The sequence below is a fragment of the Streptomyces sp. BF23-19 genome (genome assembly GCF_041106355.1).
Lineage (GTDB): Bacteria > Actinomycetota > Actinomycetes > Streptomycetales > Streptomycetaceae > Streptomyces > Streptomyces virginiae_A.
Genome location: NZ_JBGBPT010000024.1, coordinates 1 through 104,313, shown reverse-complemented (window position 1 = coordinate 104,313; position 104,313 = coordinate 1). Strand labels below are relative to the sequence as shown.

The following is a 104,313-nucleotide window of genomic DNA, read 5'->3' as shown; positions in this document are numbered from 1 at the left end:
TGTGCGGCCTCGGTGATGAAGGGGACTTCGCTCTTGGTGGCTTCCAGCAGACCCGCCTCGACGGCGGCCAGTCCGGCGGCGCCGCGGGAGCCGCACGCGCCGCCGCGGGAGCCGCGCACGCCCACCAACCGCCCGCAGGGGGAGACCAGTTGGTACTCCTGTGGGACGATCCCGACGACATGCCGGGCCTCCGGTCCCTGGCCTGACCCCGACCACCGACCGACGGCGGAACCGAAGATGGAGGCAGAGGCAGTGGTGAAGGACTGGTGGCTGTACCACGGGACCGGCGAGGGCGCGGACCGGCGTGCCCGCCTGGAGGCCGGATTCCCGCCACCCTGGCGGGACTTCACCGGCGCCCCCGACCCCGGATACGCGCCGCCCGGGTGCGCGGGAGCGGCCTGGGAGCGCACCTGGCGACGCGGCGAGGGCTACGTACCCGACGAGCCGGAGAAGGACGTGGTCAATACGGCCCTGCACCTGCGCAGGCCGCTGCTCGTCACCGGGAAACCGGGCGTCGGCAAGTCCACCCTCGCCTACAGCATCGCCTCCGACCTGAACCTGGGGCCCGTACTGCACTGGCCGATCACCAGCCGGACCGTCCTGCGGGACGGGCTGTACCTGTACGACGCCATCGGCCGCCTCCAGGAGGCCGGGCTGGAGCAACTGCGCACCCCCGGAGCACACCCGGCAGCGGTCGCACCCGCGACCTCGCCCCCGACCGAACCCGCGACCGCGCCCCCGCGGGACACCCCCTCCGCCCCCTCGATCTCCCGCTATCTGCGCCTCGGCCCCCTCGGTACCGCCCTGCTCCCGCAGGACCGCCCCCGCGTCCTGCTCGTCGACGAGATCGACAAGAGCGACATCGACCTCCCCGGCGACCTCCTCACCGTCTTCGAGGACGGCGGCTTCCTCATCCCCGAACTCGCCCGCCTCGCCCAGGAGGACCCCACCGTCGCCATCGGCACCGACGACGACCCCGACGCGGTCGTACGGATCACCCAGGGCCGTGTCCAGTGCCGCTACTTCCCCATCGTCGTCCTCACCAGCAACGGCGAACGCGACTTCCCGCCCGCCTTCCTGCGCCGCTGCGTCCGCCTGCACCTGGAGCCGCCCGGGCCGGACAAGCTCGCCCGCATCGTCCGCCGCCGGCTCGGGGTCGACATCGATTCCGGCGAGGAGTACCAGGACCTCGTCCAGGCCTTCCTCGACCGCGGCGAGGACGGCGACCTGGCCACCGACCAGCTCCTCAACGCCATCCAACTCCGCCTCGCCGGCGCCTGGTCCGCGCCCGCGGACCGCGAACGCTTCCTCGCCACCGTCATGCAGCACCTGACCGGGCCCACGGCGTGATCGAGAAGCTGCTCGCGGCCCTCGCCGACGGCACCGACAGTGCCGACGGCAGCGTCCCGAGCACCGGCATCGGGGCGGAGGAGATCGCCGACATCCTGTGGCTGGCGGCCCGCGTGGACCCCGCCGGGACCCGCCCGCCCGACGAGCCCGGCGCCGACCCGCCGGGCGGGCGGCCGCCGCCCCTCGACCCCCCTTCACCCGAGCCCGGCTCCGCGCCCGGGACGGACGTCCCGGCCGGCGGCGAACCGGCCGTCCAGCTCTTCCCGGCCGCCCGGCGCGAGTTCGCCGGAAAACCGGCCGACGAGGCCACGGAACGCCGGGGCTCACCCCTGCGACTGCCCCGCGCCGCCTCCCTCGACGACCCGCTCGCCCTGATGCGCTCCCTGCGGCCCGTCGGTCGACGCTCCATCGGCGGCCCGGGGGAAGAACTGGACGAGCAGCTCACCGTGGAACGCAGCATCGAGCGCATGGTGACGACCCCGGTCCTGCGCCCCGCCGAGAGCCGCTGGCTGGACCTGGCACTGGTCGTCGACACCCACCACTCCATGCTGCTCTGGTCGGACCACGTGGACGAGCTCCGCCGCGTCCTGACCCGCAGCGGGGTCTTCCGCGACGTGCGCACCTGGCAGCTGACCGGCACCGGCGCCGGCGCCACCCCGATGGTCACCCACGGCCACGACGGCCCGCCCCGCAACCCCCTGGAACTGGCCGACCCGGCGGGCCGCCGGCTGATCCTGGTCCTCTCCGACACCGTGGCGGGCGGCTGGCGGGAGGCCCCGATGCGGAGCATGCTCCGGCACTGGTGCGCCCACAACGCCGTGGCCGTACTGAACGTCCTGCCCGAACGGCTCTGGACACGCGGCGCCGTCCGGCCCGTCCCCTTCGCCGTCCGCGCCGACCGGCCGGCCGCCGCCACCCGCTCCTGGCAGCGGGTCCCGGCCGCCCGCAGCGCCCGCGCCGGCCGCCGCCGCACCGCCGCCCCGCCCGGCGTCCCCGTGGTTCCCGTGGTCGGGGTCGCCTCCGGCAGCCTGGCCCGGCTGGTGCGGGTGGTCTCCGGGGACGGCCGGTGGCGGCGCCTGGCCTGTCTGCGCCTGGACCCGGAACCCGCCGTCGCGAGCGCCCCGGAGGATCCCGCCCCCGCCGGCGGCCGCAGCGCCCTGGACGTGGTGGAACGCTTCCGGGCGAGCGCCTCGCCGACGGCCCAGCAGCTCGCCGCCCACCTGGCCGCCGTACCGCTGACCCTGCCCGTGATGACCCTCGTCCGGCGCTCCCTGCTGCGCGACTCGGAACACGGTCACCTCGCCGAAGTCGCCCTCGGCGGGCTCTTCGAGACCTGGGAGGACGAACGGGATCCCGGGGAGGTGGAGTTCGAGTTCCTGCCCGGCGTACGGGAGGCATTGCTCGGCTCACAGCTGCGTGGGGACGTGGCCGCCGTACGGGAACTGGTCCGGCGCCGCGTCTGGGAGTTCATGTCGCGCAACCGGAGCACCGGCCCGGACTTCTCCGCGACCCGGGTCACCACGGGCCGGGAGGGCGTGCGCCGGGTGGCCGAGGGCGCCCTGCCGTTCGCGGCGCGGCCACCGCGGGATCGGGGCCTGGCCGACCGGGTCGTCCGGGTCCGCCACGACGGGATGGCCGAGCCGCAGGAGGTCGGCACCCTGCTGACCCGGCGCCTCGTGCTCACGGTGGGGGACGCGGTGCCCCCCGCGGGCGCGGTGGCCTGGGTGCGGCCCGGTGACCGGGAGATCCCCTGCCGTGCGGTGTGGTGGGACGACGCGGCGCCCCGGATGCTGCTGCTCCAGGCCGACGAGGACCTGATGGATCCGGCGGTCGGTGTGGAGCCGCTGCCCTGGCTGACGGCGGGGGAGCACCACCGCCTGGACCGGCTGCGGATCGACGGCCGCACCGACCAGGGGGACCCGCTCGCGCTCACGGGCGAGGTGGCTCCGCACGACGGCGAACGCAACGGCGAGCTCGTCCGGCTCTCCGCGGAACCGGAGGGTTGGACGCACTTCCGCGGCGGCCCCGTCTCCGCGGACGGTGCGCTGATCGGCGTCGTCCACACGGTCTGGCCCGACCGCATGGTGTTCCTGCTGGCCGACGCCCTGCTGGAACAGCCGGGCTTCCGCGCGGCGCTGGAGGGTTCCGGGCGGGCGCGGGACACGGAGACCGCGGTGTGCCTGGCGGTGCTGCCCGGCACCGACGGCGTGGTCCCGACCGGGAGCACGCCGCTCTCGGAGACGCGCGACATGCTGGTCGAGCTCATGCGGCACACCGGTGTCGGCGGGCGGCTGACCGGCGGCGAGGGGGACGCTCCGCTGCTCGTCACGTTCGCCGCTCCGGGCGCCCACGCCAAGGCGGGCCGGCTCCTGCACGATCTGCCCGGGGTCATGACCCGGTACGGATTCCGGCGCGTGGACGGTATGCACCCCTCGCTCGGCGTGGCCGTGGGACGTGGCACGGACGAGAGCGCCCGGCTGGTGCGGCACCCCGTGATCGCGGATCTGCTGGGACGGACGGTGCGGCCGGGGGCGCTCGTCCTCGCCGTCTCCCACCGCCTGCACGAGGAACTGGGTGACGTGATCGGCTCGCCCGCCCGGCTCGCACTGCACCGGGTGGGTGGCGACGACGAGGGCTGGGTGTGTTCCGACGACCACGCGCCCGCCGGGGTGCTCGGGCAGGTACTGACGGAGTCGGGCGGGCTCCTGGACGAGGGCATCGACTGGCCGGCCTGCGGACTCGAGGCCTCGCCGGCCGACCCGCAGGCCTGCATCGGCATCCGGCTGCCGGGCCACGAGCGGTGCCTTGCCCATCTGGAGATCGAGGACCAGGAAACCTACCTCGGGACACTGTCGCCGGGAGCGCCGGTGGACCTCCGGGGCACCACCTTCGATCACGGCCTGCTGCCGCGCCTCCTCATGGCGTTGCAGCCGAGCGTTCCGGGACCCGCCAGAGTGGGGCCGGCGGCCTTCGACCGGGCACGGTTCGCGGAGGGCTGGAACCGGCCGGACATCGAGTTCTCGGATCGCGCGTCCTTCGTCCGGGCCACCTTCGCGGGCCGGGCCGGTTTCGCCGGGGCCACCTTCGCCGGGCCGGTCTCCCTCGACGGCGCGGTCTTCGAGCACGTCGGCGACTTCGACCGGTGCCGCTTCCACCGCGCGGCGACCTTCCGCCGGACGCGCTTTCGCGGCTCGGCGGGGTTCAAGGACGCGGTCTTCCTCGCCGACGTCTCCTTCGGCCGGGCCGTGCTGCAGGCCTCCGCGGACCTGAACGGGATGCGGGTGGACGGGACGGCGGACTTCACCCGCACCGTCTTTCGCGGCCTGGCGGGGATGAGCGCGACCGGCTTCGCGGGATCCGTCTCCTTCGCGTCGGCGACATGGGAGCGCGGGCTCCTGTCCACCGGGGCGGTGTTCGAAGGACCGGTGGACTTCGCGCACGCCACGTTCCGGGGCCGGGTCCGCTTCGAAGGAGTGCTCTTCGAAGCGGATTCGATCGTCGGGCAGTTCTCCTCGGTCGTCCCGCCGGACCGCTGGGCCTCCACCCGGCGCTCCGACGGCACGTGGGACATCCGGCTGCTCGACGCCGAGAACGAATGACCGGGGCGGCCCCGGCCGTCAGGTCCCGCTGTGCGAGGCCTCCAGCCGCCGCTCCGGCCGGTCGGCCGTGGGCGGCAGGCTCGCCTCGATCTCGTCCAGGGCCCGGCGGGCCGTGGCGATCCGCGCCCGGACGTCGGGCTCCGCCCCCGGCGCCGGGGCGCGCTTCGCCTCGTCCTCCATCTCGCGTGCCTCGTCCAGGGAATTGAGGACCACGCCGATGAGTACGTTCACCAGCACGAAGGAGGCGAGCAGCGCGTAGGAGGCGTAGTAGATGATGCTCAGCCGGGAGATCTGCAGCCCCGCGCGGACGGCGTCCGTCAGACCGTCGAGCGTGGTCAGCAGGAAGAGCGTGAGCATCGCGCGGCCCACCGAGCCGTAGTGCCCGGGGTCCGACCTCGCGAAGCAGACCCAGCCGATCATGGCGTACACGTACAGCACCAGCGCGCCGACGAACAGGAAGCTGGCGGTGCCCGGCAGGCTGCGGCCCACCGCGACCAGCAGGATGCGCAGGTGCGGCAGGAAGCGGGCGGTGCGCAGGACCCGGGCCAGGCGCAGCAGCCGTAGCAGGGTGGTGTTCTCGCGGACGAGCGGGACGAAGGCGGAGGCGACGACCGCGAGGTCGAAGAGGTTCCACGGGTCGCGGAAGAATGCTTTCGGCCGGTCCGCGCAGGCGCCCACGCGCAGCAGCATCTCCAGGGTGAACAGGGCCAGGCAGCAGTTCTCCGCGCCCTGCAGCACGAGCCGGTACTCCGCGGCGAGGCCGCTGTACGTCTCCACCCCCATCAAGGCGGCGTTGAAGAGGATCGCGCAGAAGACGACCATCCCGAAGGCGGGGGCCTCCGTGGCCACCCGGCATCGGGCTGCCAGCTTCATCCGACCGCGTCCGGCCGGCCTCGGGTCTGTCATCGTGCTCCTCGTACTCGCGTCTGCGCCGCGGGCGAAACGGCAGCTCACCCCTCTAACGCCCCAGGGTCGATCGGGTTTCACCCCGGTCCGCCCCTCGATGCGCCGAACGTGAGCCGGAGCGCGGTTCCGCTCCCGCGCGCCTCCTGTGCCCCTTCGCCCCGGGCCGGGCCCAAGTGCGTTGCGTGAACAGTCGGTTGATCTGCGGGTGGGCCGACCCGTCGGCGCATATGCTCGGTTCGTACACCCGCACTCCGTACATCCGTACATGGTGCATCTGTGCTTCCGTATGCCTCGCAGCCGTAAGGGGACCGTGCCGTGAGTGTCCGTATCCAACCCTCCTCCCAGGTCGACGAGAGCGCCGAAATCGGTGAGGGAACCACGATCTGGGATCTGGCGCAGATCCGTGAGGAGGCCCGGCTCGGGCGCGGGTGCATCGTCGGGCGCGGGGCGTACGTAGGCCCCGGCGTACGGATCGGCGACCACGTGAAGCTGCAGAACTACGCACTCGTCTACGAACCCGCGGTCCTCGGCGACGGGGTCTTCATCGGCCCCGCGGCGGTGCTCACCAACGACTTCTACCCGCGCGCCGTCGACCCCGAGGGTCGGATCAAGCGCGACGGCGACTGGGAGGCCGCCGGGGTCGTGGTCGCCGAGGGGGCCTCGCTCGGGGCCCGTTCGGTGTGCGTGGCTGGGGTGCGCGTCGGGCGCTGGGCGCTCGTCGCGGCCGGCGCCGTGGTGTCCAAGGACGTGCCGGACTTCGCGCTCGTCGCGGGTGTGCCGGCGCGCCGGATCGGGTGGGTGGGCCGGGCCGGGGTCCGCCTCGTGGAGCGCGAGGGGGAACCGGGTACCTGGGAGTGCCCGCGCACCGGAGCGCTGCACGAAGAGAAGGACGGCACGCTCATCGAGCGAACCTGACGGAATGTCGGCAGTTTAGGGCACCGGCATTTCCTCAAAACCGCAATCAACGAACATCCGCGGGCATAACGTGTCCCTGCACACGGGATCTGAGCAGGCAACAGGCCATGTTCAGTGGGGGGTTGTGTACGACGAGGGCACCGGGGCAGTGCCATGGCCGGCGCGGGCACACCCGCGCCTGCTGACACTGCCGTTCACGCGTGTCCCGGTCCGAGGCATCGCTGGGGGGATCCAGACGCCGGCCTTCGGACGGTTCGTGCCATCGGCGTGACATCGCCGCGGGCACGGACGCCGTCATGCGCAGTCCCCCTCCACGGAGCGACGACCGCCAGGTCCGTCCGAGGAGAACGATCAGAGGGGGTAGGTGTGTTGGAGCCGTACAGCTCGGACATACGGGGTGCGGGGAGCACCAGGGGATTCGGGGTGGGGACCCGATGAACACCACACGATTAGGAGCACTGGCCCACGAGGACCAGTCGCTGCACGCCCTCGCCGAGCGGCTGCTCGCGCTGGCCGAGGCAGGGCTACCGGCGATGTACCTGCCGGACGAGGAGACCTTCGTGTTCACCCGGGCAGGGGTCGTCTCACCCGAGGGAACCCCCGTCCTGGAGCAGCGGGGAACGAGCACCCGGTACGCGGCGATCACCGCGCTCGGAGCCCGCTTCCTGCCCGAGGACCGGCAGCGCGCGCTCTTCGGCGGGCACACCGCGCAGGAGTTCACGGGGCTGCTCGTGGAACGGCTCCCCGGGGTGGTGAACCTCGGCGACGCGGCGCTCATCGCCTGGGCCGCCGCGGAGACCGGCCATCCCAAACTGGCCGACGCCCTGGACCGGGTGGCCGCGCTCGACGTACCCGGGCGGCCGCAGTACACGGTCGAGGCCGCCTGGGTGCTCTCCGCGCTCACGGCCGCGCGCGCCGTGGTGGACGTGGAGGAGCGCCTCGCGGCGGCCCGCGTACGATTGCTCGCGGCACGGGTCGGCGACAGCCCGCTCTTCCCGCACGCCACCGAGCCCGGGCTGGTCCCCGGCTACCGGTCCCACGTGGCCTGTTTCGCCGATCAGACCTATCCGCTGCAGGCACTGGCCCGGCTGCACGCGAGCGGCGACGACCCGCAGGCCCTCGCGGCCGCCGACGCCTGCGCCGCCCGTATCTGCGAACTGCAGGGCGACGGCGGACAGTGGTGGTGGCACTACGACGCCCGCGAGGGCGGCGTGGTGGAGGGCTACCCGGTCTACAGCGTGCACCAGCACGCAATGGCCCCGACCGCCCTGTTCGACCTGGCCGAGGCGGGTGGCACCGACTTCGGCGCGGCGATCCGCCGCGGCCTGCGCTGGATGAAGGACGTGCCCGAACTCGCGGACCCCACCGGGAACCCGCGGGAGTCGATGATCCGCGAGGACTTCGGCGTCACCTGGCGCAAGGTCTACCGCGGCGACCCGAAGAAGGCCGTCCGGGCCGCCCGGGGGCTCACCACCCGCGTGGCACCGCACGCCCGGCTCGCCCCGCTCGACCGGATCTTCCGACCCGGCGCCGTGGACCGCGAGTGCCGGCCGTACGAGTTCGGCTGGATGCTCTTCGCCTGGCTCGGGGGACCCCAGAGATGACACGACGACAGTCCCTCTTCGGGGTCCCGCTCGACCCGCTGACCATGGACGAGACCGTGCAGCGCTGCCTGGACGCGGTGCGGCGCGGCGAACAGATCGAGATCGGCATGGTCAACGCGGCCAAGCTGGTCAACATGCGGCGCGACCCCCTCCTCGCCGAGGCGGTCGCCGGCTGCGACCTCGTCCTGGCCGACGGCCAGGCCGTGGTCTGGGCCGGCCGGGTGCTGGGTGTGAAACTGCCCGAACGGGTCGCCGGAATCGACCTGTTCATGCGGCTGCTGGCCGCCGCGGAGGTGGCGGACATCCCCGTCTACCTGCTCGGGGCCCAGGAGGACGTCCTGGAGATGATGCTCGGGCAGATCTCCGAGCGCTTCCCGAAGCTGCGGGTGGCCGGCAGCCGCAACGGCTACTTCGGTGACGGTGACCAGGAGGGCATCGCCGACGCCATCGCCGACAGCGCGGCGCGGCTGCTGTTCCTCGGCATGACCTCGCCCAAGAAGGAGATCTTCACCGCCGGCTACGGCAAGCGCACCGGTGCCCATGTGGTCCACGGCGTCGGCGGCTCCTTCGACATCCTCGCCGGCATCACCAAGCGGGCCCCCCTGGTCTGGCAGCGGATGGGACTCGAATGGTTCTACCGCACCCTCCAGGAGCCGCGCCGTCTCGGCAAGCGCTACCTCACCACCAACGCTGCCTTCCTCCTCATGACGGTCCGGGAGCTCATCCACCGCACACCGTCCGCCCCTTCCGCGAACAGGAGTTACTGATGCGCGTCGTCGTCGTGGGACAGGGATACGTCGGACTTCCGCTGGCCATCCGAGCCGCCGAGGTCGGACATCAGGTGATCGGGTACGACGTGGACACCCGGCGGGTCAAGAGCCTCGCCGCCGGTGAGTCGTACGTGGAGGACGTCTCCTCCGAACGGCTGGCCCGCGCGCTCGCTCGCGGCACCTACCGCCCCAGCGAACTGGCCCGGGACTGCGGCGGCTTCGACGTCGCCGTCGTCACCGTCCCGACACCCTTACAGGACGGAGCCCCGGACCTGCGCTACATCGAGGAGTCGGCGCACACCCTGGCCCGCTTCCTGCGCCCGGGTGCCACCGTCATCCTGGAGTCCACCACCTACCCGGGCACCACCGAGGAACTGTTCGCGCCCATCCTGGAGGACGGCTCCGGCCTCACCGCGGGCGAGGACTTCCACCTGGGCTACAGCCCCGAACGCATCGACCCGGGCAACACCGTCTGGGGCTTCCAACAGACCCCCAAGGTGGTGTCCGGCGTCGACGCCCGCTCACTGAAGGCCGTCGAGTCCTTCTACGGGGACCTCGTCGACACCACCGTGCCCGTGCGCTCCCCCAAGGAGGCCGAGCTGGCCAAACTGCTGGAGAACACCTTCCGCCACGTGAACATCGCCCTCGTCAACGAGATCGCGATGTTCGCCCGCCACCTGGACATCGACGTCTGGCAGGCCATCGAGGCGGCGTCCAGCAAGCCCTTCGGCTTCATGAAGTTCACCCCCGGCCCCGGCGTCGGCGGCCACTGCCTGCCGATCGACCCCTCGTACCTCAACTGGCGCGTGCAGCGCGAACTCGGGCAGAACTTCCGCTTCGTCGAACTCGCCAACGACATCAACAACCACATGCCCGAGTACGTGACGCGCCGCGTGATCGACGCGCTCAACGCCAAGCGCCGCTCGGTCAACGGCTCCAAGATCCTGCTGCTGGGACTCGCGTACAAGAAGAACACCGGCGACGCCCGGGAGTCGCCCGCCGTCCGCATCGCCCAGCTGCTCCTCGACATGGGGGCCAAGGTCCGCGCGGCCGACCCCCACGTGGTCGAGAGCATCAAGGTCGACGCCCGCCTGGTGCGGGTCGAACCGACCCGCAAGGAGCTGGCGGCCGCCGACGTCGTGGTCCTGCTCACCGACCACGACTCCTTCGACTACCAGATGGTCACCGAGCACGCCTCCTACGTCCTCGACTGCCGCAACCGGGTCTCCGGGCCCACCGTGGAGGTGCTCTGACCCCGTGACCAGGATCGTCTGCGTGGCCGGGGCCCGGCCCAACTACATGAAGATCAAACCGGTGATGGACGCACTGGAGCGCCGCGGCGCCGAGGTGATCCTCGTCCACACCGGGCAGCACTACGACGAGTCGATGAACGACGTGTTCTTCCGCGACCTCGGCATCCGGCCGCCCGACCGCTACCTGGGCGCCGGATCCGGCAGCCACGCCCAGCAGACCGGTCGGGTGATGGCCGCCTTCGAGCCGCTCATCGAGGAACTCGCCCCGGACGCCGTCGTGGTGGTCGGCGACATCAACTCCACCCTGGCCTGCGCCCTGGTCACCGCGAAGGCCGGCCCCCTGCTGGCCCACGTGGAGGCCGGACTGCGCAGTCGGGACTGGAGCATGCCCGAGGAGGTCAACCGGGTCGCCACCGACCGGCTCAGCGACTACCTGCTGGCCCCCTCGCCCGACGCCGCCGTGAACCTGAGGGCGGAGGGCTACCGGGAGGACCAGATCCACGTCGTCGGCAACGTCATGATCGACACCCTGCTCGCCAACCTGGACCGGGCCAGACAGTCGGACGTCCTGGACCGGTACGGGCTGACCCGGGGCGGCTACGGCCTGGTCACCCTGCACCGTCCGGCCAACGTGGACGACCCGGGGGCGCTGCGCGGCCTGCTCAAGGCGCTGGGCGAGATCGCCGACCGCACCCCGCTGCTGCTGCCCGTGCACCCGCGGGCCGCCGAGCGGCTGTCCGAGCTGGGCGTGCCCGGCGGTATCCGGCTGGTCCCGGCCGCCGGATACCTCGACTTCATCGCCCTGCAGGACTCCGCCCGCGTGGTCCTCACCGACTCCGGGGGCATCCAGGAGGAGACCACCGCGCTGGGGGTGCCCTGCGTGACCCTGCGGGAGAACACCGAGCGCCCCATCACCGTCGAGGAGGGTACGAACGTGCTGGCGGGCACGGACCCGGAGCGCATCACCGCCACCGTGAACCGGGTCCTGGACGATCCGCCCGCGCCGCGCTGCCCCGAACTCTGGGACGGCCGGGCGAGCGAGCGCATCGCCGCGGTCCTGCTCGACGGACCGCCCGCGCACACCAGGCCGCGCCCCACCGACCTCGTGTCGCACGGGGCGGCCACCGAACGACAGCACGTGCTGTAAACGCAATTCGAAGGGGAAGACCATGGATCTCGCGGAGATCTGGCGGGTCATGCGCAGACGCTGGTACGTGCTGCTGCCCGGACTGCTGATCACGGCGGCGCTCACCGCCGCCGTGTACCTGCTGGTCCCGGTGGAGTACCGGTCGCAGAGCACGGTGACCCTGCTGAACTCGAAGAAGGCCACGGTGGCCTTCGACGGCAACCCCTTCCTGAGCACCCAGGCCTCGCTCACCGGGATGGCCGACGGCCTGGCCCGCAACCTCAACTCCGACGACGCCAAGGCCGACCTCAAGTCCCTGGGCGTCACCGGATTGCACGAGGCGAAGATCGCCGACAACGCGCTCGGCCCCTACATGTGGCTGAGCGTCGTCGGGACCGACCGGGCCGCCGTGCTGAAGTCGGACGAGATCCTCACCAAGTACGCCGAGAAGCGGCTGCTGGAGTTCCAGACCCAGCAGTCGGTGACCCCCGACGCCATGATCCGGATGGCCACGATCGTGCCTCCCCAGAAGCCGGAGGCACAGACCAAGGCCAGGCTCCAGTTCCTGATCATGGCGGGCGCACTGGGCTTCGTCCTCAGCCTGGTGGCCACCTTCTTCGTGGAGGCCCGAAAGCGCCGGGGGGCCTCGCCGGGCAAGCACCGGCCTGCCCCTTCCGAGGGCGGCGAGAGCGGCGAGCGCTCCGATGCCGACGCCGGTGACCCGACGGCCACCCTGCGCATGACCGTCGCCCATCCGGCCGGCTCCGGCGCCGTCGGCTCCCGTACGGCCGGATCACCGTGACCGGCCCCGCGGCGGACACCGCGAGCGACACCACCCCGGCTCCGGCGCCGTCGCTGGGCCGCAAGGTCGGCTCCGCGGCCAAATGGAGCCTGATCAACACCGTGGTCATGCGCCTCGGGAACTTCGCGACCGGCATCGTCCTGGCCCGCTTCTTCCTCGGACCCGAGGCCTGGGGCGTGTACGGGATCGCCCAGACGGTCCTGCTGGTCCTCCTCTCCGCGAACGAACTCGGCGTCTCGCTCGCGATCGTGCGCTGGGAGGGCGACCCCCGCCGCTTCGCCCCGACCGTCCTCACCCTCAGCGCCGCCTCCAGCTGCCTGCTGTACGCCGTACTGTTCGCGGTCGCCCCCGCGGTGGCGGGGGTGCTCGGCTCGCCCGAGGCCTCCGGCGTCCTGCGGGTGATGTGCCTGTGCGTGGTCCTCGACGGACTCTCCCAGGTCCCCGCCGGCTTCCTCACCCGGGAGTTCGCGCAGGGCCGACGGATGGCCGTCGACGGCCTCAACTTCGTCCTCAGCACCGCGGTCACCCTGCTCCTCGCCGTCGACGGCTGGGGCGCCATGAGCTTCGCCTGGGGATCCGTGGTCGGCAACGTGGCCGCGCTCATCGGCTGCTGCCTCGCCGCACCCGGCACGCTGAAATTCGGCTGGGACCGGGAACAGGCCCGCGCCCTGCTCCGGTTCGGGCTGCCGCTCGCCGGTGCCAGCATGCTCGCCCTCGGCGTGGTCAACGTGGACACCATGGTGGTGGGCTCGGCCCTGGACCCGCTGGCCCTCGGCTTCTACGTGCTCGCCTTCAACATCTCCGGCTGGCCCGTCCGCATCATCTCCGAAGCCGCCCGCCGCGTCTCCTTCGCGGGCTTCTCCCGACTGGCCGACTCCCCGCAGGCGCTGGCCGCCGGATTCGCCCGCGCCCTCGGCGTCGTGATGGCCGGCACCGTCCCGATCTGCGTCCTGCTCGCCGCCCTCGCCGCCCCCGTCGTGGAACTGATCTACGGCGAACGCTGGCTGCCCGCCGCCCGGGCCCTGCCCTGGCTGATGGCGCTCGGCCTGGTCCGCATCGGCTGCGAACTCGCCTACGACTGCCTGGTGGCCATCGGCCGCCGCCGCTCGCTCATCGGCGTCCAGGGCCTGTGGCTGATCGTCCTGATCCCGGTCCTCGTGATCGGCGCCCGCACCGGCGGGATCGTCGGAGTCGCCCAGGGGCACGTCCTGGTCGCCGGGGCCGTCGTGGTCCCGGTCTTCCTCCTCGCCCTGCACCGCGGCGGCATCCGCCTGGGCACCGTCGCCCGGGCCTGCGCCTGGCCGCTGCTCGGCGGCACGGTGATGGCCGCCGTACTCCTCCTCCTGGAGCGGTACCTGGGCGGCGGCGTGTTCGCGCTCCTGGCGACCGGAGCCGCCGGAACCCTCTGCTACGTCCTGTGCGTCCTGCCCGGCCGCGCATTACTCAAAGGCTAGACAGCTGTGACACAGCATCGAAGGCGCCTGACGGCGTGGCTGCTCGCCGGAGTGGTGCTCGCCGTCGTCCTCACCCTCTACCAGGCCGACCGCACCGCGGTGAGCGAGCACGCGGCCGCCCCCGGCGCCACCGGGCCCGCCACCCCCTCCACCACGGCCCCGGCCCCGCCCTCGGCGTCGGCCTCACCGACCACCTCCGGCCCGCCCTCCCCGACCGCCTCGCCGTCCGGGAGCGAACCGCCGCCCACCACCCCCGCCTGCACCTCGCCCGGCACCTGCGGATTCCCCGACGCGAGCACCACCGGCCCGCGGATCGAGCTGGAGCGACACGACACCGGGAACATGTCCGTCAAGCAGGACGGCACGGTCATCAAGGGCTGGGACATCCGCGGCTCCCTCGACATCTACGCCGACGACGTCACCGTCATCGACAGCAGGATCACCTCGACCAACTGGTGGGGGATCAACCTGCGCCCCGGCTTCAGCGGACTGAAGGTCCTGCACACCACGATCACCGCCGTCCCCGGCAAGGGCCCCGACAACGGCGGGGTCAACTACGCGGTCTCCAACATGGGCGGCAGCTCCATCGAGGTCGGCTGGTGCGACATCTCGGTGTTCGGCAACGCCCTGTCCATGGGGCAGGGGGACCTGCACGACAACTACGTCCACGACATCGTGGCGTTCCGCAACCAGGGCGGCGAATGGCAGCACACCGACGCCGTCATCAGTGGCGGCGGCAACAAGGGCCGGCTGACCATCCGCGGCAACACCCTGCTCAACTCCACCACGGTGGACAAGGGCGCCACCGCGGCCGTGGGCCTGTTCGCCGACACCGGAGTGGTCTCCTCCGTGGTCGTCGACGGCAACTGGCTGGCCGGGGGAGCGTACGCCCTCTACGGCGGCGGCCCGGGCGCCACCGGCATCCAGGTCACGAACAACGTCTTCTCCACCCAGTACCACCCGGCCGCCGGCGCCTACGGCGCCGCCACCGCCTGGAACGCGGCCGGCGCCGGGAACGTGTGGAAGGGCAACCGCATGTCCGACGGCCGCCCGGTCGAACCCCCACCCGCCTCCTGACCACCGAGAGGACCGACAGGACATGATGCGCCGGATCGCGCGGGCCCCCTGGGAACTGCTCAAGCGGACCTTCGGCTGGCTGGTGCTCTTCGAAGCCCGGAACAAGGTCCTGCTGGCCCCCTCCGCCCTACGGCTTCGCCGCTTCGAGGACGCCGAGACCCATCGCCTGGCCGCCGACCTGGGCGCACCGCCGGCCGCCTTGGTCGCCACCGTCATCCCCACCCACCGACGCCCCGAGGCCCTGCGGGCCGCCGTCCGCTCCGCCCTCGCCCAGACGGTCACCGACCAGGTGGTCATCGTCGTCGACGACGGCGCCGGACTGCCCGAACTTCCCGCCGACCCGAGGCTGTTCGCCGTCTCGCTGGCCCGCAACACGGCAACCGCCGGCGTCGTGCGCAACGTCGGGATCCGGCTGACCAGGTCGCGCTACGTGGCTTTCCTCGACGACGACAACCTCTGGGAGCCCGACCACCTGGAGCAGGCCCTGGCCACGCTGGAGGCACCCGACGGGCCCGACGCCGTCTACACCGCACTGCGCAGGGTGCTGCCCGACGGCACCGACCGGGACGTCCTCTCGGTGCCCTTCGACCGCCGCCGCGCCGCCCACGAGGCCTTCCTGGACACCAACGCCTTCGTGGCGCGGCGCAACCGGTCCCTGTACTTCAGCCGGCTGCGCCGCACCCCGGAGGTACTGCCCCGCGAGGACTGGGAACTGGTGCGCCGCTACGGCCGCCGCCACGAGGTACGCCACCTGCCCCGGGCGACCGTCCGCTACCTGGTCAACCCGGACAGCTTCTGGACCAGTTGGGACGAGACGCCCCCTAGGCAGGCTCCTCGTACGTGATGCCGTGCCGCCGGGCGATCCGGTGGAGCCGGGCCGGTTCCAGGCGGCCGTCGACGGTGAGCCGCGGCCGACGAGCTCACCGGCATCACCCTCTGGAGAGCGTCACGGCCCGGGCGTGGCCCGTAGCGCCGACGGGTCGGCCAGGGCCTTCGCGGCCGCCAGGCTGGCCGGCCGGCCGAGCAGCGCGCGGGAGGTCTCCCGCAGCAGAACGGCCGCCCGGAACGCGGCGGTCGCCGCGGCCCCGTGCCGGCGCCCGTAGAGCCGGACCCGGTTGAGCGTCAACAGGGTCCACAGCCGGGGCGACACCTGCGAGTCCCCGCCCAGGTGGGTGGCCGTGGCCGCGGGCTCCAGCCGGGTGACGAAGCCGAGGTCGCGGGCCCGCAGGCAGTACTCGGTCTCCTCCGAGTACAGGAAGAAGGACTCGTCCCAGGCCCCGCAGGCCTCCAGACACTCCCCGGACAGCGCCATCAGCGCGCCCGTCGCCCAGTCCGCGACCGTCGCCCGCTCGTAGGCGGCCGGGTCGGTGACCATCTCGCTCCAGCGCGGGAACCGCCCCGCACGGCGATTGCCCAGCACCGCCTCGCCGAGCGCCCGGGTCACCCGCGACTCCCGGCGCAGCGAGAGCAGCAGCGTCCGGCCGTCCTCCTCGTACAGCAGCGGGACGCTGATCCCGACCCGGGCGCCACCGGGCGCGCCGGTGCCCAGCGCCTCCACGAGCAGCTTGGCGCAGCCCTGACTCATCCGGACGTCCGGATTGCAGACCAGGGCCGCGCGGAAGCCGCCCTCCCACGCGGCGGCGGCCGCCAGGGCGGCGTTCACCCCGGCCGCGTAACCGGCGTTGCGGCCGGTCTGGACGACCGTCGCGTCCGGGGCCAGGGATCGGATCAGCTCCACGGTGCCGTCGGCCGAGTCGTTGTCGGCGACGACCAGGCGCCAGTCGAGCCCGGCCATGCCCTCGGGCAGCGAGGCCAGGAACTCGGGGAGCACGGTGGCGCTGTTCCAGGTGACGACGAGGACGGCTACCGGGCCGGCACCCGGCTCCGGTCGGCGGTCGGCGGTCGGCTGGTCGAACTGCATGGGGACTCCACGGTTGCGGGCTCCGGCGCCGTACGCCGGATGAACCCGAGGTAGCTGCCTCCGGCGGCGATCGTCAGGAAGAACACCCCGGCGAACATCGGGAAGCTGAGGGCGTCGAAGGTGGCGGCGATGACGAGGGAGACCAGGGCGGAGGCGAAGAAGGCCTGCCCCAGCTCCCGGTCGGACTCGGTGCGGGCCAGCCGCCGGATGGCACCGCCCTGGTGGATCCCGGTGAACAGGAGGACCAGGAGCGCGAGCAGCCCCACGAGGCCCATCTCCGCCAGGGTGAGCATGTACTGGTTGTCGGTGAAGAAGAACAGTTCGGGCAGGAAGGTCCCGAAACCCCGCCCGAACAAGGGCCGTTCGGTGAGGTAGGGGACGATCGCGCTGTACTTGACGGTACGGGCCTGGGTGCTGCTGTCGGAGTTCGACACGAACGAGGCGAAGAGCGCCGTGATGGTGCCGATCAACCCCGGGATGATCACCTTGAAGCAGGCGACCGCGCCCATCAGCAGCCCGATCGCGGCCCACCGCCGCTCCGGCTTCCAGCGCAGCACCATCACCAGGACCACGATGAGCGCCCCGATGATGGAGGTCCGCGACACCGTCAGCGGCAGCGCGCCCCCCATCAGCACCACCGGGGCCCAGCGGCGCCAGGCGCGCAGGTGCCGCCGTACCGGGTCGAAGGCCTGCTGCACGGCGAAGGGCAGCAGGATCGCGAGCATCCCGCCGAACTCCAGGGGCTGCGCCGTCGTCGCCCGCGGCCGGGTGAAGGAACCTCGGTCCAGGGTGGTGATCTGGGCGACGCTCGACTGCAGGCCCGGGATGCTGATGCTGTCGGCGACGTTCGTCGCGGTGAAGAAGTCGTAGAAGCCGATGGCGGCCACCACCGACCCCATCACCACGGCCCGGCGCAACAGCACGTCCAGGCGCTCGCGGTCCTGGATCCCCGCGGAGACCAGCACCACCAGCGACACCCAGACGAGCAGCCCGATCAGCCCGCGGTCCGCCGCCAGGACCTCCTTGTGCGAGCTGCCGCGCATCGCGTTCGCGAGGTAGGAGCCCAGTACGGAGAAGGCCAGCAGGCACATCACCACCCGCGGCAGCCGGGTACCGGGAGCCGGCCGGATCCGGCCGGTGATCCAGGCCGCCAGGTACCAGAACAGGCACAGGAGCGCGAACACGTTGGCCGGGGTGCCCACCCCGCCCATCCCCGGCAGGGTCAGGTTCGAGGGGATGAAGAAGGCCAGCGCCAGATAGCCGCTCAGCAGGGCGGTCGCGTCCAGCTGCCGCCCCCACGGCTTGCGGCGCCCGCGCCCCCGGGCCGGGGCGGCCTCGGCCGCGCGCCTGCGCCGGATCGCCGTCAGCAGGCTGTCCGTCAGGAACGAGAGGACGAAGGCGGCGGTGGTGCCCAGGATGACGACGCCCAGCACCTGCTGGTAGCGGCTCTTCATCTGCGGCACCGGGGTCTGCGGCAGCACCACGGGAGCCGTCTGCACCATGTACGCGGGCTTGACCTTGGCCGCCGCCTGGAGCGCGTTGAGCGTCTCCCCGGCGAAAGCGGTCAGCTTGTTCGTCTCCTCCAGCACGTTCGCCCGGTCGGTCCCCGTGACGGTCAGCGTGAGCATCGGCCCCGAGGTGTTCGCGGCGAACCCGACCGTGTAGGGATCGGTCACACCGATGCCCTGCAGGTCCCGCGCCGCGTCCGTCCCCGACAGCGTCCTGATCAGCACGTCCGCGGTGACCACCAGCGAACCGCCGGCGTTCGCGATGGGATTGCCGAAGGCGGGGGCCAGTTCGGCCACCGCCGTGGAGTCGAGCAGCGCCACCGAGCTCTGCGACTGGTAGGCCACCGGCACCGATCGGTACAGGTGCGCCCCCGCGAGCAGACTGATCAGCGTCAGCGGCACCATCACGTACCAGCGGCGCCGGAGCACCGCGAGGATCTCACCGATGCTCATGAACACCCCCCGAGGGAACCGCAATTGATGGCGGACCTACCCGTGTCCTGGAAAGATCGGTCACAACGGAAGGAATCCCTGTGTCGCCTGGTGAGTTGATCCGTGCGCTGCGTCGGCGCTGGTACGTCCTGATCGTGGCGGCGGTGCTCGCGGCCGCCGGAGCCGTGCAAGTGCTGCACCCCACCCAGACGTACCTGAGTACGGCGATCGTCGTGCTCAAGCCGCCGGTCACGGACAACCAGCCCAACCAGCTGGCCAATTTGCAACCACCGCTCGCCGCCGTCTCCTACGCCGCCGTGCAGCAGCTGGACTCGCCCGAGGGAGCCGAGGAACTGCGCGCCGCGGGGGTGCGCGGCACGTACCGGCTGATCCCGCGGAACAGCGGGACCAGCGTCACCCCGCGCTATCTGATCCCCTCGCTGCAGATCCAGGCGGAGCAGGCCGAACCGGCCGCCGCCGACACGGCCGTCCGCAAGATCATCGAGATCTACACCAAGCATCTGACGGACATGCAGACGCAGCAGGGCGTCCCGGACTCCGCGCGGATGAGCGTGACCCTCCTGGTGCCGCCCACCTCGGTGGCGCAGACCGGCAACAAGAGCCGGGGCCTCGCCGGGGCGGCCCTGCTGGGCGGGGTCGGAGGCGTGGTGGTGGCCCTGTGGACCGACCGTCTCCTGACACGCCGGAGCCGGCGCCGGCAGCGGCACGAGGCCGCCACCGACGCCGGTCCGGTGGTCCGGGCCGAGTTGCCCGAGCGGGCCGCCCTCGCCGGGGCGACCCGCTGAACACGGCGTTCGAGTCATCAAATCCCTCGACGCTTCCATGACCGCCACCACAGCCACTCCCGCCCCCGGTCGGCCACGGCCGAGAGCACGAGCGGCTGGAGGTACGGCATGGTGCGCGCCCCGATGCGCCGACGCCTGAGCAGCGCCCGGTACTCGGCCAGCTTCGTGTAGTCCCCGGGCAGGCACTCGGCGGCGAACTCCACGAGCTCGTCGACCGGTACCACCGCCGTGCGACCCCGGTCGTACGCCCGGTAGGCGCGCCGCAGCGCGTACCGGGCGAGTCGGGTACGCGCCGACAGCGCCAGCCGGTCGGACCCCGGCAGCAGCCCACCGCACTTGGCGAGCACCGAGTCGAAGGCGACGAGGCGCTGGCGCAGGTCGTCGAGCTGCCCGCCGAAGTCCGTGGTGGACATGTTGTCGCCGTGGACCCGGTAGAAGGCCTGGTCGGCCCCGCGGATGTAGCCCACGTCGGCGTGCGCCGCGAGCCGCATCCACATCTCGATGTCGCCGGCGTGCGGCAGCTGCGGATCGTAGCCCCCGACCTTGCGCTGGAGGCTGGTGCGGACCACCACCTCGGGTGAGGTGATGCACCCGGTGCCCTCCCGGAACCGCCGGTCGAGCCACCACCGTCCGGGGTAGACGACCGACCCGGTGCTCCGGGTACGGGCCGCCGGCAGTGGTCCGCCGTGCCGGAAGCGCAGCGGCCTGCCGTAGGCGAAACCGGCTTCCGGATGCGCGTCGAGCAGGGCCGCGGCGCGCACCAGGGCCCCGGGGACCAGCCGGTCGTCCGCCGACAGCAGGGCCACGTAGTCCCCGTCGGCCCATTCCAGCAGGCCTTCGTTGTAGGTGGCGATGTGGCCCTTGTTGGTCTCGTGGACCCGTACCTCGATCCGCGGGTCGGCGGCCGCCAGCGCGCGGGCGACCTCCGCGGAGTCGTCGGGCGAGGCGTCGTCGATGATCAGTACCCGTACGTCGACGCCCTCCTGCTCGTCCAGCACGCTCTTGACGCAGTCCGCCAGGAAGTGGCCGTACTTGTAGCAGGGGATCACCACGCTGACCGTGCTCACTGCCCGCTCACCTCCGTGGACAGCCCCTCCTGCAGGGCGGGCGGCGCCGTGGTGGTGAAGATCGGGCCGACCCAGTAGTTCACCGAGCCGAAGGTGTTCGTCGGGAAGGCCGCGGCCGCCCCGTACTTGTAGAGCCCGTTGGCGCTGCCCGCCGTGTCGGCCGGTGCCACCAGCGGATAGGAGCGGTGCGCTCCGGCGAAATAGCCGCCGTCCACCGAGTAGTTGCCGTTCGGCGCGTGGTAGGAGGCCACGTACGTGGTACCCGCCGTGATGGGGACCGGGGTGGCGAACTGCAGCTGCTGCCAGCCGGTCAGGGTCTCGCTGCCGAAGGTTCCGGTGGCGAGCAGGGCGCCGGAGGCGGACCACAGGCTGCCGGTGTGCGTACCGGTGTTGCCGGGACCCTTGTAGAAGGCGACGCCGGTGATGTAGCCGTTCACCGCGGACTGGAAACGGGTCCCCAGTTCCACGGAGTTGGCGTCGTCACCCACGTTGGCGGTGCTCGGTGTCGCGGTGCCGTTCCACAGGGTGCACGGGCAGTTGACCGTCGGCGGGCTCGCGCTGGTGGTGAAGTTCCACGTGACCGGGGCGGCCATCGCGTTGCCCCACAGGTCGGAGACCTGGACGGACGCCGTGTAGGTGGAGTTCAGGGCCAGTTCGGAGGACGGGGTGAAGGTCGCGCTGTTGGACGCGCCCAGCACCTTGGTGCCCGGGACACCGGCGCCGCCGGAGTCCTTCACGGAGAACACCAGCGTGTCCGCGTCGACGGCGTTGCTGAAGGTGGCCGTCATGGCCGCCGTGATCTGGGTGCCGGTCGCCGCGGACTGCGGCGAGGTGGCGGTGACGGTGGGCGGGGTGGTGCTGGCGGTCGCGGTGTCCAGGACCGCGTCCACCCAGTAGTTGCTGCCGGACGCGGCGGTGGAGGGGAACCCGCCGGTGCCGCTGTAGCGGTAGACGCCGTTGCCGCCGTCGGTACCGCTCTTCAGCGCGGTGAGCGGGGCCAGGCCCGCGTCGCTCGCGGCGAAGGTGTTGTCGAAGGAGTAGCCGCCGTGCGGGGCGAAGTAGGAGGCGACGTAGGTGGTGTTCGCCTTGACCGGGACCGGCGTGGCGAAGTTCAGCTGCTGCCAGCCGGAGGCCGTCTCGTTGGTGAAGGTACCGGTGGCCAGGCGCTGGCCGGTGCTGCTCCAGAGGCTGCCGGTGTGGGTGCCGGTGTTGGCGGGAGACTTGTAGAAGCGGACGCCGGTGATCGAACCGGCCACCGAGGACCGGATCTTCACGCCGAGCTCGACGGCGCTGCCGTCACCGGCGTTGACGGTGCCCGGCACGGCCGCGGCGGGCCACACGGTGCAGGGGCACTGCTGGGGACCCACGGTCAGCGGCACCGTGGTGGTGGCGCCGATGTTGACGCTGTCGTCCACGGCGCGCACCTTGATCTGCGCGGCACCCGGGACGGTCGGGGTCCACTTGTAGCTCCAGGACCCGAGGCCCGTGGTCGCCTTCCAGGTGGTGCCGCCGTCGGTTGACACCTCCACCCGGGCGACCACGCCGCCGCCGGTGTCGGCGGCCGTGCCCGTGATGGTCACGGGCCGCAGCGCCGGTACGGTCGCGTTCGCCGCCGGGCTGGTCACCGTCACGCCCGGACCCACGGCGTCCGTGGAGGCGGTGGAGGCGACCAGGTCGCTCTGCAGGGACCGGGGCTGCACGCCCATGTCGGCGAAGATGTTCACCGTGGCCTGCTGCATCCGCTTGTCCGCGGTGACCACCGTGTCGTCAGGATTGCCGGTCGGCATGTTGGTCAGGCCCCAGGACCACTGGACCGTGCCCGCGCCGAACACCAGCGCGTGCGAGGTCTGGTCGCGGAAGGCCACCAGGCTGTGCGTGGCGGTGCCGTTCCCGTACGTGTTGCCGTAGTCCTTGAGGAGCTTGCCGTCCTCGATGTCCACCGTGGTGGAGGACATGGTGATCTGCCCGGCGGGCCGGCCGGCGTTCTCCACGTCGCTGTCCCACTCGTAGCCGAGCGTGCCGGTGGGGAAGGTCGCGGTCTGCGAGGGGGTGAGGTTCGCGACCGTGGTGTTGCGCCACAGCCGCTGCTTGGCGAAGGTGCCCGGCACGGTGATCGCGTCGCTGCGGTAGCCGTTGACGCTGAACATCGAGCCGGTCAGCTGGTTCTGCGGCTGGAAGGGGCGGCCGCCCGTGGCACTGGCCGGGTCCATGAAGGTGCCCGTCCAGATCCCGCTCGGGTCGGGGATGCCGTTCGGCTGCGGGAAGGACAACTTGGTCTCCTTGTACGAGACCAGCGTCCGGTTGGCGGTGTTGGCGCCGTCGATGCTCGGCGCCAGACGGGTCTTCCAGAAGACCTCGTTGCCGCTGAAGTACGTCTGGTGGACCCCGGCCCGGCGCGCGTTCAGCGCGTTCGTGAACTGCTCCTGGGTCCAGTACTCGTCGTGCCCGGACGACAGGAAGACCTTGTGGTTCTGCAGCAGGGTCCCGCCGCGGACCGACATGTCGATCCCGGACATGTAGCTCACGTCGTAGCCGTTGCGCTCCAGCCAGGCGACCATCTGGAACTCGGACCCGTAGATCCCGTTGTCCCCGCCGATGTCCATCGGCCGGTTGTAGCTGACCTCGTACGCCCGCCCGTCCGGGGCGGGGCCGCCGCCGTCGTACAGGTCCTGGCCGCCGTAGTTGTTGTACGCCTGCCAGGTTTGGTCACTGGTCTGCACGACGATGTCGGAGTGGCTGGAATCGTTGCGCACGACGAACGGGTACGGCATCACACCGTTGCCGTCCGCCTGGTCGAAGTTGACGACGTAGAGCCCGGACACGGCGTCGGCCGGTACGGTCCACGTCGCGGTGACGGGCCAGTTCCCGCAGTCGACCAACCCGGTGGCGGCCTTCTTGGCGCAGGTCGCCGGATTGCCGCCCTGCGCGAAGTTCGCCGGATAGGTCTGGGCCGCCTGCGCCGGGGTCGACATCAGACGCGCCCCGCTGCCGCCGTAGTGGCCGAGGCGGTAGACCGAGACCTTGTACGACGTCGGCGACTGGATCTTGAACTGCACCGTTTCGCCGGCCTGGACGCTCGTCTGGGCCGGGAAACCCTTGATGTCGCCGTACGCGCTGGGTGCGAACCAGTCCTCCATCGGCGTGCCGGGCTTGGAGTTCTCGCACACGACGGCGTTCGTGGTGGGACCGCAGGGATCGACCGCACCGGCCACCGCCGCCGGTGGCAGGACCGTGGCCATCAAGGCCGCGATCACGGTGAAGAGACCGTAACGGAGCAACCTTGTCCGTTTGTTCATCTGGACCTCATTGTTTGCGTGAGCGCGTGGGGTCAGCGCAGGGCGTTGCGGAGGGTTTCCGCGACCCGCTGCTGCTGGGCAGCGGTGATCTGCGGGAAGAGGGGGAGCGAGAGCATCCGGTCCGCCGCCCGTTCGGCGTGCGGGAAGTCACCGCGGCCGTGGCCGAGATGGGCGAAGGCCGGGGTCAGGTGGACCGGCGCCGGGTAGTGCACACCCGCGCCGATGCCCTCCGCGTTGAGCTTCCCGACGACGGCGTCGCGGTCCGCTCCGGCCACCCGGACGACGTACAGGTGCCACACGTGGACATTGGCCTCGTCCGTGACCGGCAGAGTGATCTGTCCGGCGGCCGCGAGGTCGCCCAGCAGCTCGTCGTAGCGGGCGGCGGCGGCCCGGCGGGCCGCGTTCCCCTCCGCCAGCCGGGCCAGCTTCGCCCGCAGCACCACGGCCTGCAGACCGTCGAGGCGGCTGTTGAACCCGGCCACGTCGTGCCGGTACTTGGCGATGCCGCCGTGGTTGGCGAGGGCCCGGACCAGGTCCGCGCTCTCCTCGTCGTCGGTCACCACCGCGCCCGCGTCGCCGTACGCGCCGAGGTTCTTGCCCGGGTAGAAACTGGTCGCGGCGATGCCCCCGCTGCCGGGGGAGCGGCCGTCACGGGTCGCGCCCTGGCTCTGCGCGGCGTCCTCGACGATCCTCACGTGCGACGGCAGGCCCGCCGCCAGCGCCTCGGTGTCCGCGCACTGCCCGTAGAGGTGGACGGGGACCACCGCGCGGGTGGCCTTGCCGACGGCCTCCAGAGCGGCCCGCGGATCCATCAGCAGGGTGTCGGGGAGGCAGTCCACCAGCACCGGCCGGGCACCGATGCGGGCGACGGCGCCCGCGGTGGCGATGAAGGTGTTCGTGGGCAGCACCACCTCGTCGCCGACGCCCACCCCGCTCACGCGCAGGGCGAGTTCGAGGGCGTCGGTGCCGTTGGCGACCCCCACGCAGTGCCCGACCCCCGCGAAGTCGGCGTACTCACGCTCGAACGCGCGGACCTCCGCACCGCCGATGAAAGCGGTGTCGGCGAGCACACGGTCGAAGCCTGCCCGTAATTCCTCGGCGACCTCGGCGTGCGCCGCCTTCAGGTCGACGAGCGGTATCTGGTTCATACGACTGTGCTCCCCATCCGTGTCTCCGGCCACCGGCCGGCCGTCTCCTCGCCATCGGCCCGCAGCTCGTCGAGCGCCGGGCCCCCCGCCGCGCGCAGCCGGCGGGCGGGGCTTCCGGCCCACACCTCACCGGGCGGCACGTCGGCCAGAACCGTGCTTCCCATCCCGGTCAGCGACCAGGCGCCGACCGACGTGCCCTCGCGCACCAGCGCGCCCGCGCCCACGTACGCGCCGCGCCCCAACCGCACCCCGCCGCCGAGGCGGACGCCCGAGGCGAGCGTGGCGAAGTCCCCGACCCGGTCGTCGTGGGTGAGCACCACGTGCGGCATCACCGCGACGTGGGACCCGAGCCGGACGGCGGCCGTCAGCACGCAGTGCGCGAGCAGGACCGAGCCCGCGCCGAGCAGCGAGGACCCCGAGACCACCGCCGTGGGATGGACCACCGTCGCGTAACGGCTTCCGGGCAGCCCCAGGCGCCGTACCAGCCGGGCCCGCACGGCGTAGTCGCGCGGACTGCCCACGCAGACCACGACCCGGGCCGCCGGCAGCTCGTGCACGAGGTGGCCGTCGCCCAGCACCGGCACCCCGTCGACCTCCCGCCCGTGCAGGCCCGGATCGTCGTCGAGGTGCCCGGCCAGGCGCCACCGCGGGGCCCGGCCGGACGCGGCCGCCGCGGCGGCCGCGTCCCGTACCGCCTGGGCGGTCTCGCGGGCGAACCCGCCCGCCCCGACGATCAGCAGATCCTCGGTCCGCGGCGGCGGGCCGCTCATCCGCCCGCCTGTTCGCGCAGCACCGCCACCACCCGGTCCTGCTGCTCCCGCGTCATCGTGTGGAACAACGGCAGGATCAGGGAGTCGCGGCTGATCCGCTCGGTGACCGGCAGCGGCGCCGCGCCGTGGCCGACGTACGCGGGCTCCAGGTGCGAGGCCATGATCCCGCGCCGGGCCGAGACGCCGGCCTCGGCGAGCGCCGCGAGCAGCTCGTCCCGGCCGACGGGGAAGTCCTCGGCCGGCAGCACCCAGTACGACTGGAAGTTGCCCTGGCCGTGACCGGGGTCCCGGAGCGGGCGCAGCCCCGGGATCCGGCTCAGCAGCTCGGTGTACCGGGCCGCGAGCGCGCGTCGCCGGGCCACGATCTCGTCCAGCTTGCCGAGCTGCACCAGGCCGACCGCGGCCTGGATGTCGGTCATCCGGTAGTTGTAGCCGACCTCCAGGTAGCTCTCGACGACCGGCTTGCTGCTGGCGTGGCGCTGGGCGGCGGACACGTTCATGCCGTGCTCGCGCAGCCGGCGCAGCCGCTCCGCCCACTGCGCGTCGTCCGTGGTGAGCATGCCGCCCTCGCCGGTGGTGATCACCTTGCGGGGGTGGAAGGACCAGGCGGCGAGCAGCGCGCCGTGGCCCACCGACTTGCCGCCCACGGTCGCGCCGATGCCGCAGGCGGCGTCCTCCACCAGGGCCACGTCCCAGTCGGCGCACACCGCGCGCAGCGCGTGCACGTCCGCGGGCACCCCGCCCTGGTGGACGGCGAGCACCGCCTTGGTCCTCGGCGTGCGCACCGCGTCCACGGTGGCCGGGGTGAGGTTGCCGGTGGCCTCCTCGACGTCCGCGAACACCGGCCGGGCGCCCACGTAGCGCACCGCGTTGGCCGTGGCGATGAAGGACAGCGAGGGGACGATCACCTCGTCGCCGGGACCGAGGTCCAGCGCGATCAGGGCCAGGTGCAGGGCGGTGGTGCACGAGCTCACCGCGATGCCGTGCTCGGCGCCCACCCGCTCGGCGAAGGCCCGCTCGAACTCGGCGACCCGCGGGCCTTGGGCCACCCAGCCGGAGAGCACGGCGTCGGCGGCGGCCTTTGCCTCCTCCTCGCCCAGCCACGGCACCATCACCGGGATCCGGGCCGGAGCGGCGTCCGCGACGGCGACGGGGGCTGCTGCGTCCGGGGCTGCGTCCGGGGCGCTCATCGGCCGGTCTCCGTGGGCTTCGCGGCCGCCGCGTCGGCGGCGCGCTCGGCCCGCCACCATTCCACCAGGTCCCGAAGGCCGGTGCGCAGCTCGATCTCGGCGGTGAAGCCGAGCCGCTCCGCGGCCCGCGAGGTGTCCGCGAGCCGCCGGGTGACGCCGTTCACGAGGCGTGCCGGCCCGTGCTCGGGCACCAGGCCCTCGGCGCCCATCGCCTCCAACAGGCCGTTCGCGAGCTGGAGCAGGCTGGTCTCGGTGCCGCTCGCGACGTTGAACACCTCGTCGGTCAGGTCCGACTCGGCGGCCAGCAGGTTGGCGCGCGCGATGTCCCGGACGTCGACGAAGTCCATGGTCTGCAGGCCGTCGCCGAGGATCAGCGGCGGCTCGCCCGAGGCGATCCGCTCCATCCAGCGGATCAGCACCTCGGTGTAGAGGCCGTGGATGTCCATCCGGGGGCCGTACACGTTGAAGTAGCGCAGGGCCACGTAGTCCAGCCCGTACATGGAGTGGAAGCTGCGCAGCACCCCCTCGTTGAAGGCCTTCGCGGCGCCGTAGAAGGTGTCGTTGTTGTACGGGTGGTGGCGCTCGGTGGTCGGGAACTGCTCGGCCAGGCCGTAGACCGAGGCCGAGGACGAGGCGATCACCTTGCCCACCCCGGCGGCCGCGGCCGCCTCCAGCACGTTGAAGGTGCCGTCCACCATGACCTCGTTCGCCAGCCGCGGGTCCTCCGCGCACTGGGTGATCCGGATGGCGGCGAGATGGAACACCAGCTCGGCGCCCTCGGTCGCCTTCCGTACCGTGGCCACGTCGCGGATGTCGCCCTCGACGACCTCCACCACCCCGCTCGGCAGGGCGCGGGCCAGGTTGGCGGTCCGCCCCCGCACGAAGTTGTCGAGCACGACGACCTCGCGTGCCCCGTTGTCCACCAGCAGGTCCACCAGGTGCGAGCCGATCGTGCCCGACCCTCCGGTGACCAGAATCCTCTTGCCTCGTACGCTGCTCAACGTCCTGCCCCCCACTGAATGTTCGGTCGTGGTCTTGCGAGTGATCGGACTGCGGAGGGTCAACGCCCGGTGCGCAGTCCGACGACCGCTCCACGGAACTCCAGGCTCCGGGAGGCGGCTTCCAGGATGTCCAGCACCTTCAGTCCCGCCCGGCCGTCCGTCAGCGGCGGCCGTCCCGTCCTGATGGACGCGGCGAACTCCTCGACCATGCTGCGCAGGGCCTCCTTCTCACCGATCGCGGGCGCCACCATGTCGCCGGTCCGGTAGGAGACGAGCATGTCCCGGCGCTCGTCCGCGCCGATCTCCTGCGGAGCGCTCAGGTCCACCCCGCGGTCGAACACCGCGACGCGCTGGGTGGGGTTGAGGTCGTCCCACACCAGGGTGCGCTTGGAGCCGCCGACCATGGTGGTGCGCACCTTGGTCGGTGAGAGCCAGTTGACGTGCACATGGGCGATGGCGCCGGTGCTCAGCTGGAGCGTCAGATAGGCCACGCAGGACTGGCCGGCCCCTATGGGATCGGCTCCGTGCGCGGCGACGGCGACCGGCTGCACGTGGTCCGGGAGGATGAAGTCCAGGACGGACAGGTCGTGGGGGGCGAGGTCCCACAGGACGTCGATGTCCTTCTGGACGAGCCCCAGGTTGATCCGTACCGAGTCCACGTAGTGGATCTCGCCGAGTTCGCCCGAGCGGACCATCTCGCGGATGCGGCCCACCGCGGGGGTGTAGCAGTACGTGTGGTCGCACATCAGGGTGAGACCGCGCTCCTCGGCCTCGTTCACCAGCCGCAGCCCGTCCTCGTACGTGGCGGCGAGGGGCTTCTCCACGAGGACGTGCTTGCCGGCGCGCAGCGCGGCCAGCGCCACGTCGAGATGCGTGCCCGCCGGAGTGGCCACGGCGACCGCGTCGACCTCCGGGTCGGCGAGGACCGCCGCGTAGTCGCCGGTGGCCTGGACCGTGGAGTACGCGCCGAGCACCTGCCGGGCCCGGTCCACATTCAGGTCGCAGAGCCAGCGCAGTCGGAACCGGTCACTGGACTGGAAGTTGCGGACGAGATTGGGGCCCCAGTAGCCCGCGCCGACCACGGCGACACCTAAGGGGGCGGACCCCTTGCCGGTGACGCCCGTGTCCTGACCCGCGCCCTGCCCCGCGTCCTTCGCGGTGTCCTTCACGGCGTTTCCCTTCCTTCCGCGCACGCCGGACGGCGTGTCGCCAACTCATGGCCGGGACGCGTGTGATGGAGGGAAATGCCGTCGACGGCAGCCCGGACGCCTGCGCGCCCGTGCGTGACCTGCTCAACGGTGATGGCCCCCCACAACCGATGCCCTACGTGATCCGCGTGCTTCGCCCCCCGGCCCGACCGCCTGTTCCCCACAAGCAGCCGAACCCGTACCGCCTACCGCCTTCGCCAGGTGCCGGACACCGGCGTCGCCGAAGCGTGCCGAATCCGGTCGGCGCCGCTCAATCTAGTCCACCGGGCGTACCCCCGGGCAGAGTTGACGTAATCGCCTGGAGCGGGTGTTCGACCGTGCATACTGCCCGGGTGACCAGCATCGTGATACCGGCCCACAACGAAGGTCGGGTCATCGGCCGGCTCCTCGACGCGCTCCTGGCCGACACCTCGGTGTCCGGGCCCGACATCGTCGTGGTGTGCAACGGCTGTACGGACGACACCGCCCGCGTGGCGGCCGGGCGCGGCGACCGTGTACGCGTGGTCGAGATCCCGACTCCCTCCAAACATGAGGCACTTCGGGTCGGCGACGAGCACGCACGGGGATTCCCCCGGCTGTACGTCGACGCCGACGTCGTCGTCGGGGCCGCCGACGTACGGGCCCTGGTGGGCGCCCTCGACCGGAACCCGGAGCTGCTGGCCGCCGCCCCCGGCCGGGACATCCCGCTGGCCGGCTGTGCCTGGCCGGTGCGGGCGTACTACCGGGTGTGGCAGCGACTGCCCGCCGTCCGTGAGGGGCTGTTCGGCCGGGGGGTCATCGCCGTGACCGAGCCGGGGCACGCGCGGCTCGCCGCGCTGCCCCCGCTGATGGCCGACGACCTGGCCGCGTCCCTCGCCTTCGGGCCGGGGGAGCGGCGCGTGGTCGAGGAGGCCCGGGTGGTCGTCCGCCCGCCGCGCACCTGGTCCGACCTGATCCGGCGGCGGGTCCGGGCGGCGACCTCCTCGGCCGAGTTCGAGCGCTTCCAGGCGGCGCGGCGGGCCGAGGCGCCGGAAGAGGCGCGGGAGCGGACGCCGGAGCCGGTGTCGGAGCGGGCGCCGGAGCCGGTGTCGGAGCGGGCGCGCGAGCGGGCGCCGGAGCCGGTGTCCGAGCAGACCGCGCGGACGGGCACGGCGGATCTGCGCGCCCTGCTGTGGGCCCGGCCGGCGCTGCTGCCGGGTGTGGTGGTGTTCGTGGTGGCCGCGCTCGCCGCCCGTCGGGGCTCCCGGAAGGCCATCCGGGACCAGGACTTCTCGACCTGGCTGCGGGACGAGAGCAGCCGGCAGGGCTGACCCCCGCACGCACCCCGCCCCACCCCGCCCCACCCCGACCCGGGTCGGCGGCGGGGTGAACGGCCACATCCGGTCGAACGCCCCACCGTTGGCCCGTACAACCATTAGGGTTCCACTCGCACGTTCGAGTGCACCCAAGTCCGTCGGCATCGGGAGCTCCAGAGCATGTACCTCGCGGACCGCTCCGCGCCCGCGCCCGAGGGCGCGAAGACCGCTCCGGGCCGGGAACCCGTCCGGGCACCCGCGGTCGCCTCGACCGTCCTCGCCCTGGGCGCGGTCAGCATGATCACCGACATCTCCTCGGAGATGGTCACCGCCGTGCTGCCCCTGTACCTGATCGCCGGACTGGGCCTGAGCCCCCTCGGCTTCGGGGCGCTCGACGGCGTCTACAACGGGGTCAGTGCCCTCGTGCAGCTGACCGGCGGCCACCTCGCCGACCGGGTCCGCAACCACAAGCTGATCGCCGGCATCGGCTACGGTCTGTCGGCCCTGTGCAAACCACTGCTCCTGTTCGCCCACAGCCTGGGCCCGATCAGCGTGATCCTCACCCTGGAACGCACCGGCAAGGGACTGCGCACCGCCCCGCGCGACGCGCTGATCTCCCTGTCCACACCGCCCGAGTTACAAGGACGCGCCTTCGGTGTGCACCGGGCCATGGACACCACCGGGGCGCTGCTCGGCCCGCTCGCCGCCTTCCTCATCCTGAGCCTGACGGTCGACGGCTACGACGCCGTCTTCGGCGTCAGCGCCTGCGTCGCCGTACTCGGTGTCGTGGTGCTCATGCTCTTCGTCCCGTCCGGCGGCGACCCGATGCCCACGCCGTCCGCCGGAGCCGCCGCCCCGGCCACCGCCGCCCCGGCCTCCCCCGCCCCGGCCTCCACGGCGACCACCGCCGCCACGGCTCGTGACGCGGACCGGCCGGCCCCCGTACGGCTGCGCGACGCGCTCGGCCTGCTGCGCCTGCCCCGGCTTCGCAACCTGGCCGTCTGCGCCGTCCTGCTGGGCCTCACCACCGTCAGCGACGCCTTCGTCTACCTGCTCCTGCAACGCCGCACCGGCATCGGCGACCAGTGGTTCCCGCTCATGCCGCTGGGCACCGCCGCCGTGTTCCTGCTGCTCGCCGTGCCCGCCGGGGCCCTCGCCGACCGGATCGGCCGGCGCACCGTCTTCCTCACCGGGCACGCCCTCCTGCTGGCCGGCTACGGACTGCTGCTCTGGGCCCCCGCCTGGCCCGCGCTGCCCTACCTGGTCCTCGCCCTGCACGGCATGTTCTACGCCGCCACCGACGGCGTGCTCCCCGCCGCCGTGGCCGCCACCGTCCCCGGGGAACTGCGCGCCACCGGCATGGCCCTGGTCGGCACCGGCCAGGCGCTGGCCCGCTTCGGCTGCTCGCTCGCCTTCGGCGCGGCCTGGACCCTCTGGGGCACCGGCCCGGCCCTGGCCGCCGCCGCGGCCGGCCTGCTGTGCTGCGCGGCCGTCGCCGGCTTCGTCCTGCGCCCCTCGGCGCCGCAGGACACCCGAACCGAACCGAACCGAACCGAATCGATCCGAGCCGACCCGAACCGACCCGACCCGAACCGAAGCCCGTGAGGCCCCCCAGATGACGCTGTCCACGTCCCGTCGCCTGCTCGTCCTCGCGGTGGCGGTGCTGCTGCTCGGAGGCCTCGCCGCCACGCTGGTGATGCGCTCCGCCTCCCGCGACGACAAGCCGTCGGCGGGCGGTCCGACGGTCGCCGCCGGGACCGTCACCCTCGACCGGCCCGGCTCCCTGACCTTCCTCAACGGCGGGCAGGGTCCGCACCGCGGGGCCCTCGCCTCCGTCCCGGCCGACGCACCCGACTCCGAACGCACGGCCTCCGAACTCAACTGCCGCCGCTTCTACGCCGCCGCGGGCACCGGCGTGTGCCTGCGCTCCACGCCGGGCGCGCTCGCCCAGGACAACACGGCCCTGATCGTCGACTCCGAACTGCGCACGCTGCGCAGTTTCCCCCTCGCGGGCACCCCCAGCCGGGCCCGGGTCTCACCCAGCGGCCGGTTCGTCGCCTGGACCGTCTTCGTCTCCGGCGAGTCGTACGGCGCCGCCTTCTTCTCCACCCGTACCGCGATCGTGGACACCCGCACCTGGAAGCTGGAGGCGAACCTGGAGGAGTTCGCCATCGACATGGACGGCCGGGAGCACCGCGCGCAGGACGTGAACTTCTGGGGGGTCACCTTCTCCAAGGACGACGACACCTTCTACGCCACCGTCTCCACCGGCGGCGAGACCCACCTGGTCAAGGGCTCGATCTCGGGGCGCAGCGTCAAGACCCTCGCCAAGAACGTCGAATGCCCCTCCCTGTCCCCGGACGAGACGCGCATCGCGTACAAGAAGCGGGTCCGGGCCGGGGCCTCGCTCTGGCGCGAGCACGTGATGGACCTCGGGACACTGCGCGAGCACGCGCTCGCCGAGAAGCACAGCGTGGACGACCAGGCCGCCTGGCTCGACGACCGTACGCTCGCCTACGGCCTGCCCACCGACGGCGCCGCCGACAGCACGGACCTGTGGACCGTCCCCGCCGACGGCGGTGGCGCCCCGCGGCTGCTGGCCCCCGGAGCCTCCTCCCCGGCCCTCCTCGGCTGACACCCCCTCGGTCGCGGAGGGCGTCAGGCCCGGTCCACGAAGGCCCGTACCCGCTCGACGAGTGCGGCGTTGTCACGGATCCAGCCGTAGTGCAGGCCGCCCGGCGCGCCGTCACCGAGTGCGAGCTCCTCGTACGTCACCCGCGCGCTCGTGAGCTTGTCGCAGAGCCCGCGCACCCCGCCGGGCGGCGCCATGGCGTCGCCCTCGATGGCCACCGCCAGCACCGGCAGGTCCATCCTGGCCAGCCCGCGCTCGAAGTCCACCGGCGAGGACGGCACGTCGTAGCGGCCGGTCCGGACCTGGGTGGCCATGTCCCGCAGGACCTGCCTCGAGTCGTTCCCCAACACCCCCAGCCGGCGGCCGGGGAAGTACCCGTACACCGCGGCCAAGGCGGCCGCGCACTGGAACCCGGCGAGCATCCCCAGGTTCTGCGGGAAGGGCCAGCCGCGGTAGTGGCAGGACGGGACGCCGACCAGGATCGCGCCCGCGGCCATGTGCGCCTCCTGGCTGAGGTAGAGCGTGCCGAGCTGCCCACCGAGGCTGTGCCCGAGCAGGAGGCGCGGCGCCCCGGGGAAGGCGGCCGCGACCGCCCGGAACAGCGCGGGGTAGTCGTACGCCACCATCTCGTGGTAGCCGTAACGCACTCCGCGCCGCACCTGGACCGAACTCGTGCCCTGCCCCCGCAGCTCCCCGAGGACCACCTGGAACCCCGCCTCTACGAGGGCTTCCGCCAGGGGCGTGTAGGAGACGGCCCTGGTCCCCATGGCGGGCATGCACACCAGCACCGGCGCCGACGGATCCTCGGGCCTTCGGTGGAACCTGACCCGGACCGTGGCACCGTCCTCGGCACGCACGGTCTCGGTGGTCACTTCGACGGACGCGATGACGGACCTCCCTCGCTCATGGCCATCCTGCGCACTTCGCGGATCACATTCAACGGTTTCCGATCTCCGGCCCCGTCGGCCTGCCGCGACAATGAGCCGGGAGAATCAAGGCGGAATCCCGCAGTCCGGAGGGCTCGTCAAGTGAGTGCAACGATGCGAAAGTTCAGATATCGGCTCAGGAGCCCGCTCGGCGGACTGGCCGCGGACCTCTCGGCACGCACCGTGCCACCGGGCGAAGCGGCGGCCCCCTCCGTGGTGATCCACCGAGGAGTCCGCCTGCTGCTTCCGGAGGCGGGCCTCTACCAGGAGGACCTGTCCTGGCTCTCCTTCGTCGTGGCGCTGCGTGCCGAGGAGCTGGGCGCCAGGTGTCCGGAGGGCGTGTACCTCGAGATCGTCTCCCTCGACTTCCCGCTGACCGACTACCGGCCGGAGGTGGCCGCCCTCGCCATGGACGGGTGGCTGCGCGCGGAATTCGACCTGCCCGACACCGGAATCGCCTGCTCGTACGCGGGCGGAGCGGACCCCTACGCCTTCGCGTGGGGTGGCGCCGAGCCACCGCTCCGCAGCCCGCGGCTAGACGCCTGTGCGCTCGGCAGAATGGATGAAAGCCCTGAACGACACATCGGAGAACTGGCCGTGACCGGCATCGACTTCCTCGCCTCGATCCTCAGGACCGGCCGCCTGCACGGGATCGGCATCGGCTCCACGCTCGGCGAGGTCGACCGGGCGATTCGCCACCGCTTCGTCGACGTGGTCGACGAGGAAGGTGAGTCGCTGCGCCGCGACTACGGATTCGTCGAGTTCTACTTCAACCGCTACGACGAGTGGGTCATGTCCGGCGGCTCCATCGAGCTGCACCGGCTCGCGTCCGGCCAGGACATGGCGAAGGAATGGGCGCGCACGATGGGGGTCGAGTTCCCCCGCCACGTCGCGTGGGCGGACGTGCGGGAGGAGCTCGGGCGCGTCCCCGGAGCCCCGGAACTGAAGGTCGGCGACCAGGGCGGCTTCCTCGAGTACCGGGCGGCCGCGTCCAACGTCTCGGTGATCGTCGTGGACGACGAGGAAGAGGAGCGGGGCTACCACGCGGGGCACGGGGACGTGTGGAGCGTCAGCCTGTGGGCGCCGGTTCGGGCGAAGTGACCGTACGGGCCAGGTGACCGTACGGTCACTTCCCGATCTGGGCCGGTCGGGTGCTTGACCGGCTCGGAGGGGATGGGGTGCGGTCCGAGCGGGCACGTGCACACCATGGCCTTCGAACATCCCGCGAAGAAGGGCGGCCAGGGGCGGCTCGGACCATTCGAGAAGCTGGCGGAGCTGGCCTCGAACTTCACCAGCTCGCCCACCTTCTCCGTGTTCTGCGTCCTGCTGGTGGCCGGCTTCGTAGCCGTCCACCTCGCCCACCTGGACACGAGCTGGCAGCACCTGTTCGGCGACGCGATGGGCGCGGTCGCCCTGCTGCTCCTGGCCCTGCTGAAGAACTCCGAACGCCGGGCCGAGCACGCGATCCAAAGCAAACTCGACGCGATCGCCGCCGTTCTCCTGGAACAGGGCGAGCGCCAGGGCGAGACAGGCCCGGCCCACAAGAACCTGGCCGAGTCCATCGGGATCGAGGACGGCGACTAGGCCGTCTCTTTCGGACCTGACCGACAAGATCCGAAAGAGACGTCCTAGTGCTGTGACCGGAAAGGTCCGCCGGGTCACGGCGCCCGGTACGGCACCGCGCCGCGTTGTCTGGATCGGCCGAACACGCCCGGTATGAGGACGGCCCTCCGCCTTGCGATGCACCGCATCCGACGCCGCGCGCCGGCCCACCGCGGATTGCGGGACAGCCCTTAGGGCCGAGCGGACCCCGGAACGGGCGCTTTCGAGTGACGCCCCCGCGCGGCCTCGGTCGCGGGCGCCCGGATCTCCCCGACCATCTCAGGCGGCCGGTCATCTTCCGGCCACGGGCCGCCGACCAGGCCGGGCACCGCGCACGCGCGGCTCCGGGCCGCCGCTGGGAGATCCCTTGTACGTCCTGCTCCTCGCGAGCGCGTTCAACAGCCTCACGCAGCGCGTCCACGCCGAGCTGCGCGACCACGGCCACCGCGTCGCGGTCGAACTCGCCCTGCCCGGATCCTCCCTGGCCGACGCCGTACGCGGCCACCGCCCCGACCTCGTGCTCGCCCCGATGCTGCGCACCGCCATCCCCGAGGAGGTCTGGGCCGCCCACACCTGCCTGGTCGTCCACCCGGGACCGGTCGGCGACCGCGGCCCCTCCTCCCTCGACCGGGCCGTCCAGGACGGCGAGTCCCGGTGGGGCGTGACGGTTCTGCAGGCCAACGCCGAGATGGACGCCGGCGACGTGTGGGCGAGCGTCGCGTGCCCGGTGCCGCCGGTCGGCAAGAGCGACCTCTACCGCGGTGAGATCGCCGACGCCGCGCTGGAGGCCGTCCTGCTCGCGGTGGAACGGTTCGCCTCCGGTACGTACACCCCGCAGCCCCAGGCGAGCGGCCACGCCCGCCCGCTCCTGCGCCAGGAGGACCGCCGGATCGACTGGGGGAGCGACACCACCGAGGACGTCCTGCGAATGCTGCGCGCCGCCGACTCGCAGCCCGGCGTACGCGACGACCTGCTCGGCGGCGAGTGGTACCTGCACGGCGGGCACCGCGAGGAGCACCTGCGCGGCCGCCCCGGCGAGCTGCTGGCGACCCGGGCCGGGGCGCTCTGCCGGGCCACCGCCGACGGGGCCGTCTGGATCCCGGAGCTGCGCGCCCGCCGCCTGCCCGGAGGGCCGGCCACCCTCAAGCTGCCCGCCACGCTCGCGCTCGCGGACCGGCTGCCCCCGCTTCCCGAGGTTCCCGCCCCGGCGGAGTCCGGCCCCCACCACCGCACCTGGTCCGACATCGGCTACCACGAGGAAGGGCAGGTCGGCTTCCTGTCGTTCTCCTTCCCCGGCGGCGCGATGAGCACCGCGCACTGCCGCCGCCTGCTGGACGCCTACCGGACCGCCCGCACCCGCCCCACCACCGTCCTCGTCCTCGGCGGCGGCCGCGACTTCTTCTCCAACGGCATCCACCTCGGCGTCATCGAGGCCGCGGCCGATCCGGCCGAGGAGTCCTGGGCCAACATCAACGCCATGAACGACCTGGTCGAGGCGGTGCTGACCACCACCGACCGCCTCGTCGTCAGCGCGCTCGGCGGCAACGCCGCCGCCGGAGGGGCCATGCTCGCCCTCGCCGCCGACGAGGTCTGGTGCCGCGCGGGCGTCGTCCTGAACCCGCACTACCGCCTGATGGGCCTGCACGGATCCGAGTACTGGACGTACACCCTGCCCCGCCGCGTCGGCCCGGCGCTCGCGGACCGCCTCACCGCCGAGGCCCTCCCGCTGAGCGCCGCCACCGCCCAGGGGCTCGGACTGGTCGACCGTACGGTCCCCTGCCCGCCCGGGGACTTCCCCCGCGAGACGGCCCGCCTCGCGGCCCGCCTCGCCGCCCTCCCCGCCACCGCCTCCCGGATCGCCGGGAAGAAGGCCGCGCGCGAACGCGACGAGGCGCGGCGGCCGCTCGCCGACCACCGCCGGGCCGAGCTGGCCCTGATGCACGGGACCTTCTTCGACCCCGAGGCCCCCTACCACGCCCTGCGCCGCGCCTTCGTCCGCAAGGAGCGCCCGACCGCCACCCCGCTCCACCTGAGCGGGTCGGCCGTCAGGCCGCGCGGCGTCACTGGACTGGCCGCACCTGACGCGGCGCCCGGGCCGGACTGCTGTTAGCAAGAAAGGTGTGGGTGAGGCAGGCCGCCTCGCCCCACCCCTTCCCGATCCCCTCCCCGAGGAGCCGTCCCATGGCCACAGCGACGCAGGAAAAGGTTGAGGATCCGGTGATCCACATCCTCTGGATCAACGCGGGGCTGAGCTGCGACGGCGACTCCGTGTCCCTGACGGCGGCGATGCAGCCGAGCATCGAAGAGATCGTGACCGGCGTGCTGCCCGGTCTGCCGAAGATCGCGGTGCACTGGCCGCTGATCGACTTCGAATGCGGCCCGGTCGGCGGCGCCGACACCTTCATCGAGTGGTTCTTCAAGGGCGAGCGGGGCGAGATCGATCCCTTCGTCCTGGTGGTCGAGGGGTCGATCCCGAACGAGAAGATCAAGCCCGAGGGCTACTGGTGCGGCTTCGGCGACGATCCGGAGACCGGTCAGCCCATCACCACCAGCGAGTGGATCGACCGCCTCGCCCCCAAGGCCCTCGCCGTCGTGGCCATCGGCACCTGCGCCACCTACGGCGGTATCCACGCGATGGAGGGCAACCCGACGGGCGCCATGGGCGTGCCCGACTACCTGGGCTGGGACTGGACCTCAAAGGCCGGCATCCCGATCGTCTGCGTACCGGGCTGCCCGATCCAGCCGGACAACTTCTCGGAGACCCTGACCTACCTGCTCTACCAGGCGGCCGGCTCCGCCCCGATGATCCCCCTCGACGACAAGCTGCGTCCGACCTGGCTCTTCGGGGCCACCGTCCACGAGGGCTGCGACCGGGCCGGCTACTACGAGCAGGGCCAGTTCGCCGAGACCTACGACTCCCCGCAATGCCTGGTCAAGCTCGGCTGCTGGGGCCCCGTCGTCAAGTGCAACGTCCCCAAGCGCGGCTGGATGAACGGCATCGGCGGCTGCCCCAACGTCGGCGGCATCTGCATCGCCTGCACCATGCCCGGCTTCCCCGACAAGTTCATGCCGTTCATGGACGAACCTCCCGGCGCCAAGGTCTCCACGAAGGCGAGCGGCGCGTACGGCGCCCTGATCCGCCGGCTGAGGTCCGTCACCGCCCACACGGTCGACGAGGAACCGAAGTGGCGGCAGACCGGCCGGGCCCTGACCACGGGCTACCGCCCGCCCTGGTGACGGCCCCCCGGAAGCACCCCCCAACTCCCGCTCTCCGCACCGAAGAAGGGTCACGGCACAAACGATGACACCGAAGACGAAGGCGGCCGCAGACGGCAGCGGCCTGGTGGAGATGGCCTGGGATCCGATCACCCGGATCGTGGGCAGTCTCGGCATCCACACGAAGATCGACTTCAAGCAGAAGCGGGTCGCGGAGTGCTACAGCACCTCGTCGGTCTTCCGCGGCTACAGCGTCTTCATGCGCGGCAAGGACCCCCGCGACGCGCACTTCATCACCAGCCGCATCTGCGGCATCTGCGGTGACAACCACGCCACCTGCTCGGTGTACGCGCAGAACATGGCCTACGGGGTGAAGCCGCCCCACCTCGCCGAGTGGATCATCAACCTGGGCGAGTCCGCGGAGTACATGTTCGACCACAACATCTTCCAGGAGAACCTGGTCGGGGTCGACTACTGCGAGAAGATGGTCCGCGAGACCAACCCGGGCGTCCTGGAGCTCGCCGAGCGCACCCCCGCCCCGCACGCCGGCGAGCACGGCTACAAGACCATCGCCGACATCATGCGCTCCCTCAACCCCATCGAGGGCGAGTTCTACCGCGAGGCGCTCCAGGTCTCCCGCTACACGCGCGAGATGTTCTGCCTGATGGAGGGCCGCCACGTGCACCCCTCCACCCTCTACCCGGGCGGCGTCGGCACCATCGCCTCCGTCCAGCTCTTCACGGACTACATGAGCCGCCTCATGCGGTACTGCGAGTTCATGAAGAAGGTCGTCCCGCTCCACGACGACCTGTTCGACTTCTTCTACGAGGCCCTGCCCGGCTACGAGGAGGTCGGCCGCCGGCGCGTCCTCCTCGGCTGCTGGGGCGCCCTCAACGACCCCGAGTACTGCGACTTCACGTACGCCAACATGACCGACTGGGGACGGAAGATGTTCGTCACCCCGGGCGTGGTGGTGGACGGCAAGCTGGTCACCAACGACCTCACCGAGATCAACCTCGGCATCCGCATCCTGCTCGGCAGCTCGTACTACGACGACTGGCAGGGCCAGGAACAGTTCGTCACCCACGACCCGCTCGGCAACCCGGTCGACCCGCGCCACCCGTGGAACCAGCACACCATCCCGGCCCCGCAGAAGCGCAACTTCGACGACAAGTACAGCTGGGTCATGTCCCCCCGCTGGTTCGACGGCAAGGACCACCTGGCCCTGGACACCGGCGGCGGCCCCATCGCCCGCCTGTGGTCCACCGCCCTGTCGGGCCTGGTCCACACCGACTACGTGCAGGCCACCGGTCACAGCGTCGTGATCACCCTGCCGCGCACGATGACCAAGCCCGAGACCCGCTTCGAGTGGAAGATCCCGAAGTGGAGCAACGCGCTGGAACGCAACCGCGCGCGCACCTACTTCCAGGCCTACGCGGCCGCCATCGCCCTGCACTGCGCCGAGAAGGGCCTCGCCGAGGTCCGCGCCGGGCGCACCCAGACCTGGGAGAAGTTCGAGGTCCCGGACGAGGGACTCGGCGTCGGCTTCACCGAGGCCGTGCGCGGCGTGCTCTCGCACCACATGGTGATCCGCGACGGGAAGATCGCCAACTACCACCCGTACCCGCCGACCCCGTGGAACGCCAGCACCCGCGACACCTTCGGCACCCCCGGGCCGTACGAGGACGCCGTGCAGAACACCCCGATCTTCGAGGAGAACACCCCGGAGAACTTCAAGGGCATCGACATCATGCGCGCGGTCCGCAGCTTCGACCCCTGTCTGCCCTGCGGAGTCCACATGTACGTCGGCGGCGGCAAGACGGTCAAGACGATGCACGTGCCCACCGGTCTGAGCGGACTGGGCGGATGAGGGCCGCGATCGACGGCCCCCAGGCCGGGCGCCGGGTCGAGGAGGTCCTCGACCGGCTCGCCGCCACCGGCGACCGGGCGGCCTGCGCCGCGGCCGAGGAACTGGTGCGCGTCCTCATGGACTTCTACGGTGCCGGGCTCGCCCGGATCGTCGAGAAGGTCGGGGACGGCCCGCTGAAGCCGCTCTACGGCGACGAACTCGTGGCGAGCCTGCTCTCCCTGCACGGCCTGCACCCCGAGGACGTGCACACCCGTATCGACCGCGCCCTGGCCGCCCACGGCGAACCGCTGGAACTGCTCGGCTTCGACGCGGACACCGGCGTCCTGAGGCTGCGCCCCGCCGCGGCCTCCAGCGGCTGCGGCTGCGGTTCGGGCGCAGGCGGCGGACGCGATGCCGGACGGACCCTGGAGGACACCCTGGCCTGCTTCGCCCCCGAGGTGACCGGCGTGGAACAGGAGCCCGCCGCGGCCCCCGCCCCCGCCCTCCTGCAGATCGGCACCCGGCCCCCGAGCCCGGCGCGGGTGCCGTGAGCGGGCCCGGGCTCCTGCACGACGGCCCGCGCGCCCCGCGCGCCCCGCGCGGGCTGCGCCGGTTCGCGGGCCCGCGCCCGCCCCGGCCCGAGACCTGCGAACTGTGCGGGGTCGCCGTGCCCCAGGACGGCCACCGCCACCTGGTGCAGACCGAACAGCGCGCACTGATCTGCGCCTGCACCGCCTGCGCCCTGCTGTTCGACCGGCCGGGCGCGGGCACCGGCCGGCTGCGGGCCGTACCGGACCGCTACCTCACCGACCCCGCCCACCGGCTCGACGACGGCGCGTGGGAACTCCTCCAGATCCCGGTCGGCGTCGCGTTCTTCTTCCGCAACGCCGCCCTCGACCGGCTGGTCGCCCTCTACCCGAGCCCGGCCGGAGCCACCGAGAGCGAACTCGACCCCGAGACCTGGCAGTCCGTACTCGGCAGCGGCCGGCTGTCCACGCTCCTCGAACCCGACGTCGAGGCGCTGCTGCTGCGCCGCTCGGAGGGCCGCACCGACTGCTACCTGGTGCCGATCGACATCTGCTACGAGCTGGTGGGGCGGATGCGACTGCTGTGGCAGGGCTTCGACGGCGGGGCGGAGGCCCGGGCCGCGCTGAAGACCTTCTTCGAGCAGGTGGAACGACGGGCCAAGGCCCTGCCCCCGGTGGCGGACGAGGACGGGATCCGATGACGGAATTCGCCTTCACCTGCACCGGGGTACGCGCCGACCCGTACGCCGCCGGCCCCACCCTCGTCTTCCGGCTGCGGATCACCGCGGCCGGCGGCGCCCCGGTGCACGCCATCGCCCTGCGCTGCCAGATCCGCATCGAACCCGCCCGGCGCGGCTACGGCCCCGCCGAGGCGGAAGGGCTCGCGGACCTGTTCGGCGAGCGCTCCCGCTGGGGCAACACCCTCCAGCCCGTGCAGTTCGCCCACGTCTCCGTCATGGTCCCGAGCTTCACCGGCGAGACCGAGACCGACCTGGTCGTGCCCTGCACCTACGACATGGACATCGCCGCCACCCGGTACTTCGAAGCCCTCGCGGAGGGCGAGGTACCGCTGCTGATGCTGTTCTCCGGCACCGCCTTCACCGGCGACGCCGGCTTCCGCGTCGAACCGGTGCCCTGGGACCGCGAAGCCACGTACCGGATGCCCGTGGCGGTGTGGCGCGAGATGGTCGAACAGCACTTCCCCGGCTGCGGCTGGCTCCGGCTGCCCCGCGACACCATGGACGAGCTGCTCGCCTTCCGCTCCCGCCACGCCCTCGCCTCCTGGGAGGCGACCGTACGGGCCCTGCTGGACGCCGCCGGCCCGCCGCGGCCGCAGGACCCACCGGGTCCCGTCCGGCTGGGCGCGATCCTGCCGCGCCTCACCGAGAGGGCGGCTCCGTGACCACGACCACCACCCCCCACGCCGACTCCCACTCCGACTCCCACTCCGGCTTCGCGGTCGCCCGGCAGGTGGCCGACGCGGTCCTGCTGGAGGGGTACGTGCTCTACCCCTACCGGGCCTCGGCCGCGAAGAACCGGCTGCGCTGGCAGTTCGGTGTCCTCGTGCCCCCGGCCTGGGGCCGCGCGCACGAGGAGCACGTCTTCCAGCAGACCGAGATCCTGATGGAACCGCGGGGCGCGGCGACCCTCGCCCTGGAGCTGCGCTTCCTGCACGCGCAGCGGCGTACGGTCGAACAGGCCGCGGACGACGGCGGTTTCACCGAGGTCGCCGAGCTGCACCTGGCCGACCGGGTCCTCGTGCCCTGGGACGAGGGCACCGAGGAACGGGTCGAGGTGAGCGTCCCCGTCGCCGAGCTGCTGGGCGACGACGGCGTCACCTTCCCCTTCCACCGCCCCGCCCGCGTCGACACCGAGCCCGTCCAGGACGCCGAGGGGCGCACCGTGGGCCGCCTGGTGCGCCGTACCGAGGAGATCGAGGGCGTGCTGCGGCTGCACGCCACCGAACTCCCCGGCGCCTACCGGGTGCTGAGGCTCCGGGCGGTGGTGGAGAACACCAGCCCGTGGACCCCGCCCCCCGGAGCGGGCCCCGTCGACCGCGAGGCCGCTCTGCCGCACTCGCTGGTCGCCGCCCACCTGCTGCTGGGCCTGGACCCCGGGTCCTTCCTCTCGATGACCGACCCGCCCGAATGGGCCAGGCAGGCCGTGGCCGCCTGCGAGAACCGGCACACCTGGCCGGTGCTCGCGGGCGAACCCGGCCGCGCCGACGTGGTCCTGTCCTCCCCGATCATCCTGGAGGACCATCCCGCCATCGCCCCCGAGAGCGTCGGCGCCATGTACGACGCCACCGAGATCGACGAGATCCTCGCCCTGCGCACGGCCGCCCTGACCGAGCAGGAGAAGCGCGAGGCCCGCGGCACCGACGCCCGGGCGGCCGCCGTGATCGACCTCGCCGAATCGATGCCGCCCGAGGTGCTGGAGCGGCTGCACGGCGCCGTACGCGCCCTGCGCGAGGTCACCGGACCGGAGCAGCCGCCGCTCATCGCGGAACTCCCCTCCGAGGACGTGGTGTTCCGGCCCGACACCCCCTGGTGGGACCCGGCCCGGGCGGACACTGCGGACCCGGCCCGCGACCGGATCACGATCGACGGCGCCTCGGTGGGCCCCGGCAGCCGCGTCCGGCTGCGCCCCGGGCTGCGGCGCACCGACGCCCAGGACCTGTTCGTCCAGGGCCGTACCGCGCTCGTCGAGGCCGTACTGCACGACGTCGACGGGGGAGTGCACCTCGCCGTCACCGTGGAGGACGACCCGGGCGCGGACATCCGGCGGGAACAGGGCAGGTTCCTCTACTTCCAGCCCGACGAGGTCGCCCCCCTGGAGGACGCGTGAACGACCGGGTCCTGATCGCGGGCATCGGCAACGTCTTCCTCGGCGACGACGGGTTCGGCGTCGAGACCGTACGGGCGCTGGCCGAGCACCCGCTGCCCGACGGGGTCGAGGTGGTGGACTTCGGGGTGCGCGGCGTCCACCTCGCCTACCAGCTCCTCGACGGCTACGACACGCTCCTGCTGGTCGACGCCACCGCACGCGGCGGCGAGCCGGGCACGCTCTACCTCATCGAGGCCGACGGCGGCGCGGGCACGGGCCCGGTCGGCGCCGAGGCGCCGCCGCCGCCCGTCCTCGACGGCCATCAGATGTCCCCCGACGCCGTCCTCGCCCTGCTGGACACCCTGTGCGCCGGGACCGGCGCCACCCCGCCCCGGCGCACCCTCGTCCTCGGCTGCGAACCGGCCGGTGTCGAGGAGGGCATCGGACTGAGCGCACCCGTGGCCGCCGCCGTACCGGAGGCCGTACGCACGGCCTTGGACCTGATCCACGGCCAGCCCCACGACGAAACCGACCGGCCACGGACGGAATCGACCGGCCTCGCCGCGAACTGAGGAGAACTCCATGAAGAAGGCCTTCATCGGCGGGGCCGCGGTCGCGGTCCTCACCGCCGTCCTGCTGCAGGTCCTCCCCGACCTCCGCCGCTACCTGCGCATGCGCCGGATGTGACACCGCCGCGGGCGCGGCCGCCGGCGCGGGCGCCCGAATGGCGTACAGGGCGTGCCGCGTACCGGCGTGCCCGACCGCACGGACGCCGTCCCGCCGGTTCAATGAGCCCCGGCAGGACGGAGTCCGATGCACGAGATGTCGATCGCCATGGCCGTCGTGGGCCAGGTGGAAGAGGCGGCCCGGGCGGGCGGCGCACAGGCCGTCACCTCCGTACGGCTGCGGGTCGGTGAGCTGGCGGGCGTGGTCCCCGACGCGCTGGCCTTCTGTTTCGAACTGGCCTGCGCCGGAACGGTCCTCGAGGGCGCCGAACTCGTCACGGAGTCCGTCGAGGCCCGCGCCCGCTGCGGCTCCTGCCCCGGCACCTGGGCGGTGGGCATGCCCCCCGAGCTGTGCTGTCCCGGATGCGGCAGGGCCACCGAGGTGGAACTGCTGGCGGGCCGCGAGCTGGAGATCCTCAGCGTGCGCTGGGAAGACGGCCCCGCCGGTGCCCGTACCCGCGAACCGATTCCCGAGGAGGCCTGAACCATGTGCCGAGTGGTCGATCTACGGCAGGCGGTACTCGCCAAGAACGACGTCGCCGCCCAGGTCCTGCGCACCGAACTCACCGCCCGCGGAACGACGGTGGTCAATCTGCTCTCCAGCCCCGGCAGCGGCAAGACGGCGCTGCTGGAGCGCGAACTGCTCCTCGCGCGGGAGCGGGGCGTGGCCGTGGCCGCGCTGACGGCCGACCTGGCCACCGAGAACGACGCGGTACGACTGGCCCGTTCGGGCGTACCGGTCAAGCAGGTCCTCACCGACGGGCTGTGCCACCTGGAGGCCGCGATGCTCGGCCGGCACCTGGACGGCTGGCTGCCCGGGGACACCCGGCTGCTGTTCGTGGAGAACGTGGGCAACCTGGTCTGCCCGGCCGGCTACGACCTGGGGGAAACGCTGCGGGTGGTGCTCGCCTCGGTGACCGAGGGCGAGGACAAGCCGCTGAAGTACCCGACCGCCTTCGGGCTGGCCCAGCTGGTGGTGGTCACCAAGACCGACATTGCGCGGGCCGTCGAGTTCGACGAGGCCGCCTTCCGCGCCAACGTCGAGCAGGTCAATCCCGGTGTGGAAGTGGTGCTCACCTCGGCGCGCGCGGGTGCGGGCCTGGGCGTCCTGCTCGACCGGGCACTGGCGGCCGGGTCGGGTACGGGGACGCACACACCGGTGATGGCCCGTCAGCAGCACGCGCACGATCACGACCACGGACACGATCACGAGCACGAGCACGGACACGATCACGGACACGAGCACGAGCACGAGCACGAGCACGAGCACGAGCATGACCACGACCAAGTCCACGATCACGACGAGGACCACGAGCGCGACCACGAGCACCCGCACGTCCACACGGTCGCGCAGACCCGCTGATGGAGGCGGTGCAGCGGCGCCGGATCACCGTCCGGGGCGTGGTCCAGGGCGTCGGCTTCCGGCCCTACGTCTACACCCGCGCGACCGGGCTGGGTCTGGCCGGGCACGTCACCAACACCCCCGAGGGCGTCGTCGCGGAGGTCGAGGGCGCCCCGGCGGCGGTGGTGCGGTTCTGTGAACGGCTCGCGGCGGACGCGCCCCCGCTGGCCGTCGTCGACGCCGTCGACCACTGGGAGGTGCCCGTCGCGGGCGGCACCGGATTCACCATCATCGCCTCCCGGACCGGCGGCCCCGCCCGCACGCTCGTCTCTCCGGACGTCGCCACCTGCGCCGACTGCCTCACCGAACTGGCCGACCCGGCCGACCGGCGCCATCGGCACCCCTTCATCACCTGCACCCACTGCGGGCCGCGCTTCACCATCGTCACCGGGCTGCCGTACGACCGCGCCCACACCACCATGGCCCCCTTCCCCATGTGCCCCGACTGCGCCCGCGAGTACGGGGACCCGGCCGACCGCCGCTTCCACGCCCAGCCGGTCGCCTGCCCGGCCTGTGGCCCCCGCCTCAGGCTGCTCACCGGCCGTCCGCCCCGCGAGCGCGCCGGCGCCGATCCGGTGGCCGGGGCCCGGCGCCTCCTGGTGGCCGGCGCGATCCTCGCCGTCAAGGGCCTGGGCGGCTACCACCTGGCCTGCGACGCCACCGACGCGGGCGCGGTGGCCGAGCTGCGTCGGCGCAAGGCGCGCGGGGACAAACCGTTCGCCCTGATGGCCCGGGACCTCGCCGACGTCGAGCGGTTCGCGCACATCGGCCCCGAGGAACGCGCCCTGCTCACCGGCGGCGTCCGGCCCATCGTGCTGCTGCGCCGCCGCGCCGGTGCGGACGGCCCGGACGGGGTCGCCCCCGGTTGCCCCGACCTCGGCGTGATGCTCCCGTACACCCCCGTCCACCACCTGCTGCTCGGCCTGCCCGGGGATCCCCCGGGGCCCCGGCTGCTCGTCATGACCAGCGGAAACCTCTCCGGGGAGCCGATCGTCACCGACGACGACGAGGCCTTGGAGCGGCTCGCCGACCTCGCCGACGGCTGGCTCACGCACGACCGCCCCATCCACGTGCCGTGCGACGACTCCGTGGTGCGGGTGTGCGACGGCGAGCCGCTGACCGTACGCCGTTCGCGCGGGTACGCCCCGCTGCCGCTGACCCTGCCGGTGCCCGTCCCCGCGAGCCTCGCCGCGGGCGGGGACCTGAAGAACACCTTCTGCCTCGGGGAAGGGCGCCAGGCCTGGCTGTCCGCCCACATCGGCGACATGGACGACCTCGCCACCCAGTACGCCCTCGAAGGCGCCGAGCGGCAGCTGGAGTCCATCACCGGCGTCGCGCCCGTGCTCCTCGCCGCCGACCGGCACCCCGGCTACCGCTCGACCCGGTGGGCGGAGCGCGCCGCGGGCGCCCGGCCGCTCGTCCACGTCCAGCACCACCACGCCCACATCGCCTCCACCCTGGCGGAGCACGGCCTGGAAGGGGGCCGCCCGGTCATCGGGGTCGCCTTCGACGGCACCGGCTACGGCGACGACGGAGCCGTCTGGGGCGGCGAGGTCCTCCTCGCCGACTACGCCGGGTTCACCCGGTTCGCCCACCTCGCCTACGTCCCGCTGCCGGGCGGCGACGCGGCCGTGCACCGCCCGTACCGGATGGCACTGTCCCACCTGCGGGCCGCGGGCATCGACCGGAGCCCGGACCTGCCCTGCGTCGCCGCCTGCCCACCGGGAGAGATCCAGCTGCTGGAGCGCCAGTTGGAACGCGGGCTGAACTGCGTCCCGACCTCCAGCATGGGCCGCCTCTTCGACGCCGTCTCCTCCTTGGCCGGCATCTGCCACCTGGCCGGCTACGAGGCGCAGGCCGCGATCGAGCTGGAGGGCGCCGCCCTGGGCGTGGGCGAAGCCGATCCCGGACCCGGCTACGCCTTCGGCCTCCGCACGCCGCCCGACCCCGACGGCGGGCCGGTCACCGCCGATCCGGCGCCCGTACTCGCCGCCGTGGTGGCCGACGTACGCGCCGGCACGGACCCGGCGCTGATCGCCGCCCGGTTCCACCGCTCCGTCGCCGCCCTCGTCGCCACGCTCTGCGCACTCGCGCGCGAGCGGCACGGCCTGGACACCGTCGCCCTGACCGGCGGGGTCTTCGCCAACACCCTGCTCTCGACGGAGTGCGCCCGGCGGCTGCGCGCGGCCGGGTTCACCGTCCTGCGGCACGGCCGCGTCCCCCCGAACGACGGCGGGCTGTCCCTCGGCCAGCTCATGGTGGCCGCCGCGCAGCACACGCCCTGAGACACGCCCTGACACAGCCCCTGACACACCCACAGCAAGGAGAAACCCATGTGCCTGGCGGTGCCCGGCAGAGTGCTCGACATCGGGGAGAAGGACGGCACCCGCATGGCCACCGTCGACTTCGGCGGTGTGCAGAAGGAGGTGTGCCTGGAGTACCTGCCCGACCTTCAGGTGGGCGAGTACGCCATCGTCCACGTGGGCTTCGCCCTCCAGCGCCTCGACGAGGAGTCGGCCAAGCAGACCCTCGAACTCTTCGCGCAGCTCGGCATGCTCCAGGAGGAGTTCGGTGACCCGTGGGAGCAGGCTGCCGCGGTCGGCGGCGACCCCTGGCCCTTCACCGACGATCCCGACCTCGGACCCGGGCCCGAGCCCGCGCCCGCCCTCGCCGCACCGCAGGAGGAAGTCCAGCCGTGAAGTACATCGAGGAGTTCCAGGACCCCGACCTCGCCCGCCGGCTGCTGGACGACATCCATGCCACCGTGACCCGGCCCTGGGCCCTGATGGAGGTCTGCGGCGGCCAGACCCACACCATCATCCGACACGGTATCGATCAACTGCTGCCGGAGCAGGTCGAGTTGATCCATGGTCCGGGCTGTCCGGTGTGCGTCACCCCGCTGGAGGTCATCGACAAGGCGCTGGAGATCGCCTCCCGCCCCGACGTGATCTTCTGTTCCTTCGGGGACATGCTCCGGGTGCCCGGGACCGGCCGCGACCTGTTCCAGGTGCGCAGCGAGGGCGGCGACGTACGCGTCGTCTACTCCCCGCTCGACGCCCTGCGGATCGCCCAGGAGAACCCGAAGCGCCAGGTGGTCTTCTTCGGCATCGGCTTCGAGACCACGGCGCCGCCCAACGCCATGACGGTCCACCAGGCGAAGAAGCTGGGCATCCCCAACTTCAGCCTGCTGGTCTCCCACGTGCGGGTGCCCCCGGCGATCGAGGCGATCATGCAGTCGCCGAGCTGCCGGGTGCAGGGCTTCCTCGCCGCCGGGCACGTGTGCAGCGTGATGGGCGTGCGCGAGTACCCCGAACTGGCCGCGCGCCACCGGGTGCCGATCGTGGTGACGGGCTTCGAACCGCTGGACATCCTGGAGGGCGTACGCCGGGCCGTCCGGCAGCTGGAGCGCGGCGAGCACACCGTGGACAACGCCTACGCGCGCGCCGTACGCCCCGAGGGCAACCCGGCCGCCCTCGCCATGCTGGAGGACGTCTTCGAGGTCACCGACCGGGCCTGGCGGGGCATCGGCGTCATCCCCGACAGCGGGTGGCGGCTGTCGGAGCGCTACCGGGACTTCGACGCCGAACACCGCTTCTCCGTCACCGGGATCAACACCCGGGAGCCAGCCGAGTGCCGCAGCGGCGAGGTGCTCCAAGGGCTGCTGAAACCGCACGAGTGCGAGGCCTTCGGCACGCTGTGCACCCCGCGCAGCCCGCTCGGCGCCACCATGGTCTCCAGCGAGGGCGCCTGCGCCGCGTACTACCTCTACCGGCGGCTGGAACTGGGCACGGTGCCCGCCGCCAAGGCCGCGAACTCCGCGGTGACCGCCCCGACCGCAGCGAGCGCCCCGCTGGAGGCGAGCCCCGTTGTCTGACACCGCACTCGACATCACCGGCTGGACCTGCCCGGCCCCGCTGCGCGACCGCCCCCGTGTGGTGATGGGCCACGGCGGCGGCGGCGCGCTCTCCGCCGAGCTGGTCCAGCACCTGTTCGCCCCCGCCTTCGGCGGCGACGTCCTCGCCCAGCTCGGGGACTCCGCGGCCGTCTCCCTGGGCGGGGTCCGGTTGGCCTTCTCCACCGACTCGTACGTGGTGCGGCCGCTGTTCTTCCCCGGCGGTTGCATCGGCGATCTCGCGGTCAACGGCACCGTCAACGACCTCGCCATGAGCGGCGCCCGAGCGGCGTACCTGTCCTGCGGGTTCATCCTGGAGGAGGGCGTCGAGATGTCGGTGGTGGCGCGCGTGGCCGAGGCCATGGGCGCGGCGGCGCGGGCCGCGGGCGTGGAGGTGGCCACCGGCGACACCAAGGTCGTGGAGGCGGGCCGCGGGGACGGCATCTACCTCAACACCGCGGGCATCGGGATCATCCCCGACGGGGTGGACCTGCGCCCGCAGCGCGTCGTCCCCGGTGACGTGGTCATCGTCAGCGGCGAGATCGGCCTCCACGGCGTGGCGATCATGAGCGTCCGCGAGGGTCTGGAATTCGGCGTGGACATCCGGAGCGACTGCGCGGATCTGGGCGGCCTCGTGCGGAGCATGCTCGCGGTCACCCCCGACCTGCACGTCCTGCGCGACCCCACCCGGGGCGGGCTGGCGGCCTCCCTCAACGAGATCGCGGCCGCCTCGGGCACCGGCGTCGTGATCCAGGAGGGCCGTGTCCCGGTCCCCGCGGCCGTCGCGAACGCCTGCGCGATCCTCGGACTCGACCCGCTCTACGTGGCCAACGAGGGCAAGCTGGTCGCCTTCGTGCCCCGCGAGCACGCCGACGCCGTCCTCGACGCCATGCGCGCCCATCCGCTGGGCCGCCACGCGACGGTGATCGGCGAGGCCGTCGACGCGCACCCGGGCCTGGTCGTGGCCCGCACCGCCCTCGGCGGCACCCGCGTGGTCGACCTGCCGATCGGGGAGCAGCTGCCGCGCATCTGCTGACCGGTGCGCAAGATGGGTGCCGGCCCCGATGTGCGGGGCCGGCGGGGCGGGCGATGCTGAGGGTGTCCGAGAAGTCCCCTCCCGGCCGGCGCAGGGAGCCGGGAGGCGCCCGCGGACCCACGGCGCCCGCGCCCGCCGCCGCTTCGCGGACACGCCCCGCACGGTGAACACCCCCTGCGTCTCGACGACGTCGACGCGGAGCGGCTCGTGCCCTCGGCAGCGAATCCGCCCCCGCGCCCTCGCCCGGCCCACGGAAAGGAGCGGGGCCATGCCGGCATCCGACGATACGAGGACCACCGGTCCCGGAGCCCCGGCCGGGCCCCGGCCCCGCCGGCGCGGGTACCGCCGGGCCGGCGCCTGGCTGGCCGTGGCCCTGGGGGTCTGGGCCGCGGTGGCCGGGGCCACCCTGCCCAACGGGCTCGTCCTGGCGGCCGGCCTGGTCGTGGCCGCCCTGGCGGTGAACCGGCTGGGCGCGGAGCCCCGTACACACCGCCGGGCGAAGCCGATGGCCCCGCCCTGATCGGCAGGACGCACCCGCTACGGTCGCCCGGCGGGATCCTGGTCGGGGGCCGGCTCCGCGGCGCTCTCCGGGGACTTGGCGGGGGAGGGCACGGCGGCGAGCAGCGGGGTGCGTACGGCGCGCCGCTGCCTGAACCACGCGGCCAAGGGCTCGGTGTAGCGGGCGGTGAGCGGCCCGATCACCACGAGGATGAGCACGTAGGCGGTGGCCAGCGGCCCGAGGGCCGGTTCGATGCCGGCGGTGACGGCAAGACCGGCGATGACGATCGAGAACTCGCCGCGCGCGACGAGGGTGCCCCCGGCCCGCCAACGGCCCTTGACCCCGACCCCGGCGCGCTTCGCGGCCCAGTACCCGGTGGCGATCTTCGTACCCGCGGTGACCAGGGCCAGCGCGAGCGCCGGCAGCAGGACGGGCGGAATGCTCGCCGGGTCGGTGTGCAGGCCGAAGAAGACGAAGAACACCGCGGCGAACAGGTCCCGGAGCGGGCTGAGCAGCGTGTGCGTACCCTCCGCCACCTCACCGGACAGGGCGATGCCGACCAGGAACGCGCCGACCGCGGCGGAGACCTGCAACTGCTGGGCGATGCCCGCCACCAGCAGGGTCAGGCCGAGGACGACGAGCAGCAGCTTCTCCGGGTCGTCGCTGGAGACGAAGCGGGAGATGACCCGGCCGTAGCGGACGGCGACGAACAGCACCGCGCCGGCCACCCCGAGGGCGATCGCCAGGGTCAGGCTGCCCGCCGCGAGACCGACCCCGGCCAGCAGTGCGGTGACGATGGGCAGGTAGACGGCCATGGCCAGGTCTTCGAGGACCAGCACGCTGAGGACGACCGGGGTCTCACGGTTGCCGAGCCGCCCGAGGTCCCCCATCACCTTGGCGATGACGCCCGAGGAGGAGATCCAGGTGACCCCCGCCAGGACCACGGCGGCCACCGGCCCCCAGCCCATCAGCAGCGCGGCGACCGCGCCCGGTACGGCGTTGAGGGTGAAGTCGACCAGCCCGGCCGGGTACTGGGTCTTGAGGTTGGAGACCAGGTCGGTGGCCGTGTACTCCAGACCCAGCATCAGCAGCAGCAGGATGACGCCGATCTCGGCGCCGATGGCCACGAACTCCTCGCTCGCGCCCATGGGCAGCAGTCCACCCGTGCCGAAGGCGAGACCCGCCAGCAGGTACAGGGGAATCGGGGAGAAGCGGAAGCGGCCGGCGAGCCTGCCCAGCAGGCCCAGGCCCAGGATGATGGCACCGAACTCGATCAGGAAGACGGCGGAATGCACAGGCGATCACTCCCGTCCGAGTATGGAGGCGGCCGCGTCGACGCCCTCGCGGGTGCCGATCACGATGAGCGTGTCCCCGCCCGCGAGGCGGAAGTCGGGCGCGGGGGAGGGCCGGGCCTCGGCCCGCCGCAGGACCGCCACGATCGAGACCCCGGTCTCCGTCCGCATCCGGGTCTCGCCCAGCAGCCGACCGTTCCAGTACGAGTGCGCGGACAGCTCGATGCGCTCGGCGACCAGCCCGAGGTCGGTCGTGTGCAGCAGGTTGGGGCTGTGGTGCGCGGGCATCAGGGCGTCGATCAGCGCGTCGGTCTCCGCCCCGGACAGGTGCAGCGACTGGGCGCACGCGTCGGGATCGTCCGCACGGTAGACGTTCACCGTACGGGTGCCGTCGCGGTGGGCGATCACCGACAGGTGGCGCCGCTCGCGGGTGGTGAGGTCGTACTGGACCCCGATGCCGGGCAGTGGCGTGGTGCTCATCCGTGGAGCGGGCACAGCTCTGTCCCCCCTTGCTTCGTGTTCGACGGTGGTGCGGCGCGGCCCGACGGAAGACAGGTTCCGGCTGCCGCGCGGGCTCATGGTGCCACCTCGCGCGGGGGGCCGGATATGGGTGTCGGCACGGATGGACAAGCCCCCCGGCACACGACAGGCTGAGGCGGGGACACCGGTCCCACCGCAGGTCACCGCAGGTGTGGGAGTGCATCGGCGGGGATAGTGGAAGCGAGCGGTCCGCCGGAGCGGCGGACCCCGGAACGAGAGGAAGGACGCCCGTGTCGCTGTACTGGCGGATCTTCCTGCTCAACGCGGCCGTCCTCGTCACCGCCGTCCTGTTGCTGCTCGGCCCGGTCACCGTCTCCACCCCGGTCCTCTTCGGCGAGGCCGTGGTGCTGCTCGCCGGGCTGGCCGCCATGCTCATCGCCGACGCCGCCCTGCTCCGGATCGGCCTGGCACCGCTCGGCCGGCTGACCCGCGCGATGAGCGCGGTCGACTTGCTGCGCCCCGGCGGCCGGGCACGGGTGGAGGGCCCCGCCGAAGTGGCCGAGCTGACCACCTCCTTCAACGCCATGCTGGGCCGCCTGGAGGCCGAGCGGGCCGGCAGCAGCGCCCGCGCCCTCTCCGCCCAGGAAGCCGAACGGCGGCGCATCGCCCAGGAACTGCACGACGAGGTCGGCCAGACCCTCACCGCGGTACTGCTCCAGCTCAAGCACGCCGCCGACCGCGCCCCGGCGCCCTTGCGGGAGGAACTCCGCCAGGCGCAGGAGACGACCCGCACCAGCCTGGACGAGATCCGCCGCATCGCCCGCAGGCTGCGCCCGGGAGTCCTGGAGGAGCTCGGGCTGCACAGTGCCGTGCGCGCGCTGACGGCCGAGTTCACCAGCGGCTCGCTGACCGTGCGGCACGTCATCGGCCCCCACGTCCCCCCGCTGGACGAGGCGGCCGAACTCGTCGTCTACCGGGTCGCCCAGGAGGCCCTGACCAACGCCGCCCGGCACGCGGGCGCGAGCGAGGTCGAGGTGCACCTGTCGGGCCGGCCCGACGGGGCGGTCCGGCTCCTGGTCCGCGACGACGGCCGGGGCATCGGCGCCGTCGGTGAGGGCGCGGGGATCCAGGGCATGCGGGAACGGGCCCTGCTGATCGGCGCCGACCTCGCCATCGGGAGCGGCCCGCGGGGCGGCACCGACGTACGGCTGGACGTGCCGGCCGTGGCCACGGCCGCCGCCGCGAGCACGGAGGGGAACCGTTGACCGATCCTGAACGGCCGCCGACCCGTGTCCTGCTCGCCGACGACCACGCCCTCGTACGGCGCGGGGTCCGGCTCATCCTCGACGCCGAGGCGGACCTGACGGTGGTCGCCGAGGCCGGGGACGGAGCGGAGGCCGTCGCCCTGGCCCGTACCGGGGAGGTGGACCTCGCCGTCCTCGACGTGGCGATGCCCCGGATGACCGGGCTGCAGGCCGCCCGGGAACTCTCCCGGCTGCGGCCGGAACTGCGCATCCTCATCCTGACCATGTACGACAACGAGCAGTACTTCTTCGAGGCGCTCAAGGCCGGGGCCGCCGGCTACGTCCCCAAGTCGGTCGCCGACCGCGACCTGGTCGAGGCGTGCCGGGCGGCGATCCGGGACGAGCCGTTCATCTATCCCGGGGCCGAGACCACCCTCATCCGCAACTACCTCGACCGGGCCCGCCAGGGCGACCCGCTGCCCGCCCGGGCGATCACCGAGCGCGAGGAGGAGATCCTCAAGCTCGTCGCGGAAGGCCACTCCTCGAAGGAGATCGGCGACCTCCTGGTCATCAGCGCCAAGACCGTGGAGCGCCACCGGGCCAACCTGCTCCAGAAGCTGGGGATGCGCGACCGGCTGGAACTGACCCGGTACGCGATCCGGGTCGGGCTCATCGAGCCGTAGGCCGTCCCTTTCGGCCCGGCGGCGCCGTCGCCCGCACCCCACCCTCGTAGCTACGAGGTGGCGCGGCCCGGCCCCCGACCCCAGCATGACGCGGGGGACCGCCCGTCCGGGCGCCGTCCACAGGGGCCGGGAGGGGAAGACGTGCTGCGGTATCCGAGCAGGCTGTGGGCGGTGGTGCTGATGTGCTTGGCGGGACTGGTGCTGGCGGGTACGCCCGCGCCCGCCTCAACCTCTGCCTCCGCCCCCGACGCCGCCTCCGTGGCGGCGAAGCCGCCCTTCCAGCTGCCGTTCCCGTGCGGGACCACCTGGCAGCTGAACACCTGGGGCCACAACCCCGCGCTGGACATGGTGGTGGAGGGCAACACCGGCTCCGACGCCCTGCCCGTCCTGGCGTCCGCCGCCGGCACGGTGTCCGCCACGTACTGGACCGACGGCTCGGGCAACACCATCCAGATCAACCACGGCAACGGCTGGTTCACGGCGTACTACCACCTGAAGGACGACCCGGCGACCTACGTCAAGAAGGGTGACCCCGTCCAGCCGTCCACGCGGATCGGCCGGATCGGTACCACGGGTGCCTCCCAGTGGTCCCACCTGCACTACGAGCAGCGCTACCTGGCCTCCGGCGACTTCACCGACGAGAGCCACCGCGTCCCGGCCCACTTCGACGGGATCGAGTACTCGGGCACCGCGAAGGAGTGGCCGAGCGTCACCAGCCGCAACTGCGCCGGCACCCCGCCCCCGGCCTGGCAGGACTGCCCGCCCGGCCACGTCTGCTTCTATTCGGGGGCCGACGGCACCGGCACCGTCTGCCGTTCCGCCGTCGACGAGCCCCGGAGCACGTGCGGGTTGCGCCGGTCCTTCTTCAACAACGGCACGCCGCAGCCGGGTTACGACCACGTGCAGGTGTACTTCCGGGAGGGCGGCGGCGCCTGCCTGCACCGCGGCTGGGACGAGGGACGCGGGAACCTCCCCGCCGGGGGCCGGACGATCGAGCGCTTCCAGTGGCGCGGGGAGTGCTGAAGACAGGCCATTGTTGTGGGAACGATTGATTCCGCCGGCTAGCCTTCCCCTGCACCTCCGGGGAAGGAAGCAGCGTGAACAGCATCATCGTGGTTCCGGGGCCCACCATGTCCCCGACCGCACAGATCCGCCTGGCACCGGGGCAGACCCTCCGGTTCGGCCGTGAGCCCGTCTCTCACCCGTACGGCGCCTCCGGAGGCGGGGGCGGCCCGCACACCCTGCGGGTCCCGCACGCCGGCGTCTCGCGTTCGGCGGGGGAGATCACCGCCACCGCCACGTACTGGTCGCTCAGCAACTACTCCCGCTCGGCCACGTACGTGGTCGAGAACCCCGAGGGCGCCGGCGAGCACATCAAGATAGGCCCCGGCCGGCTGGACGCACCGGTCCCGTTCGAATTCGCCCGGCTCGTCCTGCCCGCCGGCTCCGAACTGCTCACCCTGGACATCTGGGCGCCGCGCCACGACTACGCCGACCGGGACGCCCCCGGCGAGCCCGACGGGGAGCCGACCGTGGTCCCCTTCCCGCTCGACCGCTCCAGCCGGTACTTCCTGGTCCTCACCGCGCTCTGCGAGCCGAGGCTGCGCGGCGAACCGCACGCGCCCCTGCCCACCGTCGAGCAGGTGGTCGAACGGCTGAAGCCGTCCTGGCCCGCGGCCAACCGCGCCGCCGTGCAGTGGAACATCGACTACCTCGCGGTCAAACTGCGCCTCAAGCCCGGCCCCGACACCGTGGATCCGGGGCCGCGGCTGGTCGGCAAGAAGGAGACCCTGGTCTCCTTGGCCCTGCGCTTCGACCTCGTGCGCGAGCAGGACCTGGCGGCCCTGCCGGCCGCCCCGACCGGTACCGCCCGCTGACCGGGAGAGCCGGGCACCCCGGCGCACTCACCGTCCCCGCCGGCTACCGGGTCGGCCCCTGGGTGGTCGGGCACCTGCTGGGGGCCGGCGCCTTCGGCAGCGTGTACGCCGCCCTGCGCGCCGAACCCGAGCCGGGGCTGCCCGGGCGGGCCGCGCTCAAGGTCCTGCCGACCGGTACCCGTACCCCGCGCCAGTTACGGCACCTGCGCGAGCTCGCCGAGCGCGAGACCGAGGTACTGCGCCGGGTGCGCACACCCCGGCTGATCCGGCTGTACGAGGTGCTCACGGTCGACGACCCCGGCCGGCCCGAACTCGACGGCGCCACCGTCCTCGTCCTGGAGGAGGCGGCGGGCTCCCTGGACTCCCTGCTGGCCGACGGAGTGCCGCGGACCGGACCGGCCCTGCTCGCCCAGGTCTGCGAGGGCCTCGACCAACTGCACCGGGCCGGCTGGGTGCACGGCGACCTCAAGCCGGGCAACGTGCTGCTGATGGCCGACGGCACGGCGCGGCTGGGCGACTTCAACATGGCCGCCGAGCTGGAAGGCACCCACGCATACTCCCCGGCCTTCGCCACGCCCGACTACACCCCACCGGACCTGCTCTGGTCGGAGGTCGGCGAACGCGGTACGAAGATCCGCCCGACGGCCGACATCTGGGCCTTCGGGGTCCTCGCCCACGTCGTCCTGACCGGCGCACTGCCGCTGCCCGGCGGCACCCCCGCCGCCCGCCGGGACGCCGCGCTGCGCTACGCCAGGGGCGAGGAGGAGCTGCGCCTGTCCCCGGAACTGCCGGAGCACTGGCGGGACATCGTCCGCGACTGCCTGGCCCGAAGACACGAGGACCGGGCCGCGCACACCGCCGCGTCGCTGCTCCGGAGGGCGGAGGCAGCGGCGGCCGAGCGGGCGCCCGCAGCCTCGCCGCCCGCCCCACCGGCCCCACGGGTTCCCCCACCACCCCGGCGGCGCCGCGCGCTGATCGCGGCCGGGACGGCGGCGCTCGCCGGCCTGGGCGCCCTCTGGGCCTCGGGCCTGTTCCACCTCGGGGACACCGCCGGGGCGTCGGGGTACGACCGGTGCTGGCGCGGAGCGGTCTGCTTCTTCTCGGAGGAGGACGGCCGCGGCGAGATGTGCTCCTGGGTCGACGGCGGCGCCGACTGGATCGAGGGCCCGGCCCCCTGCCCGTGGACGGCCCGCAGCGCGCCCCGTTCCGTCTTCAACAACGGGTTCGACCTCACCGAGGGGGCCTCCAAGGTCGACGTCGTCTACTTCGGCCGGGCGGCCCAGCAGGGGCTGCTGGGCTGCGTGAAGGTGGGTACGAGGACCGACCTGAGCGGCACCGTCCGGCCGCGCTCCCACGCCTGGGTCCCGAACTGCTGAGGGCCGGCCCCGGCCGACCGACCGAGCAGTTCGAGCCAATCGCGCCAATCGCGCCGACCGCTCCCGCGGAGCGCGGGCACGGCCGGACCGATGATGACCGCGGTCCGGCCGACCAGGCGCTACGCGACCTCGATCCCGTACCCGCGCACGAGTGCCTCGAGACCGTGGTCGTAGCCCTGCCCGACGGCGCGGAAGCGCCACTGCGCGCCCCGACGATAGATCTCGGCGAGCAGGAGGGTCCGTTCGCTGGTGGTGCCGTCGAGGGCGGCCTGCGCCGTGACCTGCGCGTCGCTGCCGGGCGTGAGGCTGATCTGGAGCGCCCCGACGTCTCCGAACGTGGCCGTACCGTCGATGGCGGCGGCGATCGCGATCCTGTGGGCGGCAGGGGGAAGCGAGGCGAGATCGATGGTGACGGTCTGCTCGGTCGGGCCGTCGCACAGGAGCCGAATGGCTCCGTCCGGGCTTTCCGGTGCGCCGTAGAAGACGAAGTCCTCGTCACAGGAGACCTGCTCGTCCTCGTCGAGGACGAAGGCGACCACGTCGATCTCGCAGTCCGTCCGCCGTGCCCAGGAGGCACCGACGTGCCAGCGGCCGGCGGTGGGGAGGGCAGGAAGATCGAGGACTCCGCCACGGGGGAGGACCTCGGTCGACGCGCCGGCTCCGAGGTGGGAGTCCACCGGCTCGGGGGCCGACGTCCCGAGCCACGCGGGGTCGTGGACCGGTAGTCCCAGGGAGGTGATGCGCACCATGCGGCGATCGTCCTCGCCGCCGGGCAGGAGCACGATGTCGGTGACGCTCGCCGACAGGTTGATCGCGGCAGCCCCGCCCATCTCCACGACACGGGCTCGGGAGGCGGCCGCCTCCTCGTGGGTGCCGCCCAGCACCAGGACCCTTCGCCGCCCGAACGGCTTCGCGGCGGGCCTGGGCTCGGCCTGCCTGGGCTCGGCCTGCCGCGGCACCGCGGCAGGAGGCTGCGCGGCAGGAGGCTGCGGGGCGACGGGCGCTTGCGGCGCATGCTTCTCGTGGGGCGTTCCGGGACGCACGTCCGCCAGCAGGGTGAGGAACGCGTGCTCGTCGAGGACGGTGACCCCCTCGGCGACCGCCCGACGGGCCTTCGCCGAGAGCGCGTTCGCGTCGTTGGTGACGAGGACGCTGGTGTGACGGCTGACCGACGTCATCACGTTCAGGCCGCTCGCGACCGACCGGGCGACCAGTTCGGCCCGGGCGACTTCCGTCTCACCCGTCACGGCGATCTTCATCCCCTGGACGAGCGGGTTGCCAGGCTTCGGTCGGCCCGGGTTCCGGTAGGCGCACGGGGTCTTCGGCAGTTTCGGTGCGAACCGCGGGTCCTGCCGAGGTGGGCAGGACACCAGGGGGAGCGGCAGGTCCAGCCGTACCGCTTCGGCGAGCGAGGCGCGGAAGATCCCCGCGAGGACCCGGGTGTCGTCGAGCGCGTCATGGGCCCTGGTCTGAGCTACGCCGTAGTGAGCGGCCAGGGAGGCCAGGCTGAGGTCGGCGGTGGGCGGCTCCACCCGTCGGTTCAAGGCCAGGGTGCACAGGCGCTGAGCGACGGGCAGGTGGAGCCCGGCGCGGGCGAACTCGTGGGCCAGGAAGTCGTAGTCGAACTGTGCGTTGTGGGCCACCAGGACCCGGTCCTGCAGGAGCGCGCCGATCTGCCCCGCGACCTGGTCGAAGGTGGGGGCGCCCTGCAGCCGTTCCGCGGTGAGCCCGTGGATGTGCACGGGGCCCGGATCGCAGCCGGGGTTCACCAGGGTGGTGAAATCACCGGTCGGCGCGCCGTCCGGCCCGAAGGTCAGCACCGCGATCGAGAGGATCCGGTCGCGCCGTGCGATCAGTCCGGACGTCTCGACATCCACCAGGGCCCAGTCGTGCGCGTGGTCGGGCAGGCATGAGACGTCGAGCGCCGCGGATACGGTAGTCATGCGCGCAATGATCATCCGGACGCCGTCACCGATTCAACCAGAACGGCCAAGTGTCCTGTCCGAGCTTTCCTCGGCCCGGCACCGGCCCGGCACCGGCCGGGGGCGGGTCGGGCGGCGAAGACGGCGAGGCGGCGAGGCCTGCGCATCGACGCGGTGCGCGAGGCATCGGACGAATCTCGCTGGTGGGGCCGGGAACGTCCCCGTTAGCATCCGACGATGATCACGCCGGCGGACAAGGCCTTCCACGATGCGGTGCGCCGAGCCGACGTCGGCTGGTTGACCGGCCGTCTCGACGCGCGGCTCTGCCCGCCGGCCGTCTTCGGACTCCTCGTCCGGCACGACGATTCCCGCGTGCGGTATCTGGGGTTGGTCCTCCTGACCGAGCGCGTCACGTCGGGCCGTACGGGCGACGGGACCGAGACGGCCGAACTCGCGAGGCTGCTGCCGGTGGCAGTCCAGGGGCCGCCGGAGGAGGCGCTCGTCCTGGCACGGCTCCATGAACGACTGGGGCCGTACCGCCAGGGGCTCCGCAAGCCGTCGTGGCGTACCGTCGACCTGCCGGTACGCGTGCAGATCGCCTGGCTGCGCGCCGAGGTCCTGAACGAGCCGACGGTGATCCGGACGGAGCGTCCCGGCGAACTGCTCTACCAGGCCGTGCAGGGAATGACCGTCACCCGCGCGCACCGGCCCGATCAACTCGTGAACGAGCTGGCGGGCAGCGGCGACCCGGTCTTGCAGGCCGCGGCCCTGCGGCTGGCCCGGCAGGGGTTGCACGCCGGTCTGCTGGCTCCCGCACGGGTCCGCGCGTGCGCGGTCGGCCTGCTCGGTGTCGACAGCACAGCCGTCGTCGCTGCCGCAGTGGCTGAACTCGCCGAGCCGTGGGCGGGATCGGACCCCCTGCCGTCGGCACGGCTGTCTCCGCTGCTCGCCGCGGACTCGGTGCTCACACGGCCCGAGGTGGCCGAAGCCGCGATCACGGCCGCCGCCCACCACGGGCACCGCGACCTGCTGCGACAGGTCATCGACGATCCGGATCTGCCGCCGGGCCTTCGTCGGCGCGGGATGGAACTGCTCGGCGACCTGGCGGACCGCGGCGACATCGGCGCATTGACGACCATCGCCGCACGGGACCCTTTGCTGTTCGGTGTGCCGGCGGTGGCATGCCTGCGCGGCCTCCACCGGCGCGGGCACTTCCCGGACGAACCGCACGTACCCTCCATCATCCGCCTGGCGCTGGCCGATCACTCGATCGCGCCCCACGAGATCGCGACGATCCTGTTCACCTGCCGACAGGTGATGTTCCGTGCGCTGGTGGATACGGACGCGGACGATCCGAGCTGGCCGCGGCGGCTCGCGCTGCTGGTCGCCCTGGCCGAGCAGGGGGCGCAGGAGCTGCCGATCGGGGACACGATCACACGGCTTCTTCCGTCGACTCCCCTCCCGGGTCCGTTTCTCGACGCGATCCGCGCACTGCGCCACGCGGATGCCGAAGACGCTGTGCTCGCTCTCCTGCCGTCCCATCCAGCGGCGGCCCTGGACGCGCTGGAGGCCATCGGCGGGCACCGGACCACGACAGCGTTGAGCGAAGGGCTCGGTCTTGCCACGGCGGAGAGCGTGGGCGTGATCGCGCCGCACCTCCGCGCGGTGCGGAACCACGCCCTCGAGCTGCTGTGGCATCTGACCCACGATCCGTCACAGCGACGTGCCATCCTCGTCCGTCTCGATCCCGCCGACCTGCCGACCCGCATCGCGACGGATCTCGGTGGCCCGGACGAGCAGGAACTGGCCCTGCTGAGTTCCCACCTGGACCCGAACAAGCCGGTGGCGGCGTTGTGCAGACTGGCCGCCCACGGCGGCGCCGGCACGCTGCCGGTCATCGCGGACCTGCTCCTGGGCATCGTGGCCGAGCTGGCGGCGTCCTGGGAACCGGGCGGAGCCTCCCCGCGAGGCGAAGGCGGCCGGCCCGGCGGGGAGCCGGCGGTGCCCCAGGAGATCCTCGATGCCGTGCACGACCTGGGCCGTCGTCTCCACGAGCGGGGACGGATCAGGCCGTCCTGCCTGCTCGACGCGGCGACCGCACGCGAGGCCGGAGACGTACTCGTCGCGACCATGGGCCTGGATCTGCTGGACCGGCCCGGACTGTCGAGCGGCGAGCGGGCGATCCTGCTCGAACTCCTGCTCCGAGCCCCCTACGCGCGTACCCGGATGCGCGTGCACCGCCTGCTGCGGGACCGTGACCGGCACGTGCGCAAGCACGTGATCGCGTTGCTCGCCCGCGACGCCACCGGGGACGACGCGCAGGCGTTGTCGGCCACCTTGATCGCGCTGACCGCCGCCGAGGACGTCCAGACCGTCCGGCAGGCGCTGCTCGCACTCGGCCACGCGCGGGCCCGCTGGGCCTCCACCGCGATCGCCGCCTGTCTCGACCATCCGAACATGAACATCAAGAAGACCGCCGCCGAGGTGCTGGTCCGCGTGGGGACGCCCACGACCGTACCGGCACTGCTCTTCTGGCTCGGGCGTCACGACAATCCGGGCCTGCGCGGCTCGCTCGTCGAGGCACTGCGCGCCATTCTCGGCGAGGCGTACCCGGCGACCGTCCTCGCCGCCGCCGAACACAGCGAGGACGGCCGCACCCGTGAACTGCTGCTGGTGGGCCTCGACCGCACACTGCCAGCGCGTTCGGTCCTCGCACTGGACGACCAGGCATCACGGGTCGCGCCGACCCTGCTCACCCTGGTGGCGGCCGGCCGGGTCGGCCTCGCTTCCGGGACGATCGACCAGCTGACCACGGCCATGCGCACGCACGGGATCACCCCGCCCGCCGCGCCGGGGCCGGCGGCGGACATCGCGGCAGACCTGGATGTGAGGTCGCTGACGGCGCAGGGCTGGAACCCGTCGGTCGCGCTACGCGTGGCCGCACGGCATCAGCAGACGCACCCCACGCAGCTGCGGGTGCTGCGGCCCATGCTGGCGGACTGGCTTCGGCTGGCCGGCTCCGAACCCGCCGCCCGAACTCGCGTCCTGCGCCTCGTCCTGCGCCTCTGCCCCGCACCCTGGACGACCGAGGAACTGACGGCCTTCGCCCGGTGCACGGGGGTTCTCCTCGACGGGCTCGCCGAGGCCTCGGACGGAGACCGGCACGACCTCGTCGCGGTACTCGAAGCGGTCGCGCCGACCCTGCCGGCGGCTCTGAAACCGGCAGTCGTCGACGCGGTACGCGCGCTGCCCCCCGGTCCCGGGAGTCGGTCCGTACCGACGCTGCTCCGCGCCCTCGACGCGGTGCTGGTCCGCGCCGACCTCGAGCGGGCACTCGCTTCGGCCCGACGGGGCGCCGACCCCTGGCAGGCCGAGACCGCTGTGCTGCGGGAGGCGTTCGCCGCCCCGCAGCCCCCTGCGCCACCCTCGCCTGCCGAGGCCGAGGCGTGGCGAGCCGCGCTGGACGCGGCCGTGCGCACGCCGAGCGCCCTGGAGCGATTCCGCCGAATCCGCGCGCCGCACGAGGGCGTCCCGGGCTCCCGGGACCGCCTCGGCGCACTGATCGATGTCTACGCCTGCGCCGGTCCCGAGGTCCGACCCGCCCTCATCGACTGGATGACGGACATCCAACCGCTCGACGCACCCCCCTGGACCATCGCCGAGACCACGCAGGCGCAGGCGCAGGCTCAGGTGCACGCGCCGCGGAGCGTGCACATCGCCGACCTCGACCAGCCTCGTTCGACCGCGCTACGGGAGCGCCTGCTCGCCATGGTGCGGGCATCCGCCGCGGAGCACCGGCACACTGCGGCCCGGGCGCTCTTGGAGTGGCCCGAGCCCGAGGCCAGGCTTCCCGTGCTCCGGGCGTTCCTGCGCGGCCGCATCGACGTACCTGTCGGTGTCGACCTGGCCCGCACGCTGAACGCCATCGGCGAGACGGAACTCCGCGCGGACGACATCCTGCGCGATCGGGTCGCTCTCGTGGCCGGCCGGCTCGACCCGCGTGACCTGGAACCGCTGGTCCCGCTCCTGCTGGAATGGTGGGAGCACGAGCCGCCGCCCGCCGGTTCCGCAGCCGGGCGGGCACTGGGCCGGGTCCCCGTCGACGTATTGGCGGAGCATCTCGGAGAGCGGCTCGACGCCGGAGCCTGGGGGTTCCTCGACCTGCTCCGCGGGCGACCTTTGCTGCGCACCCCCGCGCTGACGCGGATCCGCCGCCGACTGCGTGCGGAAGGACGCGACGACCTCGCGGACTCGCTGCTCCTCGTCGAGGGTCCGCTGCGTCGCCCGGACGCCGCACGGCAGGACGCCGCATCGCTGGCAAGGCTCCGTGACCCTGCACCGGACATGCCGACAGAGGCGTCGCAACCCCCGTCCCGGCAGCAGCTGTTGGACCAGGCCCGTACCGGCGACCTGGTGCGGGTACGCCAAGCGCTCGCGCGACTGGTCGAGGGACACCGTGGCCCGGACCCGGATCGGGACCCCCGGCTGCGGGACCTGATCGGTGAGCTGCTGCGTCATCCCAAGCCCAAGGTCCGCCTCCACGCCCACCGGACCTCGCGGGCCATGCTGGACCGGCAGACCTACCTGCACCACACGTCGATCCTGCTGGACGACCCCCTGCCGGACCTGGTGCGCACGGCGATCCGGACTCTCTGTCACGCGAACTGGGCGCCCGCGCTGCCCGCCTTGACCGGAATGCTGGAGCACCCCCATCCCGTCGTCCGCAGGACAGCGGCCAAGGGGCTCATCGGCATGGGCGAGCGGGCGATCCCCACGCTCACACACGCCGCCGTCCACGCCCGTCCCGACAGGCGATCCCGTTACACAGCGGTCCTCGAACAGATCACGGCCGCCGAAGACGAGTAGCGCCTGTGCCAGGCAGGCAGGTCGCCGGTGACGCAGACACCGATCGCCGTCAGGGTTGCTGTAGACGTGGAGCAGTGTGTGGAGGGGCGGGCTACGCAATGTAGTGGCAGCGACGTACGTCGTGACCGTGGACATCCGCGTCTTGGAGGGCGATCCGGAGAGCGCGGCACCGTGGACCGCAGGGCGGAGCTGCGGCGTGGCCCGTACTGAAGCCGGTCAGCCGGCGAAGCCCGGGACCACCAGGCCGGACTCGTACGCGATCACCACCGCATGGGTCCGGTTCTGCGCGCCGAGCTTGGTCAGCACATTTCCGACGTGCGTCTTGACCGTCTCCAGGCTCACCGTGAGGGCCTCCGCGATCTCCGGATTGGAGAGCCCGGTGGCCACCAGGCGCAGCACCTCCTCCTCCCGGCCGGTCAGGGCGGCCCGCGGCAGGGCCTCCGCGGAGCCCAGAGGGCGGGGGGCGACCATGCGGCCCAGTGCGGCCGGGAAAAGTACCGCTTCGCCCGCCGCCACCACCCGTACCGCCTCGGCGATCCGGCGGACCGGGAGGCGCTTGAGGACGAAGCCGCTGGCGCCCGCGCTGAGGGCGGCAGTGACGTAGCCGTCATTCTCGAAGGTGGTGATCACCACGACCTTCGGCGGTTCGACCGCTTCGGCAACGAGTTGGCGGGTGGCCTCGATCCCGTTGAGACGCGGCATCCGGACGTCCATCAGAACCACGTCCGGTCGCAGGATCCTCGCCCGTTCGACCGCCTCGACGCCGTCGGCGGCCTCGCCGACCACCGTGATCCCCGGCTGCGCGGCGAGCAGCATGCGCAAGCCGCTGCGGGTGACCTCGTCGTCGTCCGCGATCAGGAGGGTGACGCAGGGGCCGGTGACGGAAGGTAGGGCCGTGCCCTCGCCCGCGTCGGATCCGCTCACGCCGACGCTCACGCCGACGCCCGTGCCGGCAGCCGGCAGGCCAGCCGCCAGTGCTGCGTCCCGTCCGGGCCGGCCTGGAATTCGCCGTGCAGCAGCCTGACGCGCTCGGCCAGTCCGGGCAGACCGTGGCCGGAGGTCGAGAAGGTGCTCGGGCCCGGGCCCGTCCGTGCCCCGGTCCGGTTGACCACCGTGAGATCCAGTCCGTCCGGCCCGGCAGCCACCAGGACCTCGATCGGGCCGCCCGCCCCGTGGCGCAGCGCGTTCGTCAGCCCTTCCTGGAGGATCCGGTACGCCGCCCGGGAGAGCGTCCCCTGGACCTGTGCCAGCTCGCCCGACAGCTCCGGTTCCACTACCGCGCCCGCGTGCCGCAGGCGGTCCAGCAGCTCGGGGAGGTCGGCCAGGGTCCGGGTCGGGGCCGCTGCCGACTGTTCCTCGCGCAGCACTCCGAGCACGTAGTCCAAGTCCTCCAGCGCGGCCCGCGTCGACTCCTCGATGCTGCGCATGGCGGCCCGCGCCGCCGCCGGGTCGGCGGTGAGCACCTCGCCGGCCACCGCGGCCTGGATCGTGGCAGCGGTCAGTGTGTGCCCGATCGAGTCGTGCAACTCGTGGGCCAGTCGGTTGCGTTCGGCCAGCAGCCGTTCCCGCTCGGCCGCCAGCGCGAGCAGCTCGGCCGACGACGGCCCCAACAGCTTCGGCGCCAGCCACCGCAGAGCGTTCGTCACCACCACGCAGACGGCCGCCGCCAGCAGCAGGCAGCCGAGCGCCACCGCCCAGCTGCCCCAGCCACCCTCCGCCCGTACCGACCAGCCGAACAGACTCAGCTCCATCTCGGAGCGGAGCCGGCCCCCCGGCAGGGTCAGGCCCGCGATGACCAGCACGCCGCTCACCAGGGCGCCCGTCCACCCCAGTGCCACGTGCAGCACCAGCCAGAGCGGGGTCCGCCAGTGGTCGAGGCCGGGGGCACCAGAGGTCCGGCGACCGGCCACGGGAATCGGCAGCGGCACCCGCAGCAGCCGGCGGGCGGATACGACCAGCGCCCGCCGTACAGGGCGCGCCAGTCCGGCCAAGCCGACCAGTGCCGCCCAGACCAGCAGGACCAGGACGATCTGCACGCTCTCGGGAGCGGATTGCCACGACAGCGCCGGCACCAGGGCGAAAGGCAGCAGCGGAAGGCTCGCCAGAGCGCCGCAATAGGCGAACAGCACACCCGAATACGTGGAGCCGCGTAACAGCGGCCGAATTCCCCTGATCATGGTCGCCAGTATCGCCGGGCAGCCCACCGGCAGCCTCCCCCGATCGGGGGAGCGAATTCTCCCGCCTTCCCGCGATGCGGTCAGAGGGCCCTGGAAACCAGGATTCGTGCTCCGACCGAACGATTCCCCAGGAGTTGACTCATGCGAGCTCAGACCCGGCAGGGCCTTCCTTCCCCGACCCGGCGGCAGCAGGGCACGCGGCGACGGGCCCTGCCCGCCGCGGCCGCGGTGGCCATCGGCGTCATGACACTGGGCGCCTTCGCCCCGCCCTCGGTCTCCGCCGCCGCCAGGCCGGACGCCGTCCAGCAGAGCTTGAACGCGCTGGTGCGCGACGACGGGATGCCCGCCGCGCTGGCGAGCGTCCAGGACCGTGACGGCCGCATCCGCACCTACACCGCAGGGCTCGGTGACCTGGCCACCGGCTCGAAGGTGCCCAGGGACGGCCAGGTACGGATCGGCAGCAACACCAAGACCTTCGTCGCGGTCGTCGTCCTGCAGTTGGTCGGCGAAGGGAAGATCGGCCTCGACGCCACCGTGGACACCTACCTGCCCGGACTCGTCCGCGGAGAGGGGATCGACGGACGCCGCATCACGGTCCGTCAGCTCCTGCAGCACACCAGCGGACTCCCCGACTACGGCGTGCACGTCGACGACGACGAGATCAGGAACCGGTACCTCGAACCCCGCGAGCTGCTCGACATCGCCCTCCGGTACAAGGCCGACGCGGATCCGGGGGAGACGTGGGGATACAGCAACACCAACTACATCCTGGCCGGCCTGATCGTCCAGAAGGTCACCGGCCGCCCCCTCGCCGAGGAGATCGACCGGCGCATCATCAAGCGCATCGGGCTGCGCCACACCTACTTCCCCGCCCCCGGAGAGATGACCATCCGAGAGCCGCACCCCCAGGGCTACCACCGCAACCCGGCGGACGGACCGCTGCGCGACTTCACGGAGATGGACCCCTCCTGGGGCTGGGCCGCAGGCCAGTTGATCTCCACCAACTCCGACCTCAACCGCTTCTTCACCGCGCTCCTCGCCGGCCGCCTCCTCCCGGCGGCCCAGCTCGCCGAGATGCGCACGACGGTCCCCGCCGGGACCTCAGGCCTCCGCTACGGGCTGGGTCTCACGAGCAGGCCGCTGTCGTGCGGCGGCGTCTACTGGGGCCACGGCGGCGACATCGCGGGGTACGAGACCCGGGGCGGCGTCACCGACGACGGTCGCGCGGCCAACGTCGCGGTCACGAGCATCCCGTCGGACGAGGCGGCCACGCAGCACGTGATGGACGCCGTGGACAGGGCCCTGTGCGGATGAAGCGGGCATCCGGCTACCCGGCGACCCGAACGACGATCCGACGATTCCTCAGGAGTTGACTCATGCGTGGACAGACACGGCAAGGGCTTCGCTTGCCGGGCCAGCAGCAGGGCACGCGGCGACGAGCCCTGCCCGCCGCGGCCGCGCTGGTCATCGGCGTCATGACACTGGGGGCCCTCGCCCCACCCTCGGTCTCCGCCGCCAGGCCGGACGCCGTCCAGCAGAGCTTGAACGCGCTGGTGCGCGACGACGGTATGCCCGCCGCGTTGGCGAGCGTCCAGGACCGTGACGGCCGCATCCGCACCTACACCGCAGGGTTCGGCGACCTGGCCACCGGCTCGAAGGTGCCCAGGGACGGCCAGGTACGGATCGGCAGCAACACCAAGACCTTCGTCGCGGTCGTCGTCCTGCAGCTGGTCGGCGAAGGGAGGATCGGCCTCGACACGATGGTGGACACCTACCTGCCCGAACTCGTCCGCGGAGAGGGGATCGACGGACGGCGGATCACCGTCCGCGAGCTCCTCCAGCAGACCAGCGGACTCCCCAACTACAGCGACTACCTCGGGGACGACGTGCGGTACTACTCCCCCCGCGAGCTGCTCGACACGGCCCTCCAGCACCCGGCCGAGTTCGACCCCGGGACGAGTTGGAAGTACAGCAACACCAACTACGTGCTGGCCGGCCTGATCGTCCAGAAGGTCACCGGCCGCCCCCTCGCCGAGGAGATCGACCGGCGCATCATCAAGCGCATCGGGCTGCGCCACACCTACTTCCCCGCCCCCGGTGACGCGAGTATTCGGGAGCCCCACCCCCACGGCTACTACCGGGAACCGGCGGACGGACCGCTGCGCGACATCACGGAGATCGACCCCTCCTGGGGCTGGGCGGCAGGTCAGATGGTCTCCACCAACTCCGACCTCAACCGCTTCTTCGGCGCACTCCTGGCGGGCCACCTCCTGCCCTCGGCCCAGCTCGCCCAGATGCGTTCCACCGTCCCCGCCGAAGCGACCTTCGGCCCCGCCGCCCGCTACGGACTCGGACTCGTCAGCAGGCCGCTGCCGTGCGGCGGTCTCTCCTGGGGCCACGGCGGCAGCTTCCCGGGGTACGAGACCCGGGGCGGCGCCACCGACGACGGCCGTGCCACCACCGTCGCAGTCACCATGCAGCTCACCGACGAGGCGGGCCGGCGAAATCTCGAACGCGCCGTGGACACCGCCCTGTGCCGCTGAACCCCGCCGGGGGTGTGCCGTGAAACGACCGATGGGCCCGACATGACGTCGGGCCCATCGGTCGCACCACGGCTCTTACAGCCAGTCGCGCTTCTTGAAGATGACGTACAGGCTCACGCAGACCACTGCCATCAGCAGGATTGCGAAGGGGTAGCCGCCTGCCCACTTCAGTTCCGGCATGTCCTCGAAGTTCATGCCGTAGATGGTGCCGACCAGCGTGGGGGCGAAGAGGATGGCCGCCCAGGCGGAGATCTTCTTGAAGTCGTCACCCTCACACCGCTGACCTGCGGAAACCGGCTGCAGAGAGCCCCTGGTCTGCACCGATCCGTCTTTCCGGCCGTTTCGCCGTGCTGCCCTTTGATGCGGTCGATTCTCCCCAGCCGCTCCCCAACGAGGCTTCATTCTCCCCAGATTCTCCCCGTCGGGGGTGGTCCTTGAAGGGTGAGTGCCGCTGGTCGGGACCCGCGATCCGCGTGTCAAGGCAGGCTACGCGGAGTAGTGATTGCGAGGCAGGAGCGGGGCGGCTGCTTTCGGCTTGGCGGTGCATGAGGTCGGGTGCGGCGGCCCCTTCGCAGGGGAACGGTCCCTCCTGGATGCCGCCCGCTCCTGGGGTCGGCGGCGATGTTGCCGAGGAAGAGGTGTACGGCGCGGTTCGGGGCGGACGTGCGCTCGTACCACCGCTCACGCAGCTGCTCGCGGAGGTCGGCCTCACCGTACTTGCGCAGGAACTTCCGGTAGGGCTCGCCGGCCTCCCAGTCCCTGAGGGCCGTGTCGTGGCTGGGGCAGTCGTCGCCCGCGCAGCGGAAGGTGTGGCGGAACTCCAGGCAGGACCCACTTCCGGCGCGGCGGGCGGAGGTGGTTGGTGGCGGAGTCGGTATCGCGATCAACACTGCGCAGGAAGTGATCTCGCCCTGCAGTCAGAACTCCCGCAGCAGCTTCGGATTGCTGGTGACGCCCCCTTCTCACCAGTGAGCCGGAGGCCATCGACCCGGCCGCGGCCGACCCACTCGTCGGTCAGTCGGCTGTCCACCGCCTTCGCCTGCTGCGGCTTGACCACCTTGACAGTCTCGGTCTCGGATCACGTGCCACTGGCCATTGGGGCATCTTCCTTGATCGACACATGCACCGAACGACTTGGTGCTCTTGGTGGTGTGATCGGGCGAAGTCACCTACCCCGTCACTCTCGATCGATTTGTCCCGAGCGCGATCGACTCCGGTCACGGCAAGGAACAGGCAGAGCACAACGGAGGGCGTAAGAGGCAACGGGCAACACCGTCGAACCTCGATCCTCAAGGTAGGCCTCGTGTCAAACTCGCTCTCGGATGCGAAGCGATGGGGCTCCGATACGGCGGGTGTTCGCCATAGGTCTTCGTGTCGACCGGTGAACGAGAGTTCCACGTAAGGGCTACGACCCTCACGTTCGCTATTCAAGGGGAGGCCAATAATGAGTGCAACTTCACGTTTCGGCCCAGAACTTCGTCGCTTACGACAGGATGCGGGACTGACTCTGACCGAGTTCTCCGTGGCGCTCAACTACGACAAGGGGTACCTCAGCAAAGTCGAACGCGGGGAGCGTTCTGCGTCCCCCGAGCTGGCCCGGCGGTGCGACGCTTTCCTCGGCGCGAACGGTGAGTTGCAGCGTCTGGCAGCCCGCCCCGAGACCGAATCGGACACCACCGAAACCCCCGCCACCCCGAGCCCGTGGCTCGTCGGGCGCCGGGAGGTTCTCGCGGCGGGTACGGGAGCACTGATCGACCTCGGACTGAAACTCGGCGGTCAGGCGTTCTCTGCCACCGACCCCCTCCTTCCCTCCTTCCGCACGCAGTTCGACCAGCTACGAATGCTCGGCCAGTCCACCGCGCCAAAGGTCTTGCTTCCCCTGCTGGAGGCCCAGACGCGCACGATCGCCGCGCTGGCCGCCGACACCCCGTCCGCCACTCGGGCCCCCGCGCTCCTGCTTGCCTCGCGGTTTGCGGAGTTCACCGGCTGGATGGCCCAGGAGGCCGGAGACAGCGCCGCGGCACTCGGCTGGACCGGTGAGGCCGACGGACTGGCACGCGCAGGGGGCGATCCGTACCTCGGTTCCTACGCGCTTGTGCGCCGCGCCCTGGTCACGCTTTACGGCGGGGACGCCGCGAGCACCGTCGCCCTGGCCCGACGGGCGCAGAGTGACAAACTGCCGCCGCGCATCCGGGGACTCGCGGCCCAGCGGGAGGCGCAGGGGCACGCGCTAGTCGGCGACGAACTCGACTGCCTCCGCAGCCTCGACAGGGCACGGGAGCTGCTCGACAGTGACGACGCCCGCAGCGGCGCCGGCCCCGTTATCGGCACCACCAACGTGAGCGATCCGGCGGCGATGACGACCGGCTGGTGCCTGTACGACCTCGGTCGGCCCAAGGCCGCTGCCGAGGTCCTTGACCGGGAGTGCCGTCGCCTCCCGCCGCACGCGCTGCGAACCCGCGCCCGATACGGCTTCCGCAGGTCCTTGGCCCACGCGGCCTCCGGAGAGGTCGAACGCGCGTGCGCGATCGCCGGGGAGCTCTTGGCGGTGATGCCGGCCGTACCCTCGGCGACGGTGAACAGCGATGTCCGGCGTCTCGCGCGGGAACTCTCCCGGTTCCGGAGCAGCCGGGCCGTACACGATCTGCAACCGGCGCTGGCACGGGTGCTCGCCCCCGCGCACGACTGACAACGACTCCACGACCGATACGGGCTCGAGCCGCGCGTCTCGCCGGACTGCCGGGTGCCTCCAGATCCGACGACCCCCGGCGAGACCCTCCAGTCCCCGCCTGATGCGTCGCGCTGCGCCCCGGCTTCTCGGGGTTGCCCGCGGTCAGTGCCCCGCCGGGCCGTGCGCATCCGTAGGCCCTCCCGTGGACGCCATGCCGTCGCACGGTCGGGGCCTCACCACCCGGGTGGACCAGGGCCGCGAAGCCCCGGTTCACAGCACCCGAACTCGTACCCATTCGGCACTGTCTTCCGTCTGCCTCCCACGAAGGGAACCTTCATGCCCAACGTCTTCGTCAACTACCGCACAGGCGACGAGGAATCAGTGGCGACCATGATCGCTCGGGAGTTAGCCCGGCGGTTCGGCAGCGAGCGGATCTTTTTCGCCAGCACCTCGATCGCGCTCGGACACCGCTTCCCAGCGGAACTGGTCAGGGCGGTGGAGGAGTGCGAGGCGCTCCTAGCCGTGATCGGCCCGCGCTGGGCGGAAGTACAGGGGGAAGACGGCCGCTCCGCCCTCGAAAGCGACCAGGACTGGACCCGTCGTGAGATCCAGACCGCGCTCGACCGAGGGATTCTCGTGATCCCAGTGCTCGTCGGAAAGGCCACACGGATCGACCACGCCGTCCTCCCGGACGATCTGCGGGAGCTGGCGGACTGCCAGTACCGGCGGTTCGACCACCGCAACGCAGAGTCGGACCTGACGGCGATCGGCGACGCCCTCGGCCGACTGCTGCCCGAGCTGGGCGCAGTGGACCGCGACCTCCGCGCTGCGCGGGAGCGGGCAGAGGCGAAGCCCCGCAAGAAGTCGGCCCAGGACGCCGGGCACACCAGGATGCGGACGCGCGATGTCGAGCAACGCGTGCGAGGCGGTATCGGAAACCTCAATGGAGACCTGTCCGGCACTTTTGTCAACGAGCCGCAGGGGCCGGTGAACACCGGTCGGGGACACCAGTACAACGCGCCCCACTTCCAGGGTGACAACACCGGGGTCCAGTTTACGGCGGGCGACAACAGCGGTACGGTCCACCAGCGCATCGAGCGCGAGCGTCGGCGCTCGGACGACGGACGATGACCGAGCAGGACCGCGTCACCGTCAATGATCCGCGCGGCCCGGTGAACAACGGTGAGGGGCACCAGTACGTCTTCTACGGCGCCGGCGCGGACTGGATGATCCGTAGAGGGGTCGAGTCCCTCAGGGTCGCCCGTGAGGATCGGAAGCGCCTGGCCGACCGGTTCGTTCGACCGGTGGGCTACCGCGTTGCTGCCGAACGCCTGGAGAAGCCGGGGTCGGTGGTGCTGCTGGAGGCGCCGCCCGGCAGTGGCCGCCGCGCAGCGGCGATCATGCTGCTGCACGGGCTCGGTGAGGACGAGGGCGCCGACGAGGATGGCGTCCGGTTCGAGGAGCTTCCCGCCACGGACAAGGACACGGACACGGGTACGGAGGGGAGTCCTCTCCCGCCCGACGAGGGGGACCGGTTCCTCCTCGACCTCTCTGGGATCGCCGACGAGGAGGCGTACACCAAGGCCCAGCGCCTCATGGCCCTGCGTCGTTCACAGGTCCAGGAGGCGAAGGCCCATTTGGTCGTCGTCTTGCCGGCGGGCATGGATCACGCCCATTCGCCGGACCTCGAACCGGACAGGGTGACGCTGCGGCGCCCCCGGGGCGTTGCCGTCGTCACCCGGTACCTCCGCATGGACCGCATGCCCTTCCGCTCCGCCGACCTGCGGAGCGACGACCTCCAGCGCCTGTGTGACCGCTCGCCCATGCGGGAACTGGCGCGGCTTGCAGGGCTGATCAGGTCCGCTCGTGAAGACGGTCGGTTCGGCGCCGATTTCGCGGGATGGCTCGAGCAGGCGATGCACGCGGTCACTGATCGTGCCGGTGAAGTGGGCAAGCAGGTGACGACGGTCCGCACCGCGTCCGAGCGGGCGCTGCTGCTTGCGACGGCGGTGTTCGAGGAGGCCCATGCCGACACCGTCTACGAGGCGTGGCACGGCTTGATGAAGACGGTGAGGCACGAGGAAGAGGCGACTACTGAGCTCGCGGGGAGGGACTTCGGGGAGCGGTTGGAGGCGCTCGGGATCGAGCGGGATGCTGACGGAGGGCTGCGCTTCGGGCGGCTGGCATACGCCGACGCCGTACGGACGTACTTCTGGGCGAACTTCCCTGGGGTGCGCGATGAGCTCAAGGACTGGATCGGCCATGCCACTGGTCTACACGGTCTGACCACCGACGACAGAGTGAACGCCGTCGTCCGCTTCGGCGAGCGGTCTCTTGCCGTCGGTCGGCCCGACCACCTCTTCGACCTGGTGGTGCGCTGGACGGATCGTGCAACCGGAGCATCGCGCGACCCGCGAGCTGTGGCCGCCCTCGAACTCGGTCTTAGCCACGAGAGGTTCGGGGGTTGGTTCCGCAGGCGGATATACGAGTGCGCGAGGTCCGGCCCCTTATCGGATGGTCTCGCCCGCATCCTGACCAACGCCTGCCTCCAGAGCCTCGGCGCGACGCACCCTGATCAGGCGATGGTGCGGCTCCACCACCTCGCCGTACGGAAAGGGGCGGCGGCGGGTGAGGCGCGGGAGGCACTCCTCGACCTCGCCGGCCGCGACCGTCGGCTCTACCGACTGCTCATTGACCGCCTGCGGGAGCGGACGGGCCGGGTGCCGCGCGAGACGGATCCCCATCTCCGCCTGCTTACCGAGCTGCTGAGCAGCGCTCGGGCACCGGATCCGCCACCATGGCCGGACCTGTTCCTGGGCTGGGAGGCGGTCTTCTCGCAGCGGCCGACGGACCTCTGGAACCTGCTGGCGAGTAGCTGGCTGAACGCAGTGGCTGGCGACAGTACGCGGGAGATGGCGCTGGGCTTGATGGTCAGGGCGACGCACAGCCGCGCGGTCGCTCTCCACCGCCTCTACGCCATCGCTTACGACTGGGTGGGACCCACGCGCCACCCGTCGAGGGAGGCTGTCGCCGCCCTCTTCTGGCGGCACATCGACCACGCGCAGTACGCCCGCACGCAGAGTACGGGTGGCGGACCACGGACCACGGAAGAGGCACGATGAAACACCGCTTTCCCAGCCTGCTGTTCGTCGCTCTCTGCGGCCTGGCACCGGCTGCGCTCGGGAACCTCCTGCACTGGTCGGCGTGGCTGTGGGGCTTCATGTGCATGGTCACGGCCTCGGGTTCCCTACTGCTCGTGATGATGGCCCCCGGCCGTGGCAGCGTGCCGGTCGATTCGCACGAGCCCAGGGAACCCGAGCCGCCCGCGGCGCCGTCGGAGCAGCCGTACGAGGAGACGCGGGTGGTCGACGCGGCGCTGCCGAGCTCGGCGGACGGCTACGACTTCCTCTTCTCCGCAACCGTGTGGTGGAGGCCGGCTCCCGGTCACGACGGCTACTCTGACGGCGCCTCCCCGGCCCTTGCCGTGGCCTCGGTCGTCAGCCGGGCCTTGGCGGTCGTCCACCACGAGGAGCCCGGTCGGGCGAGCTTCGCGCGGTATCTCTTGGAGGGGGAGCTGGGCGTCCCGCTCCCGGACCGGAGCGGACGGGTTAAGGCCCTGGCAGCGGATGTGACGCTGACCCTCGCCCCCGCTGATCGCGAGCGCCTACGGAAGTTGAACGACCTTCGCAAGGACGAGGAGGTCTGGGAGTACGAGCGTCATCACGAGCGCAACAAGCGGCGCTACCTCGGTGACGACGTGCTCAAGAGTGCGGGCAGCGCGGTGGTGTGGTGGCTGGCCCGACACGAGAACGAGATCGAGAAGGCGGTCGACATGATCGGCCCGCTCGCCCAGATCGCGGCGGCGGCCAACGACGAGGAGGTGCCCGAGCTCTTCCGTCACCTGCTCGTCCCGCCCGTGGGTGCGCGAAGCGAGGCGACCGCCGGGGGCCCGCTGTGGGACGGGCACAGTCAGGGAGGAGGAGCGTTCAACCATGAGGAGGAAGTGGGGGCTTCGGACCGGCTGCTCCTGTTGCTGGCGGCGGTGGGCCTGAAGTCGGACATGGATGAGTACACGGTGTTCGTGCACCGTGTGGTGCGGAGCCTGGAGGCAGCCGGGCTGGACGAGGCCGCCGAGGAGATCAGGCGGACCCTCCTCCTTACGTCCGACGAGGGCTGGGGTGAGGGGCCGGAGGGTAGGGCTTCAGGTGAGGGGGACAACACCGGGACTTGGTCGCCGCACTTCCCAGCCCCCGAGGGCTCACAGCCCACCGACGCGGATGCGGCCACGTTCATGCCGGGCGCGGCGGCGAGCGACGAGGGTGAACGGATCCAAGGCTGGCAGGAAGCGGCCGAGGACGATACGCCACGTCCGCACTTCTGGGACACCTTGCAAAACCCGCACGGACCCGCAGCGCCTCACGTACGGGACTCGGACGACAAGGACGGGAGCTGATCCGGTAGGCAGTCGGCCCTCAGAGGCTCCCCTTCACCGCGCCCGTGAGGGGCCTTACCTGCCCCGAGGAGGGAGCCAGGGGGACCCACCAGGCCAGGCTTGATGACGTCCTGGACCCCTAGCCGCAGGGCCAGAGGGTGGTCACGGGCGGCGAGGGCAGCCGTCACCCTTCCGACGGCGCCATCCACGCTTTCGTGCTCCCAGATGCGCAGCGGCAGCCAGCCCAGGAGTACGAGGTGGGTGTCGGTCTCCTCGTCGCGGCGAACGTTGTTTTGGAGCTTCTGCTGCCACCAATCGGAGTTGTGCTTCGGAGCGTGCAAGTGTTTCTGACACGCGTGCCAGAAACACCCCTGGACGAACACGGCAGTCCGCCATCTCGTGAAGGTGACGTCAGCACGGCGGCGCGGCATCCCAGGGATGGGCAGGTGCACGCGGTAGCGGAAGCCCAATGCGTGGAGAGCACGCCGCAAGGCGAGCTCCGGCTTCGTGTCTCGGCTGCGTTGGGCCGCCATCACCCTCTGGGCATTGAAACGTCCCGCGGCGTCGGCACGCCCCTGCGACCGTCTTGGATCCCCACCCCCGGACAACTGGTGCACGATCGATTCGGTCACCAGCTGTCATCCGGCGCGGCAGATGGTCCGCCACGGCGGACTCCCTTGTCGCCGGTTGCGAGCGGCCTCTCGGGATAATCCTCTTGCTGGCGGGCCAGGTGCTGCCTTACGGCACGTTCTGGGTGGCACGGCTTAGGTGAGCGCCGCCGCGAGAAGGAGGCCGGGCTCGTCGTCGCATGGCGTAGGTGTCTCGGGGTTGAAATATCGCTGCGCTTTCGCTGTGTGTCGTCGTAGAATCACCGCAGCTATTGATATAAATCGCACCAATTTTCGAAGCTGGGGGCGTTTTGGTGATCGATCTCAAGCAGTCCTGCAAGACGTTTCATGAAGTTCGGAAACTGCCGCGGCAGAACTTTTGGAAGACGGTTTTTGAAACGCAGGGCAGGCTGGATGTTCTATCTAACCCGAGATTCGCGGAATATTTTGCATGGGAGCCTAATCGGTCAAATTGTCCCGACCTTGAGCTCTTGCTGGAAGGGCTAATTTCCTGCCTGCCCGAGGATTGGAAAGCGAGGGTTAGGAGGCTATTCGCTGGCAGGAACCTGCACGGTCATGCCAACGCGGAGGCGTGGCGTTCCGGGGAGGTGGGTGTTATTGAGGTGAATTACGGCATTACTTCCGCCGCAATGATTTACTCCGTTCTGTACTACAAATACTTCGAGATGATTCGCACTCTAGGTGCGGATGTTGATTTCACCGATGAAGACGAAGGTGTACTCATGATGATCCTGGAGGAGGTTGGGGACGGCGGATTCACTCCCATCCTTGTAGCTGATGGGGAAAGGGGTTCGTGGAGAGATAATCGGCAAATTTTTGCAGGTCATGAGCTTTTAAGTGAACTTCCTGTGTCGGCCAGCCGTGAGGCCTATCACGAACTTGTCCGGTCTATTGAGGAATTTGTCCTTGCTCACGAGCTTGCGCACCACCTGCTGGGGCATACCGACGACGCGTACCCGCGGGCAAGTCGAAATCTGGCGCATTTTCAGAAAATTAAGGCGCGGTATGAGATCTCGTCACCGGGCGAGTCCCTGAATGTAGAGCAAAGAGACGAGGTGGAGGCCGATATGCTGGCCCTTCTCATGATGTCTGGGGCTCTACTTGGAGAAATTACGCCGGCCCGAGTCTATCGCGCTACGGGAGGATCTGTGATTGCTCTAACTGCGCTGGCGCATATTGACGAAAGTTGGGTCGCATCGAATGAACCCGGGGAGACGCATCCGGACTTCATTACTAGGTACACTCATGCCGTCGATGTCGTCAGGAAAATATCTAAAGACCTTCCAATTGGTGTAGAGGGCGGGCATCCGATCGGTTTCCTGGCGCAATTATCCGGCTTCGTCTCGCTGATCCTGGATCGATGGTTGAGTAGAGAGAAGACGGATCATGCGCCCATTGACGTGCTCAACCTGGCATATTGGCTCTTTGAGCGAGCTTCGGAACTGGAAGCGGAGCTGGAGGAATTGCGTACCAGTCGAAATCCCCGGGGCTCATGCACGTGATATGGCATGTGCCTAGCTCGACTCACGATCCTAGGGAAGCAGCCCACGCCGCTTGAAGATACGTCTCAGTACGAACGCGGGGATCAGGCGCCGGAGCCCGAAGCGGTAGGTGAGGGCGCGCTCCATCGTGGTGACAGCGTGCTGTTGGTTCCCCATCCCGAAGCTGCCCAGATTCATCTCAGCGGCGGTCGTGACGGGCGCGGCGTTCCACGCGTCGCTGCAAGCCTGCTTGAAGGCTGCATCAAGGCCAGCGAGGCATTTGTCGAAGACCTCGCCGATTATCACGCTCTCCGTCGAGATCCAGGCTCGGCTCTCTGCGAGTGTCTCCTGAAGGTCATGTCCGGCGACTGCGATCGTGTTGAGGACCTCGGGACTGTCACTGGTGCGCCGACGTATCCGGTAGGGGTACTCGATACGCGCGACCAGGACTTTCATGGTGGCGGCGTAGCGGTCGCGGCGGACCGTGGCACCAGCACGCAGACCGGTGAGAACGTGTCCAAGGATTCCCGCGACGACGGAGGAGCCCAGGACGAGGGCTAGGACTGCCATCACCGGCGTGGATGCCGTTGCGGGTGCGGTGAGAGATGTCGGGCCCATCTACGAGCCTCCTGTTTTGTCTCGGTGGTGCGTAGCGGATGGGTGCCGTGGGCGGGTTGGCCATGCGGAGCGTCTTCGGTTGGCCAGGTACCGGAGCGACGCCAAGCCTCTTCGTAAAGCAGATGCCGGTGGACGAGGGTGACCAGCGCTTCCAGGCCGTCTTCGGGGATCCAGCGCAGGGCCTCGTCGTCGCCTGGGTACTGCAGGCACAGGTCCCTCAGCGGAGGCGGGTTGCGGTGCTTGAAGGCCCGGCCGACCGAGTTGAGCGGGAAGGCGTGGACGGTGTGGTCAGGGCGGATGACGATGCGGACGCGTTCGGTTGGGTAGTTCTCGCGTTCCAGAGCTGGCAGCGGGCCCAGGGTGAGCTCAAGCAGTGCGGCTCCGCCGGGGCCAGCACGACCGCTGGCCTGCTCCACGCCGTAGATGGTGCGGGCGTGGAGCAGGTGGTCAGCGGCAGCGGTGGGATCGGCGAGCACCAGGTTCAGCGGGCACGCCATGACCGCGCCGGTCGGGCGGGCTGCTGGCCGCGCGAGGAGATGACGGCGCGTCCGGTGGAGGTGACGCTGCCGGCTGCCAGAGCATGCAGCGCGTCGGCGGCGGTCTGGGCCTCGGCCTCAGGGAACGGTTCGCCGATTAGGTCGTGCCAGATCTCGACCGCGGCGGCGTGCTGGCCGTCCTCCTCCAGGCGGCGCGCCTCGGCCGCTCGGCGGGCGGCATCGGCCAAAGCGGTGGCGTAGGAGTTGCGTTCGACAGTCGTCCAGTCGGCAGTCAGGTCGTCGACACCGGTGGGATCGAGTATCGGGAGGGTGACTGCCTGGGCGGCATGGGCGAAGGCTACGGCGAGGGCCTCGGAGTGATCGAGCGGGCCGGTGATGACCTCGTGGGCGAAGGCCTCCCACAGCAGGCCACAGGTGCCGTCGAGGACCGGGTGGTTCTTCTTGTAGGACTTCAGCATGCGAGCCTGGCGGACGAATCGTCCGCCGGTTGCCTGGTTGCGGGTGCTGATGATCCGGTTGAGAGTGCGAGTGTTTGACCACTCCCAGGTGTCGTTCTCCCGGTCGGCGATGTAGACGATCTCGCTGCCGTCCTCGTCGAGCGCAGGGACCAGGTCGAAGGTGAAGTCGATGTCGGGGAAGGTGATCTGGAGGGCGTGGGCGGGGGCGTCGTCCACGTCGAACAGGGCGTTGGGGTACTCGTCGGCGATGGCCTCACGAATCAGGCGCATTGCATGAGCGGGACCACCGGCGCTACGCAGGATCCCCTCAAGGCTCGGGTGCATCCGGATGACCATGTCGACGTCTTTGAGCGGCTTGAGCATCGTCTTTCGGGCAAAGCTGCCCTGCAAGAAGGTGCTGATGGCCAAGCCGGTAGCCACGAGGAGTCCGGTGATCTCGGTGTGTCGCTTCTGGGCGCTCTTGCGCTCGCGGTCGTCGAGGCTGAGTTCCTCGTCGAAGGCGTCGAAGGCGCCCTTGGTGCTGTCGTTCATTCTGCCGTCGTGCTCGCTTCTGCCGGCCTCGCTGCTTGTGGTGCCCGGTGCCGGCTCCGGGGTCCCGTATCTGATCGGGCGCCTGGGGCTGGGCGCCTTCACTGAGGACAGACGACGTAACTCGGCAGTAGCGAGGTGCGTGTGACTGGAGGTCAGTCGCAGTCGTAGCAACAGGTGTTCGTGTCGTCGAACATGGCCAGAGGGTGGACGACGAAACAGGAGATGCACTGACGTTCGGACACCTTGCGGTCACAGCCGCAGCGACCGCAGTCGGGGCATGGGGCGGACTCACACTGCGCGCAGGCAGGGGCGTAGGAAGAGAAGTCCTCCCCACAGTGATCGCAGGTGTAGTTAACGGGCTCAGGTCCAGTCCGGATGGCAGAGGGCGCGAAGGCTCTCCAGGGGGCCAGGTCGATGACCGCTACGACTAGGACGTAGCCCCCCATCTCCGCGGTCTGCACGTACAGCTCGTCGCCGAGAATGCCGTCGCGGTATGCGAATCGGCCTCGTCCCTCGGAGCGGCCGCTCCCGGACAGGGCGGTACGGAGAACCGGCACGTGGCTCTGGTCGCTGCCCCGGCGCAGTGGGGGCAGACCCTGGGATGCGGCGAAAGTGAGAGCGCCAGCAGAGTCGAGTAGGAGAACGTGCCCGGGGGAGGGGAGGCGCTCGCTGGCCTTCACACATGTCGCCATGCGCGAGCCGTTGCTCGCTCGCCACAAGGAAACTGCTGCGTCGGCGGTAGGACCTGCCCCGGCGAAGTGCTGATCTGCGAGTGTCTCGGGGAGCAGGATGTCGGCTGCGAAGGTGTCGCACGCCGCGTCCTCCAAGGCAGTGCCTCCGTCGGGCTGGGCAAGCAGGACACCCATGAGCTCGACCACTGTCTGCTGCAGGTGGTGGCCCAGTTCGTGTAGGCCCGTGAAGTCGCGGCGGGCCAGACTCGCGGATTTGGCGACGGCGAGTACGGCGGGAGTGCCAGCGAAGTAGGCCCCGGAGACACTGCACCCGCTGCCGGACTGCTCGTCGGGTACTTCCCGAACCTCTAGGCCGGGCCACTGGCGTAGTTCCTGCAGGGCACCAGCGCCCAGCCGCTGGCTGGCGCCGGGGTGGTCACGGTGCAAGACGGCCAGCATGTCTTGGGCCTGCGCCCGGGCCTCTGCGCGGCGGAGATAGTTCACCGCTTGCTCCCCTGACCCAGGTGGACGTCGAAATAGCGGTCCACCCGAGCGGACCAGTCCGCCTCCGCAGGTCGCTCCTGTCTCGCGGCCAGAGCGAGGGTTGCAAAGAGCGCCTGTCGGCGGGCGTCGAGTTCAGCGGTTTTGTTGAGCTGGGCGAGTCGACGGATCTGAACGCGCCGGATGGGGCGGCTCAGCTCGTGTACCAAGGGCTCGGGCAGAGATGGGTTGGCTGCCAGGACTTCATCCACGGCAAGGCCCAAGACTGGCGCGAGGAGCCCGGCCTCGTCCGGAGTGAGCTGTGTCTGCGAGCGCAGCAGGGCGAGAGCGTGCGGCGGTTGGATATTCAGGTGTTGGATCAGGTCGGCGGGACCGACAGCGTGCTGCTTAAGCAGTACTGCCAGGTTACCGTTGCCCTGCGGCGCCCACTGTGCTGCGGCGAGCAGATCCATGGTGTCTGCAAGGGCGGCGCGGAACTCGGCCGCCTGGGCGGCGGGGCTGGGGATGGGGCTGCCGTAGCTGTATCCGTTGGTGGCTGGGGCAGGGGAGCCGTCGGCGTCCAGAGAGATCGACAGCTGGCTGACCCGCCGGTCCAGGACGAACCAGGGAAGACGGTTGCCCAGGCCACACCACAGGGCGATCGGCTGTTCGAGAGTGGACGCCTCGGCGGTCAGCAGCAACGTGTCGGCGTCGTGAAAGCGGGTCTCCAATGAGACAGGAAGGGCATGGACGGCGCTGTCATCGACTGCCGTGATGGCCACGATCTCAACAACGTCCTCCCAGACTGCACGCCAGATCTGCCCCGGGCGGGGGTCGCCCGGGGTGGCTGCGACTGTGGTTCGGACCGCATCGGGAACGGTCAGTTGGGCTGCTAGAGCTCGCAGCCGGTCGTACGCGGTGCTCGATGCCTGGCTCATCGGGCGGCCCCCAATCCCTCGCGGCAGTCTGTTTCCACTATGGACAAACGACGTCACTCGCCGAACGGCAGGGTGGGTCTCCGCCGAGGCGCAACAATGCTGCGGCGACGTCGCTTGGATCGCTTCCATCACCCGTCAGCGCCAGCCTGAGTTTCTCGCGCAGCGCCTCCATGATCGCCGAGGCCTGGTGACGTCCAATCCCGAGCAGAGGGGCTACCTCCGTCGGATCGTCGTCGAGGTGGGCTAGCAGCGAACGCTCCTGAGGGGACATTCCATCCCAGATTTCACCAGCCAGGATGCCGGCCGCCACCGGGTCGGCGCCTTGAGTTTCATCGGAGATGGAGTCGATGACGGCGCCATCGTCCGCGTACAGGCTGACGAACCGGGGAGGGGACAGAAGCTCGAAGCGCGCTTCGAGAACCTTGGCGAGGTCCTCCTCCCGAACCGCGCCGCCAGCAGCCTCGAGTACTGCCGTGAGCACCGTCATGAGGGCATGCACCGTCTTCTTGGGGGTCGGCCCAGAGTGGTTCCAGGCCGTGATCCACACCTCCCGTGCTCCCCAGGCTGCTCCGACTAGGTCGTCAAGATCGCCCTGCCAGACAACGCCGGCCGGATGCGAGGTCAGAGTCCAGCGAGACCCTGGCACCGCGCGAAACCGATTGTCCTGGGCCAGGCGTGTGGCGAAGCGGCGGCGAAGTTTTCCCCGCTCGGTGCCCTTCGCCTCGTCGATCAAGAAGTTCTTGATCGAGGTGAAGAACATCTTCTCCAAGGAAGTGTCGTCGATTGCCTTGAGGGAGAGGTTCAGAACGAACTGCTCCCCCTTCCTGCTGAGCATTTCGAACAGGAGGTCATCGACGGCGTCGTCGGTCCACGCGGCGTGATCAGCAGGAGGTGGGAACCCTTGAGTCCGGGCCACCTGCCGGCCCACGCGGCGCAGCAAGTCAAGGCCAAGATCACCTAGCTGGCCACGTTGCACCAGCTCGTCGTACGCCCCGCCCGCCATCAACCACTCCGGCCTCACTCTGCGGACTGCGCCGTCTGCGCAACTCTTCTTCCTATACACCTCCCGACGCTCGGAGGGCATTCGCCACGCCGATTAATTCTGCCGACCGCGCGCTTCCTGTGCTGTCTCGTTGAAGCCGGGTGCCCGTCCGGTGTGGAGCCATTTCGCAGAAGGGCGGCTCCTCCCACTTGGGATCGCGGTAGGTACTCGCAGCATGGCCTACCCGGCTTGGTCCTCGGCACGCGGATCTACCGGAAGGGTCCCTGCTGCTACACGGGCTACATGGCTGGCTAGTTGACGACGTCGAAGGTGCAGGCCCGAAACGCGTTGCGGATCTCGGTGAGGGGTTCGCGGTCGCGGTTGAAACGGAGCTTGTTGGTGAGGAGGACAGCCCATCTGCCCTGCTGCGGGCTGATCCACATGCCGGTCCCCGTGAAGCCGTAGTGGACCCAGATGTCCTGGTTGGGGTCGGTGCCGGGGGCGGGGTGCCAGAAGAGGCCGCGGGCGGGGGTGAGGTCGCCGGTGTGGAGGCGGAGCGAATCCTTGATCCAGGTCGGGCCGAAGGCGGTCTGGGTGGGGGCGAGCATGTGGCGGAGGAAGCGGGCCAGGTCGTCGAGCACCGAGAAGGTGCCAGCGATGCCGCAGACGCCGTCGAGGAGGCGGGCGGAGAAATCGTGGGCGGTGCCCTTGAGGTGGGTGCCGGTGGTCTCGTCGTACTCGGTGGGGGCGCACCGGGCCGCCTCGGCATCGGGGAGGGGGCCGAAGCGGGTCTGCGTCATGCCCAGGGGGTGCCAGACGCGGTCGGTGGCGAGCTGGTCCAGGGGCTGGCCCGAGAGGTGCTCGGCGAGGTAGCCGAGGACGAGGGCGGCTCGGTCGGTGTACTCGACGGCTTCGCCCGGCGGGCGGTGGAGGGCCTCGTGGAGGACGCCGTCGCGGATGTCCTGGGGGTCGGTGCCGTAGAGGTTCTTCAGGTTGGCGCGCAGCGGCAGGCCGGCGGTGTGCGTGAGCAGGTGGTGGGCCGTGGCCCGGGCTAGGGGGTGGCCTGCGACTTCGTCCCAGAAGGTTCCCAGCGGAGTGTGGAGCTGGAGCTTGCCCTCTTCGACCAGGGTGCCGATCGTCGACCAGACGGCGAGGATCTTGGTGAGGCTGGCCACGTCGAAGACGGTGTCCAGCCGCATGGGCTCGTCCGGGTGGTCGGGGTCGAGAAGGCCGACGGCTCCGCTGGCCTCGATGCCGTCGGCGTTCCCGACCGCCCACACCGCGCCGGGGTAGACCTCGTCGCGGACGCCGGTCTGGAGGAGGTCTTCGATCCGGTCGGTGGTGTGGGTCATGGTCTCCCGATCGTCGTGGGCCGCGGGTGGTCCGCTGGCTAGGTTAGTGACGCGGCCGGGGCGGTGCCGGCTGTGCCACGGGTGGTGTCAGGCGAGCCGCCGTCCGAGATCGGCGATGGCCGTGGCGGTGGCGCTGAGAGGGAAGCGGGCGGCGTTGGTGCGGCCGGATGCGCGGAGCATCTCCAAGAGGCCTGGGGTGGTGCGCAGGCGGTGGAGGTCGTGGGCGGCGGTGGTGGGGTTGGTGAAGTCGGTGGCCAGGCCGGTGCCGGAGAGGGCTTCGCTGAGTCCGGGAACGGGTTGGTAGAGGACGGGGAGTCCGCAGGCCTGGGCTTCGAGGGCGACGAGGCCCATGGCCTCCAGGGTGGTGGAGGGCACGGCGAGCACGTCGTGGTCGGCGAAGGCCTTCCAGAGTTGGGGGCGGCGGAACCAGCCGAGGTAGCGGACGTGGACGCCGAGCTGACGGATGACCGGGGCGAGGTCGAGGAACTGGGCACGCGGGGCGGCGATGCTCAGCTCGACCGAGCGGGCGGCCGCGACGGCTTGGAGGAGGGGTTCGAGGCCCTTCTCGGAACTGAGGCGGCCTGCGAAGAGGATCCGCAGGTGGCTGGTGGGACGTCGGGCGGGCCGGGGCGGTGGGCTGGTCAGGAGGCGGTCGGGGATGCCCCAGGGGATCTTCTCGATCTTGCGCCTGTCCGTCTTGGGGGCGAGCTTGAGCAGGCGGTCGGCCATGGCGCCGGTGGGGACGACGATCGCGTCGGCAGCGGAGGCGGTCTCGCGGAGAACGCGTAGCTGCGTGGTGTGGTTCTCGGCGTGCAGGAGGTCGGTGCCGTGGACGAAGGCGATCCGGGGGTGTGCGGGCAGGGCGCGCAGGAGGGCGGGGGTGGCGCCGAAGGCCAGGTGGTGCAGGTGCAGCACGCTGATCTGGCGCGGGTCGATGGCGGCCGTCATGGCGTGGCACAGGTTGGTGACGTACCGGCTGAAGGCGTGGCCGTCGAGGCATTTGCCGGACGCGTGCAGCAGGTCGATGCCGGCCGGGGTGCGGGGTCGGGGGCCGTCGGGGGCGAGCATGAAGGAGCGGGCGGGGATCGCGGGCTGGGTGCCGGCGTAGAGGTCGAGGAAGAGTTCGACGCTTCCGCCGGGACTGGGGAACGGCAGGTCGAGGGCGGTGGCGACGACGCGGTTCACCGGCGGCCTCCGGGGTTCTCCTCGTAGAGGCGGGAGGTCTCGATGCCCTCGCTGGTGCGGTACTTGAGGCCGTGCTGCTGGTAGCTGGCGGGGGAGCCGTGGGTGCGGAGGAAGACGAGCTTGCCGAAGGTCATGCCAGGCCGGACGCGTACGGGGCGGGTGGCTCGGATCTCCAGGGTCCAGCGGATCGCATGGCCCTGGTGCCCGAGCGGCGCGGAGACGTGGACCCAGATGCCGAGGGAGCCGGTGGTCCGGTCGCCGTTGAGGAGTTGGGCGTACGTCTCGGAGCCGGTCCGTTCCAGGGTGTGGCCGAGGTAGAGGTGGCCGGGCTCCAGGACGTACCCGTCGTCGGGGAGGGTGAGCTCGGAGAAGGCGGTGGGACTGGCGGCGTCGAGGTCGCCCTCGCAGACGCGGAGCGTGCTGCCCAGGCGCCAGTCGTACGCGTTGGGGGACAGGCGGTCCGGGTCGTACGGGTCGATGGTGATGCGGCCCGCCTCGCGGGCGGCGGCGATGGCCGGTCCGGTGAGGATCACGAGGTCACCGCAGTGGCGTCGAGGTCGAGCCAGTATGAGGAGGGTTGGGGCCCGGAGGCCGCCTGGTACTTGCCCTCGTAGAGGTCGATGGCGCCCTCGGAGACGAAGAACATGATCTGCCCGATCTTCATCCCGGCGTAGACGCGCACGGGGCGGGTCGGGGTGAGCATCAGTGTCCACTGGCCGTGGAAGCCGATGTCACCGATGGGTGCGGTGATCTCGACGAAGAGCCCCAGTCGGCCGACGGAGGACCGGCTGAAGAGCAGGGGGACGAAGAGGTCGGATCCCGCCTCCTCCAAGGTGTGGCCGAGGTACAGCTCGCCGGGATGCAGGACGTGGCCGTCGTCGCCGATCTCTGTGCGGCGGGTGGGATTCGGGCGGTGGGTGTCGAGTACCTGGTCGGTGTAGGTGAGCAGGGTCTCGCCCAGGCGGACGTTGTAGCTGTTCGGGTTGACCTGGGTCGGCGTGAAGGGGGAGATGCGCAGCCGTCCGTCCTTCGAGGCGGAGGCGATCTCGGGCCCGGTGAGGATCACTGGTCGTCTCCGTTGGTCAGGATGCTCCGGATCGCTGAGCCGAGGCTGAGGCCCGAGGGCTGGGCTCGGCTGCTGAGACAGGTGTCGGCGAGGTAGTCGGTGGTCAGCACGCTCGCCAGGCCGGCGGGAGGCGGATCGGGGGAGGTGATCAGGGGTCCCGCCAGCTCGGTGAGGTGAGTCAGCAGTGCAGCGGGGTCGTTGCGGAAGGCCGGCGCGACCTGGGCCTCGACCAGGCTGTTGTCGAACGGCTCGATGGCCAGCAGATCTCCGGCGGTGAGGACTTCGCCGAGCAGCGTCGTGCGCACGGCGGTCTCGTTGAGGACGACGGCCTCGCTACCCAGTCCGCTGCGCAGCCGGTCGGCCAGTTCTCGGAGCAGGGCGTGGCGGTCGAGCGGCTTGTTCCGATAGGGCGCGACGAGACGACCCAGCGGCTCGGCCAGTTGTGCGTCGATGGAGGCGATCTGTTCACGGACAGAGTCGAGCGCAGTCGGCAGGACGGATCCCGAGGTGTCGGGGAAACGGGCGGCCCGTCCGATCCAGCCTTCGAGGGAGCGTTCGGCGACTGCGTAGCCGACGGCGAGTTCCTGCCCCTTGAGCACGATGGTGCTGCCGACCCGTTCGGGTCCGGTGTGTTCGCTGTGGCAGTGGCCGGCGAAGACCACGTCGAGGAAGGGGCACGCCTCGGCGAGCTGGAGGTCCTGCTCGAAGCCGGAGTGGCTGAGGAGGACCCAGGAGTCGACCTCGTGGTGGTGCGCGAGCATCAGCTCGCGCAGGGCGTGGACTGGATCGGTGATGCGGTGGCCGGACCGCTGCCCGACCGGGATCGACTTGAATGCCTGCTGGCCGATCACGGCCGTGACGGCCGTCCTTCGGCCCGCGATGTCCACGATGCGCAGACGTCGGAAGAGCGCGTTGCCGGTGGAGTACTCGACGACGTTCGCGCATACGGTCCGCTGGTGGAGGGCGGGCTCGAAGTAGTGCGGCCAGCCGTGGTTACCGGGAGCGACGACGTCGTACAGGGCGAGCAGGATGTCCCGTTCGAGCGCGCCCCGGCCGAGGCGGTAGTACCCGGTGCCCTCGAAGAAGTCGCCGCAGTCCACCAGCAGGCTGTCCGTGCGTGCCTGGTGGAGGTGCCCGAGCAGCGGGCCGCCGGCACCGAGGGCGGAGTGGACGTCGGTGGTGGCCATGATCTGTCGTAGGGAGCGGGACGTGGTCATGGCGCGACCTCGCAGATGTCGGCGCCGAGGTGGAGGAGCTTGCCGGGTAGGTCGGCGTGGCCGCGGCGGAGCTGGTCGACTCCGCCGAGGGTGGTGATGCCGCGGGCGGTCAGGGCGGCGACCATGAGCGCGGAGCCGGTGCGGATGTCGGTGGCCTCGACCCCGGCTCCGGTGAGGCGTTGCGGGCCGGTCAGCCGGCATTCGGTGGGGGAGATCTCCTCGATCTTCGCGCCGAGCCGGGCCAGCTGGGGCAGCAGGTTCCCGTGGCGGCCGGGGTTGATGGAGTCGGCGAACAGGTGTGTCCCGGGCTGGCCGAGGGCCAGTGCCATCAGGGGAGGCTCGAAATCGGCGTCCAGGCCGCCGACGGCGAGCGTGGCGATGGCGCGAAGGGGACGGGCCGTCGGCCGGGCGGCGCTCCCGTCGACCAGAAGGACGTCCTCCCTTACCGAGGTTGGGATGCCGAGCCGTTGCAGGGCTGCCTGCAACGGCACCACATCCCGACCTTGGACGCCCTCGATGCGCGCGGTCCCACCGGTGGCGGCGACGGCGCAGGCCAGGGTGCCTGCCTCGATCTTGTCGCCCGGAACGCGCCAAGCCGGAGCCTTGGCCGGTGATGCCGGTGCCGGGCTGAGGTCCAGGACCTGTTCGCCGGCTCGGGTTTCCCATCCCACCGAGCGCAGGGCGTCCAGCACGGTGAGAACTTCCGGCGACAGGTTCGGCCGACCGAGGCGCAGCGCACGGCCCGCGACGACCGCACGCAGGACGGCGACGACCGTCGCACCGCGCGACCGGAATGGGAGCGCGTGGGAAACCGTTCCGGTCGCGGGTCGACCGGCCGCGACGTCATAGCCCTCGTCATGGACGGCGACACGGTCACCGAACGCCTCGTACACCCTGAAGTGCAGGTCCATGCCGCGCTCCCCGATCCGGCATCCCCCGGGCCAGGGCAGCCGGGCGTTCCCCTGTAGGGCGAGGACTGCGGGCACCAGGTAGTACGACGCGCGGATCCGTGCGGCCGGGGCCAGGTCGGGTTCCGCGGGTACGGCGTCAGGGGCCATGATCACCACGCTGTCGGGTCGTCCCACAGCTCGGGCGACGTGCCAGCCTGCTCCTTGGATCAAGGTGAGCATCCAGTGGACGTCGGCGCTGGCGGGGACGTTTTCCAGCTGGATGGTCCGGCGCACGGCTGCTGCGGCGGCCAGCAGCGGCAGGGCGGCGTTCTTGGAGCCGTCGACGGTGACCGAACCGGAGAGGGGACTCCCCGGACGTACGGCGATGACCTCCGCGCTCGTCCCAAGAGCTCGATGGGGTGCCATGCGTTCAACTCCTTTGCAGGGGAGGTTGCGTGATGGATGGCGTGACCGAGGTGGGTACGGACAGATCGAGTTCGGCCCAGCAGGACTTGCCGCCGGCGCTGTGGTCGACGCCGTGCCGGTCGGCGAGGGCGTCGATGATCAGCAGCCCGCGGCCGTCCTCGGCGTCCGTACGGGGTGGGCGTGCGTGGGGGAGGGCGGAACTCCGGTCGCGGACCTCGAAGCGCAGTCGGCTCCCGAGCAGGCGAGCGGTTACGGAAGCAGCTTCGTTTCCCGTGTGCTGAACGGCGTTCGCCAGCAGTTCGCTGGCCACGACCTCTGCCGCGCACATGCGGTCGGTGCCGATGACCGTGCGCCAGCCCCTGATCTCGTTCATCACCTGGTGCCGGGCACGAGCGGCGCCCTCGGGCGTACTCGTGACGGCCAGCGTGACCTCGTGCACTTCCATGAGCAGCCTCCTGGAGGGGTGCGGTTCCACCAGGCAAGCGGGTCAGGAGGCGGCCTCGCGACGGGCCGCGCAGCCCCTGCATCGTTCATGCACGTTGTGCATGGCTGGCAAGTTCGTTGCAGTTAGGCTCGGTTGAGCAGGCAGGATCGGTCTCGGCAGAAGGGGCCGTGGCGGAGATGGTCGACACGCAGGGGGAGGTGCACCGGATCGGTGAACTGATCCGCCGGGCTCGGGTCTTACAGGGCCGCTCGCAAGCGGACGTGGCCGGCGAGCTGGGGTATCACCAGTCGAAGATCAGTCGGCTGGAGGGCGGACGCGGAACGGAGGACATCCGGGTCCTGCGCGACGTCGCCCGCATCCTGCGCATTCCTCCGGCCCGACTCGGTCTGGCGGAGGCCGCCCCGGAAGCCGATCCCCACGACCCGGAGACAGAAGAAATGCTGCGCCGCCGTACCTTCCTTGCCGCCAGCGTCACCGCGCTCACCGCCTCGGTCGCGCCGACGGCTGCGCACCCCGCGCTCGTCCAGGCGCTCCTGCCCGGGATGCAGGCGCCTCCGACGACGGAAGCGCCGGACTCCGGGGAACTACGAAACCGGGCAACGGCCATCCGGCGCCTCTGGAGCACGTGCGACTACGCGGAGCTGGAGCGGACCCTTCCCGACCTGATCACCGATCTCCGCCACTGCATCGCCGACTCCCCGCAGGCCGAGGAGCTTCCCCGTTTCCTGGCCACGGCCTACCAGACCTCGGCCAGCCTCCTGCTGAAGCAGGGAGACCCCGGCACGGCTTGGCTCGCCGTCGGGCGCGCGATGGCCGAGGCCGAACGCTCGGGTGATCCGCTCGTCCTCGCTGCCAGCGTCCGCCTCCACGCGCACGTCCTGGTCCGCGAACAGCACGCCGGCCAGGCCGTCACGCTGATCAAGCACACGGCTTCACAACTCGCCGGTGCGTACGACCGGCAGCCCCGCCACCATCTCTCCGTGCTCGGGTTGCTGCTACTGCGCGGAGTCACGGCTGCCAGCAGGGCCGGGGACCGTGCTGCCACCGCAGAGTTCCTGGCCGAGGCCAAGGAGGTGGCGAAGTACGTCGCCCTGGACCACCCCGACGCATGGGCCAACTTCAGCCCCACCAACGTGGCCCTCCACGAGGTCAGCGCGGCCGTGTCCTTCGGCGACGCGGGCGTCGCCATCGACATCGCCCGTCCGCTCATGCGCCGACACATCCCGGTTCCCGAGCGCCGGGCCGCCCTATGGGTGGAGACCGCTCGTGCCTACGCACAGCAGGGCCGCCTCGCCGACGGCTACCAGGCCCTGCGGATCGCGGAGACCTGCGCAGCCCAGGACGTACGGCGACCAGCCGTCCGGGACCTGGTCGCCGACATGGCAGCCCGGGACCGTCGGCGTACGCTGCCAGAGCTCCACCACTTCTGCCGCCGACTGGGAGTACCCGCGTGACCGAGCCGCAGCGCAAGCCCTTCCTGTACGTCGTCGTCTGCGCGGCCGGGATCGCGGGCGACGTCGGCAAGCTGATCGACGCCGCGCACGAGCGGAGCTGGGACGTCGGTGTCGTCGCCACCCCGCAGGGGCTTCCCTTTCTCGACGTCGCCGCGGTCGAGGAGCGGACCGGTTACCCCGTCCGCTCCGCCTGGCGCGCGCCCGGGGACGCACGGTCCTTCCCACCCGCCGATGCGATCGCCGTGGCCCCGGCCACCTTCAACACGGTCAACAAGTGGGCGGCCGGTTTCGCGGACAACCTCGCCCTCGGCATCCTCTGCGAGGCTCCGGGCATGGGCATCCCCACCGCCGTCCTGCCCTACGTGAACACCGCCCTCGCGGCCCACCGCGCGTACCAGCGGAGCCTCGCAGAGCTGCGCGAGATGGGTGTTCTGGTCGGCAGCTACGAGCCTCACCGCCCGAAGTCCGGCGGCGGTGCCGACCGCTTCCGCTGGGAGGAAGCCGTTGACCTCCTGGCTCCGTTGCTGGCGGCAGGGGCCGCCCACCGCTGATCCTGCGACTGCCAGCGGGTAAGGCCTGCCGGCCTTTCACATCGGGAATGCCTGCGACCGGTGACCGGGAGGTACCCGGTCACCGGTCGCAGAGTGCTGTTCCGGGCCCGTCAGTCTTCGTAGGGGAGGTATATGCCGCCGTCCGGAGCGGCGATGGCGCACAGGCGCTCGTACTCGGTGCGGTCTTTCTCGGTCATGTGCGGGAGTACGTCCATGACCATGCGGGCTTCGGGGTGCCGGGCGAAGTACGAGTACAAGAGCTCGATGAGGGCCTCCACGGCGGTGTCCTGCTCGAGGGCAGCCGCAGCGTTGCGGGCGCTCAGTGCTGCCACGGCTTCGAGTTCGGCGCGCGCGTGGCCTGGAAGGCGGTGGCCTGTTCGGCCCGTGTGAAGGGGCGCCCGTCACTGTGGGACCAGGTGTTGGTGTCGGGCCGGAGCTTGAAGTCCGCGTCCAGCAGCAGGGCGATGGTTTCGACGCGCAGTTCGGTTTCGGGCATGCGGGGGTTCCTTACGGGATGGGGTCGGTGGCGATGTTTTCAATGCTCCGGAAAATCCCCGGTTTGGCTGACCGGGGATCGTCGGCTATGTAGGGACGGACGCGTCCTGGCGTCAGCGCCGACGGGAGGCGTTGTTCGCGGCCTTCGGAACCGGTTGTGTGGTCGCCGCGCGCCGGGGGAGTGATGCTGCGGGATCGGCAGGCAGGTGCGCGAGACGGCGGAGACGCCAGACGAGGACGTCGCTGACGGAGGTGGCGCTGTCCAGCTCCCGGTGCCGCGTGGCTTCTGCGAGGAGGTGGGCCGGGTTGTGGCCTGCGGCCCGGGTATCGGCGAGCGTGGCCGCCAGGGCGGGCCAGCCCGGCTCGGCCAGAACTTGTTCGGCGATCTCGGGCAGCGCCTGGCGTAGGACGGCTGCCTGTCGTCGCTGCAGTGACAGGGAGCGGCCCCGCTGGTGGAGCACGGACATCGGCTGGGCGGCCGCGATCTCGTAGGCGACGCGCAGGTGTTCGGCGGCTTGGCGGGCGGCTTCGGCTTGCTGGGCGTGGTGCTTCCTGGCATGCCAGTTCGCCGCCGCGGTGACGAGGAAGAACGCGGTGTCGATGAGCATGGCGGTGGTGGCGCCGTCCTCTCCGCTGCCGAGGGCTGGTCCGCTGTGGGCGAGGTCGTGCGCGGCCTGGCGCAGGGCGTGGTCGTGCCCGCGTGCGGTGCGGACGTGGGAGCGGGAGGCGCGTTCGAACGCGAATGCTGCATCCCGGAGTTCTCGTCGGGTATGGGCGGCGGAGGTCTCGGCGAGCGCGTCGAGGACCTCGCCGGCTGCGGCGATCCGGGCTGCTGCCGTGCCGTCGTCGCCGTGCTCGATGAGCAGCAGTGCCTGCCAGGTCGCCGTGGTCGCGCGGCGGCGGGCGTACGCCGGGCCGGTCACCGGCGGGAGGGCGGGCTGCTCCGGCGAGACGCCCTCGTCCGAGGGGGATTTTGCAGGCAGGGTCCAGCGTTCGCGGACGCGGGGCAGGGAGAGGTCGGGGGCGAGCTTGGATCCCGAGTAGAAGACCGGTTCGCCGTTCTTGTTGCGGTCGTCGGGCAGGGCCACGGTGTAGCCGAGGAGGTCCCCGGACGGCGCCACACGCCGCTTGACGAGGAGACCGGTATGGGTGAGGCGGTCGAAGAACTCCTCCTCGCTTTGGGCGCCGGCCGCCGCGTGTCGGACGCTCTCGCGCAGTTCCTCCCTCGGGGTGCGTTCCCGCTGGTGGCGGGTGGCTTTGTGGCGCTCGGCGCTGGTGGGGCGCTGGGCTGCGGTTCCGTCGCCGGTGTTGAGACGGCGCAGGCCGTAGTCGGCCTCGATGAGACGGGCTTCGGCCTGGGAGCGCTTGGCTTCGTTGTGGCGGCGGGGCCGCCGGCCGTCCTCGCGGACGGTGGTGGCGATGATGTGGATGTGGTCGTCGGCGTGACGGACGGCTGCCCAGCGGCAGGCTGCGGTGTCGCCGTCGGGGGCTATGCCGGTGGCGGCGACCATGCGGCGGGCAATGTTGCCCCACTGCTCGTCGCTGAGGATCGGGTCCTCGGGTGCGGCACGTATGGACAGGTGCCACACGTGCTCGGTAGGGCGCCGTGACTTGGGCAGGGCTTCGACGGGCTGGTCGAGGAGCCTTTGCAGGTCTGCGTAAGTGGCTTTCGGGTTGCGTCCGGGGTCGGGGACGAGGCTGTCCCAGGCCGCCACGAGGTGCGGGTCGGTGTGTTCCTCGTGGGTGCCGGGGCCGTAGAGGTAGTGGATCAGGCCGATGGTGCGGGTGCCCATCTTGTGGACGCGGGGGATCATCCGGCGGGAGTCTCCGTCTCCAAGTAGCGCTGGGTGAAGTCCTCCACGCGTTCGGCGGTCCGTTGGACAGCGTCGAGGACCGCCTTGGCGTGCGGGGCGTCGGCGCCGGAGTTCAGGACGGTGGCGACCTGGTTGAGGTTGTTGCCGATCTGGCCGAGGGCCCTGCGCAGCGCGAACAGCTCTCTGGCCATCTCCCGGTGGGTGGCGATCTCGGCTTCGGTGTGGTCGAGGTCGCGTGCGGCCTTCAAAGCAGAGTGGGCGAGGAAGCTGGCGATGCTCATGCGGCAGGCAGACGCAGCGTGGGTGAGGAGCTGGAATTCATCGTCGTTCATGCGGCAGCTGGGCTGGTGCATGCGCTTCTTCTCGGCGAGCAGGCGTTCACGCTGGCGCGCGTGCGATGTCGTGGGGGCGGTGTGCGTGCAGCGGGGTGTGTGGCAGGTGTGTTGTCCCTCCGATTCGTGGTGCGATCCGGCCTTGGCCGCGTCCCGAAGGACCGGCACCCCCTGGTGCCGGTCTGCTCCCGCCACCCCTGGGGCGGGGGAGCCCAGAGCATTGCTCCCGACGGGAGCAATGCTCTGGGTACAACTTGCTCCTCCTGAGGCTGGAAGCGAGGGCATGTGCTCGTCGTGGCTGGGACCGTCGTGCGGTGGGTTGTGCATGCGTGTCCTTGAAGCGGTAGAGGCTGGTCGTGTGAAGGGGCTGTTGGGCGGGGTCGACCGGTTGGGGGCCGCTCGCTCGTGACGCGAGACGCTGCTGGTGCTGTCCGGGGACGGTCCCCGTTTCGGGGAGGCGCTCGGTCCCCGGCGGCAGGGGCGTGGGGGACCGGTCCGTCTCGGTCCCCGTTGTGGTGGGTGGGGACGGTCCCCGACGTGGTGACCTGGCGGTCCCCGAACCGCCGCAGGGTGCTCCCGGATGGTGGGGACCGAGGGGACGGTCCCCACTGAGTCGGGGGACGTCAGACGGGGGTGACCTGCGGAAACAGAGTTGGGGACCGGTCCCCGTGGTGGCCGGCGCGCGCAGCGCAATCAGGGGACGGTCCCCGATCGACTGCTGTCGGTCCCCTCCTGGGGGAGGGCGCTGTCGATCGGGGACCGGGGCTCGTTTGGGGACCGGGACCGGGTTGGGGACGGGACCGGGACTGGGGTGGGGACGGTCCCCGAACGGCTCGGGTCAGTGGTTCGGTCCCCACGATGACGGGGACCGGCCCTGGTGGGGACCGTGGTGGTCAGGAGCCCGACGGCTGGGTGCGTCGGCGGTCCGGGCCGTTGAGGATGACGCGGGTGGTCATCTCTGCCAGGCGGGAGGCGACGCGGTCCCCGACTGCGTTGCGGAGTTCCGCGATCGGCAGGTTGGTGGTGATCAGGGTCGGGAGCATCTCGGTGTAGCGGCGGTTGATCAGCCGGTACGTCAGCTCCTCGGTCCACTCAGACTGCTTGGCCGCGCCGAGGTCGTCCAGGATCAGCAGCGGGCACCGGCCGAGCTCTTGGATCTCCCGCTCGGGGTCGTGGTTGGGCCGGGGCCGGAGATGGGCGTAGAGGTCGGCGGAGGTGACCGCCTGCCAGCGCAGGCGTACTCCGGCGGCCAACAGCGAGCGGACGGCTCCATAGGCCTGATGGGTCTTGCCGATGCCGGTGGGTCCGGCGATCAGCAGCGAGGGGCCGTAGGCGATGCCCCGGGTACCGGCCGGCCCATTTCGCCCGGCGCGGGTGACCGCCTCCACCCAGCCCAGGACTTCGGGTTGGGTGGCGAGTGCCTCGCGGTAGCGGGGCGGGATGCGGCGGTCGGCGAGTTCCAGGGCGGTCACCGGCTCCACTGTGGGCCCGGCGGGTACGGTGCCGGGGTCGATGCCCTTGGCAGCGAGAATGGCCCGGAGACGGGCTGCCAGAGCGCCGGCACGCTGCGGTTCACGGGTCGCGATGGTCACAGCTGGCCTCCGTAAGCGGCTTCTGCGTCAACGGGGTTGGTGTACGGCTGTGGGGCTCTGCGAGCGCCAGCAGTGGCCTGGGGCGGGTTCATGGCCTCGTTGACCAGGCTGGGCAGCAGGCTCGGGTGGAGAGTCTTGACGCGCATGCGGTCGACGCCGGCCCGGACGTGCTCGGGGTCGATGCCTTCGCGCAGCAGCTTCTTGATCTCCCGGCCGACATGGCCCAGAACGCTCTCCGGAGGACGCTTCCCGCATGCGGCGGCGTACTCGGCGACCAGTTGGTGGGCCGTTGCGGTCTGGGGTGTGGCGGGGGCGCTCGCGCCTCCCAACGGAGATCCTAGATCCATGATCCTAGGTCCTAGATCCGGACCGTGAGGGCTCGGCGCAGGCTCCCGGACTTCCTGCTGATGCTGCACGGAGGGCTCACTGAACCCGTCCTGACCTGCAGATATTGGGATCATCGAAGCGGCATGAGGTGTGGGTGCGAGCTCCGGGACGGGTGCCGGATGGTGCACGGACGCCTCACGGAGCCCTCCCTGCGCCAGCGGTGAAGTCAGGGGTACCCGGCCGCCGTCGTGGTAGGGGCAGTTCGGGTGCCGGACACCGCTGGGGCGGTTGACCTTCTGGTGCTTGGCGAAGGTCACGATGTGCAGGTACCGCTTGCCGTCCTCACCCTCGTACCGGCAGATGAGTTCATTGCCGGCGAGCTGAGTGAGGTCGTCCTCGACCTCGATCGGGCCGTGTTCGGGGCGCAGGGACCACAAGAGGCCTGCGATGACGGCGGACTGGTCACGGAACCGGCCGTGGTCGTCGGCCTGGGTGAGCAGACCGAAGAACGTCCGCTCCGCGGTGATGCTGACGGCGGCCAGCGATTCGGAGCTGAAGGCTTCCGGCTTGATGGTGCGGATGCGTGCCATGCCTATCGCCCCGTCTTCGTCTGCTGCTGGGACGGCAATGCCGGGGTGGGCGCAGGTGTGCGGACGGCTGCTTCGGCCGTACTGTTGGGCATAGACGTTCCTCAGATCCGTTCAGGAGTGGGCGGTTTGGACAAGGGACTCCCATCGGCTCTCGGCGCTGCAACGCCGGGAGCCGATTCCTTTGTCAGGGGTGCTTGGCCAAGACAGCCACACCCAGCCCGCGGAAGTCCAGCGAATCCGCACTCGAAAAGCGTCAGAGCGCATCGCTGATCGCGAACGTCTTCACAGTAAGGGCGAATCCCCGGTTGACCAAAAAGTCGACGGCGCAGGGGGGAGCGGCGAAGATCGAACGTCGAAAGTCATTGACTGGGGTAGGTGAGGCGATCTATGTTTCCGCCGCCCGGAGCCCCTGATGGTGTGCGCACCTCTGCGGTCCGGGATGGGTCGTAGTTCCGCAATGGCTGCCTATGCGGGAATCATCAGTTCGTTCTCCGCGAAACGAGCCCCAAAGTCCCATGCCCGGGCTTCCGTGATTACGAGAACCCGGGAACCCGAGCTACAACAGACGCATGCCCCGAAGAGCTATGGAAATCGGTCCCGCCGGAGAACGGACCGCCGGTGCCATCGAGCGCCTGCGCACCTCGTGCGGGTTCGCCCAGCGCGAGCTCGCTGCCCGTGTCACCGAGCTCGGCCACCCCATGACCAACACCATCCTGTCCCGCATCGAACGCACCCGCCGGCGCTGCGACGTGGATGACCTCGTCGCCATTGCGGCCGCCCTCGGTGTCTCCCCACTCGCCCTGCTCCAGCCCGCGACGTAGGGGTCCGGCGGGGTGCGAGATGACGTCGCCCCGGCTTATACCCGACGATCCCCGGTCAGCCAAACCGGGGATTCTCCAGACCATAGAAGTAGTCCGCTCCACCTGCCTGACAGCAAGCGGAGGCGGACTCGTCATGCCCGATGTCCGTCGCCACAGGTTGTCGACGGAAGACCCCGAAGGTTTCGATACGTGCGAAGTGCTGCTTGGGACAGTGAATTGCTGGCGAATGTCCGTATGTCTCCCCGCGTGTCGCCGCTGCGGAGGGGTTTTCTGAACGTGCGTGAAGCCGCCGAATACCTGGGGCTGTCGCCCGCCACCCTTTACGTGTGGCGGCACCGTCGCCAGGGTCCGCCGAGTTTTCGGATGGGGAGGAGCGGACGCGTGATGTACCGGATCGAAACCCTTGACGAGTGGATCCGGGAACAGGAGCAGGCGGACTCCCGCAGTAACACTTCCCTAAATCCGGTGAATGTCGCCCCGCAGCGCCGCGCCGGGTACGCGGTCACGGCCTGACCGATCTGCCCAGCCTTACCACCCACCCTACGTCCAACCCTTACCCCGAGGAATTCTTTGGCTGGCTATATCGAAGACCGTTGGATCAAAAAGAAGAAGGATCCCGTCACAGGGAAGCGTGAGCGTACGACCCGTTACGGCAAGGGGGCTCGGTACCGTGTCGCTGGAATCCCGGGTGTCCGGGACATGTCGTTCGACGTGCTGGAGGACGCCAAGGGGTGGCTCCGGCGGTCCGGCACCGACAGCGAACGAGGCGAGTTCGTCGACCCGCGCGACGGCTCCATCACCTTGACGGACTTCGTCACGCGCCACTGGCGCGCCGGGGTTCGCGGCGCGCCAGGCACGGTCAAACGAGTTGACGAGCGTGTACGACTCCACATCCTTCCGCACCTCGGTGCGGTGGCGCTGCGCGACGTGTCGGCGACGGTCCTGCGCGGCTACATAGCGACGCTCGAAGGCGAGTGCTCTCCGCGGTACGCCCGGCAGATCCTCACCTCGCTGTCGAACATCTTCGAGACCGCGATCGACGACAAGCGCCTCGTCCGCAACCCGATGCGGGCCAAGACGGTGCGTTGGCCGAAGGCCCCCGATGAGGATCGTGACGCGTGGCCGCTGGCAACGGCGCAGCGGGTGCGGGACGTGATCAATCCTCGCTACCGGATCGCGGTCGTCGTCGCGCTGGGGTGTGGGCTGCGCCAGGGCGAGGTGTTCGGGCTGTCGCCGAAGGACATCGACTTCGAACGCGGCGTCATCCGAGTGCGCAGGCAGGTGCAACTCCTCTCCGGGCGCCTCTACTTCGCCCTGCCCAAGGGTGGCAAGACGCGCATCGTCGACATGCCCCGGTCGGTGGCCACGGAACTGGCCGCGTACTTCCTTGACCATCCGGCGGTCGACGTCGAGCTCCCCTGGGGCGGGCCGGAGCCCGAACGGGAGAAGCAGAGCTTCCCGCTCGTCCTCACGACGACCTACGGCAACGCCATCCGCGCCAACATCTTCAATGACGAGGCCTGGAAGCCGGCCCTCGCTGCGGCCGGAGTAATTCCCGCACGGGAGAAGGGCGCGCGGTGGAAGGCTTCACGCGCGGACGGCTTCCACGTGCTCCGGCACACTTACGCCTCGGTCCTCCTCGAAGCGGGCGAGTCCATCGTCACGCTCGCCCGGTGGCTCGGTCACTCAAGCCCGACCATCACCCTGGACCACTACGCCCACTTCATGCCGGAGGCTGGCGGCAAGGGTCGTGCGGCCATCGACGCACTGCTCGGCACGGTGCCCGAGTACGTACCTGAGGGCCTGGCCAAGGTGTGAGCAACGGGTGGCACAGCACGTGCTGTGCCACCCGTTGCGCTCCGCAGGCGCGTGCTGCTGATGGCGGTCTCCGGCATGGGGCAGTGCCAAGTCTTATGTTGTGCCGTCCTTCTGGTCGTTTGCTCGCAGGAACTCGGTGGCCACGGCGGTGACGATCTCCGGATTGTGGCGCACGAGCGCCGGCAGGCAGATGCTCCAATGGCCGACCGAAAGGGCCTGTGCGAGCAAGCCCGCAGATCTGTCCGTTTCGAAGTCGACTGCCAGTGCGGTCAGGAGCTTGGCGCGCTCGAAGGGGTCAGCAATAACGGCAGCCGTATGCTCGGCGCGCAGCGGGTCGCCGGCGCCCGCGCATGCATAGGCGACACTGCTGAGGGCGCGCGCCCGCTGGATCGGATCGGCGATCGATTGGGCGATTCGCTCACCCTCGTCCAAGGAACCGAGCCCTGCAGCGGACTGCGCGATGGCGGCCAGTGCTCTCGCTCTCCGGGATGCATCCGAGATCGTACGAGCGATGCGCTCTGCGCGGATGAGGTCACCGGATTCTGCGGTGGTCGATGCTACGGCGCCCAAGACCCTCTGGCGAAGTGGTGGACTGGCGATGGAGCAGGCGAGCTGTTCCGCACGTTCCGGATCGCCTGCCGCAGTCAACTGCTGCGCGATCACGGTGAGCGTCTGGTCTCGGCTCGTGACGTTGGGGAGGGCGGCGACAACCGCCAGAGCATGTTCGGTGAGCTCCTCGGCGCCCTGTGTATTTCCAGCCTCTGCCAAGGCGATCGACACAGCAAGCAGGCCCTTCACGCGGAGTGCAGGGATGCTGATGGCATCGACCGTGCTTCTTGCTTGTTCTACGTCTCCGTCCTCCACAGCCCCACAAGCGCGGCTGATCAAGTCCCTGGCATGCTGGTATGGGCTTGGGGAGGAGCGCGATGGCGCCGGCTTGGCGGGGTTCGCTTCTGAGGGGCTCGGGTCCCCCGGTACCACCGGCCGGGTGCCTCGAGGAACCTCCGTTACCCCGGTCCGATATCCATCTGTACCGACGACATCCGTTTGCTTTGGAGACAACAGGGCCAGGGCCTTGGACCGGCGCTCTCGGTCATCAATGGAACGGGCAATCCTTCTCACTTTGTCACCCTCGCCGCGGATGACTCCCGCCTTGACGACCAGCAGCAGCGCCTTCGACCGCTGAAGTGCATCTGTGATGGCACCGGCGACCTCATCCGCTTTGTCGAGGTTGCCTCGCACTGCGATGGCTTCTGCGACGACCGTCAGTGTGCGGTCGCGCTGTGCCACATCGGAGATGGCCCGGGCAATCTCTTCAGCCCGATAGAGGTCGCCTGCCGAGGCCGTGGCCTGGACCAGCACAGCCTGGTCCCTGCCGACGTGGTGGCGGCCGTTGACGGAACGGGCCGTCATTTCTGCCTCTGCAGCGATCTCCTCTGCGCGATCTGCGCCGCCGTTACTTGCCAGGCCGGACGCCACTATCGCCAGCGCCTTGGCTCGCCGGGTGGGGTTCTCGAAGCCGCGTGCAAGGGCCACCGCCCGGTCTGGGTCGCCTGAGAGCGCCAATCCCCGGGCGATCGCAGTGGAGGCCTGCTCTCTCTCGGATGCCCGTGTTGTCGCGTAAGCCGCCTTCTCGGCTGAACGCAAGATGTTCCTTGCCCTCTCACTCCTACCAGCACCTGCGGCTTCGCATGCGACCGCGGCCAGGATCCAGGCCCGGCGCCCCGGGTTTCGGATGGACAGCGCAAGGCTCTCGGCCTGTCGCGCGATGTCTCTAGCGGGGCGTGCAGCGCCGTTCGCATTCGCCGCCCGGGCGACGACTGCGAGCGCATGGGCTCGATCCGATTTGACGCCGACCACCTGGGCGATAGTCCGGGCCCGCCGCCAGTCACCAGAGTTCGCCACCTCTGTTGCGACGGCACAGAGGGCTTGGGCACGCTCTGACCATTGCGTCAGCGACTTCGCGAGGGCGACGGCGTGGTCCACGTCCTCCGCGGCGGCGGCGGCACGCGCGACGGCGCTGAGGGCATGCTCTCGCTGGGTTCTGGTTGACAGCGAGCGGGCCGCCTTCTCGGCACGGATCACAAGCGTTTGCGCGCGGTGTGTATCCCCAGCGCATGCGGAGGTGCGCGCGACAATTGCGTACGCGTGTGCCTCCAGCTCCGGGGCCGAGATGGCGAGCATGCTCTGCTCCGCCTGTTCGACCACCGCCTGGGCGCGCTGTAGGTCGCCGAGGGTCGCAATGTGACGTGCTACGGAGGCGAGAGCGCGGACTTGTTGGGCCGGTGTGGTGATAGAGCGGGCTAGGGCCTCAGCACGGCTGTATCTGCCCAGTTGTGCCCAGACCACCGGAAGGTGAGTGGGAATGTGGTCGTTTCGCTCGGTGAGCTTGATGCGGTGGACGGTGAGCCGACTCAATGCCACCAGATCCGGAACAGGTGAACTGGATGCTGCCTCCTGAGCAGTGAGGATCTCTCCGAGCGCGACGCTGTCACCGCCGATGATGTCCAGCATGCGATGGTGGCGGTCAGGATCCGTTGCACACTTCAACATGCCGTGAATGTCCCCCGTGACGTGGAGGAGTTTGAAATATCCGCGCAAGAGGTACTCGGGTGTGTCTACAGGCCACTTGTCCGCGCGATACCCCTCAGCCCAAGCGTGGATCCGCTCCCGATACTCCGCCAAGCGAGGCATTCCGAGGAATCGCACAGCTTGCTGCTGGATATCCTCGTGACCGAGGACGTAGACCGCTACTTGTGGGCGCCAACGCCCCGCCCGAGGGCTGAAGGTACGACCGGACACTGCCCGGAGGTGGTCCTCGATCTCCCACTCCGATAGGCCGGTGAGGCCTGCCAGGTCGGCCTCGGAAAGTCCTCCCCCGGCTGCCGTCAGCAGACCAAGCAAGTCTTTCTCGATCTGGCTGCCGTGCATGAGTCGCTTGAGTTCACGCTCCGCGTCCTGACGGACAACTGCGGCATGGGGGGAAGCCTTGAGAGGCCGCACGATGCTCGGCCAGCGCAGCGGGTGTACGTCTGGGACGTCCGCAGGGATAGGGGGATTTGGGCGCCCGGCGACGATCACACGCATGCCGATTGGAGGGATACTCGGCAGGATCGCGGCGATGCTGTGCGTGTCCGCAGCAGGGGTGACCCCGCGGTCCTCGTCGAGGCCGTCCACGACGAGGACCAGGCGCTCCCCTCTACGCCGACAAAGGTCGGCCGCCCGCTCGAAGGCACCCAACAGATGAGCTTCGCGTGTGGCATCGGTAAGCATCATGGGCATGGGCTCGCCGAGGAGCTCCAGTGTCTGTTCGAGGACGACCTCGGTGAACGCCGTGCTGTCCGCCTGCCCGGCTAGACGGGCGGTGATGAAGAACGACAACACCCGTACTCCGGGTGGTGGATTGGGCTTGATCCGCTTTGACGGACATCGGAGATCAGGGGTTTCGGCCCCGGAAGGATGATGTTCATCATGGAGAGCA

87 protein-coding genes and 1 pseudogene are annotated in these 104,313 nt (G+C 71.2%); 50 read left to right on the top strand and 38 right to left on the bottom strand.

Annotated features, from left to right (window positions below):
* Positions 1–237 precede the first annotated feature (237 nt).
* Together AB8A24_RS16305 and AB8A24_RS16300 are read left to right on the top strand one after the other, a co-directional pair.
* Positions 238–1,350 (top strand): MoxR family ATPase, encoded by a 1,113-nt coding sequence (locus AB8A24_RS16305; RefSeq protein ID WP_328961061.1) that lies wholly within the window; start codon positions 238–240, stop codon positions 1,348–1,350.
* Positions 1,347–4,949 (top strand): SAV_2336 N-terminal domain-related protein, encoded by a 3,603-nt coding sequence (locus AB8A24_RS16300; protein ID WP_369476278.1) that lies wholly within the window; start codon positions 1,347–1,349, stop codon positions 4,947–4,949. Before AB8A24_RS16305 ends, AB8A24_RS16300 begins: the two co-directional genes overlap by 4 nt.
* Before the next feature lie 18 nt (positions 4,950–4,967).
* On the opposite strand, the gene AB8A24_RS16295 is transcribed toward AB8A24_RS16300, so the two are convergent.
* Complete coding sequence (locus AB8A24_RS16295; RefSeq protein ID WP_328961059.1) at positions 4,968–5,855, bottom strand: ion transporter; 888 nt, start codon at positions 5,853–5,855, stop codon at positions 4,968–4,970.
* Between the two features lie 315 nt (positions 5,856–6,170).
* On the opposite strand from AB8A24_RS16295, the gene AB8A24_RS16290 reads away from it, so the two are divergent.
* The 9 genes from AB8A24_RS16290 (at position 6,171) to AB8A24_RS16250 (ending at position 15,700) form a co-directional block, all read left to right on the top strand.
* Positions 6,171–6,770: an acyltransferase gene (locus tag AB8A24_RS16290; RefSeq protein ID WP_328961058.1), complete on the top strand. Its 600-nt coding sequence runs from the start codon at positions 6,171–6,173 to the stop codon at positions 6,768–6,770.
* A 434-nt stretch (positions 6,771–7,204) separates the two neighbouring features.
* Positions 7,205–8,374, top strand: a complete 1,170-nt coding sequence (locus tag AB8A24_RS16285; protein ID WP_369476275.1) for a hypothetical protein — start codon at positions 7,205–7,207, stop codon at positions 8,372–8,374.
* Entirely contained in the window at positions 8,371–9,141 is a 771-nt protein-coding gene (locus tag AB8A24_RS16280) for a WecB/TagA/CpsF family glycosyltransferase (RefSeq protein WP_369476273.1), read from the top strand. The genes AB8A24_RS16285 and AB8A24_RS16280 overlap by 4 nt, the downstream gene beginning before the upstream one ends.
* Positions 9,141–10,397 carry a nucleotide sugar dehydrogenase gene (locus AB8A24_RS16275; protein WP_030715022.1) on the top strand — a complete coding sequence of 419 codons (1,257 nt, stop codon included), beginning with the start codon at positions 9,141–9,143 and terminating at the stop codon, positions 10,395–10,397. Before AB8A24_RS16280 ends, AB8A24_RS16275 begins: the two co-directional genes overlap by 1 nt.
* A gap of 4 nt (positions 10,398–10,401) precedes the next feature.
* Positions 10,402–11,544: a non-hydrolyzing UDP-N-acetylglucosamine 2-epimerase gene (wecB, locus tag AB8A24_RS16270; protein ID WP_328961056.1), complete on the top strand. Its 1,143-nt coding sequence runs from the start codon at positions 10,402–10,404 to the stop codon at positions 11,542–11,544.
* 22 nt (positions 11,545–11,566) lie between these two features.
* Entirely contained in the window at positions 11,567–12,325 is a 759-nt protein-coding gene (locus tag AB8A24_RS16265; protein WP_328961055.1) for a chain length determinant protein, read from the top strand.
* Complete coding sequence (locus AB8A24_RS16260; RefSeq protein WP_328961054.1) at positions 12,322–13,779, top strand: lipopolysaccharide biosynthesis protein; 1,458 nt, start codon at positions 12,322–12,324, stop codon at positions 13,777–13,779. The genes AB8A24_RS16265 and AB8A24_RS16260 overlap by 4 nt, the downstream gene beginning before the upstream one ends.
* A gap of 6 nt (positions 13,780–13,785) precedes the next feature.
* On the top strand, positions 13,786–14,856 hold the full coding sequence (locus AB8A24_RS16255) for a hypothetical protein (RefSeq protein ID WP_328961053.1): 1,071 nt from the start codon (positions 13,786–13,788) through the stop codon (positions 14,854–14,856).
* Positions 14,857–14,878: 22 nt separating this feature from the next.
* Positions 14,879–15,700, top strand: a complete 822-nt coding sequence (locus AB8A24_RS16250; RefSeq protein ID WP_328961052.1) for a glycosyltransferase family A protein — start codon at positions 14,879–14,881, stop codon at positions 15,698–15,700.
* A 102-nt stretch (positions 15,701–15,802) separates the two neighbouring features.
* On the opposite strand, the gene AB8A24_RS16245 is transcribed toward AB8A24_RS16250, so the two are convergent.
* A complete protein-coding gene (locus AB8A24_RS16245; RefSeq protein ID WP_328961051.1) occupies positions 15,803–16,777 on the bottom strand; it encodes a glycosyltransferase family 2 protein in 975 nt (324 codons plus the stop codon).
* On the bottom strand, positions 16,720–18,738 hold the full coding sequence (locus AB8A24_RS16240; protein ID WP_328961050.1) for an O-antigen ligase family protein: 2,019 nt from the start codon (positions 18,736–18,738) through the stop codon (positions 16,720–16,722). The genes AB8A24_RS16245 and AB8A24_RS16240 overlap by 58 nt, the downstream gene beginning before the upstream one ends.
* 80 nt (positions 18,739–18,818) lie before the next feature.
* On the opposite strand from AB8A24_RS16240, the gene AB8A24_RS16235 reads away from it, so the two are divergent.
* Positions 18,819–19,523, top strand: coding sequence for a Wzz/FepE/Etk N-terminal domain-containing protein (locus tag AB8A24_RS16235; RefSeq protein ID WP_328961049.1), 705 nt, complete (start codon positions 18,819–18,821; stop codon positions 19,521–19,523).
* 17 nt (positions 19,524–19,540) lie between these two features.
* Here AB8A24_RS16235 and AB8A24_RS16230 read toward each other — a convergent pair whose 3' ends face one another.
* From AB8A24_RS16230 to AB8A24_RS16200, 7 genes are read right to left on the bottom strand one after another with little or no spacing between them, the layout of a single operon-like run.
* Positions 19,541–20,590 carry a glycosyltransferase gene (locus AB8A24_RS16230; protein ID WP_328961048.1) on the bottom strand — a complete coding sequence of 350 codons (1,050 nt, stop codon included), beginning with the start codon at positions 20,588–20,590 and terminating at the stop codon, positions 19,541–19,543.
* On the bottom strand, positions 20,587–23,886 hold the full coding sequence (locus AB8A24_RS16225) for a DUF4082 domain-containing protein (protein ID WP_328961047.1): 3,300 nt from the start codon (positions 23,884–23,886) through the stop codon (positions 20,587–20,589). Before AB8A24_RS16225 ends, AB8A24_RS16230 begins: the two co-directional genes overlap by 4 nt.
* A gap of 32 nt (positions 23,887–23,918) precedes the next feature.
* Positions 23,919–25,034 (bottom strand): DegT/DnrJ/EryC1/StrS family aminotransferase, encoded by a 1,116-nt coding sequence (locus tag AB8A24_RS16220; RefSeq protein ID WP_328961046.1) that lies wholly within the window; start codon positions 25,032–25,034, stop codon positions 23,919–23,921.
* Entirely contained in the window at positions 25,031–25,804 is a 774-nt protein-coding gene (locus tag AB8A24_RS16215) for a NeuD/PglB/VioB family sugar acetyltransferase (RefSeq protein ID WP_328961045.1), read from the bottom strand. The genes AB8A24_RS16220 and AB8A24_RS16215 overlap by 4 nt, the downstream gene beginning before the upstream one ends.
* On the bottom strand, positions 25,801–26,994 hold the full coding sequence (locus tag AB8A24_RS16210) for a DegT/DnrJ/EryC1/StrS family aminotransferase (RefSeq protein ID WP_328961044.1): 1,194 nt from the start codon (positions 26,992–26,994) through the stop codon (positions 25,801–25,803). Before AB8A24_RS16210 ends, AB8A24_RS16215 begins: the two co-directional genes overlap by 4 nt.
* Positions 26,991–27,995 carry an NAD-dependent epimerase/dehydratase family protein gene (locus AB8A24_RS16205; protein ID WP_369476266.1) on the bottom strand — a complete coding sequence of 335 codons (1,005 nt, stop codon included), beginning with the start codon at positions 27,993–27,995 and terminating at the stop codon, positions 26,991–26,993. The genes AB8A24_RS16210 and AB8A24_RS16205 overlap by 4 nt, the downstream gene beginning before the upstream one ends.
* A gap of 59 nt (positions 27,996–28,054) precedes the next feature.
* Positions 28,055–29,164, bottom strand: a complete 1,110-nt coding sequence (locus tag AB8A24_RS16200) for a Gfo/Idh/MocA family oxidoreductase (RefSeq protein WP_328961042.1) — start codon at positions 29,162–29,164, stop codon at positions 28,055–28,057.
* A 371-nt stretch (positions 29,165–29,535) separates the two neighbouring features.
* Here AB8A24_RS16200 and AB8A24_RS16195 point away from each other — a divergent pair, with 371 nt between their 5' ends.
* From AB8A24_RS16195 to AB8A24_RS16185, 3 genes are all read left to right on the top strand, one after another.
* Positions 29,536–30,492 carry a glycosyltransferase family 2 protein gene (locus AB8A24_RS16195; RefSeq protein WP_369476264.1) on the top strand — a complete coding sequence of 319 codons (957 nt, stop codon included), beginning with the start codon at positions 29,536–29,538 and terminating at the stop codon, positions 30,490–30,492.
* Positions 30,493–30,657: 165 nt separating this feature from the next.
* Positions 30,658–32,082 (top strand): MFS transporter, encoded by a 1,425-nt coding sequence (locus AB8A24_RS16190; RefSeq protein ID WP_369476262.1) that lies wholly within the window; start codon positions 30,658–30,660, stop codon positions 32,080–32,082.
* Between the two features lie 10 nt (positions 32,083–32,092).
* Entirely contained in the window at positions 32,093–33,112 is a 1,020-nt protein-coding gene (locus AB8A24_RS16185) for a TolB-like translocation protein (RefSeq protein ID WP_328961039.1), read from the top strand.
* Between the two features lie 23 nt (positions 33,113–33,135).
* Here the strand turns inward: AB8A24_RS16185 and AB8A24_RS16180 are convergent, their stop codons facing one another.
* A complete protein-coding gene (locus AB8A24_RS16180) occupies positions 33,136–33,981 on the bottom strand; it encodes an alpha/beta fold hydrolase (protein ID WP_369476260.1) in 846 nt (281 codons plus the stop codon).
* A 168-nt stretch (positions 33,982–34,149) separates the two neighbouring features.
* Here AB8A24_RS16180 and AB8A24_RS16175 point away from each other — a divergent pair, with 168 nt between their 5' ends.
* The 17 genes from AB8A24_RS16175 (at position 34,150) to AB8A24_RS16095 (ending at position 51,630) form a co-directional block, all read left to right on the top strand.
* Positions 34,150–35,136, top strand: coding sequence for a hypothetical protein (locus tag AB8A24_RS16175; protein ID WP_369476258.1), 987 nt, complete (start codon positions 34,150–34,152; stop codon positions 35,134–35,136).
* Between the two features lie 105 nt (positions 35,137–35,241).
* A complete protein-coding gene (locus tag AB8A24_RS16170; protein WP_328961036.1) occupies positions 35,242–35,619 on the top strand; it encodes a hypothetical protein in 378 nt (125 codons plus the stop codon).
* Positions 35,620–36,004: 385 nt separating this feature from the next.
* Positions 36,005–37,747 carry a hydrogenase maturation protein gene (locus AB8A24_RS16165; RefSeq protein WP_369476256.1) on the top strand — a complete coding sequence of 581 codons (1,743 nt, stop codon included), beginning with the start codon at positions 36,005–36,007 and terminating at the stop codon, positions 37,745–37,747.
* A gap of 71 nt (positions 37,748–37,818) precedes the next feature.
* Positions 37,819–38,874, top strand: coding sequence for a hydrogenase expression protein HypE (locus AB8A24_RS16160; RefSeq protein ID WP_328961034.1), 1,056 nt, complete (start codon positions 37,819–37,821; stop codon positions 38,872–38,874).
* Positions 38,875–38,938: 64 nt separating this feature from the next.
* Complete coding sequence (locus tag AB8A24_RS16155) at positions 38,939–40,723, top strand: nickel-dependent hydrogenase large subunit (RefSeq protein ID WP_030765281.1); 1,785 nt, start codon at positions 38,939–38,941, stop codon at positions 40,721–40,723.
* Positions 40,720–41,253, top strand: coding sequence for a hypothetical protein (locus tag AB8A24_RS16150; protein WP_328961033.1), 534 nt, complete (start codon positions 40,720–40,722; stop codon positions 41,251–41,253). Before AB8A24_RS16155 ends, AB8A24_RS16150 begins: the two co-directional genes overlap by 4 nt.
* Positions 41,250–41,930 carry a DUF5947 family protein gene (locus tag AB8A24_RS16145; RefSeq protein ID WP_328961032.1) on the top strand — a complete coding sequence of 227 codons (681 nt, stop codon included), beginning with the start codon at positions 41,250–41,252 and terminating at the stop codon, positions 41,928–41,930. The genes AB8A24_RS16150 and AB8A24_RS16145 overlap by 4 nt, the downstream gene beginning before the upstream one ends.
* Complete coding sequence (locus tag AB8A24_RS16140; protein WP_266377744.1) at positions 41,927–42,631, top strand: DUF6084 family protein; 705 nt, start codon at positions 41,927–41,929, stop codon at positions 42,629–42,631. Before AB8A24_RS16145 ends, AB8A24_RS16140 begins: the two co-directional genes overlap by 4 nt.
* Positions 42,628–44,076 carry a hypothetical protein gene (locus AB8A24_RS16135; protein WP_369476254.1) on the top strand — a complete coding sequence of 483 codons (1,449 nt, stop codon included), beginning with the start codon at positions 42,628–42,630 and terminating at the stop codon, positions 44,074–44,076. Before AB8A24_RS16140 ends, AB8A24_RS16135 begins: the two co-directional genes overlap by 4 nt.
* A complete protein-coding gene (locus tag AB8A24_RS16130; protein ID WP_369476252.1) occupies positions 44,073–44,627 on the top strand; it encodes a hydrogenase maturation protease in 555 nt (184 codons plus the stop codon). The genes AB8A24_RS16135 and AB8A24_RS16130 overlap by 4 nt, the downstream gene beginning before the upstream one ends.
* Positions 44,628–44,868: 241 nt before the next feature.
* Positions 44,869–45,264 (top strand): hydrogenase maturation nickel metallochaperone HypA, encoded by a 396-nt coding sequence (locus AB8A24_RS16125; protein ID WP_266377737.1) that lies wholly within the window; start codon positions 44,869–44,871, stop codon positions 45,262–45,264.
* 3 nt (positions 45,265–45,267) lie between these two features.
* Positions 45,268–46,143: a hydrogenase nickel incorporation protein HypB gene (gene hypB, locus AB8A24_RS16120; protein WP_369476250.1), complete on the top strand. Its 876-nt coding sequence runs from the start codon at positions 45,268–45,270 to the stop codon at positions 46,141–46,143.
* Entirely contained in the window at positions 46,143–48,467 is a 2,325-nt protein-coding gene (gene hypF, locus AB8A24_RS16115; RefSeq protein ID WP_369476248.1) for a carbamoyltransferase HypF, read from the top strand. The genes hypB and hypF overlap by 1 nt, the downstream gene beginning before the upstream one ends.
* Positions 48,468–48,515: 48 nt before the next feature.
* Positions 48,516–48,881 carry a HypC/HybG/HupF family hydrogenase formation chaperone gene (locus tag AB8A24_RS16110; RefSeq protein WP_328961027.1) on the top strand — a complete coding sequence of 122 codons (366 nt, stop codon included), beginning with the start codon at positions 48,516–48,518 and terminating at the stop codon, positions 48,879–48,881.
* Positions 48,878–50,056, top strand: a complete 1,179-nt coding sequence (gene hypD / locus AB8A24_RS16105; protein ID WP_328961026.1) for a hydrogenase formation protein HypD — start codon at positions 48,878–48,880, stop codon at positions 50,054–50,056. The genes AB8A24_RS16110 and hypD overlap by 4 nt, the downstream gene beginning before the upstream one ends.
* Positions 50,049–51,110 (top strand): hydrogenase expression/formation protein HypE, encoded by a 1,062-nt coding sequence (gene hypE / locus AB8A24_RS16100; RefSeq protein WP_161292110.1) that lies wholly within the window; start codon positions 50,049–50,051, stop codon positions 51,108–51,110. Before hypD ends, hypE begins: the two co-directional genes overlap by 8 nt.
* A 268-nt stretch (positions 51,111–51,378) precedes the next feature.
* Positions 51,379–51,630, top strand: coding sequence for a hypothetical protein (locus AB8A24_RS16095; protein WP_328961025.1), 252 nt, complete (start codon positions 51,379–51,381; stop codon positions 51,628–51,630).
* A 17-nt stretch (positions 51,631–51,647) separates the two neighbouring features.
* Here AB8A24_RS16095 and AB8A24_RS16090 read toward each other — a convergent pair whose 3' ends face one another.
* Positions 51,648–52,904: a cation:proton antiporter gene (locus AB8A24_RS16090; protein WP_037862725.1), complete on the bottom strand. Its 1,257-nt coding sequence runs from the start codon at positions 52,902–52,904 to the stop codon at positions 51,648–51,650.
* Between the two features lie 6 nt (positions 52,905–52,910).
* Positions 52,911–53,381: a cation:proton antiporter regulatory subunit gene (locus tag AB8A24_RS16085; RefSeq protein ID WP_266377717.1), complete on the bottom strand. Its 471-nt coding sequence runs from the start codon at positions 53,379–53,381 to the stop codon at positions 52,911–52,913.
* A gap of 290 nt (positions 53,382–53,671) precedes the next feature.
* On the opposite strand from AB8A24_RS16085, the gene AB8A24_RS16080 reads away from it, so the two are divergent.
* From AB8A24_RS16080 to AB8A24_RS16060, 5 genes are all read left to right on the top strand, one after another.
* On the top strand, positions 53,672–54,646 hold the full coding sequence (locus AB8A24_RS16080; RefSeq protein WP_369476244.1) for a HAMP domain-containing sensor histidine kinase: 975 nt from the start codon (positions 53,672–53,674) through the stop codon (positions 54,644–54,646).
* Positions 54,643–55,308 (top strand): response regulator transcription factor, encoded by a 666-nt coding sequence (locus AB8A24_RS16075; protein WP_328961023.1) that lies wholly within the window; start codon positions 54,643–54,645, stop codon positions 55,306–55,308. Before AB8A24_RS16080 ends, AB8A24_RS16075 begins: the two co-directional genes overlap by 4 nt.
* 141 nt (positions 55,309–55,449) lie before the next feature.
* Positions 55,450–56,331 (top strand): peptidoglycan DD-metalloendopeptidase family protein, encoded by an 882-nt coding sequence (locus AB8A24_RS16070; RefSeq protein ID WP_328961022.1) that lies wholly within the window; start codon positions 55,450–55,452, stop codon positions 56,329–56,331.
* Positions 56,332–56,405: 74 nt separating this feature from the next.
* Positions 56,406–57,185: an FHA domain-containing protein gene (locus AB8A24_RS16065; protein WP_328961021.1), complete on the top strand. Its 780-nt coding sequence runs from the start codon at positions 56,406–56,408 to the stop codon at positions 57,183–57,185.
* A 62-nt stretch (positions 57,186–57,247) separates the two neighbouring features.
* Positions 57,248–58,561, top strand: coding sequence for a serine/threonine-protein kinase (locus AB8A24_RS16060; protein WP_369476242.1), 1,314 nt, complete (start codon positions 57,248–57,250; stop codon positions 58,559–58,561).
* 119 nt (positions 58,562–58,680) lie between these two features.
* Here the strand turns inward: AB8A24_RS16060 and AB8A24_RS16055 are convergent, their stop codons facing one another.
* Positions 58,681–60,504 carry a TerD family protein gene (locus tag AB8A24_RS16055; RefSeq protein ID WP_369476241.1) on the bottom strand — a complete coding sequence of 608 codons (1,824 nt, stop codon included), beginning with the start codon at positions 60,502–60,504 and terminating at the stop codon, positions 58,681–58,683.
* Positions 60,505–60,720: 216 nt separating this feature from the next.
* Between AB8A24_RS16055 and AB8A24_RS16050 the strand changes: the two genes are divergently transcribed.
* A complete protein-coding gene (locus tag AB8A24_RS16050; protein ID WP_369476239.1) occupies positions 60,721–65,349 on the top strand; it encodes a HEAT repeat domain-containing protein in 4,629 nt (1,542 codons plus the stop codon).
* Between the two features lie 216 nt (positions 65,350–65,565).
* On the opposite strand, the gene AB8A24_RS16045 is transcribed toward AB8A24_RS16050, so the two are convergent.
* Both AB8A24_RS16045 and AB8A24_RS16040 read right to left on the bottom strand, forming a co-directional pair.
* Positions 65,566–66,273: a response regulator transcription factor gene (locus AB8A24_RS16045; RefSeq protein WP_328961017.1), complete on the bottom strand. Its 708-nt coding sequence runs from the start codon at positions 66,271–66,273 to the stop codon at positions 65,566–65,568.
* An 8-nt stretch (positions 66,274–66,281) separates the two neighbouring features.
* Complete coding sequence (locus AB8A24_RS16040; protein WP_369476237.1) at positions 66,282–67,526, bottom strand: sensor histidine kinase; 1,245 nt, start codon at positions 67,524–67,526, stop codon at positions 66,282–66,284.
* A gap of 141 nt (positions 67,527–67,667) precedes the next feature.
* On the opposite strand from AB8A24_RS16040, the gene AB8A24_RS16035 reads away from it, so the two are divergent.
* Positions 67,668–68,840: a serine hydrolase domain-containing protein gene (locus AB8A24_RS16035; protein WP_369476235.1), complete on the top strand. Its 1,173-nt coding sequence runs from the start codon at positions 67,668–67,670 to the stop codon at positions 68,838–68,840.
* A 62-nt stretch (positions 68,841–68,902) separates the two neighbouring features.
* The gene (locus AB8A24_RS16030; RefSeq protein WP_369476233.1) at positions 68,903–70,069 is read left to right on the top strand and encodes a serine hydrolase domain-containing protein; all 1,167 of its coding nucleotides are present in this window, start codon (positions 68,903–68,905) and stop codon (positions 70,067–70,069) included.
* Between the two features lie 75 nt (positions 70,070–70,144).
* Here AB8A24_RS16030 and AB8A24_RS16025 read toward each other — a convergent pair.
* Positions 70,145–70,336, bottom strand: a pseudogene (locus AB8A24_RS16025) (CorA family divalent cation transporter); the annotation flags it as partial.
* Between the two features lie 1,177 nt (positions 70,337–71,513).
* Here AB8A24_RS16025 and AB8A24_RS16020 point away from each other — a divergent pair.
* From AB8A24_RS16020 to AB8A24_RS16005, 4 genes are all read left to right on the top strand, one after another.
* Positions 71,514–72,758 carry a multiprotein-bridging factor 1 family protein gene (locus tag AB8A24_RS16020; RefSeq protein WP_369476231.1) on the top strand — a complete coding sequence of 415 codons (1,245 nt, stop codon included), beginning with the start codon at positions 71,514–71,516 and terminating at the stop codon, positions 72,756–72,758.
* Positions 72,759–73,076: 318 nt separating this feature from the next.
* Positions 73,077–73,871, top strand: coding sequence for a TIR domain-containing protein (locus AB8A24_RS16015; RefSeq protein WP_369476229.1), 795 nt, complete (start codon positions 73,077–73,079; stop codon positions 73,869–73,871).
* A complete protein-coding gene (locus AB8A24_RS16010; RefSeq protein ID WP_369476227.1) occupies positions 73,868–75,862 on the top strand; it encodes a hypothetical protein in 1,995 nt (664 codons plus the stop codon). Before AB8A24_RS16015 ends, AB8A24_RS16010 begins: the two co-directional genes overlap by 4 nt.
* Positions 75,859–77,193: a hypothetical protein gene (locus AB8A24_RS16005; RefSeq protein ID WP_369476225.1), complete on the top strand. Its 1,335-nt coding sequence runs from the start codon at positions 75,859–75,861 to the stop codon at positions 77,191–77,193. Before AB8A24_RS16010 ends, AB8A24_RS16005 begins: the two co-directional genes overlap by 4 nt.
* Here AB8A24_RS16005 and AB8A24_RS16000 read toward each other — a convergent pair.
* A complete protein-coding gene (locus tag AB8A24_RS16000) occupies positions 77,157–77,708 on the bottom strand; it encodes a very short patch repair endonuclease (protein WP_369476282.1) in 552 nt (183 codons plus the stop codon). The two genes, AB8A24_RS16005 and AB8A24_RS16000, sit on opposite strands and share 37 nt — an antisense overlap.
* A 386-nt stretch (positions 77,709–78,094) precedes the next feature.
* Here AB8A24_RS16000 and AB8A24_RS15995 point away from each other — a divergent pair, with 386 nt between their 5' ends.
* Complete coding sequence (locus AB8A24_RS15995; RefSeq protein ID WP_369476223.1) at positions 78,095–79,303, top strand: hypothetical protein; 1,209 nt, start codon at positions 78,095–78,097, stop codon at positions 79,301–79,303.
* Between the two features lie 30 nt (positions 79,304–79,333).
* Here the strand turns inward: AB8A24_RS15995 and AB8A24_RS15990 are convergent, their stop codons facing one another.
* The 13 genes from AB8A24_RS15990 to AB8A24_RS15930 form a co-directional block, all read right to left on the bottom strand.
* A complete protein-coding gene (locus AB8A24_RS15990; RefSeq protein WP_369476221.1) occupies positions 79,334–79,900 on the bottom strand; it encodes a hypothetical protein in 567 nt (188 codons plus the stop codon).
* A complete protein-coding gene (locus AB8A24_RS15985; RefSeq protein ID WP_369476219.1) occupies positions 79,852–80,397 on the bottom strand; it encodes a hypothetical protein in 546 nt (181 codons plus the stop codon). The genes AB8A24_RS15990 and AB8A24_RS15985 overlap by 49 nt, the downstream gene beginning before the upstream one ends.
* A complete protein-coding gene (locus AB8A24_RS15980; RefSeq protein WP_369476217.1) occupies positions 80,382–81,386 on the bottom strand; it encodes a hypothetical protein in 1,005 nt (334 codons plus the stop codon). The genes AB8A24_RS15985 and AB8A24_RS15980 overlap by 16 nt, the downstream gene beginning before the upstream one ends.
* A gap of 152 nt (positions 81,387–81,538) precedes the next feature.
* Positions 81,539–82,561, bottom strand: coding sequence for an ImmA/IrrE family metallo-endopeptidase (locus AB8A24_RS15975; protein WP_369476215.1), 1,023 nt, complete (start codon positions 82,559–82,561; stop codon positions 81,539–81,541).
* A complete protein-coding gene (locus AB8A24_RS15970; RefSeq protein ID WP_369476213.1) occupies positions 82,558–83,475 on the bottom strand; it encodes a hypothetical protein in 918 nt (305 codons plus the stop codon). The genes AB8A24_RS15975 and AB8A24_RS15970 overlap by 4 nt, the downstream gene beginning before the upstream one ends.
* A gap of 37 nt (positions 83,476–83,512) precedes the next feature.
* Positions 83,513–84,478, bottom strand: coding sequence for a hypothetical protein (locus AB8A24_RS15965; RefSeq protein ID WP_369476211.1), 966 nt, complete (start codon positions 84,476–84,478; stop codon positions 83,513–83,515).
* Positions 84,479–84,768: 290 nt separating this feature from the next.
* Positions 84,769–85,809, bottom strand: coding sequence for a serine hydrolase domain-containing protein (locus AB8A24_RS15960; RefSeq protein WP_369476209.1), 1,041 nt, complete (start codon positions 85,807–85,809; stop codon positions 84,769–84,771).
* Between the two features lie 87 nt (positions 85,810–85,896).
* Positions 85,897–86,994 carry a glycosyltransferase family 4 protein gene (locus tag AB8A24_RS15955; protein WP_369476207.1) on the bottom strand — a complete coding sequence of 366 codons (1,098 nt, stop codon included), beginning with the start codon at positions 86,992–86,994 and terminating at the stop codon, positions 85,897–85,899.
* Positions 86,991–87,527 carry a deoxycytidine triphosphate deaminase gene (locus AB8A24_RS15950; protein ID WP_369476205.1) on the bottom strand — a complete coding sequence of 179 codons (537 nt, stop codon included), beginning with the start codon at positions 87,525–87,527 and terminating at the stop codon, positions 86,991–86,993. The genes AB8A24_RS15955 and AB8A24_RS15950 overlap by 4 nt, the downstream gene beginning before the upstream one ends.
* Positions 87,524–88,060: a dCTP deaminase gene (gene dcd / locus AB8A24_RS15945; protein WP_369476203.1), complete on the bottom strand. Its 537-nt coding sequence runs from the start codon at positions 88,058–88,060 to the stop codon at positions 87,524–87,526. Before dcd ends, AB8A24_RS15950 begins: the two co-directional genes overlap by 4 nt.
* On the bottom strand, positions 88,057–89,277 hold the full coding sequence (locus tag AB8A24_RS15940; RefSeq protein WP_369476201.1) for a metallophosphoesterase: 1,221 nt from the start codon (positions 89,275–89,277) through the stop codon (positions 88,057–88,059). The genes dcd and AB8A24_RS15940 overlap by 4 nt, the downstream gene beginning before the upstream one ends.
* Positions 89,274–90,593: a UDP-N-acetylglucosamine 1-carboxyvinyltransferase gene (locus tag AB8A24_RS15935; RefSeq protein ID WP_369476200.1), complete on the bottom strand. Its 1,320-nt coding sequence runs from the start codon at positions 90,591–90,593 to the stop codon at positions 89,274–89,276. Before AB8A24_RS15935 ends, AB8A24_RS15940 begins: the two co-directional genes overlap by 4 nt.
* A 4-nt stretch (positions 90,594–90,597) precedes the next feature.
* Positions 90,598–91,038, bottom strand: coding sequence for an ATP-binding protein (locus AB8A24_RS15930; RefSeq protein WP_369476198.1), 441 nt, complete (start codon positions 91,036–91,038; stop codon positions 90,598–90,600).
* A gap of 176 nt (positions 91,039–91,214) precedes the next feature.
* Between AB8A24_RS15930 and AB8A24_RS15925 the strand changes: the two genes are divergently transcribed.
* Both AB8A24_RS15925 and AB8A24_RS15920 read left to right on the top strand, forming a co-directional pair.
* Positions 91,215–92,492 carry a helix-turn-helix domain-containing protein gene (locus tag AB8A24_RS15925; protein ID WP_369476196.1) on the top strand — a complete coding sequence of 426 codons (1,278 nt, stop codon included), beginning with the start codon at positions 91,215–91,217 and terminating at the stop codon, positions 92,490–92,492.
* Entirely contained in the window at positions 92,489–93,043 is a 555-nt protein-coding gene (locus AB8A24_RS15920) for a flavoprotein (RefSeq protein ID WP_369476194.1), read from the top strand. Before AB8A24_RS15925 ends, AB8A24_RS15920 begins: the two co-directional genes overlap by 4 nt.
* A 110-nt stretch (positions 93,044–93,153) precedes the next feature.
* Here AB8A24_RS15920 and AB8A24_RS15915 read toward each other — a convergent pair whose 3' ends face one another.
* The 6 genes from AB8A24_RS15915 to AB8A24_RS15890 all read right to left on the bottom strand — a co-directional run bounded on the left by AB8A24_RS15915 (position 93,154) and on the right by AB8A24_RS15890 (position 98,193).
* Positions 93,154–93,375: a hypothetical protein gene (locus AB8A24_RS15915; protein WP_369476192.1), complete on the bottom strand. Its 222-nt coding sequence runs from the start codon at positions 93,373–93,375 to the stop codon at positions 93,154–93,156.
* Complete coding sequence (locus AB8A24_RS15910) at positions 93,363–93,539, bottom strand: hypothetical protein (RefSeq protein WP_369476190.1); 177 nt, start codon at positions 93,537–93,539, stop codon at positions 93,363–93,365. Before AB8A24_RS15910 ends, AB8A24_RS15915 begins: the two co-directional genes overlap by 13 nt.
* A gap of 112 nt (positions 93,540–93,651) precedes the next feature.
* A complete protein-coding gene (locus AB8A24_RS15905) occupies positions 93,652–95,352 on the bottom strand; it encodes a relaxase/mobilization nuclease domain-containing protein (RefSeq protein ID WP_369476188.1) in 1,701 nt (566 codons plus the stop codon).
* The gene (gene mobC, locus AB8A24_RS15900) at positions 95,349–95,633 is read right to left on the bottom strand and encodes a plasmid mobilization relaxosome protein MobC (protein ID WP_369476186.1); all 285 of its coding nucleotides are present in this window, start codon (positions 95,631–95,633) and stop codon (positions 95,349–95,351) included. The genes AB8A24_RS15905 and mobC overlap by 4 nt, the downstream gene beginning before the upstream one ends.
* Positions 95,634–96,577: 944 nt before the next feature.
* The gene (locus tag AB8A24_RS15895) at positions 96,578–97,270 is read right to left on the bottom strand and encodes an ATP-binding protein (protein WP_369476280.1); all 693 of its coding nucleotides are present in this window, start codon (positions 97,268–97,270) and stop codon (positions 96,578–96,580) included.
* A 2-nt stretch (positions 97,271–97,272) separates the two neighbouring features.
* Positions 97,273–98,193 carry a hypothetical protein gene (locus AB8A24_RS15890; RefSeq protein ID WP_369476185.1) on the bottom strand — a complete coding sequence of 307 codons (921 nt, stop codon included), beginning with the start codon at positions 98,191–98,193 and terminating at the stop codon, positions 97,273–97,275.
* A gap of 569 nt (positions 98,194–98,762) precedes the next feature.
* On the opposite strand from AB8A24_RS15890, the gene AB8A24_RS15885 reads away from it, so the two are divergent.
* The 3 genes from AB8A24_RS15885 (at position 98,763) to AB8A24_RS15875 (ending at position 100,832) form a co-directional block, all read left to right on the top strand.
* Positions 98,763–99,014: a helix-turn-helix domain-containing protein gene (locus tag AB8A24_RS15885; RefSeq protein ID WP_369476183.1), complete on the top strand. Its 252-nt coding sequence runs from the start codon at positions 98,763–98,765 to the stop codon at positions 99,012–99,014.
* 234 nt (positions 99,015–99,248) lie between these two features.
* Entirely contained in the window at positions 99,249–99,527 is a 279-nt protein-coding gene (locus AB8A24_RS15880; protein ID WP_369476181.1) for a helix-turn-helix transcriptional regulator, read from the top strand.
* 57 nt (positions 99,528–99,584) lie between these two features.
* Complete coding sequence (locus tag AB8A24_RS15875; RefSeq protein ID WP_369476179.1) at positions 99,585–100,832, top strand: tyrosine-type recombinase/integrase; 1,248 nt, start codon at positions 99,585–99,587, stop codon at positions 100,830–100,832.
* Positions 100,833–100,925: 93 nt separating this feature from the next.
* On the opposite strand, the gene AB8A24_RS15870 is transcribed toward AB8A24_RS15875, so the two are convergent.
* Positions 100,926–104,213, bottom strand: coding sequence for a hypothetical protein (locus AB8A24_RS15870; RefSeq protein ID WP_369476177.1), 3,288 nt, complete (start codon positions 104,211–104,213; stop codon positions 100,926–100,928).
* Positions 104,214–104,313 lie beyond the last annotated feature (100 nt).

What these genes read in the sequence shown, in the direction of transcription:
- AB8A24_RS15925 (WP_369476196.1), top strand. Translation starts at nt 91,215, where the DNA reads ATGGTCGACACGCAGGGGGAGGTGCACCGGATCGGTGAACTGATCCGC.
- AB8A24_RS16095 (WP_328961025.1), top strand. Translation starts at nt 51,379, where the DNA reads ATGCCGGCATCCGACGATACGAGGACCACCGGTCCCGGAGCCCCGGCC.
- AB8A24_RS16110 (WP_328961027.1), top strand. Translation starts at nt 48,516, where the DNA reads ATGTGCCTGGCGGTGCCCGGCAGAGTGCTCGACATCGGGGAGAAGGAC.
- hypB (WP_369476250.1), top strand. Translation starts at nt 45,268, where the DNA reads ATGTGCCGAGTGGTCGATCTACGGCAGGCGGTACTCGCCAAGAACGAC.
- AB8A24_RS15930 (WP_369476198.1), bottom strand. Translation starts at nt 91,038, where the DNA reads ATGGAAGTGCACGAGGTCACGCTGGCCGTCACGAGTACGCCCGAGGGC.
- AB8A24_RS16005 (WP_369476225.1), top strand. Translation starts at nt 75,859, where the DNA reads ATGAAACACCGCTTTCCCAGCCTGCTGTTCGTCGCTCTCTGCGGCCTG.
- AB8A24_RS15990 (WP_369476221.1), bottom strand. Translation starts at nt 79,900, where the DNA reads ATGGGCCCGACATCTCTCACCGCACCCGCAACGGCATCCACGCCGGTG.
- AB8A24_RS15985 (WP_369476219.1), bottom strand. Translation starts at nt 80,397, where the DNA reads ATGGCGTGCCCGCTGAACCTGGTGCTCGCCGATCCCACCGCTGCCGCT.
- AB8A24_RS15935 (WP_369476200.1), bottom strand. Translation starts at nt 90,593, where the DNA reads ATGGCACCCCATCGAGCTCTTGGGACGAGCGCGGAGGTCATCGCCGTA.
- AB8A24_RS16150 (WP_328961033.1), top strand. Translation starts at nt 40,720, where the DNA reads ATGAGGGCCGCGATCGACGGCCCCCAGGCCGGGCGCCGGGTCGAGGAG.
- AB8A24_RS16250 (WP_328961052.1), top strand. Translation starts at nt 14,879, where the DNA reads ATGATGCGCCGGATCGCGCGGGCCCCCTGGGAACTGCTCAAGCGGACC.
- AB8A24_RS15940 (WP_369476201.1), bottom strand. Translation starts at nt 89,277, where the DNA reads ATGACCACGTCCCGCTCCCTACGACAGATCATGGCCACCACCGACGTC.
- AB8A24_RS16155 (WP_030765281.1), top strand. Translation starts at nt 38,939, where the DNA reads ATGACACCGAAGACGAAGGCGGCCGCAGACGGCAGCGGCCTGGTGGAG.
- AB8A24_RS16140 (WP_266377744.1), top strand. Translation starts at nt 41,927, where the DNA reads ATGACGGAATTCGCCTTCACCTGCACCGGGGTACGCGCCGACCCGTAC.
- AB8A24_RS16245 (WP_328961051.1), bottom strand. Translation starts at nt 16,777, where the DNA reads ATGCAGTTCGACCAGCCGACCGCCGACCGCCGACCGGAGCCGGGTGCC.
- AB8A24_RS16170 (WP_328961036.1), top strand. Translation starts at nt 35,242, where the DNA reads ATGGCCTTCGAACATCCCGCGAAGAAGGGCGGCCAGGGGCGGCTCGGA.
- AB8A24_RS16265 (WP_328961055.1), top strand. Translation starts at nt 11,567, where the DNA reads ATGGATCTCGCGGAGATCTGGCGGGTCATGCGCAGACGCTGGTACGTG.
- AB8A24_RS16020 (WP_369476231.1), top strand. Translation starts at nt 71,514, where the DNA reads ATGAGTGCAACTTCACGTTTCGGCCCAGAACTTCGTCGCTTACGACAG.
- AB8A24_RS15965 (WP_369476211.1), bottom strand. Translation starts at nt 84,478, where the DNA reads ATGGCGGGCGGGGCGTACGACGAGCTGGTGCAACGTGGCCAGCTAGGT.
- AB8A24_RS16240 (WP_328961050.1), bottom strand. Translation starts at nt 18,738, where the DNA reads ATGAGCATCGGTGAGATCCTCGCGGTGCTCCGGCGCCGCTGGTACGTG.
- AB8A24_RS16015 (WP_369476229.1), top strand. Translation starts at nt 73,077, where the DNA reads ATGCCCAACGTCTTCGTCAACTACCGCACAGGCGACGAGGAATCAGTG.
- AB8A24_RS16010 (WP_369476227.1), top strand. Translation starts at nt 73,868, where the DNA reads ATGACCGAGCAGGACCGCGTCACCGTCAATGATCCGCGCGGCCCGGTG.
- AB8A24_RS15980 (WP_369476217.1), bottom strand. Translation starts at nt 81,386, where the DNA reads ATGAACGACAGCACCAAGGGCGCCTTCGACGCCTTCGACGAGGAACTC.
- AB8A24_RS16030 (WP_369476233.1), top strand. Translation starts at nt 68,903, where the DNA reads ATGCGTGGACAGACACGGCAAGGGCTTCGCTTGCCGGGCCAGCAGCAG.
- AB8A24_RS16055 (WP_369476241.1), bottom strand. Translation starts at nt 60,504, where the DNA reads ATGACTACCGTATCCGCGGCGCTCGACGTCTCATGCCTGCCCGACCAC.
- AB8A24_RS15960 (WP_369476209.1), bottom strand. Translation starts at nt 85,809, where the DNA reads ATGACCCACACCACCGACCGGATCGAAGACCTCCTCCAGACCGGCGTC.
- AB8A24_RS16215 (WP_328961045.1), bottom strand. Translation starts at nt 25,804, where the DNA reads ATGAGCGGCCCGCCGCCGCGGACCGAGGATCTGCTGATCGTCGGGGCG.
- AB8A24_RS15880 (WP_369476181.1), top strand. Translation starts at nt 99,249, where the DNA reads ATGTCTCCCCGCGTGTCGCCGCTGCGGAGGGGTTTTCTGAACGTGCGT.
- AB8A24_RS15905 (WP_369476188.1), bottom strand. Translation starts at nt 95,352, where the DNA reads ATGATCCCCCGCGTCCACAAGATGGGCACCCGCACCATCGGCCTGATC.
- AB8A24_RS16190 (WP_369476262.1), top strand. Translation starts at nt 30,658, where the DNA reads ATGTACCTCGCGGACCGCTCCGCGCCCGCGCCCGAGGGCGCGAAGACC.
- AB8A24_RS16295 (WP_328961059.1), bottom strand. Translation starts at nt 5,855, where the DNA reads ATGACAGACCCGAGGCCGGCCGGACGCGGTCGGATGAAGCTGGCAGCC.
- AB8A24_RS16125 (WP_266377737.1), top strand. Translation starts at nt 44,869, where the DNA reads ATGCACGAGATGTCGATCGCCATGGCCGTCGTGGGCCAGGTGGAAGAG.
- AB8A24_RS16275 (WP_030715022.1), top strand. Translation starts at nt 9,141, where the DNA reads ATGCGCGTCGTCGTCGTGGGACAGGGATACGTCGGACTTCCGCTGGCC.
- AB8A24_RS15890 (WP_369476185.1), bottom strand. Translation starts at nt 98,193, where the DNA reads ATGGCACGCATCCGCACCATCAAGCCGGAAGCCTTCAGCTCCGAATCG.
- AB8A24_RS16040 (WP_369476237.1), bottom strand. Translation starts at nt 67,526, where the DNA reads ATGATCAGGGGAATTCGGCCGCTGTTACGCGGCTCCACGTATTCGGGT.
- AB8A24_RS16185 (WP_328961039.1), top strand. Translation starts at nt 32,093, where the DNA reads ATGACGCTGTCCACGTCCCGTCGCCTGCTCGTCCTCGCGGTGGCGGTG.
- AB8A24_RS15885 (WP_369476183.1), top strand. Translation starts at nt 98,763, where the DNA reads ATGCCCCGAAGAGCTATGGAAATCGGTCCCGCCGGAGAACGGACCGCC.
- AB8A24_RS15910 (WP_369476190.1), bottom strand. Translation starts at nt 93,539, where the DNA reads ATGCCCGAAACCGAACTGCGCGTCGAAACCATCGCCCTGCTGCTGGAC.
- mobC (WP_369476186.1), bottom strand. Translation starts at nt 95,633, where the DNA reads ATGAGCATCGCCAGCTTCCTCGCCCACTCTGCTTTGAAGGCCGCACGC.
- AB8A24_RS16210 (WP_328961044.1), bottom strand. Translation starts at nt 26,994, where the DNA reads ATGAGCGCCCCGGACGCAGCCCCGGACGCAGCAGCCCCCGTCGCCGTC.
- hypF (WP_369476248.1), top strand. Translation starts at nt 46,143, where the DNA reads ATGGAGGCGGTGCAGCGGCGCCGGATCACCGTCCGGGGCGTGGTCCAG.
- AB8A24_RS16305 (WP_328961061.1), top strand. Translation starts at nt 238, where the DNA reads ATGGAGGCAGAGGCAGTGGTGAAGGACTGGTGGCTGTACCACGGGACC.
- AB8A24_RS16225 (WP_328961047.1), bottom strand. Translation starts at nt 23,886, where the DNA reads ATGAACAAACGGACAAGGTTGCTCCGTTACGGTCTCTTCACCGTGATC.
- AB8A24_RS16175 (WP_369476258.1), top strand. Translation starts at nt 34,150, where the DNA reads ATGCGAAAGTTCAGATATCGGCTCAGGAGCCCGCTCGGCGGACTGGCC.
- AB8A24_RS16050 (WP_369476239.1), top strand. Translation starts at nt 60,721, where the DNA reads ATGATCACGCCGGCGGACAAGGCCTTCCACGATGCGGTGCGCCGAGCC.
- AB8A24_RS16220 (WP_328961046.1), bottom strand. Translation starts at nt 25,034, where the DNA reads ATGAACCAGATACCGCTCGTCGACCTGAAGGCGGCGCACGCCGAGGTC.
- AB8A24_RS16285 (WP_369476275.1), top strand. Translation starts at nt 7,205, where the DNA reads ATGAACACCACACGATTAGGAGCACTGGCCCACGAGGACCAGTCGCTG.
- AB8A24_RS16085 (WP_266377717.1), bottom strand. Translation starts at nt 53,381, where the DNA reads ATGAGCACCACGCCACTGCCCGGCATCGGGGTCCAGTACGACCTCACC.
- AB8A24_RS15970 (WP_369476213.1), bottom strand. Translation starts at nt 83,475, where the DNA reads ATGAGCCAGGCATCGAGCACCGCGTACGACCGGCTGCGAGCTCTAGCA.
- AB8A24_RS16160 (WP_328961034.1), top strand. Translation starts at nt 37,819, where the DNA reads ATGGCCACAGCGACGCAGGAAAAGGTTGAGGATCCGGTGATCCACATC.
- AB8A24_RS16035 (WP_369476235.1), top strand. Translation starts at nt 67,668, where the DNA reads ATGCGAGCTCAGACCCGGCAGGGCCTTCCTTCCCCGACCCGGCGGCAG.
- AB8A24_RS16280 (WP_369476273.1), top strand. Translation starts at nt 8,371, where the DNA reads ATGACACGACGACAGTCCCTCTTCGGGGTCCCGCTCGACCCGCTGACC.